Below are 115,343 nucleotides of genomic sequence, written 5' to 3'. Positions count from 1 at the left end.
ATCGGAGGCGCAGGCAAAGAGAGAAGGCATGAAAACGACCTTGATGATCGAATTGCCCGATGATTATGCCGGTGCCCTGCACCAGGTCCTTTCAGCTTTTTCTTGGAGAAAGTTGAATTTGTCAAAAATAGAATCGCGCCCGATGAAAACGGGTCTGGGAAATTATTTCTTTTTGGTCGATATCGATATGGCGATGGATGACGTCCTGCTTCCCGGAACCATTCAGGAGTTGGAAGCGCTTGGCTGTAAGGTCACTGTATTGGGCAGTTATCGAAGTTTGGTTATAGAAGGAATGAATGGCTGAGGATGCTATATACATAAAAAAACAGGTTGCCACATGTTGGGGCAGCCTGCTTTTTTTTATGACTGTCTGTCGATCAGGAATCCGGCTTTATCCAACGCTTCTTCTGCTTCATCCAAGGCTTTGTTAGATGGAGCGGAGATCGTGTGCAAATGGATGCCATCCGTCAATTGTGAAAGGAAAGCAGCTTGTGTCGATTTCACTCTATCAATGAATTGCTTTACCTCTCTGCGGTTGCTGACCATAATGGATGCCACCAAATCGCCGTAGACCGGATGCTCAATGCTGACATCCTTTACTGTGACACCGATATCAACCAGAAGCTGCAATTCAAGCTCGGCGTCCTCAGGGGAGTGCTGGCATGCAATCGTCCGTTCATATTGAACAGGTTCTGTGGCAGGCTGCATGTACAGATAGCCTTGGGAGGTAGCGATGATTGGTTCATTCATGGCTTTCAACAAAGTAATATCGCCAACGATCACCTGCCTGCTGACATTCGCTTTTTTGGCTAAGTCTCCGCCCTTTACCGGTTTGCCGCTGCTCTTGAGGATATGCAATATTTCTTGTCGTCTTTCTTCCCCCAATAGTTTCGGGCCTTTTTCCATAATCTATCTCCTTTATGTATGATGAATTCTTGGTTCGGTCTGCAAAATGCTTATCAGGGCTTCTGTGAGTTCCTGGCATTGTGCAATTGTGTGTGATTTCCCGAAGGAAACGCGGATTGTTGCATTCGCTTCATGTTCCCTTTTTCCGATAGCCAGCATAGCCTTCGATGGGGATTTCGAGCGGCTTTGGCAAGCACTGCCCGCAGAGACGCAGAAACCTCTGCGATTTAGTTCCATCATAACATATTGCCCGGTGTATTCAGAAGAAAACAAACAAAGAATGTGGGGCAACTGCCGATCTGGCGGGCCTTCAATGCATTCCAGCGTTATTTTGGTTTCCGAAAGCCGCTTCAGAATAGTTTCACGCAAATTCTTGATATGTGCCAGGCTGGCATCCCTCTGCTGCACGTATTCATCTGCGGCGACTGCGAAGGCATATGCGCCGGCAATGTTTTCTGTTCCAGCCCTAAAGCCGGATTCATGCGGGATCGCTTGGCGCGGCGGTTGCAAAGATTGGATGGCCGGAAAGATAAGCGCACCAGATCCTTTCGGGCCGCCGACCTTATGGCTTGATATAGACAGGCTGTCTGCGCAATCAAAGACTGAAGATATCGGCAGCTTTCCGAAAGACTGGACACAGTCAACATGCAAGAATGCAGGTCGATTTGATAGGAGCTCAGCAATTTCCTTGATCGGCTGAATGATGCCAATTTCCGAATTGACGTGCTGTACAATAACGAGGCAGGTTGTCTCTTTTAACAATGTTTTGAAATGGCGGATATCAATTAACCCGTTCGGAAGATGCTGAATATAATCCACTTCGTATCCAATAGTTTGTAAATAATCCAGTTCATGTAGGATCGAAGGGTGTTCCATTGATGATGAAATAATATGGTTGCACGCTTTGTTCGAATTATGGATGAGTGTCTGGATGGCAAGCATGTTGCTTTCGGTTCCGCCGCTTGTAAAGATGATATTCCGGCTGCTGCATGGGATTGTCTGGGCTATAAGCTGCCGCGAATAGTCCAGAAGATCAGCGGCTTTGCTGCCTTCGTCATGCAGGGAGCTGGCATTGCCATATATGAGTTGCGAGGCTTCTAAGTAGCTGTCTAACGCGGCTTGCGAAATGGGGGACGAAGCGGCGTAATCGAAATACTTCAAAAAAATAACCTCCTTGGCGATTATGCTACCACCAGTCTATGAATCTTGTTAATAGATGTCAAGACATATGTAAAGATATGAATGGCTGTATAGGTATATAGACTTGTTATATGCATCTTTGATCGGCTTCTTTGAAAAATACGTTCCAGGCATAAAGATTCATTTTTTACCCTGCTTCGTTTTCTATAATCGTTTTTCTAGTTTAATAGGAATGCTTTCTCTTAATATATTCCTCTGTCGAATGAAATGCCTTGATAAAATCGGCTTATCATGCGCTTCAACAGCATCCTTCCAAAGAATCATTTTCAAAATGGTCTCTCTTCGGTGACACAAAATGACGACTTTCGTTCTTTACTGTCGTGTATCGTAAAGCCAACAGCAAGAAATCTATCTTGTTTACTAGGTGATAAGGGGGCTGATGAGAGAGTGGTTTTTAGAAAGAAAAAAGAATATGGGAGGGAAATAAGTTGAAAAAGAAAAAGAAAAAAATGACGGCCGTCTTGGCGGCAACTGTCCTTATTCCATCATTGTTATTTCCAACTGGCTATAGTGCCAATGCTGAAACTGCAAATTCACTGCACTCGTCAGTGAAAACCTCGTTAGTCGAGACAAGCAAGCAAAAAATTGCCGAAAAGGTTCAAAAGCAATTCTTGAATGACGACCAAGTGACATTCCTTATTAAACTGAAAGACCAAGTGGATACAAAAAAGGTGGCCAAAGCAGCTACCGAATCTGCTAAAAACCAAAATTTGACGCCAGCCCAAGCGAAGCTGATGAAACGGTCATCCATCGTGTCTAATCTGCGCGCCAAATCGCTGGAATCGCAATACCGTTTAAAGAGTTTCCTCGATAAGAAAGAAATAGAAGGTAAGGCGAAGGATATTCAATCTTTCTATATCGTGAATGCCGTAGCGGTTACGGCGACAAAAGAAGTAATGGAGCAGATTGCTTTGTTCCCGGAAGTGGAAAAAATCCTGCCGAATGAAACAAGGCAGCTGATCCAGCCGGCCACTGTAGAAGCGACAGAAAAAGAAGCGGCTTCTCAAAAAGGGGGAGACCTCCAAGTACAGCCGAAAGCCGACTCCTCCATTGAGTGGAATATCAATAAAATCGGAGCTCCACAAGTCTGGGATATGGGCATTGACGGAGCGGGAACAGTCATCGCCAGTATTGATACAGGCGTGCAGTGGGACCACCCCGCTTTGAAGACCAAATACCGTGGCTATAATCCTTCTTCTCCGAATAGCCCGGATAATGAATATAACTGGCTCGATGCCACAAGTGCCAATCAAGCATCCCCATATGATGACCTTGGCCATGGAACGCATACAATCGGTACAATGGTAGGCTCAGAAGAGAACGGCGCTAATAAAATAGGGGTTGCACCAGGCGCCAAATATATATCTGTCAAAGCATTTACGAATAATGGCGGGACGGACGCAGACTTGCTTGAAGCCGGAGAATGGGTGCTGGCCCCGAAAGATAGTGCCGGTAATCCACATCCTGAGAAAGCTCCGGATGTCGTGAATAATTCCTGGGGCGGCGGTGCTGGCCTAGATGAATGGTTCCGTCCGATGGTACAGACTTGGCGTGACGCCGATATTTTCCCAGAGTTTTCTGCCGGTAACACAACACTTACAAATCCTGGCGGCCCTAGATCGGTAGCCAATCCGGCCAACTATCCGGAATCCTTTGCAACAGGCGCCACGGATATTAACAATAAACTGGCCAGCTTTTCTTTGCAGGGGCCTTCCCCATATGAAGAAACAAAGCCTGAAATCTCTGCTCCCGGCGTAAATATCCGTTCATCTGTGCCTGGAGGGGCTTATGAAGGAGGATGGAATGGAACATCCATGGCTGGACCGCATGTTACCGCTGTGGCTGCTTTATTGAAACAGGCTAATGCCAATCTTACGGTTGATCAAGTGGAAACGATTTTAGAGGATACAGCTACACCATTGACAGATGCCACATTCCCTAATTCACCGAATAATGGATACGGCCATGGATTGGTCAATGCCTTTGATGCTGTATCCAGCGTGGTAAGCGGCCTTGGAACAATTAAGGGAACAGTCACTAAAGAAGGGGAAGATTCCCAGGCTCCTGATATTTCCCATCAATCAGAAGGCACGTTCTATAAAGGGACAGACATTACGCTTAAGGCAACTGCTTCAGATGATATCTCTGTAACAAGCGTTCTCTTAAAATACAAAAAGCAGGATGGCACATGGGTTGATGTGAATGCTGAAAGAGTCGACGGTGATTACAAATCTGGCACCTATTCGGCTGTTATTCCTGCATCAGAGACAAATGGCGATGAATTGCAGTATAAATTTGTAGCAAGTGACTTTGGCGGCAACACCAAGGAAACAGATGTTTTTACAGTTTCTTTACTGCCGGGCATATCAGTCGGCTATGAGCAAGATTTCGAACAAAAACCTGAGGGCTGGACATCGTTCGGCGATAATAATTCCTGGAGCTGGGGTAAGCCAGAAAGTGGCCCTCAAGGTGCTGTATCCGGTGAGAAAGTATATGCGACCAACTTGACAGGTACTTATCCGAATAAAGCTAATATGAGCCTTCAAATGCCGCCGGTCGATCTGCCGGAGGGCGAAAGCTATCTGCAATTCAAGCAGTGGTATGAGCTTGAGAAAAACTATGACTTTGGCCATGTATTTATTTCTACAGACGGAAAGAACTGGACGCAAGCAGCCCGATTTAATGATAAATCAAATGGCTGGATAGACGGAGAAGTAAATCTGAGCCAATACGCAGGCCAGCGGATCTACATCGCTTTCAACCTGAAAACGGATGGATCTGTCGTAAAAACAGGCTGGTATTTGGATGATGTCAAATTGACAGCTACACCAGGGCAAACATCGCAAAAAGCGAAGCTTGGCGCTTCATTAGGAACAGTGTCCGATTCTTCAGCCCAAGCAAAACCAAAAGTAAATCCGGACGAGATTAAACCTGCAGCAGGGAAGGCAGAAGAAGGAAAAGTAGACAACAGCAATCCGGCACCAGCTTTGTTGCCGATCCAAGCACAGGTAAGTGTGCTCGAAACAGGAAGAACTGTTTATACGAAGCCGCAGGACGGAAGCTATCAATTGACTCATGCGGCGGGCGACTATACCGTACAGGCGGAAGCATACGGTTACCGTTCACAGGCCAAATCTGTCCATGTTGCCCAAGATGGAACAGCCACAGCTAACTTTACACTTGAAGAAATTGCTAAAGGTACGGTTACTGGAACTGTAACTAATCAACAGACTGGCCAACCAATCAGCGGAGCGACTGTGATAGTCGTGGAAGACGCAGCTGTCCAGCCGGCCACTACAAATGCAAATGGCGAATTCAACCTGGAAGCATATGAAGGCAACTATACATTGAAAATTGTCGCTCCAACCTACTACAGCACAGAAATGAAGATTGACCTAAAAGGCGGCGATTCCCTTGTGAAGGATATCCAGTTGAAACCATTTATCGGTTATCCTGGAGAAATTAAATACGATGACGGCACTGCGGAAAATGCACGGGCATTCAATGCGGCAGGCAATAGCTGGGCTGTGAAAATGTCGCTGGAGGAAGGCCAGAAATCTGCACTCGTCACAGGAGCCCAATTCTTATTCTGGAACACTGAATGGCCAGTGCCAGGCGGAACAGAATTCCAAGTATCCGTCTATGATGCAACAGGCACAGGCGGAAGCCCAGGCAAAAAATTGGCTGGTCCTTTCGATGCTACTGCTTTAAGAGATGGCAATTGGACAAATGTTGATTTAACATCCCATGGAATTACAGTTAACGGCGACTTCTATGTTGTTTACACCCAAACAAAAGCAAATCCGAACGCACCGGGTCTGGCAACGGATGAAGATGGCCCGAACGCTAAACGTAGCTGGCAGGGCGTCAGCGGAGCATGGTCATTGTCTCCTGCTGATGAAGGTAATTACATGATCCGTGCATCAGTTAATTATGAAGTGAAGAGTCCAGTCATCCAAACTCCTAAGAACGGCGCATTTACAAATAAGAAAGAAATGACAATTGAAGGCTCTGCTTCACCGAAAACAACCGTTGATATTTTTAATGGCGGCGAAAAAGCGGGAAGCGCGGAAGTAAGCGATGCAGGTACATTTGCAGTTAATATCACGCTCAATAAAGGTGAAAATGTATTGACTGCTAAAGCAAGAACAGCCAATGGTTCAACGGATGCCTCTGAGGCGGTCACAATTACACTGGATGAGGAAAAGCCGGCATTGGCCATCACCTCTCCGGAAAACGGATCTAAAACCAATAAAGAAACAATCCGTGTGACAGGAACGGTTGCAGATGACTACTTGGATTTCGTAAAAGTGAACGGACAAAAAGCGACTGTCACAGCCGGCAAGTTTGACCAACGCATCATGGTTGAACAAGGAACCAATGAAATTACGGTTCTTGCGCAAGATAAAGCCGGAAATAAAACGAAAACAACCCTTACAATCAGTGCGAAATACACAGCGCCTGCAATCGCTAATTTAGTGCCGACTGAAGACAAGGAATTGAAGAGCGGCGAATCTGTCAAAATTGAATTTGACAGTGAACCTGGCCTGAAAGCTGAATTCCAAATCCTTATGCCGCTGACTAATGCCGGTGATGTGACAAATGCTACAGAACTGCCGATGAAAGAAACATCATCTGGTCATTACGTAGGCTACTATACAGCCACTTCAAACGTAAAGGCGCCTGGCGCAGCAATCGAAGTGAAAGCCTCCGATGATTATGGCAATGTCAGTATCCAAAGAGCAGCAGCGAAGTTGTACATCAATGCAAAAAAATAAACGTTAACATGAAGAGGAAGCCAGTTTATAAAGCTGGCTTCTTTTTTGCGAAAAGGCCGACGCATTGCCGGTTGTATAACAATCGCCAATAAATGACAAAACAGAATATTTTACATAATGTTTCGAAAGTCGTAATATAATAGATGACTTTAGTAACGGAATAAATGAAATGTTTGACAAATGAAAGGATTTTTTTGGAAAGAATCCTTTTTCCTTTTGTTTAGTATTTTAGAATAAATTTGTCCGGAATCTATAAAACATTGCCGAATTAGGCAGTACAAAGAAAGAAGGCAAATATGTGACAACTTGGAAAAAGAATTTGTATATATGTTGGTTTGGGTCTTTTTTAACGGCCGCGGGGATGAATCTGGTCATACCGTTCCTTCCATTATACATTTCACAGCTTGGTGAGCATGACCATGTAGAGGTTTGGGCGAGCTTAGCATTCAGCAGTACGTTTTTAACAGCCGCGATTTTCTCTCCAATATGGGGGAAGCTGGCTGACCGGTATGGAAGAAAAACCATGTTATTGCGCGCCAGCTTGGGTATGGCAATCATCATGATTCTGATCGGCTTTGCGCCGAATGTCTATTTTCTTGTCGGGGCACGGCTGGCAATGGGGGCTGTTTCCGGCTTTATCCCTGCAGCCATCATTCTTGTAGCTACGCAAACCCCTTCCGATGTAAGCGGCCGGGCGCTGGGTATCCTTTCTACCGGCGGCGTCGGCGGTACATTGATTGGGCCTGTATTAGGCGGTTTATTGGCGGACTTGATCGGGCTTCGCGAAGTGTTCTGGATTACTGGTGCCATTCTCTTTGTGACTTTCTTCCTGACTTTATATATCCGGGAAGATTTCAATCCCGTCAAAAAAGAAAAAATCAAACAAGCTGCTATTCCTATGGACAATAAAGCGATCCTAAAAAGATTAGCGAATGTGCTGATTACGACTTTTCTTTTGCAATCTGCCATTCTGTCCATACAGCCGGTGCTGACTCTTTATGTAAAAGATTTGGCGGGCAACACATCCTACCTGGCTCTTCTTGCCGGTATCGTCACAGCTGTATCGGGCTTTTCTAATATACTTTCAGCACCATATCTCGGAAAATTAAGCGATAAGGTGGGGCCTCAGCGCGTACTGCAGTTCTCTTTGTTATTCGTGGCAATCATCTTGGGCATTCATGCATTTGCCACTTCCATCTGGTTCCTGATTATTTTACGATTCTTGTTGGGATTCGGCTTGGGCGGCTTATTGCCTGCTATCAACACCTATCTGAAGAAAATCGTCCCGGAATCAATCACGGGCCAAGCATACGGATATAATCAGACAGCGCAATACATCGGAAGCGTTGTTGGTCCGCTATGGGGCGGCCAAGTGGCAAGTGCGTTCGGCATTCCATACGTATTCATCGTCTCTGCTGTCCTGTTGATCATCAATTCGGCATTGGTGACCATTTTCCGGCGGCGGGGCACTGTCCGTAGCCATGAGGCGGCATAATGTAAAACTGTGATTAGCGAGATGCTTTCATTCGCTGCCCTCATCGTTGAATCAACCTTACAGTTGTTTGATTTTATTTATACTAATTGGAGCCTTTCTTTTTGAATAGAGGTCTTACCAATAAAAATTATACGAATGGAAAACCTGGTCCTTACAAGATCAGGTTTTTTTCTTGTCTACTTTCGATGCAATGAAGAAAAAAGCTTGCCAGCTAGAAGTAAATATGTAAATATAAGTGTCAAGACACCTGTAATACAGGAGGATTTAAATGGAAAATCATGAATATGACGTACTTATTATCGGAAGTGGCATGGCTGCCTTGCAATGTGCCATCCATGCAAGCGTAACGAAAAAAGTACTTTTGATCACAAAGACAGATGTCAGGAGTTGCAATACCTACTTGGCGCAAGGAGGGGTTGCGGTCGCTTATGCAGCTGGTGATTCCTCTGAAAGCCACAAAGAGGATACGATGGTTGCTGGCAGATTTCATAATCGTGAACAAGCCGTTTCTATTTTGGTAGAGGACGGGTTTTATGCTGTCGACGAACTTGTGCAGGAAGGGATGGATTTTGACCGGGATGCCCAGGGGAACCTGATGTATGGTTTGGAGGGCGCGCATAGCCACAGGAGGATTCTACATAGCTCTGGCGATTCGACCGGCAGGAAGCTGTTCGAATTCCTTTGGCACAAGGTCCAGGCATCGCCGGTTGAATGCCTGGAAAATCATCGGGCGCAGGAATTGCTGATTTCAGAAAAGGGCAGCTGTATAGGTGTGGCTACAAAAGACATGAACGGCAGGGTCCATCTTTTTTATGCTTCCCATACCGTTCTTGCAAGCGGAGGGTGCGGCCAATTATACCCTTATACGACGAACCACGAAAATGCGTGCGGGGACGGCTTTGCTTTGGCTCTTCATGCCGGTGCAGTATTGAAAGATATGGAGTTTATGCAATTCCACCCTACAGGGCTATATGGCAACGGTGGTGTAAAAGGGCTTATTTCAGAAGCGGTCCGCGGGGAAGGCGGGATCCTGGTGGACGAAAACAGAATGCGTATTATGCAGGGCATCCATCCGCTTGAAGACCTAGCTCCCCGCCATCTCGTTTCTCAGACTATTTTTTCCCACATGGCGGAAGGGCATGCTGTGTATCTGGATATCAGCGCAGTGGAGAATTTTGATGGGAAGTTTCCAGCTATTGCTGCTCTTTGCCGCCGAAATGGCGTGGATTGGAGAGAAGGGCTTCTGCCGGTTGCGCCTGCCAGCCATTTTATGATGGGCGGCGTTGAGGTGGACGCCCGCGGGGCCACAAACATCCCCGGTCTTTATGCCGTCGGGGAAGTGGCGTGTACTGGCGTGCATGGCGCCAACCGTTTGGCCAGCAATTCTCTCTTGGAGGGCCTGGTTTTCGGCAAGAAGGCAGGAATGGCGATTGCCGAAGCCCCTCCCCAGAAGGTTGCGGCGTTGCCATTAAGGAAGAAAAAGCAGCCTGGCAAAAAAAATCTGCCGGATTTGTTGGATTTAAAACAGATGATGTTCCGTTATGCGGGCATTTCCAGAAGTGCTGAGGGATTGGGGGAGCTGTTTCGGTATTTGCGGCAATTTGATGTCGAGTCATTGCTGGAAGGCGGCCTTCTTGAATTTAATGATTCAGAATTGACTACCGTTTTCATGCTCTTGACAGCATGGTGCATAGCTGTCGGTGCTGACACGCGGACCGAAAGCCGTGGAGCCCACCTTAGAAGCGACTATCCGGAAGAAGATCCGAGATGGCAGGGTGTGTCATGCACGGTAGATCTTTTTGCAAAGAAGGGGAGAATTATACATGAATTCGTTAAAGCTTAATGAAATGCTCAAAGCTTTTTTTATAGAAGACATTGGAGAAAGAGATGCGACATCATCCGCTTTATTTTCGGGTACTGAAAGAGGCAGTTTCACCTTAATCAGTAAAGAAAACGGAATCTTTTGCGGCGCCGATATCATTGCTGCCGGTTTTTCCTTGTTGGATCCCGAAGCAAATGTCACACTGCATGCCAAAGACGGCGATGCCATCGCAAGGGGCGCTATCATCGCTGTCATAGAAGCCAAGACTACAGCATTGCTGATGGCGGAACGGGTGGTGTTGAACCTCGTACAGCGGATGAGCGGGATTGCCACTCAATCCAGACAAGCAGCCGCAATATTTGAAGGCACAAAAACGAAAGTCTGCGACACGCGAAAAACCACTCCAGGGCTTAGGATGCTGGAGAAATATGCTGCCCGCTGCGGAGGGGCAAGCAATCATCGTTACGGGCTTTACGATGGCATTATGATTAAAGACAACCACATCGATTTCATGGGAGGTATTTCGAAAGCTGTAGCGCAGGCCAAGACTGCGGCCGGCCATATGGTAAAAGTTGAAGTGGAAACAACGAACAAACAGCAAGTAGAAGAAGCTGTTTTAGCAGGAGTCGATATTATTATGTTCGATAACTGCACACCTGGAGAAATTAAGGAGCTTGTCAAACTTGTGCCGGACACCATTGTGACAGAGGCATCAGGGGGCATTACGCTTGATTGTCTGGATGAATACAGGGACTGCGGTGTGGATTATATTTCACTAGGATGCCTTACCCATTCCGTACAGGCCTTGGATATAAGCGCAAAAGTCAACTATATGGAGGTTTCCCGATGAGCATATTGGAGAGCATTGTAAATCAAAATCAATTGCCTGCCCGCTATAAGGCAATGAACGAACAGGATATACATCAAAGAATAAGAGACATAAAAAAAGAACTAGGTTCTTCCCTTTTTATCCCCGGGCATCATTATCAAAAAGAAGAAGTCATCCAGCATTGCGATGCTACCGGTGACTCCCTTCAGCTAGCGCAGGTTTCTTCCAGGCAGACGGAAGCTTCTTACATTGTATTTTGCGGGGTCCACTTTATGGCTGAAACAGCGGATATGCTGACGTCAACATCGCAGACCGTCCTTCTGCCAGATATGAGGGCAGGCTGTTCAATGGCTGATATGGCTGATGTGAACCAAACAGAAATCGCTTGGAACCATTTGCAGGATCTATTCGGCGACACTATTATCCCATTGACATATGTCAACTCAACCGCCGCCATAAAAGCCTTCGTAGGCCGTCACGGCGGAGCGACTGTAACTTCGTCGAATGCCCACACGATATTGAAATGGGCCTTTACCCAAAAAAAGCGGGTCTTATTTTTGCCTGATCAGCACTTAGGAAGGAACACAGGCTATGATTTGGGTATTCCGCTCGAGGCAATGGCTATTTGGAATCAGCACGAAAATCGGCTTGAATATGAAGGCCGTGCAGAGGAGTGCAGGATGATTCTCTGGAAAGGGCATTGCTCCGTCCACGAAAATTTTACAGTCGCCAATATTGATTTTATCCGAAAAACATATCCGGAAATGAAAGTACTTGTCCATCCCGAATGCTCCCATGAGGTGGTGGAACGGTCAGACTTAAACGGAAGCACCAAGTATATTATCGATTGCATTCAGCAAGCAGAGCCGGGTGCACAATGGGCAATCGGCACAGAAATGAACTTGGTGCAGAGATTAATAGATCGCCATCCAGAGCAAAAAATTGTCTCGTTGAATCCGTATATGTGCCCTTGTCTGACGATGAACCGGATTGACAGCAAACATCTGCTCTGGAACCTGGAAAGCATACTGGAGGGCAAGCCACGCAACATCATAACCGTTGAAGAACAGACAGCGAGGGAAGGAAGGTTGGCGATCGAGCGCATGCTCGTACGCTCCTGAACAAAGAGCCTGCATTCGTATGGAATGCAGGCTTTTTCCTATTAAAAGCTGTATACGCAAGTAAACTAAGCCCGCCCAAGAAACGGGCGGCGGTCCCGCAGGAGGCTCGCCTTCCCTCCAGATGATCCAATGCTTGCAAACAACCATTTTTAAGAAGCAGCAAAAAAGAATGGGTTGCCTTTAATTTAGCATGCAAAGCCAGTGTAGATCTGTTTTTTTCCATTAGAGAGCGTTTGGATTGATTCATATTTAGGGGGGCAATTGCATAAGTTTTGATGAAAAAGATTAGCACTTTGCCTATCTTTTCATAGTATATATGGACATTCGCATAGGAGGGGAACACCTTGAAGATACACATTGTCCAAAAAGGAGATACGCTCTGGAATCTGGCCAAGAAATATGGCGTATCGTTTGAAGAACTAATAAAAGCTAATTCACAATTAAGCAATCCGGATATGATCATGCCCGGCATGAAAATCAAAGTGCCGGGTTCTCATTCGCCGCAGATGAACATGTCTGCGGGCGCTAAAAAAGAAGCACCTATCCCCCATTATTCACAGCCTGTAAAAGAAATGCCAGTGCCTAAAAAGGAAGCGCCGATCATAAAGGAAGCTCCAAAACCAATGCCAGTACAGCCAATCATCCACAAGGAAAAAGTCATTGTCAAAGAAATGCCTGTCGCTCCTCAACCGGTCATTCCTGAGGTAGATATCAATAATTACTACATGGTCAATATGGCAAATATGTCTGTACAAAAACCCGTGGCAAAAGAACAGCCTCAACCAACGCCAGTGCAACCCGTGCCTGCACAACCAATGCCTGTACAACCGGTTGCCGAATGTTATCCGGTCAATGAGTGCTATCCGGTCAATCCATGTTATCCGATCAATGACTGTATGCCTGCTACGCCAATTATGCCAGGGGCCGGATTTTGCCCGCCATACATGATGGCGCCGCTGCAGCAGCCGTATCCATCGATGCCTGGCCATATGATGCAGCCGGCCTATGGGTCTGAAAGCTCTTCTTCGGATGAGTCTTCTTCTCATCCATGGCAGGCGATGCAGCCGCAGTCTGCTCATTTCCAGCAACAGATGATGCCTGTTGGCACGTATGCCCAATTTCCTGTTGCTGAAGTTCCACAAGCATCGCCCCATCATCTGCATCACAATGTAGAATCCTCTGCCCACTATAGTGGAAAGCATATGGGATTGCAGCCGGAAATGCAGACGGCACCCATGGTGAAGACTGAGGAAGATTGCGGCTGTAATCAGCCAAAAGCAGTTATGCAGCAGCCCGTGAATCAATCCACAATGCAAACTTCGCCATATGGAAAGCAGCATGTTCAAACTTCGCCATATGGACAGCAGCATGTTCAAACTTCACCATATGGACAGCAGATGCAAGCTACACCATATGGACAGCAGCAAATGCAGTCTACACCATATGGACAGCAACAGATGCCGGTTTATGGAATGCAACAGCCGGTGCAGCCAATGGCTATGCAATCGCCTATGATGCAGGGCCAACAATGGAATCAGCCTTTTAATCCTGTAAATCCAATGATGCCAAATTATTATCAACCGCCTTTCCAGCCTCAAGCACCAATGGTTTTCCCGGGACGGCAGGTTGCGTACGGCCAATCTTCTGAGGAACCTATTCAGCAGCCAACGGCACAGCCCGATTATCGCCAGGAAAATCAGCCTGTGGTGAATCAGGCTCCTTTTGTGGACCATACAGAAGGAACCTTTACGAATCAGGCAGCTGATTTTGGCCAGACAGCATTTGAAATGCCACAATATGCGGATGAGAGTAATGGGTAATCGTTCATTCCGGGAAGATGGGAGCATTCGGAAACGTCTTATCAACAGTCTGGATACGAAGGGAGAAAGTCTGCAAAAGGTCGACCGCATTAGAGAGAATGTTTTTAAAGTGACTAGTAATAAGAGAAAGTATATGGTGAAAGGCTTTTCTAGCACAAATAAATTAGAAGCCCAAAAACTTTTGACAAAGAAGCTAAAGGAAAATGGGTTTCATCAAACCTACCGGTTCATTAAAAGTCTGCCGGACTTCAATTATGATGGAATGACCTATTCATGGATTGAATACTTAAACCCTTCAAGAGATAAATTCTCCTACCGGGAGGCGGAAAACCGTTCGAAAGGGCTCTTTTTGCTGCAACAGTTTCACCAGACAACACGGTCCTTTTATAAATCTATACCGGCCAGTAAATACAATCAATTGCGAAAGTGGCAGGAACGTTTAAAGTTATTTAAGAGCAATGCTGGAATAGTACGGGGATATGTCTCCTCCCGCTATGTAGATAATTGGATTGAGTGGGGGGAGCGGGCGTTGAAGGGCATGGAGAAGTTTGAAGACGATCTTTACAAGGAACCGAATTGTATTATACATGGGGACGTAGCCCATCACAATTTTTTTAACAGCAGTGGAGGCAAGTTGAATATCATCGACTTTGACTTGATTCATCAAGCTCCCCCTATCATCGACTTTATACAATATTCAAACAGAATCATGCCGTATGTAAAGGATGCATCAGAGCTATTTAGTTATCCACAGCTTAAAGCATATAAAAATAATCCAGCATTTCTGTATGCATTGCTGTTCCCAGCTGATATCTACAGAGAATGGAACCGGTTGGAGAGAGAAGATTTATACAGTAGCAATGAGTATATGCATTCCATTTGGAAACTGACAGTCGACCAGTATGCACAGAGAATGAACCTCTATAAAGATATTTATAAGAGAATCAACTGATGGCCAGCTAGAGAAAACGGAAGACGCTGCGTTTTCGGTAAAGATGAAATGATACTGGCAGGTTAAAGCCAGCAGATGGCAAGGGGACTATTCCGCATTAAGGAATAGTCTTTTTGGCATTCAGCCCAGAATGAGGCGGTTGATTTAGGGGAATGCTTTTTCTATAAAACAATGAAAGCATTGCCGGAGGTGTTTGTAGTTGAGAAGACATGTCAGTAAAAAGGCATATATCTTTGCACTCTCATTAATTCTGATCCTGCTGAATGCAATTGTCTGGCCAGATAAGGGAGAGGCTTCTGCCGCCATGGCGACCGACATACGCAAGGTCACTTTACAAAAAATATATATGGATGGGGAGATGACGGAGGAAACAACAGTGAAGGAAGCCCAGTCTGTAGAAAGCATTATGGAAAAATACCGGGCGTGGAAGCTTGTTTACGAATCTGAAAAAGAATTGGTCTTCCAAAAATATATAGATGATATCTCGCCGCTGATGAAAGCACATGGTTATTTTGGAGTGACGGAGGATGGCATATTGACTATTTTCAACGGCAAGCCGACAAAACTGGATGTCATTCAGACCTTTTTTCAGCTGGACGTCGACTTATTGGAAGTGAAGCGAAGGGAAGAGCTTGCAGAAGGAATACGTGTAAAGGACAAAAAAAGATACCAATCTGTGCTGGAAACATTTAAACCATACAAGAATGAAGGTTTAAGATAGCTTCGGCACAGGGCTTATTTAGATGGGAAAGAACTGGCCGATTTGTGGATACAGTTCTTTTTGCCGTAAAAACGAAAGGAACTTCTTTCTTTTTTTAAGAATAAAAGTAGGGCTCGCGTCATGTACAAGGAAGGTGTTTTAGTCCATAATAGAAGATAAGATGTGAACATTTGTTTGCCTTGTGGCAAGTCCAGTCTTTACGCCCCTAAACGGGCGCTTGCGCTTTTCATTGTCTAGCTTCAGCGCCCAGGGGCTAGAAGACTTCCCGCTTCTTTTCTACGATAAGTCAACATCGGATCGCTAGCTCTCCGTGTTTCCTTTATCTCGAGAAGAAGCAGTCCAGTCTTTACGCCCCTAAACGGGCGCTTGCGCTTTTCATGTGTTAGAATGTTTACAGTTGAGAATGGGAGAGAGAGAGTTTGTACGATTATATTATAGGAAATATTGAATTTGTCGGTCCGCATTATATTGTGATTGAAAACAATGGGATCGGATACCGCGTTTTGACACCTAATCCTTTTGTTTTTTCTTTAAAAGATAAAAGTGTGAAAGTATATACCTACCACTATGTCCGTGAAGATATGATTGCCCTCTATGGATTCAAAACCCAGGAAGAAAAAGCCTTGTTTGAGAAGCTGTTGAATGTGACAGGAATCGGCCCTAAAGGAGCTCTTGCCATACTTGGTTCCGGCAAGGTGGACCAAGTAGTTCAGGCGATTGAGAATGAAGATGAAACCTTCCTTGTCAAGTTTCCTGGCGTTGGCAAGAAAACGGCGCGCCAAATGATTTTGGACTTGAAAGGGAAATTGGAAAATATCGTTCCTGATTACTTCCCGAATCTGTTCAATGATGCTTTGGAAACTGCCTATGCCGCTAATACGGGAGAACTGGATGAAGCGATGGAAGCGTTAAAGGCTCTTGGTTATTCTGAACGAGAGGTCGCCAAAATCAGGAAGCCGCTTGAGAAGGAACAAAAAACGACTGAAGAATATATTAAAGCAGGATTGCAGTTATTGTTGAAATAGGAGGTGGAGCAAATGGAAGAACGGATTATCCAAAGCGAGGCGGAGGCAGCTGAACACTCATTTGAACAAAGTCTTCGCCCGCTGGAACTGCGGCATTATATCGGGCAGGATAAAGTAAAGGAAAATCTTAAAGTCTTTATAGAAGCAGCGAGAATGCGCCAGGAAACGTTGGACCATGTTCTCCTGTATGGCCCTCCCGGTTTGGGGAAGACCACCCTTGCCGCAATCATCGCTAATGAAATGGGAGTCAATATACGGACAACATCAGGCCCGGCTATTGAAAGACCGGGCGATTTGGCAGCTGTATTAACTGCGCTTGAACCCGGTGATGTACTGTTCATTGATGAAATCCATCGATTGCCAAGAGCGGTTGAAGAAGTCCTTTATCCGGCCATGGAGGACTTTTGCCTCGATATCGTGATCGGGAAAGGACCGCAAGCAAGAAGCGTGCGGCTGGATCTCCCCCCGTTCACATTGGTGGGAGCCACCACAAGGGCTGGATCGCTTTCGGCGCCTTTAAGAGACCGCTTTGGCGTATTAAGCCGCTTGGAGTATTATAATGAAGAACAGTTAAAAAGCATTGTCTCCCGGACGGCTGATATTCTCCAAACAAACTTGAATGAAACGGCTGCCTTAGAGATTGCCCGCAGGTCTAGAGGCACCCCGCGGATTGCGAATCGCCTGCTCCGGAGGGTAAGGGACTTTGCCCAAGTAAAAGGAACAGGTGATATTACCCTTGAGTTAGCAAGCCATTCACTGGAGCTCATGCAGGTGGACCGCCTGGGGTTGGATCATATTGACCACAAACTGCTAATGGGAATCATCGAGAAATTCAGGGGAGGGCCAGTCGGTGTTGAAACAATCGCTGCCAGCATTGGCGAAGAAGCGACAACGATTGAGGATGTATATGAACCTTATTTATTGCAAATAGGTTTCCTTCAGAGAACCCCGCGAGGCAGAATGGCTACGATGGCTGCCTACCAGCACTTTGGCCTGGAGCGTCCGCAGCCATGAACCATTTAGGTAAAATGCTTATGGCTATCGGGACCCTCGTGTTCATTTCCGGTTTCCTTATCCATTTTTTGAAACTCGGCAGGTTGCCGGGCGACATCTTGATTAAAAAAGGAAGCAGTACTTTTTATTTTCCAATCGTAACGAGTATAATAGTTAGTGTTGTGTTATCGGCCGTATTGTTTATTTTGGGTAAAATTAAATGAGAACTTGCCGATGTGGCGGCAATATAGCGTGAACAGCGCCCTCTTTTCGGAAAAGGGATTGTCCAGTCAGCACAGGATAAATACGAAAGAAAAAACAGGATGTGACAGAATTGAAAGTCGATTTATTTGACTTCCATTTGCCGGAGGAATTGATTGCACAAACTCCTCTGAAAAATCGGGAAGCCAGCCGTTTAATGGTTCTAGACCAAAAAACAGGCGCAACCAAAGATGAAGTATTCAGTGATATAGTCAAGCATTTACATGAAGGCGATTGCCTGGTATTGAATGATACGAAGGTATTGCCGGCACGGTTATTCGGGGTAAAAGAAGATACTGGAGCCAAAGTGGAGATGCTTTTATTGAAGCAAGATGAAGAAGATGTATGGGAAGTATTGATCAAACCGGCTAAGCGGGTAAAAAAAGGTACAGTCATCGTATTTGGCGATGGCAAATTAAAGGCTGAATGTCTTGATGAGCTGGACCAAGGGGGACGTATCGTAAAATTCCAGTATGAAGGAATCTTTTATGAAATCCTTGACCAATTGGGCACCATGCCGCTTCCGCCTTATATTAAGGAGCAATTGGACGACCAGGACCGCTATCAGACCGTCTATGCCAAAGAGCGCGGTTCGGCGGCCGCACCGACTGCCGGATTGCATTTCACGGAGAGATTATTGGATGAAATCCGCGCAATGGGTGTCCATGTAGCTTTCATTACATTGCATGTCGGATTGGGGACGTTCCGACCTGTTTCTGTAGAAGATATTGACAACCATGATATGCATGCGGAATACTATCATATGAATGAAAAAACAGCTTCCCTGTTAAATAAAGTGCGAAGAGAAGGCAAACGGATCATAACCGTTGGGACCACGTCGACCAGAACCTTGGAAACCATCGCCAGCAAATATGACGGTGAATTCAAGGCTGAAAGCGGCTGGACTGACATATTCATATTCCCAGGGTTTGAATTTAAAGCAATTGATGGGATGATCACAAACTTCCATCTGCCAAAATCAACCTTGATGATGCTGATTTCGGCACTGGCGGGAAGAGAACATGTTCTGCAAGCATATAAGCAGGCCGTAGAGAAGAAATACCGTTTCTTTTCATTTGGCGATGCTATGCTGATTATCTAGCAGAAACCAGAAAGGAAGAACTTAATTGACAGCTATTCGCTATGAATTGATTAAAACATGTAAACAGACAGGAGCGAGGCTTGGACGGGTCCATACGCCCCATGGTTCATTCGATACGCCCGCTTTTATGCCTGTCGGTACACTGGCAACCGTTAAAACCATGTCGCCGGAAGATTTAAAAGAGCTTGGCGCGGGTATAATACTTAGTAATACGTACCATTTATGGCTGCGTCCAGGGCATGAAATCATCAAGGAAGCAGGCGGCCTTCACAAATTCATGAATTGGGATCGTGCCATCTTGACTGACTCCGGCGGTTTTCAGGTATTCAGCCTTAGCGAGTTCCGCAAGATTGAAGAAGAGGGTGTCCACTTCAGAAATCATTTGAACGGGGACAAGTTATTCCTATCACCAGAAAAAGCGATGGAAATACAGAATGCGTTAGGTTCGGATATCATGATGGCATTTGATGAATGTCCGCCTTTCCCAGCTACGTATGAATATATGAAGAAATCTGTCGAAAGAACATCGCGCTGGGCGGAACGTTGCTTGAAAGCGCATGAACGCCCAAATGACCAAGGTTTATTTGGTATCGTTCAAGGCGGGGAGTTTGAAGAGCTGCGCAAACAAAGCGCGAAAGATTTGGTGTCGCTTGATTTTCCTGGTTACGCAATCGGAGGATTGTCAGTGGGAGAGCCAAAGGATATCATGAACCGGATGCTCGAATATACAACGCCATTATTGCCAAGCGGAAAGCCCCGTTATTTGATGGGCGTAGGTTCGCCGGATTCATTAATTGATGGCGCGATCCGCGGCGTGGATATGTTTGATTGTGTATTACCGACCCGAATTGCACGAAATGGTACATTGATGACCAGCAATGGGCGTTTGACGGTGAAGAACGCCAAGTATGCGCGTGACTTCGGTCCACTGGATGAGAACTGCAACTGCCACGTTTGCCGCAACTACAGCAGAGCATATATCCGCCATTTAATCCGTTGTGAAGAAACATTTGGCATTAGACTTACTACTTATCATAATCTATATTTTCTGTTAAACTTAATGAAGCAAGTTCGCCAGGCGATTATGGAAGACCGTTTAGGCGACTTCAGAGAAGAATTTTTCGAACAATATGGTTTCAATAAGCCTGACGCGAAGAATTTCTAAACCTAACTATAATGAATAAAAATAAATGGAAGGAGTTGAATAATATGCAATTTCTAAGCACAATTGGTCCGTTAATATTGATGTTTGTTTTGTTTTATTTCTTGTTGATTCGCCCTCAGCAAAAGAGACAAAAGGCGATAGCGACTATGCAAAATGAATTGGCTAAAGGTGACAAGATTGTTACTATTGGTGGATTACACGGCATTGTAGATGCAATCGACGAAAATAAAATCGTCCTTAAGTGCGGAGATGGAAGCCGTCTTACATACGATCGTGCAGCTATCCGTGATGTAGTTGAAAAAGCTACAACTGTCGGTTAATGGCAAAAAAACTGCCCCTAGTCAGGGAGCAGTTTTTTTTATGCCTGTTTATTCTTTATTGCCGCCGGATAGGTTGACGCCAAGAATGCCTCCCATCATACAGACAACAATATAGCAAAGAGATTGAATCCATTCGCGAATTGTAAAGGCCTGGTCATGCCCCAAGTATTGAAACAAGAGCAAGATGACCGTATATAAAAGCCCTGTAGCTCCCCCGAGCATCCACCCCTGTTTTTTGCCCCTGCCTCCAGATACAATGCCACCAAAGAATATTGCCAGAAATGAAAGAATCAAAATCATATACGACAAGGAAGATTCAGTCAAAGAAGTGAAACGTAACAGTACAGAAAATAAGAGGCTGAATAGAAGCGCTATGATAAAAATGGTTAAGGTGCCGTACAAAATGGCAGATCCTAGTTTTCTTGTTTCCATCCTTTTCTCCTTTCAAGCAGAAGTCATGTGTTTGTACAAACATATGAAGCCTGTATTAAGAATAGAACATCGGGGCATACTAACATTTTATTTCGGATAATGTGAAGCCTTGATTAGTCATCAATGATTCGTTGAACTACTCTTAGTTCCTATTGTCGCTTGATCATCCGCATACACTTCTTTATCAACGCTCTTGTTTTAAAGTGGGAGTATTAGCGCCAGTTGGGAAAGGGAGAACAAGAACAGCTGGACATGCTTATCCTGCCAAGCGGTAAGTGTGATCTTCTGTATTTTTTGGAAAACGGTGGTGTATGAACATGTTTGAATTTGCTTTTATCGTCGTGAGGACCCTTTTTATGTACGTTTTTCTCCTTATTATTTTTAGGTTGATGGGCAAAAGGGAAATTGCAGAGCTAAGCATACTAGATCTAGTTGTTTTTTTAATGATTGCGGAATTGGCTGCTGTCTCAATCGAAGACACAGAAATGCCCCTATACAAAGTAATTCTGCCTATAGTAGCTCTTCTGATTATTCAGCTGGCGCTTGCTTTGTTATCATTAAGAAATAAAAAAATAAGAGAGTTATTAGACGGCAAACCAACGATTATTATTCACCAAGGCAAAATTGACGAAAAAGCGATGAAAAAAGAACGGTATAATTATGATGACTTGTTGCAGCAACTTAGGGAAAAGGAAGTATTTAGCCTTGATGAAGTTGCTTTTGCCATTTTAGAGCCTTCCGGTGATTTGTCTGTCATGAAAAAGAATAACAAGCCAGGAAACTACGAGTATGAGTTGGCGCTGCCATTGATTCTTGATGGCGTCATTCTGGAAGACCATCTCCGTAAAATGAACCTAACCCGCCCCTGGCTTTGTGAGCAATTGGAGTACCGGGGGATTAGCCATGAGAGCGAGATTTCCTTTTGTTCTTATCATCACGGGAAATTTGTGATCTCTAAAAAGAAAGGCTAGCGCTTTTTTCGGAATGGCAAAAACAGCATCATTTCCCGAAATGTAATGACCTTAGTCAGCAGGCATAAAGAAATGAAACAAGCGCATACTGCTCCAATAGAAAGGTATAAAGCATAGCTTGTGTGAATCAATCCAAAACAGTAATAACCTGCAAAGCCGGATACAATCGTAATCAAGATCGTCATGGCATAATTAGGAATATCAAGAGCCACTGGTATAACTTTGGCGATCGTCGCAAAGTGCAGGAACGTCACCAATACGATACTGGCCGCAAATCCGATGGCCGTTCCCATAATGCCGAATTGGGGCTGGGAGGATAATGCAAAGATGAAGGCAAGCTTAATTACAGCGCCGGCCAGACTGTTGAACATAGCGGCCTTGGCCAAGTTCATGGCCTGAAGCACGGCCTGAAGCGGCATTTGATAGTAGGAAAATATGAAAATGGGTGCCAGATACGTGATGTAAACGCTGGCGTTATTCTGTCCATACATAAGATTCATAATTGGATCAGCAAAAACAAAAAGAATCACGACGGAAAGGCAGCCGGTAATAAAAGTCACGCGAAGCGCTTGATGGAGCCGATGTGAAACGAGCGTAATATTTTTTGCTGCCGCCGCTTCGCTGATTGCCGGAACCAATGAAGTGGAAAGGGCAAATGTCACAAAGGAAGGGAGCATAAGCAACGGCAGGGCATAACCTGTCAGTTCCCCGTATTGCCTTGTTGCCATAGAGGCAGAAATACCTGCGATCGCCAGGCTTTGGGCGACGACAATCGGCTCGAAGAACCAAGAAATATTCCCGATTATTCTGCTGCCGGTTGAAGGAAGGGCAATGCTGAATAATTGCCGAAGCGTATTCTTACTGCTGCGGGCAGCCGTAAAAAAACCAGTCCGCAGCCGGAAATGTTTCTTTAGTTTAAAAAATGTCAGCAGATAGAGTAAAGATGCCAGTTCGCCTAGAACAGAAGCTCCCATGGCTGCCGCAGCAGCGTATTCGATCCCATAAGGGAGAAAGTATTTAGTGGCAGTTGCTATTAAACCAATCCGTACCACTTGTTCGAGAACCTGCGAAAAGGCAGCCGGTTTCATGTTTTGCTTGCCTTGGAAATAACCGCGGATCACCGATGATACAGCAACGACTGGGATGATCGGCGAGATAATGATCAAAGGCCACATAATGCGCTCGTCCGTGAACAAGGTATGTGACAGCCATGGCGCAAGCAAGATTAGGGCCGGGGTGAAGATGAGCGAAAGCCCCAGCGTCACGCTGAGCGACACAACTAAAATCTTTTTGATTTTCCTTTCATCGTTGGTAGCGTTTGCTTCCGCTACAAATTTCGCAATAGCTACCGGCAGGCCCAATTGCGTAACTGAAATAACTAAATAGAGGGAAGGCATGGCCATCATGTATAATCCGACACCCTCGCTTCCAATCGTACGCGCCACTACAATGCGGTTAATGAAGCCTAAAACCCTTGTCACAAACCCAGCGGCAAGCAATATGAGTGTTCCCTGAAAAAATTTGGACATTTATTTATTACCCGCCTTCTCAAAATTATCATAATAATCTACAATTATTTATATGCATTGAGGTGGACAAAGCATGACAAGGTATCAGATATTCTTAAGATGAAGGAGTGTAGGCGGATATGGCGAAAGAGCACCCTATTAACAAAGAACATGGTACATTGTTGCCTGCTTTACTCAGTAAGTGCGAGGAATTTGCCCTTCTCGGCTACCATGAAGTGACAGAAGCGCAATTATGGCAATTCATGCTGAAGAAAAAGTGGAAGAAGAGCAAGGGCGGGGAGCCGCTTCATCAGCTGTTCAATGATATTATGAGAGTGAACATCGGTGAATATATGAATTTTGCGGCAGTCGAAGGGTTTAAAGAATCAACGCGGCATGCATCTACCGACCTATCTGAATTCAGGGATTTATTTTCATAATTTTTCCTTGAATATCCAGAATATGACCTGGTTAACCTTTCCTATTTTTAAAAATCTAAAATTGACAGTGCTATCAAATTCACTCATAATGGGATTGGAGCTTTTTAGCAGTTCGATTGTACCAATCCGCCGTATTGTTCCTTTAGTCTTAGGTTAAGAAAAGAAAATGAAGATCGTTTGTGCCATATCTTTGTATATGAAGTCGTTTTTTTGGGAATATACAGCTGGTTTATCCAAAATGCGTCATCCTATTCATACTGCAAGATCAGGCCTAAAAGTTTTAAGGAGGCTCTTACATAATGGTTAAAAGATCGAGAATCGTTGCGTTCTTCCTTCTCGTTATTGTATTATTCGGGATTATGGGAACGACAACATCAGGGATTGTAAAGAACATAAAACTCGGCCTCGACCTACAGGGAGGCTTTGAGGTTTTATATGAAGTGAAGCCAGAAGATGGCGAAAAGATCACAAAGGGTGTCCTTAACAGCACAGTGGCCGCATTGGACCGCCGTGTCAATGTATTGGGTGTAAGCGAACCGAACATCCAAATCGAAGGAGATAACCGCATCCGTGTCCAATTGGCGGGGGTGGAGGATCAGAATAATGCCAGAAAGATTTTATCCACTTCGGCAAAACTAACTTTCCGTGATTACAACGACAAAGTAATGATGACAGGTAAGGATCTGAAAGAGGGCGGCGCCAAGCAGTCATTCGATAAGAATAACCAGCCTGTCGTGGAAGTGACACTGAAAGATGCCAAGAAGTTCAAAAAGGTTACTGAAGATATTTCCTCAAGACCGGAAGGACAGAATGTATTGGCCATCTGGCTTGATTATGAAGAAGGTAAAGATTCCTACAAGGATCCGGCTAAACAGACAAACCTTGTGTCAGCACCGCGAGTTAGCCAAGTGTTTAACCAAAACAACGTATTGATCACTGGGTCTTTCACGCTTAAGGAAGCACAAGAATTGGCAAATATGCTGAACGCTGGTGCGTTGCCGGTCGACTTGAAAGAAATCTATTCAACGTCGGTGGGCGCTAAATTCGGTGAAGAAGCACTTCATCAAACAGTCTTCGCCGGTATTGTGGGTGTAGCCATTATCTATCTGTTTATGTGGCTCTTCTACCGTTTGCCAGGTTTCATCGCAACGATTTCATTGACGGTTTACATTTTCTTAATTCTGTTGGTATTCGACTGGATGAACGCCGTTCTGACGCTTCCGGGTATAGCGGCTTTGATTCTCGGGGTCGGTATGGCAGTCGATGCCAATATTATTACCTATGAGCGGATCAAGGATGAAATACGTGTCGGCCGCAGCCTAAAATCGGCCTACCATACCGGGAACAAGCACTCGCTTGCTACAATCCTGGATGCGAATATCACGACATTGCTAGCAGCTGCCGTGTTGTTCTATTTCGGTAACAGTTCGGTCAAAGGTTTTGCGACAATGCTTATCATCTCCCTTTTCATGGGGGTTATAACAAACGTATTTGGAACGCGCTTGTTCCTGAACCTATGGGTGAACAGCAACTTCCTAAACAAACGTGCGAGCTGGTTCAATGTAAAGGAAAAACAAATCCACAAATTGAAGGATTTCAATGATACTTTGCATTTGCCAACCCATTTCGATAAGTTGGACTTTGTAAAAAAACGGAAAATCTTCTATACATTCTCGATTGCGGTGACTGTGATCGGTATCATATTCCTGTTTGTGTTCAAACTGAACCTTGGCATCGATTTTACCAGCGGTACGCGTGTTCAAATTGGATCGGACAAGCCGATTACAACGCAGGCCGTCGAAGATGATTTCAAAACGCTTGGCCTTAAGACAGACGATATTGTCCTATCTGGAGAGAAGGACCGGAATGCAGTTGCGCGTCTAGTCGGCGTGATGAATAAAGAGGAAATCCATAAAGCGAAGGAATATTTCAGTGAAAAGTACGGCCATGAGCCAAGTGTCAGCACTGTTTCGCCTACCGTTGGGAAAGAACTGGCAAAAAATGCACTATACTCCGTGTTGATTGCATCCATTGGGATCATCCTCTATGTTTCGCTTCGTTTCGAATGGAGGATGGCAGTTCCGGCAGTTGTGGCATTGCTGCATGATGCGTTCTTTATTATCACGATTTTCAGTGTATTCCGCATTGAAGTTGACTTGACATTCATAGCCGCTGTATTGACCATTATCGGTTATTCGATCAATGATACGATTGTTACATTTGACCGTATCAGAGAAAATATGAGAAAAAAATCGCGCATCAAACATGTTTCTGAATTGGAAGAGATTGTGAATATTTCTATTCGCCAAACGCTCGTCCGTTCACTTAATACGGTCCTAACCGTATTGGTTACGGTCATTGCCTTAGTCATATTCGGAAGCGAATCAATCCAAATATTCTCAATCGCTTTATTGATTGGGTTGGTCATCGGGGTTTATTCATCCATCTTTATTGCTTCTCAGTTATGGTTGGATCTGAAGGAGAAAGAACTGAAGAAAAAAGGTTATCTGAAAACGCAAAAAGAAAAGAAAAAATCTACAGGCGACGCTGTCGTTTAAAAGAGAAAGCTGCGGGTAATCCCGCAGCTTTTTTTGTCTCCTTCTAACTGTAAAACGCCTACTGATCAAAGTTATACTTGATCTCTTTTTCCTAAAACTTCATATGTATCTCCTGCTCTTTCTGCTAACAATAAAAGGGAACAATCGATTAGTAGGAGGAATAGCCATGAGCAAGAAGGACCGTTTCAAACAGGCTGAATTTGCCGCCTTGGTCGGTATAGCGGGAAATATAGCATTGGCGCTTGTAAAGGGAGCAGCAGGCATTATGGCCAATAGCCGGGCTCTAGTGGCTGATGCCGTCCATTCAGCTTCTGATGTAGTGGGTTCTTTAGCTGTGTATGTCGGCCTGAAAGCGGCGAAACAGCCTCCGGACCACGACCATCCTTATGGCCATGGCAAAGCCGAATCCATTGCCGCAATTATTGTGGCTGTCTTATTGTTGCTTGTCGGCGTTAAAATCGGGCTGAGCTCGTTGAATGCTTTTACATTGCCTGCATCACCCCCTAAATTGCTGGCCATCTATGTGATCTTGTTGTCCATTGCTGTGAAAGAATCCATGTTTCAATATAAATATAAATTGGGAAAGAAAATAGGAAGCCAGGCCTTAATCGTAAACGCCTATGAGCACCGTTCAGATGTTTATTCTTCAGTTGCGGCATTAATTGGAGTAGGGGCCGCAGTGCTGAGCAGCTATCTGGATATCCCTTGGTTGGTTTATGGCGACCCTCTCGCTGGATTGCTGGTCTCAATCCTTGTTGCGAAGATGGCTTTCACACTTGGGAAAGAAGCAATCCATGCCACTTTGGACCATGTGTTGCCAGATGAGAAGACGGCTCATCTTCGTGACATGATTTTGTCAGATCCCGATGTCCTGCAGATAGGCTCTCTTTACGCCAGGGAACACGGGCACTATGTCATTGTCGATCTAAAAATATCCGTCCATCCTTATTTAACGGTCGAACAGGGGCATGCCATTGGAAAAAGGGTGAAAAGGCAACTGTTGCAAGAACCAACGATCCAGGATGTCTTTGTACATATAAATCCACTAGGGGAAGAATGATAGGGGGGATAAAAAATGAAACTGCAATGGCTATATTTGATAGGCCTGATTTGCATCATAATCGTCTGTGTTTTTGCGGTCTTAAATGTTGGCACTGTCGAAGTGAATTATTTGTTTGGCCGCTCAGAATGGCCGCTTATTTTGATCATTATTGGCTCTTTTGCAATTGGAAGCCTATTTTCGTGGATGTTAAGTGTTAAAAGGATTACATCATTAAAGAAAAGGGTGAAACAGCTGGAAAAGGAAGAAACACAAATATTCCAACAGGAAAATGAAATTGATGTTCGTAAATAAATTGAAACCCTTCAACTCCTCCTGTATAATGAGGAAGGTTGAGGGGTGAATTTATGTTACAGTCAAAGACTCGTTGGAAAGTTGAAGAAGCGAATCACCAAACAATTGAAGCGTTGACTGCCCAATTGCATATAACTCCATTAGTGGCACATTTACTAGTGAACCGTGGCATCGAGACAGTCGAAGCTGCACGGTCCTTTTTATTTTTAGATGAACAGGAATTCCATGATCCTTTCTTGTTTAAGGATATGGACAAGGCGGTTGACCGTATAAAGAAAGCAATCGCCAACGGAGAAAATATTCTCATTTTCGGCGATTATGATGCGGATGGCGTCAGTTCGACGACTGTTTTAATGGAAACGCTAAGCGCTCTCGGGGCGAATGTGGATTTTTATATTCCTAATCGTTTTTCTGAAGGATACGGTCCGAATAAAGGCGCGTTCCAATTAGCAAAAGACCAGGGCACGGATTTGCTTATTACGGTTGATACAGGCATTTCTGCCTTGGAAGAAGCGGCTTTTGCCCGTGAGTTGGGCATGGATTACATTGTTACCGACCACCATGAGCCGGGGCCTGAATTGCCGGATGCATTGGCCGTTATTCACCCTAAGCTTAAGGATGGAACCTACCCGTGTAAGCATCTTGCTGGTGTCGGCGTTGCTTTTAAGCTGGCCCATGCGTTGCTCGGGCACCTTCCGGAAGATCTTCTGGAAATTGCGGCGATCGGGACAATAGCTGACTTGGTGCCGCTTACAGGCGAAAATAGACTGATAGCATCAAAGGGCCTCAAAAAGCTTGCCTCTACTAAACGGCCCGGCCTGCAAAAGCTAATGTCCATCGCAAAAGTTGATTTGGCCCATGTGACGGAAGAAAGCGTGGGCTTTGGGCTGGCTCCAAGGATAAATGCCGCTGGAAGACTTGGCGATGCCGATCCTGCTGTCGATTTGTTGTTGACCAGGGATCCAGTGCTGGCCGAAAGTATTGCCGAGGAAATACAGGCATTGAATATCGAAAGGCAAGAAATTGTTTCATCTATTGCTAATGAAGCTATTAAACAAGTTGAAAACCTATACCCTATTGAAGAGAATTCTGTCCTCGTAGTTGGCGCTGAAGGCTGGAATGCAGGAGTGATCGGCATAGTAGCTTCCAAATTGGTAGAAAAGTATTATCGGCCGACAATTGTGCTTAGCTATGATGCTGAAAAAGGCTTGGCAAAAGGCTCGGCTCGAAGCATAGAAGGCTTCGACCTTTATCACAATTTGTCGCAATGCCGGGACTTGCTACCTCACTTCGGGGGACACCCGATGGCAGCCGGCATGACGCTCGCCATTAAGGATGTCGATGAACTTAGGGCAAGATTGAATGATCTTGCAAAAGAAACTCTGACAGAAGAGGATTTTACGCCCATTACACTTATTGATGCAGCAATTACACTTGAAGAAGCAAATTTGGGCACAATAGAAGAAATGAATAAATTAGCTCCTTTCGGGATGGGCAACCCCAAGCCTAAAGTGCTGATTAAAGATGTGCAATTGTCTTCGCTGAAAAAAATTGGAGGAGACGGGACGCACTTGAAAGCAGCGATGTCTGACGGATCTGCCCATCTTGATGGAGTAGGATTCGGAATGGGATATCTGGCGGATGAAATTTCACCGTCAGCTACGCTCTCTGTAGTTGGAGAACTATCAATCAATGAATGGAATAATATCAGAAAGCCCCAGCTTTTCTTACATGATGTACTTGTGGACCATTGGCAATTGTTCGATATTAGAGGGAAAAAGAAATTAAGCCAATTAGTCGGCCATATTTCTTTGGACCAGACCGTTTTTATTGTTTTTAATGAACAATTGGCTGAAAAAATGCCTGCTCAATGGAAAGAACATCTTCTCCTTATTGACCATGGAGAAAGTGCAGCAAATGCGGAAATCGACGGGAAATATGTTATATTGGTTGATTTGCCTCCGACGGAAAACATTCTGCAAAAGCTTCTATACGGCAAGCAGCCAAACCGTGTATATACGCACTTCTATGAAAGCCATCAGCATTTCTTTTCGACGCTGCCGACCCGAGACCATTTTAAATGGCTCTATGCCCTTATTGTCAAAAAAGGTTCGTTTGATCTGAAACGCCACCGCGAGGATATTGCCAAACATAAAGGATGGACTCGCGATACTGTGGATTTTATCTGCCAGGTGTTTTTCGAACTTGGATTTGTTACAATAGAGGATGGGATTATTTCCATTATAAAGCAGCCTAAGAAGCGCGATGTCAGTGAAGCGCCGTCTTATATAAAAAAACAACAGCAATTAAAATTGGAAAATGAGCTTCTTTACTCTTCTTATCAGCAACTGTACCAGCTGATACAGTCATACTTAATTGGTGAAGAACTCAAGGAGGAAACAACGTCATGGATTTAAAAAAATACATTACCATCGTGCCGGATTGGCCAAAACCAGGTATTACTTTCAAAGATATCACTACGCTTATGGACAATGGGGAAGCGTATCACTACGCGACTGACCAAATTGTCGAATACGCGAAAAAACAAAAAATTGACCTGGTAGTCGGTCCAGAAGCCCGTGGTTTTATTATTGGTTGCCCGGTGGCATATTCATTGGGAGTCGGTTTTGCGCCGGTCCGCAAAGAAGGTAAACTTCCTCGTGAAACAATTAAGGTGCAATACGGCCTTGAATATGGAAAAGATGTATTGACTATTCATAAAGATGCTATCAAACCTGGACAGCGCGTCCTTATTACAGACGATTTGCTTGCAACAGGCGGAACAATCGAAGCAACAATCCAACTAGTTGAAGAGTTGGGCGGAATCGTTGCGGGGATTGCGTTCTTGATTGAACTTTCTTACTTGGACGGCCGCAAGAAGTTGGACGGCTATGATGTGCTGACTTTAATGGAGTATTGATCCGAACGAAAGCCTTGTCTTTAAGACAGGGCTTTCTTTTATAGGCAGGCTTGTCGCTAACCGGATGCCCTTGCATTTCTTGAACCAGTATCTCAAAGAGAAAGGGCTCCAGTTCCTACGGTGCTAAACGACCGCCTCCGCTTTTCTTGATCCAGCTGCAGACCTCCAGCTCCTAGCAAACTTCGCGTTTCTCTCATCGATAAGTCAACATCGGCTTATAACTTCGCCGTGTTTCCTTTCTTACGATTAGTCAAGCATATTAATGAAAATTATTAGTAAAAAATGAGGGGAATAGGGCATACCAAATAGACCTAACGATTGGATTTCATTTTTTTGTTAGGGGGGCTATGGTATGATAAGGATGTCACCTATGCATCAGGCGGCTAACCGGAAGTCATAGGTGACATGGTGTGTAATAAGAAAGAAGATATTCTTCAACAGCTTATTTACACATGCGATGGATGCAACCTTATGGCATTTGTTATAGGGTTGCATTTTTAATTTGTCATAGTAATTAACAATATGGTTATGGCCAAACCTTCTTTGTTTAATCATGTTTTGGATGATCAGATACAACAGTTTTCGTAAGTGTTTATTCCCTCGTTTATTAATTTTGTCCCTGTAAAAGGTCTTGCCAGACTGAAATCGGCGTATATCAATCCCTGCATAAGCATTCAGTTGCTTATGGGTAGTAAACCGGTGGATATTGCCAATTTCGGCGATTAAGCGAACAGCTGTGTTAGGGCCGATTCCAGGAATACTTAATAGGATAGGATATTCTTCTAATTCTTGTGCGAATACCATCATCTTTGTAATGCAGTCCTCTTTTTGTTCATTGATATCAAGATAGCGCTGGGCATAGAGCCGAACTTGATCACAGACCACATCCATAGAGTGGACGGCAGGATAGGAGTTTCGGGCTGCTTCCAGGAGTTCAATGGCTTTCTGTTCGGCTTGGAGTTTGGATAGGCGCTTTCGGGTGCGATGGATGATCTTGTTTTTAATCACCGTTTTAGAATGGGCCAGGACCAAATCTGGATGTGGAAACAATTGAACGATTTGTAGGAACAACTCAGATTTAGATGAGAAGAGCGTATCTAACTCTGGAAAGGTAAGTTGTAGGACTTTATGTAAACGATTCCGGGTCATGGATAATTCTTTGTCTAGCTCGTCATATAAGCGAGATAAAGATTTCAATTGTTGGTGGACATCATCACTCGGCGTTTCTACTCGCCGGTTCTCTTTGAAGTGGGTTAATGCCAAGCGATGGGCATCGCTANAGATATCACTACGCTTATGGACAATGGGGAAGCGTATCACTACGCGACTGACCAAATTGTCGAATACGCGAAAAAACAAAAAATTGACCTGGTAGTCGGTCCAGAAGCCCGTGGTTTTATTATTGGTTGCCCGGTGGCATATTCATTGGGAGTCGGTTTTGCGCCGGTCCGCAAAGAAGGTAAACTTCCTCGTGAAACAATTAAGGTGCAATACGGCCTTGAATATGGAAAAGATGTATTGACTATTCATAAAGATGCTATCAAACCTGGACAGCGCGTCCTTATTACAGACGATTTGCTTGCAACAGGCGGAACAATCGAAGCAACAATCCAACTAGTTGAAGAGTTGGGCGGAATCGTTGCGGGGATTGCGTTCTTGATTGAACTTTCTTACTTGGACGGCCGCAAGAAGTTGGACGGCTATGATGTGCTGACTTTAATGGAGTATTGATCCGAACGAAAGCCTTGTCTTTAAGACAGGGCTTTCTTTTATAGGCAGGCTTGTCGCTAACCGGATGCCCTTGCATTTCTTGAACCAGTATCTCAAAGAGAAAGGGCTCCAGTTCCTACGGTGCTAAACGACCGCCTCCGCTTTTCTTGATCCAGCTGCAGACCTCCAGCTCCTAGCAAACTTCGCGTTTCTCTCATCGATAAGTCAACATCGGCTTATAACTTCGCCGTGTTTCCTTTCTTACGATTAGTCAAGCATATTAATGAAAATTATTAGTAAAAAATGAGGGGAATAGGGCATACCAAATAGACCTAACGATTGGATTTCATTTTTTTGTTAGGGGGGCTATGGTATGATAAGGATGTCACCTATGCATCAGGCGGCTAACCGGAAGTCATAGGTGACATGGTGTGTAATAAGAAAGAAGATATTCTTCAACAGCTTATTTACACATGCGATGGATGCAACCTTATGGCATTTGTTATAGGGTTGCATTTTTAATTTGTCATAGTAATTAACAATATGGTTATGGCCAAACCTTCTTTGTTTAATCATGTTTTGGATGATCAGATACAACAGTTTTCGTAAGTGTTTATTCCCTCGTTTATTAATTTTGTCCCTGTAAAAGGTCTTGCCAGACTGAAATCGGCGTATATCAATCCCTGCATAAGCATTCAGTTGCTTATGGGTAGTAAACCGGTGGATATTGCCAATTTCGGCGATTAAGCGAACAGCTGTGTTAGGGCCGATTCCAGGAATACTTAATAGGATAGGATATTCTTCTAATTCTTGTGCGAATACCATCATCTTTGTAATGCAGTCCTCTTTTTGTTCATTGATATCAAGATAGCGCTGGGCATAGAGCCGAACTTGATCACAGACCACATCCATAGAGTGGACGGCAGGATAGGAGTTTCGGGCTGCTTCCAGGAGTTCAATGGCTTTCTGTTCGGCTTGGAGTTTGGATAGGCGCTTTCGGGTGCGATGGATGATCTTGTTTTTAATCACCGTTTTAGAATGGGCCAGGACCAAATCTGGATGTGGAAACAATTGAACGATTTGTAGGAACAACTCAGATTTAGATGAGAAGAGCGTATCTAACTCTGGAAAGGTAAGTTGTAGGACTTTATGTAAACGATTCCGGGTCATGGATAATTCTTTGTCTAGCTCGTCATATAAGCGAGATAAAGATTTCAATTGTTGGTGGACATCATCACTCGGCGTTTCTACTCGCCGGTTCTCTTTGAAGTGGGTTAATGCCAAGCGATGGGCATCGCTACGATCAGTTTTATGGATTCGTAAGGAATCACATTGTTTTTTTGCTTCTAGTGGATTAAGAAGGCAATAAGGCAAGGAACTTTCTCTGAAAAAACGTTCTAAAGGACGGGAATAGACTCCCGTGGATTCGAAGACAATGGAAGACTGTTCGCCATCTACTTGAATGATTTCCTCCACTTTATCCTTCAGCCAGTTGAATGATGGGCGTGTATGAAGGATATCCCCTTCGTACTCACATTTTTGTGCGCTATTGTAAATCACCATATAACTTTTCCCCATACTGACATCGAAAGCGATGACGTGTTTCATTCTGATTCCTCCTGAAATAAATGAAATTGAAGTCTCCATCTTACTCTTATCGATTCCCATTTCTTTTACACGATCTCAAAGGATCCAACATACTAAAAACTGATTCAAATAAGGTAAGTGAAGAAGGCCAGTTTATTTTACGGATTCAAGATCCTCGGAAACACGCGGCCGTTTCTTCCTCTTTACTATATAAAAAATAGTAGTACGAACCAATGCATTAGTTCGTACTACTAATCTTAGTATGTTTATCTTGAGAGAAACACTCCAGTTTGTACGGAGCTAAACGGAGGTCTTCCGCTTTTCTTGATTTTATTGAATATTTTGATACACTATTATAATAGGTGCGAGAACCGTAAAAAGAAGGATTAACCACTTTACTTTCTGGACTTTTTTTTCGATAATAGAAACAATACATTCATATATAGTTGGTCTTATAAACTTATTGTTTTTTTTAATTAATAATCGGTTCGGAAAAATCCTGAGACAGTATCTTCTTTCGGAGTTTGGCCGAGATTTTTTCTACTCTATAACTAAGGTGGTTTCATGGCAAACGAACAAATACTTACTTCAAAACAAGTGATAGAACGAACACAGCGCTATTTGCAGCCGGAAGAGGTTGCAATGGTGGAAAAAGCCTTTCATTATGCGGAAGAGGCTCATAAAGACCAATTCAGAAAGTCTGGGGAGCCTTATATTATCCATCCAATCCAGGTAGCCGGGATTCTTGCTGACCTTGAGCTTGATGCAGCGACGGTTGCTTCAGGGTTTCTTCATGATGTCGTTGAAGACACTGATGTGACGCTTCAAGACCTTGAAGAGGCTTTTACGCCGGAAGTGGCTATGCTAGTGGATGGTGTTACGAAGCTTGGAAAAATCAAATACAAATCACACGAAGAACAGCAAGCGGAAAACCATCGGAAGATGTTCGTAGCTATGGCACAGGATATCCGCGTTATTTTGATAAAGCTGGCTGACCGTCTGCACAATATGCGCACACTTAAGCATTTGCCATCAGAGAAGCAACGCAGAATTGCGAACGAAACGCTGGAGATATTTGCTCCATTAGCCCATCGATTAGGTATTTCGACAATCAAATGGGAGCTTGAAGATATTGCACTCCGTTACTTGAATCCTCAGCAATATTATCGAATTGTCAATTTAATGAAGAAAAAGCGAAATGAGCGTGAGGATTATCTGCAGGATGTAGTCGAGGAAGTACGCAAACAGCTCGATGAAGTCCAGATAAAAGCTGAAATATCAGGACGCCCTAAACATATTTACAGCATTTATCGTAAAATGGCGCTGCAAAACAAGCAATTCAGTGAAATATATGACTTGCTTGCAGTCCGCATTCAGGTGAATAGCATTAAAGATTGTTACGCTGTCCTCGGCATTATCCATACATGCTGGAAGCCGATGCCTGGGCGATTCAAAGATTATATTGCCATGCCGAAGCCGAATATGTATCAATCGCTCCATACGACTGTAATCGGTCCAAAGGGAGACCCGCTCGAGGTGCAGATCCGTACGTTTGAAATGCACCGGATCGCTGAATACGGGATTGCCGCTCACTGGGCATATAAAGAAGGCAAAGAAGTCGATAAGTCGGTTCCTCTTGAAGAAAAACTCAGCTGGTTCCGTGAAATCCTGCAATTCCAGGATGAAGCTACGAATGCGGAAGAGTTTATGGAATCTCTTAAAATCGACCTGTTTTCCGACATGGTGTTTATCTTTACGCCAAAGGGCGACGTCATCGAATTGCCGTCGGGTTCGATTCCGATCGACTTTGCTTACCGCATCCACTCGGAGATAGGCAATAAGACGATTGGTGCAAAAGTAAATGGTAAAATGGTGCCTTTGGATTATAAATTGAAAACTGGCGACATAGTGGAAATATTGACTTCGAAGCATTCATATGGACCAAGCAGAGATTGGTTGAAAATCACGCAAACGTCCCAGGCGAAGAGCAAAATACGCCAATTCTTCAAGAAGCAGCGCCGCGAAGAAAACGTGGAAAAAGGCCGCGAATTGGTTGAAAAAGAAATCAAGAGCATGGACTTTGACCTTAAAGAAGTGCTGACGAACGAAAATGTGAAGCGTGTTGCCGAGAAATTCAATTTTACTAACCTGGATGATATGTTTGCTGCAGTTGGTTATAACGGCATCACTGCCCTGCAGATCGCCAATCGATTAACGGACAAGTGGCGCAAGCAGAAGGAACAGGAAGAACAGCTTAATAAAATTTCAGAAGCAACATCAGAAGTGAAGTCCGTGTCATCTTCGCGCAAGCGTGAATCAGGCGTGCGGGTAGTGGGAGCGGATAATCTGTTGATCCGTCTGTCTAGATGCTGCAATCCTGTCCCTGGCGATGATATTGTCGGTTTCATTACAAAAGGGCGCGGGGTATCCGTCCATCGCCGGGATTGCCCGAATATCGCCGAAGAAGATGCTCGGCTTATTCCGGTCGAATGGGAAACGGGCTACAATGAAAGCAAAGAATACAATGTTGATATTGAAATCAGCGGATTCGACCGCCGTGGTCTCCTGAATGAGGTCTTGCAGGTTGTCAATGAGACAAAGACGGACATTACTGCTGTTTCCGGGAAGACAGACCGCAACAAAGTGGCTCTCATCCATATGTCGATTGCCATCCACAATGTCAGCCATTTACAAAAAGTGGTCGATCGGATCAAGCAAATACCTGATGTTTATTCTGTAAGAAGAATCATGAACTAAAGGAGAGAATCATGCGCATAGTTTTACAACGGGCTAAACAAGCCAATGTGACGGTCGATGGCAAAATCGTCGGCAGCATCGAAAAAGGGTTGGTGCTTTTGGTAGGGGTCACCCATGAAGATACAGAGGAAGCAGCTGACTATTTAGCGGACAAGGTGCTGAACTTACGTATCTTTGAAGATGCGGAAGGGAAAATGAACCGCTCCCTCCTTGATGTGGGCGGAAGTATCCTATCCGTCTCGCAATTCACGTTATATGGTGATTGCCAAAAAGGCAGAAGGCCCAATTTTATGGCTGCGGCGAAGCCTGAGTTCGCCAACCGTCTTTACGATTACTTTAATCAAGTGCTTAGGGATAAAGGGATGGATGTGGAGACCGGTATTTTTGGCAGTATGATGGATGTTTCTCTTGTCAATGACGGACCGGTTACACTCATTCTCGAAAAATAAAAAGAAGCTGCAACTTATATGAGGTTGCAGCTTCTTTTTATTCCGTTAACTTGGCGCTACAAGCGGGAGATCAAGCAAGTTAAGGACCACAAAGGTATCATTCATACTTTATGCCAGTAAGGTATTGGCTGATTCCTTCATAAATGGCATTGACGGCCTTTCCTTGGAAAGCAGGTGATGTAACAGTGTCTTCTTCATCGGGGTTACTGAGGTAGCCTAATTCAAGCAAAATAGCCGGTTGGCTGTTTTGCCGCAGTACATGGTAATCGCCAAACCGTTCATCCCGAATGGTGAGTGTTCCTTCTTCTTCAAGGTTTTGGTAGATGGCCTTCGCCAGCTGTTTTTGGTAGGAATGATAATAATAAGGTGTTATTCCCCGGACCTCGCTTTGTTCCGCACTGTCATAATGGATGGAAATGAAAGCGTCCGGCTGTGCAGCGAAGGCTTGGTCTGTGCGCTCGCTCAAGGCCACATATACGTCATTGTTTCTGGTCAAAATGACGTTTGCCCCCGAACTCTCCAGTTTTTCCTTTAATCTTTTGGCGGTCGACAAAGTTAGATTTTTCTCTAAGGTGCCATTTTTTCCAATCGTTCCGCTGTCATTGCCGCCGTGCCCTGGATCGATGAGGATTAATTTGCCTGTTAAATCGTAGAGGCTGTCTGGAGGGCTTATTTGATCGGCCTTATTATCCGCTTCAACTAGCCAGCCGGCTACAAAGGCTGTTTTGCCCCATCCGGTTTTCACTTCATAGTAATTTTTTTTAACGCCAACCACATCGAATGTATCGCCTTTTTTAGCCCACTTTTTGACGGGGGAAGAGGCGTTCGCTTTTTCTCTTAAAGCAACACCGTCTTCTTTCACGGTTATTTTACTGTTTTTATGTATGGCGCTGGTATGCTTCATCACACTTTCGACCAACCAGCCTGGCAGCCATCCTTTTTGGTTCTTTTCCCACTGGATTTGGACCCAGTGATTCTCTCTTTTTAGGATGCTGAATGTGTCTCCTTTAGTGACGGTCCCTATTGTTTTGCTGGCAAGTGAAGGTTTTTCATGAATATACAGCGAGGAAGCGGTTATTTTGGCATACGGAGCAGCCTGGTGGCCTTCCTCTTTTTCTTGTTTGCCTGCTTTTTCAGTAAGCCAACTGGCAATCCATGCTTTTTCGCCGGATGGGAGTTGAATCTTAAGCCAGTCTTTCTCTTTTTTTTGGACGGTGTATACCTCTCCGCCATCGACTTTTCCGACGATATCGTAATGGGTTCCGGGCCCGCTGCGTGCATTGATGCTGCCTTCCTTTACCAGTACTTTTTCCTTTGCGTACACGGGGACAGTGGACCAGGACAGCGACAGCAGTGCCAGGATGAGCAACGCTGCTAAAAGCTTTTTCATATTTTTCCTCCTTTAGGCTTGTCTAATTTTCTTTATCTTCCATGAAAAAATGGCGGAAAAAGGGTAATGATAAAAATACAGTGCTTTTTAATAGGGAGGAATATTAAAATGAAATTCAGCGAAAAAAATCAGCTAAGCCAAGATGGCTACCATCAAATCTTCGGCATTGACTTCCATGATTTTATCCAACGGGAACAAACAAATAATATGGTTGAGCTTGCAAATGAATATGGCCTTCACGTCCGCGACATAAAAAATTTGAAAAGAGGCGTCCAGCGCTCTTAAATCAGTATACAATAGATATTGAAGAGAATCGAAGGGGAAAATAAACTTTAGTGCAATGAAGTATATTTCCTCTAAGACCTTGACAATACCGATAGAGACAATTATCATTAGTAAAATAATAAGGCTACATATTATCGAAAACCAATGAGGGAGAACAGTAATTAAGAATACCGGGTATAGAGAGGGAAAGTCTCAGGCTGAAAGCTTTCCTACAACGGAACTTAGTGAATGAACACTCCGTAGGTTTCTCCTTGAAAGAAGGCGGCTGCTTTTTAGTAGGGGATGAACGTAAACAGGCGTTAACTGTCAGAAGGAAATGCATCAGCATTTTAAATTAGGGTGGCACCACGGGAATATGACTCTCGTCCCTTGTAACCATGTTTACAAGGGGCGGGAGTTTTTTGCGTGGGCCGCCTTTTCTTATATAAACCAAAAGGAGGCTTTTGTAATGAATGTGCAAATCCCTAGAGGAACGCAAGATATACTTCCTGAACAAGCAGCCATATGGCAGTATATCGAACAGATAACAAGAGAGCTATGCAAAAGATATCAATATAACGAAATTCGGACTCCAATATTCGAGCATACGGAAGTGTTTTCGCGCGGGGTAGGAGAAACGACTGATATTGTCCAAAAGGAAATGTATACGTTCCAAGACCGTGGCGACCGCAGCATTACCCTTCGTCCTGAAGGCACGGCAGCCGTTGTTCGTTCCTTTGTGGAGAATAAAATGTTTGGATGGGCTTCCCAACCTGTAAAACTATTTTATTATGGACCAATGTTCCGCTATGAACGCCCTCAAGCCGGCCGTTTCCGCCAATTCGTCCAATTTGGCGTGGAAGCGCTGGGCAGCGCCGATCCGGCGATCGATGCAGAAGTGATCAGCCTGGCAATGAATACGTATAAGAGCCTTGGATTGAAAGAATTGAAGCTGGTCATCAATTCGCTTGGCGACCAGGAAAGCCGGACGAAGCACCGCGAAGCGCTAGTCGCTCATTTCGAACCGCGAATCGGTGAATTCTGCAGCGATTGTCAAAACCGCCTGCATAAGAATCCGCTAAGAATCCTTGATTGCAAGAAAGACCGCGACCATGAATTGATGAAGACAGCTCCTTCGATTCTGGAATATTTGAACCCGGAATCGAAATCTTACTTCGAAAAGGTCCTTAAGCATTTGGAAGCTATGGAAATTCCATATACAGTCGATCCAACTTTAGTGCGCGGGCTTGATTATTATAATCATACAGCCTTTGAAATTATGAGCGATGCCAAAGGGTTCGGCGCCATCACCACCCTTTGCGGAGGAGGCCGGTATAACGGTCTTGTTGAAGAATTTGGCGGCCCTGAGACACCGGGTATCGGTTTCGCAATGAGCATCGAACGGTTGATAGCTGCTCTGGCAGCTGAAAGTATTACCTTGCCGATCGAACACGCAACGGATGTTTATGTAGTGGCCATGGGTGAAGCCGCACAGGATTACAGTGTGAAATTAGTCAATGAATTACGCCTTCAAGGCTTTTCAGCAGACAGAGATTATAACGGCCGTAAAGTGAAAGCCCAATTCAAAGCGGCAGATCGTGCCAACGCCCGTTATGTGGCCGTACTTGGCGATGATGAATTGAACAAGAAAACAATCACGCTAAAGGATATGGAATCGGGCGAACAGCAGGAAATAGCGTTGGAAAGCTTCGTAGCAACACTTAAAAAGCAACAACAATAAGGGAGGAAACAGGCATGTTTGGCAGAACATATTTTTGTGGAGAAGTGTCAGAAAAAGCAATAGGCGAAAAAGTAACATTAAAAGGATGGGTACAAAAACGCCGCGACTTGGGAGGGTTGATTTTTATCGATCTTCGCGACCGTACGGGTTTGGTCCAAGTCGTTTTTAATCCAGATTTATCAAAGGAAGCTTTGGAACAAGCCGAGAAAATCCGCAATGAGTTTGTACTGAGCGTGGAAGGCACTGTAGCCCCTCGGGAAGAAGGAACAATCAATACGAACCTTAAGACAGGCAAAATCGAAATTAAAGCCGAGTCAGTAACAATCATCAATGAAGCGAAGACGCCTCCTTTCACGATTGACGACAAAAGTGATGTTTCCGAAGAAGTCCGCTTGAAATACCGTTATTTGGATCTTCGCCGCCCGGCTATGTTCGAAACGCTTCAAATGCGCCACCGCATTACAAAATCAGTGCGCGATTATTTGGACAGCGAGGGATTCTTGGATATTGAAACACCAATCCTAACAGGAAGCACCCCGGAAGGCGCACGCGATTATCTTGTTCCAAGCCGTGTGCACGATGGCGAATTCTATGCTTTGCCGCAAAGCCCACAATTGTTTAAGCAATTATTGATGGTTTCCGGTTTTGAGCGCTATTACCAAATTGCCCGTTGTTTCCGCGACGAAGATTTGCGCGCAGACCGCCAACCGGAATTTACCCAAATTGATATTGAAACAAGCTTTATGAGCCAGGAAGACATCATGGCTATGACTGAACAAATGATGGCGAAGGTCATGAAAGAAGTGAAAGGCATTGAAATCTCATTGCCGCTTCCACGCATGAAATACCAGGAAGCAATGGGACGCTACGGTTCCGACAAGCCGGATACTCGTTTTGGCCTTGAGCTAGTTGATGTGTCGGAAATCGTCAAGGATTCCAGCTTCAAAGTGTTTGCCGGCGCTGTGGAAAATGGCGGGCAAGTGAAAGCCATCAACGTAAAAGGGGCTGCCAGCAAATATTCACGCAAAGATATCGACGCATTGGGTGAATTCGCAGCCATTTATGGCGCAAAAGGGTTGGCTTGGATGAAGATGGAAAGCGAAGGCTTAAAAGGACCGATCGCTAAATTCTTCGTGGATGAGGCAGCTGACCAAATGATTTCTGCCTTAGAAGCAAGCGAAGGGGATTTGCTCTTGTTCGTTGCCGATAAAAAGAGCATTGTAGCAGATGCTTTGGGAGCTTTGCGTTCTAAACTGGGCAAAGACCTTGACTTGATTGATAACAGTAAGTTCAACTTCCTGTGGGTAACCGATTGGCCATTGCTTGAGTACGATGATGAAGAAGGCCGTTATTATGCTGCCCACCATCCATTCACAATGCCGTTCCGTGAAGACCTTGACAAGCTGGAAAGCGAACCGCAGCATGTGCGTGCTCAGGCTTATGACCTAGTTCTTAACGGCTATGAATTAGGAGGAGGATCACTTCGTATATTCGAACGTGATATTCAGGAAAAAATGTTCAGCGTATTGGGATTCAGCCCAGAAGAAGCAAAAGAGCAATTCGGTTTCTTGATGGACGCCTTCGAATACGGTACACCTCCACATGGCGGAATCGCGCTTGGTTTGGACCGTTTGGTCATGCTGCTTGCTGGCAGAAGCAATCTCCGCGATACGATTGCATTCCCTAAAACAGCCAGCGCAAGCTGCTTGTTGACAAATGCGCCAAGCCCGGTCAGCGATGCACAATTAGAAGAATTAAAGCTTACTTTAAAGCAAGAAAAAAAGGCATAATTTCCTACAGCACATCGCTTGAAATGCAGTGAAATCCTATGCTATGATTTAATCAACAAGTAAGAGTCCTGATGTGTACGTTGCTTACACCTATAAGTTTTGACCGAACACTTATAGTTACGGGAGCCCAAGTTTCACTGCCGCGTAAATGCCTCGTGGGTGTGGACTTACAGAAGCAGTGGACAGGGCACCCACCTGCGGAGAGCGGGTTCAAAACGAAGGCGATAAACGGCACGATCGGGACTTCTTACTACTAAATGAAACGGCACGGACTATTAATCCGGATAAACAACGGAGCATCATCTGCGGAAACGCAGGAGGTGCTCCGTTTTCGTTTGTTACAGGCGAGGATTAGTATATAATGTAAAGTATATAAAAAGGTTGTTTTTTGATAGTCCGGTGAGTGCATCATTGGCATATAAGCAACAAAGTAAATAGATGCAGCCTAGGAAAAAAGGGCACATATTCGCTTATTGAACCATTTTTTTCAGGCTGCAAAGTTCCATAGAGTATGAATCTAAAGATTTAGTAATGGAGTTGACAAGATGTTACACCAATTTTCTAGAAATGAATTAGCTATCGGTAAAGAAGGATTAGAATCGCTGAAAAACACCACAGTCGCTGTTTTGGGCGTGGGAGGGGTAGGTTCCTATGCAGCAGAAGCACTTGCCCGCTCAGGAGTGGGCCGGCTGTTGTTGGTCGATAAAGATGACGTTGACATTACCAATATCAATCGCCAATTGCACGCATTGTTGTCAACGGTCGGAAAATTCAAAGCCGATCTGATGAAAGAGAGAATCGCAGATATCAATCCGGAATGCGAAGTTATTTCATTAAAAATGTTTTATACAGAAGAAACCTATGAAACGTTCTTCAGCTATGGCATTGACTATGTCATTGATGCGTCAGATACCATATCCTACAAAATCCATTTGATGAAAGAATGCCTAAAGCGTGATATTCCGATCATTTCCAGTATGGGGGCTGCCAATAAAATGGACCCTACCCGTTTCCAGGTAACAGATATATCGAAAACACACACAGATCCCCTCGCTAAAGTCATCCGCACCCGTCTTCGCAAGGAAGGTATAACGAAAGGGGTCACCGTCGTATTCTCGGACGAAAGCCCGATTGTCATCCGTGAAGATGTACGAAAAGAAGTAGGGAATGACGATGCTGAAATCCGCAAAGCTAAAATGCCCCCTTCATCCAATGCCTTTGTCCCATCGGTAGCCGGATTGATTGCAGCCAGTTGGGTAGTGAGGGAAATACTAAAGAATATAAAAATTACACGCTTGAGCGATGATCGAAAATAACTATTTTTAGCATGAAGGAGGTTTGATTCTGTGTATCATGAACCGTTATCACATCGCATGAGACCTGAACGGATTGAAGAGGTAGTCGGTCAAAAACATATTATCGGGCCGAATTCTGCGTTGTATAAAATGATTAAGAACGACCATGTGCCCTCGATGCTTCTGTATGGCGAGCCGGGCACCGGGAAAACATCCCTGGCTTATGCCATCGCAGGGAGCACAAATAAAGACTTTTACGCCTTGAATGCAGTGTCTGCCGGTAAAAAGGACGTCGAGCAAGTCATTGAAGAAGCAAGGCTAACACGAAATGCCATCCTTTTCCTTGATGAAATCCATCGCTTCAATAAAAGCCAGCAGGATTCATTGTTGAAAGCGTTGGAGGAAGGTGTTTTTATTCTGATTGGAGCTACAACGGAAAATCCCTACCATAGCGTAAATGGAGCGATCCGTTCTCGCTGCGGCCAAATAAAGCAACTGAAGCCATTGAGCCCTGAAGATATAACGGAACTGATTAACAGAGCTCTTCAAGACCGCGATAAGGGACTTGGCAAATGGAATGTCCAGATGGATCCGCAGCTTATTGGCCTGATCGCCCAGACGACGAGCGATGGCAGGACTGCCCTCAATCTATTGGAAGATATCGTCATGGCATCTGACCGCGATGCGCAAGGCGCTATCATAGTGGAAGAGGAAATGGTGAAACAAAGCATCGAGAATAAAGGCTTCACGCATGACAAGAAAGGGGATATCTATTATTCCTTGCTTTCGAGCTTCCAAAAGAGCATCCGTGGAAGCGATACGGATGCGGCTCTGCACTATTTGGCCAGACTTTTGGAAGGCGGCGACCTGCCAGCCATTTGCAGGAGGTTGCTGGTCATTGGCTATGAAGATATCGGCCTTGCCAATCCGGAAGTGAGCGCAAGAGTGCTGACAGCCATCCAGACTGTGGAACGGCTTGGGCTGCCTGAAGCGCGTATTCCTTTGGCAAGTATTACGATTGAACTTTGCTTATCTGCTAAATCCAATTCTGCCTATAAAGCATTGGATGCGGCGATTGCCGATGTCCGTAAAGGGCGGACAGGAGAAATACCGGACCATCTGCGCGATGCTCATTACCAAGGAGCAAAAGAGCTTGGCCACGGGATTGGTTATAAATACCCTCATGACTACCCCAACGGTTGGGTAAAGCAGCGTTATCTGCCTGAAGAATTGGGGGATGCGAAATATTATCAGCCTAAAAATGCCGGGGAAGAAAAGAAGCTGTTGCTGATTCATGAGCGTTTGGAGCAATTGCGCCATCAAAGAGACTAAATATATACAAGTATAAACAAATCTGTTAATATGATGTAAATAAGTATTGAATAGGAATCCATTTATCCAAAAAAGGCGGCATCATTGCGTATACTTTACGGCAATCATGCGCCTTTTTTGTGCATAAGGGAGGAGTGTTCGGTGTTATTTGCCAGATTGGCAGACTCCTAGACTTCCGCATACACAATTGAGGAATAAGAAATGGGAGAGTGAAAAAATGAAGCAAGTTTCAAGGAAAGTGGCAAGGTTTGCTTTACTGTTTACCTTATTGATCGGATTGATCACAGCCCCGGTATCCGCCGCTGAACAGACAGAAGCCAATAATTATCTGTCGCTGGGAGACTCGTTGGCAGCAGGCATGAACTCTGACAATAAAGTCGACAGCAATGGCTTCTCTGATGTGGCGGCAAAGTATTTGTCAGACAATAAAATGATCGGATCTTACTCCAAAGAATTTGCTGTGCCTGGTTATACAACTTCTCAAGTTTTGAAAGATCTTAACGAGAAGGCTGCCTTGCAGGACACTGTCAAAAAGTCGAAACTTATCTCGATTTCTGTGAGCGCAAATGACTTATTATCCATTGGTAAGATGAATGAAGCTACAGGAATGATGGAGATCGACAGAACAAAGCTAGTGCCGACGCTTGGAACGATTTCGGCCAATTATTCGGCGATCATGAAGAAAATAAAGGAACTAAACCCCAATGCCGATGTTTATGTGATGGGCTACTATTTTCCTTATCCCTATATGAATGACCAACAGAAGCCCGAATTGATCCAAATGGAAAAAGGATTGAATGAGTTGCTCAGAGGAATCGCTGTGACAAATAACGCTACATTTGTTGATGTTTATAGCAAATTCGGGGATGATACCAAGCCGTATCTTCCTAATCCCAAAAGTATTCACCCGAATGCTGCTGGGTATAAGCTGATGGCGGATGCATTGATTGAAGCAATTGCCGTTAAACATGCACCTACGCCAATCCCGACACCGATGCCACAGCCGATACCTACACCGAAAATGCCCGTAGACCTTGATGGCCATTGGGCTGTCAAACAAATGCTGTACATGGTGGAACATGATTGGCTTGCCGCTGATGCCAATGGCAAAGTGTATCCGGACCATCCCATTACAAGAGCTGAAGCTGCGAAAATCCTTGTAGATACAATCATCACAACGCAAGTGATGCCAAAGGATCCCGGTTTCACTGATGTTCCGAATAACCATCCCGCTTATCATGCGATTGCCGTACTGACGGAAAAAGGCGTTTTTGCCAAAGCAAAAACATTTAAACCGAATGATCCGCTCCAAAGGGTGCAACTGGCTAAAGTTATTGCATCTACTTATCAGTTGAAAGCAACCGGAAAAGCGGTAGCCTTTAAAGATGTTACGAAGGCGTATTGGGCTTATAATGAAATTCAGGCCGTTGCCACAAACAAGTTAATGATTGGATCAAACAACCGGTTTGACCTTTACAGTAAAACAACAAGAGCCCAATTTGCTTCTGTTATCTATAGGGCTTTAGAAATGAACAAAATGCTTGATACTGCACAATAAAAAAGCATAAACCAAAAAGTCCTTCCCTGCTTCATTTTCTGCAGGAAAGGACTTTTCATTTTGAAGCTATAAAGGTTTGAACTAGGCGTGAATGCTGTATAATGAAAGAATATATGCATAAAAAGGGTATGTATGCTATAATTTCAAAAGTTATTTTCCATTGTTCTAGCAATAAAAAGAAGTTCGTTCACCATAGAGAACTCTACGGGCCGTGAACTGCCATTTCGAAAATACGGCCATTGAAGATATAAGATAGACTTTATAAAGAGAGAATAAAGATAGAGGGTGCAAAAAATGAAAATATCTACTAAAGGGCGCTATGGACTAACAATTATGATTGAACTTGCCAAAAAGCATGGTGAAGGCCCAACTTCTCTAAAGTTGATTGCACAAAATAATAACTTGTCTGAGCATTATTTGGAGCAATTGATTGCCCCTTTGCGAAATGCAGGCCTTGTTAAAAGCATCCGCGGCGCATACGGAGGCTATATTCTTGCTAAAAATCCGGATCAAATCACCTCAGGGGACATAATTAGAGTATTGGAAGGCCCTATCAGTATTGTCGAGGGGATTGAGAATGAAGAACCTGCCAAGCGTGAACTCTGGCAGAGGATCAGCGATGCCGTCAAAGAAGTACTGGATAAAACATCGTTGGAGGATCTGGCTAATTACAATGAGGACAACGCTCCGGGCGCATATATGTTCTATATTTAAGTAGCAATAGATCTTGGGAGAGTTATAAACACACACTATAAGGCTAACGGAACGAGGAGGAAAGGTAGTGGAAAGAATTTATCTTGACCATGCTGCCACTACTCCCGTACATCAGGATGTTGTACGAGAAGTCATGTCAGTGATGGAACAAACATACGGTAATCCATCAAGCATCCACGCTTTTGGAAGGGAAGCGCGGAAAACGGTCAATGATGCGCGAAAGGTGCTTGCGCGTACCATTGGGGCAAAAGAAAATGAAATCATCTTTACGAGCGGTGGAACGGAAGCTGATAACCAGGCGATCATCGGCGTCGCCATGGAGCGTGCATCAGAAGGAAAGCATATGATTACAACGGTGATCGAGCATCATGCCGTTTTGCATACGTTTGAGCATTTAGAAAAGTTGGGATTTGAGGTTACCTATTTGCCGGTCGATGAACAAGGCAGGATTTCAATTGACGAACTGAAGCAGGCTTTGCGGGAGGATACGATTCTGGTGTCTGTTATGTTCGGCAATAATGAAGTCGGCACCATACAGGACATCGGAACAATCGGTGCGCTCGTGCGGGAAAGCAATGCTTATTTCCACAGTGATGCCGTTCAGGCATATGGGGTGGTTCCCATCTCTGTCAATGATCTTCACATCGATTTATTATCGGTTTCTTCTCATAAAATTAATGGACCAAAAGGGATTGGTTTCTTATATTGTCGAGAAGGAGTGGCCATCAGCTCTGTTCTTTATGGCGGAGAGCAAGAAAGAAAGCGCCGCGCCGGGACGGAAAACGTACCTGCCATAGCGGGATTTGCCAAAGCGGCTGAGATCATTCAGAATGGGATGGAGCAAAAGAATAGCCAATTGCTGCTTTTCAAGCAAACGATGTGCGATATTCTGGCTGAACGGGGAATTGCTTTTGAAGTAAATGGTTCCAGCGATCATTGCCTGCCTCATGTGTGCAATTTGTCCTTTCCGGGAACCCATGTTGAAGCCTTGCTTGCCAATCTGGATTTAGCCGGCATCGCTGCTTCAAGCGGCTCGGCATGCACCGCCGGTTCCATCAATCCGTCGCATGTACTGGTTGCCATGTACGGTAAAGATAGTGAAAAAATATCCAATTCCATTCGCTTCAGCTTTGGAATGAACAATACATTACAACAGATTGAGAAAGCTGCCCATACTACGGCTGATATCATCAATCGATTAACAAAATAGGAAATGGAGTGGGGTGAAAGCATGACTAAATCACCAAAAGATACCCGGGTTGTAGTCGGCATGTCAGGAGGGGTGGACTCTTCGGTTGCGGCTTTGCTTTTAAAACAACAAGGGTATGATGTAGTGGGCATCTTTATGAAAAACTGGGACGACACAGATGAGAATGGATTCTGTACAGCCACTGAAGATTATGAAGACGTAATGAAGGTGTGCGAACAAATCGGAATCCCTTATTATGGCGTCAACTTTGAAAAGCAATACTGGGATAAAGTGTTTACCTACTTTCTTGATGAATATCGTGCGGGAAGAACACCTAACCCGGACGTAATGTGCAATAAAGAAATTAAATTCAAGGCTTTCCTTGAACATGCTTTGAATCTTGGGGCGGATTATTTGGCGACTGGCCATTATGCGCGTGTAGAATACCGCGACGGCGAATACAAAATGCTGCGAGGTATTGACGACAATAAAGACCAAACGTATTTCCTTAACCAATTGACGCAAAAGCAGCTTGAAAAAGTCATGTTCCCGCTCGGGCATCTTCCAAAGACAAAGGTAAGGGAAATTGCTGCAGAGGCGGGTCTTGCTACGGCAAAGAAAAAGGATTCTACAGGCATTTGCTTCATAGGAGAACGGAATTTCAAGGAATTCCTTAGCAGCTATCTTCCTGCTCAGCCTGGCAATATGGAAACAATGCAGGGCGAAGTGAAGGGCAAGCATGACGGTTTAATGTACCATACGATTGGCCAGCGCCATGGCCTTGGCATCGGCGGCAGCGGTGAGCCGTGGTTCGCGGTGGGCAAGGATTTGGAGCGCAATGTGCTTTTCGTGGAACAAGGCTTTCATCATGAGGCATTGTATTCTACTTCGCTTGAAGCCAACCAGATCAGCTGGGTGTCGGACAAGCCAAAAGCATCTGAATTTAAATGTACAGCTAAATTCCGCTACCGCCAAACCGATAGCGGAGTGACTGTTAAGATATTGGATGAAAACCGAGTCGAAGTTATATTCGATGAGCCTGTCCGCGCCATTACGCCGGGACAAGCCGTTGTCTTTTATGATGGCGAAGAATGCCTGGGCGGTGGCACGATCGACAAAGTCTTTAAGGACAGCAAACAGCTTACGTATGTCGGCTGACAAACAGCTTGAAAGTCCTCAGTTCTTTATGGAGCTGGGGATTTTTTGAAATGTAAAACAGGCATAATTCAAAGCCTAAATCGATTATGATATAATTTAGGAAAATGGAGTGAACGACATGACAAAAAACGAATATGGGATTCAATGCATGCAGGAAGGGAAATGGGAAGAAGCTGTGAAGGCTTTCTCGGAAGCCATCGAGGAAAATCCTAACGACGCTGTCAGCTATATTAATTTCGGCAATGTCTTGACTGCTGTTGGCGAGAGGGAGAAAGCCGTCAACTTTTTCAAAAAGGCATTGACTATCGATCCGAAAGCCGGGGCAGCTTTTTATGCGCTGGGGAATTTGTATTATGAGAGCGAACAATACATAGAAGCCAAAGACTTCTTGGAAAAAGCGATCAAGGCAGGGCTGGAAAACAGCGACGGTTATTTCATGCTTGGCATGACCCTGCTGCAATTGGACCAGCCGAAGCTAGCGTTACCTTACTTGCAAAGAAGTATTGAACTGAACCCGGACGACAGTGATGCCCGTTTTCAGTATGCGTTATGCCTTGCAGGAGAGGAATTATACGAAGAAGCGATCAGCCAATTGGAAAAGGTAATTGAGAAGGTTCCAAATCATGCGGATGCTTATTATAATCTCGGAGTGGCATATGCCGGCTACAAGGAAGATGCAAATCAGGCGCTGGCCTTTTTCACAAAAGCCTTGGACATCCAGAAAGACCATGTTCTAGCGGCAAACGGCAAGAAATTAATGGAACAATATCTACAGCAATAAGCTAATCAGGAGGGGATTTTTCGGTGCAACAGAATGAACTTGAGTTATTCGATGAACCTAAAAAGTTGTTCATGAAAGGCAGACATCTGGTCACTATTTTTCATAATGAACAAAATCTGTATTCTGTTGTCCGGATCCGCGTGGACGAAACGAACGCGCCTTATGACGAAAAAGAAGCGGTCATTGTCGGCTATTTCCCCCAAATCCATGAGCATGAAACGTATATTTTTTATGGAAAGCTGAAAGACCATCCAAAGTTTGGCGTACAGTTCGCGGTGGATCAGTTTCAGAAAGACCTCCCTCAAACAAAGGATGGGATCGTCAGTTATCTATCCAGTACACTCTTCCATGGCATCGGCAAAAAAACAGCTGAGAGCATAGTGGATACGATCGGGGAAAATGCCATCTCTAAAATACTGGCTACGCCTTCCCTGTTGGATTCAGTCCCCAAATTGTCAGCGGAAAAAGCCAAAGCGATTTATGACACACTTGTTGAGCACCAAGGGCTGGAACAGGTCATGATTGCATTGAACCAATACGGCTTCGGGCCGCAGCTATCGATGAAGATTTATCAAATGTATAAGCAGGATACATTGAGCATCATTCAGACCAATCCATATAAGCTCGTTGAGGACGTGGAAGGGATCGGTTTTGGACGGGCGGATGAACTGGGCTTTCAATTGGGCATTTCCGGCAGCCACAGCGATCGCATCAAAGCGGGCTGCCTGTATACTATCGAAACCCAATGCCAGCAGGAAGGCCATGTTTATGTGGAAGCCGAGGAGCTTTTGCAGAAGGTTCAGGCCCTGCTTGAAGGCAACAAAAGGGACAGTATCGATTTTCAGGCGATTTCCCAGCAATTGATTGAACTGGCGGAAGAGAAGAAAGTGGTCATTGAAGATAAACGTATTTATGCCCCTTCTCTCTATTACTCGGAAAAAGGGATTGCCACCAATATCAAACGGATTATGGAACAGACCGAATATAAGGATGCGTTCCCCGAATCAGAATTTTTGCTTGCTTTGGGTAAGTTGGAAGAAAGGTTGGAAGTGGAATATGCCTCCGCCCAAAAAGAAGCCATTGAAACGGCGCTCATGTCGCCAATGATGCTTCTTACCGGCGGTCCCGGAACCGGAAAAACAACGGTCATTAAAGGGATCGTAGAGTTATATAGCGAACTTCACGGCGTCAGTATGGATCCCCATGCATACAAGGATAAAGACCCTTTTCCGTTTGTGCTTGCGGCTCCTACAGGCAGGGCTGCCAAGAGGATGGCGGAATCGACAGGGCTGCCGGCCGTAACCATACACCGATTGCTTGGCTGGAACGGCAGCGAAGGTTTTAGCTACGATGAAGAAAATCCGATTGAAGGCAGAATTGTCATTATCGACGAAGTATCCATGGTCGATACCTGGCTGGCGCATCAATTACTAAAAGCGTTGCCGGAGCATGTCCAAGTAATATTCGTAGGGGATGAAGACCAGCTTCCATCCGTGGGCCCGGGACAGGTGCTAAAGGATCTGTTAGAATCGGAGTGCATACCGACGATCCGCCTTGAAAGCATCTATCGCCAAGCTGATGGTTCATCGATTATCGAATTGGCGCATGAAATTAAAAAAGGCCGCCTGCCAGCCAATATTACATTGCAGCAGAAGGACCGTTCGTTCTTTTCCTGCCATACGGGACAAATCATGGATGTTGTAGAACAGGTAGTCAGAAATGCGAAGAACAAAGGGTATAAAGCAAAAGACCTTCAGGTGCTTGCTCCTATGTACCGGGGGCCGGCAGGGATTGATGCCCTCAATAAGCTGATTCAGGAAATCTATAATCCCAATCCGGACGGTTCCCGCCGCGAAATAGCATTCGGCGATATTGTATATCGCGTGGGCGACAAAGTCCTTCAGCTCGTTAACCAGCCGGAAAGCAATGTATTCAATGGGGATATGGGTGAGATCATCTCCATCTCTTACGCAAAAGAAAATACAGAGAAACAGGATTTGCTCTATGTCTCATACGATGGCATTGAAGTGGCTTATACCAAACAGGATTTAACGCAAATTACCCATGCTTATTGCTGCTCGATTCATAAATCGCAAGGCAGTGAATTTCCGATTGTCATCCTGCCCGTTGTGAAGAGCTACTACCGCATGTTGAGAAGGAAACTGATTTATACAGCCATCACCCGCAGCAAACAATTCCTTATTCTGTGCGGCGAAGAGGATGCATTAAGAATGGGCGTAGAACGGACACAGGACCATGAACGGAATACAACCTTGCAACAACAACTCATTGCCGCTATACAGGGCAAATCTGTTGAAGAGGGCGGCGAGAAATCGCCAGTGGACGATGAGGTAACTGACAATGAGTTTTATCGTGATCCTTTAAAAGTGGACCCGATGATCGGTATGGGCTCTCTGACGCCCTTCGATTTTATGGAAAAAGAAATCAGCTAAAAGCCTGCCCGTTATGACGGGCGGGCTTTTTTATAGGAAAAATCAGCCTGAACTGGTTAAGGAATGCAGTCATAAGCGGCGCTTTATCAGCCAAACTAGTAATGTTCGGAAAGGCGGGGTGTACTTTGCGAACACTATCATTATTGGACGGAATGCCTGTGTATGACAATGGAACAATCATCGGGCATGTATCAGATCTTGTGATATCCGATGGCGGCTCTGTATTGGGCCTGCTCATGGACATGCATTCCCCGTTCAAAAAGGCAAAACTTCTTCCTCTGCAAGATGTGGCCGCCTTTGGCAAAGACGGACTGGCAGCTAAACAAGAATCCCTGCTTCCGTTCAAACGTGATCAAGTATACACTCTTCGACATCAGCGAGACTTAACCGGTAAAAAAATCATCAATGATCATGGTGAAGATTTGGGATTTCTGGAAGATGTATACTTCAGCGAGCAATTGGGCACAATCGTAGCATATGAAATTTCAAATGGTTTCTTCTCCGATCTTCGGGATGGAAAACAAATGATCTCTGTGCACAAGCCTCCATCGTTAGGAAAAGACGCCATCATAATTTCAACACTTGAATAATGAGGTGTCATAACGTATGAAGTGTCCCAACTGCGGAAGTAAAGATATCGGTAAAATTGGCGTCAACCAATATTACTGCTGGAATTGCTTAATTGAAATGTCTTTGCATAAAGGAATCATCAATACCCATCAAGTAGAGGAAGATGGCAGTTTAAGTTCCTTGGATGATTTGTTTTCTGAGGATGACAGACGCTATACCATGTAGAGGAATAGATCCTCTATTGGTGGGCATGTGCTGCTTGCCCATGTGTGCAGAACACATGGGCAACGCGCTATTGCCGGAACATAAGCTCTTTACTGCGGCCTGAATAAAGGTAGAAGGAAGAGGTGTATGTGATGCGTAAAATGTCCGTATCTTCCATGATGACGTTTGGAGCAGGCATGGTTGCCGCTTCGATGATCAACTCTAGGAAATTTTCACAAAAGTCTATGCGGAAAATGAAAAGAAAAGTAAAATCGCTTTTCTAGTCCATTTATCAATACTAGACGGCAAAAACCGAAAAGGATGTCCTTTTCGGTTTTTTGCTATTCTGCTTGCCTCATTAGAAAATGCTTGTGAATTTGGATAAAAACGCAAGAGAGACAAATGCTATAGGCAGGTAGGTGAATCATTGTGCTTAAATCAAAATGGATTACCCGATTAACTTTATTGCTGTTGATCTTTATTGTATTATTTTTGTTTTTTAAGCTGAAAATCATCTGGTTGCCTGTCGTGGCTATTCTGCTGAAATCGATTTTGCCATTTGCCATCGCAGCGTTTATCAGTTATCTTTTGCACCCGGTTGTTGAAAAGCTCCATCAGAAAGGGATGAACCGTGGGATCAGCATTTTGTTGATTTATGTCGTTTTCTTTGGAGGGGCAGGATTTGCCATCTATAGAGGCATACCAGTCATTATCCGTGAACTGGAGGAATTGATGGAGGCAACGCCGGTGTTTACCCAAAAATACCAACATGTGCTTGATGTCATCCATGCCAAGACGTCCCATTGGCCCGTCCAATATAAAGACAGAGTCCAGGATGCCATTTTATTCGTGGAAAAGCAGGCCGAAGCTTTTTTGACAAAATCATTGTCTTCATTGGTGAAGATCTTCGATTTTGTTGTCTTGTTCGCCATCATTCCCTTTATTTCCTTCTATTATCTGAAGGACTGGGTAAAAATAAAAAAAGCGATTTGGTATATCACTCCTTCCTTTCTCCGCAAACAGGGAATATCGTTTATGAAGGATGCTGAGGTATCGATTGGAAGCTATATCAGGGGACAATTGATCGTTTGTGTCATTATTGGTGTTCTGTCGGCTCTTTTTCTCTGGATCGCCCATGTGAAATATAGCCTTTTATTGGGCGTGATCATCGGCATAACCAATGTGATCCCTTATTTTGGGCCAATCATCGGGGCATTGCCGGCGCTGCTGATTGCGGCGGCTACCTCGGCTAAACAGATGATATGGGTGGCAGTCATTGTGTTTGGGCTGCAATTTGTGGAAGGCAATATTCTGTCTCCAATGATTGTTGGCAAAAGCCTTCATATGCACCCGCTAATCATTATGTTCAGTTTATTCCTCGGCGGAGAGATCGGCGGCGTATTCGGCCTGATCTTGGCAGTGCCGATTCTGGCAATCATCAAGGTGGCCATCCTTCATGCCCGCTCATATTACATGAAAGAAAGGCAAAGGAAACAACTCGGGGAAGAATGAATGCATGTTATTCCATTTGACAAAAGGCAAAGTTGTACATATAATCCATTTATAGATGAATTGAAATAAAACGTTGAAGGATCGAGTATGTTATCATCCGCCTGACGGTACTTGTATAGTGCCGGTAGAGAGGGATTCCCTTAGGCTGCAAGGAATCCGGGGTAAGGGTTAACAGAAAGCTAGTCTGGAGTGTAGCTAATACCTGCCGTTTGCCGCGTTAAGGCAGCTAAGGTGATGATTTGGATTATGTAAGGATCCGATCATAATTAGGGTGGTACCGCGAGTTACTCTCGTCCCTTTTAGGGATGAGGGTTTTTTTGTGCCTTCAGAAGGTCCTGATGTGTCCCATCATTTATGCATAATTAGGAAGAACAAGGAGGAAATTGATTTATGAAACAATTAACAGGCGCTCAAATCCGCCAAATGTATCTGGATTTCTTTAAAGAAAAAGGCCACAGCATTGAACCAAGTGCCTCATTGGTTCCCCATGAGGATCCGACCCTTCTTTGGATCAACTCCGGGGTTGCAACATTGAAAAAATACTTCGACGGACGTGTCATTCCGGAAAATCCGCGCATTACTAATGCCCAAAAGTCCATCCGTACCAATGATATCGAAAATGTCGGCAAAACAGCCAGACACCATACATTCTTCGAAATGCTTGGAAACTTTTCAATCGGCGATTATTTTAAGGAAGAAGCCATTCTTTGGGCTTGGGAATTTCTGACTGATGAAAAATGGATCGGTTTCGATAAAGATAAATTGGCTGTCACCATCCACCCGGAAGATGACGAAGCATTCGAAATTTGGAATAAAAAAGTGGGCATCCCTGAAGAGCGCATTATTCGCCTGGAAGAAAACTTTTGGGATATCGGGGAAGGCCCAAGCGGTCCGAATACAGAGATTTTCTATGACCGCGGACCTGAATATGGGGATGACCCTAATGACCCTGAACTGTATCCAGGCGGGGAAAATGAAAGACATCTTGAAATCTGGAACCTGGTATTTTCCCAATTCAACCATAATCCGGACGGCACTTATACGCCGCTGCCAAAGAAAAATATTGATACAGGGATGGGACTGGAACGGATGGCATCAGTTGTTCAAAATGTTCCTACCAACTTTGATACGGATTTATTTATGCCGATCATCCGCGCTACTGAAGAAATTTCTGGCGCAAAATATGGCAAAAACCCAGTGCATGATACAGCATTCAAAGTCATCGCCGACCATATCCGCACAGTTACTTTTGCTGTAGGAGATGGTGCGCTGCCTTCGAATGAAGGACGTGGATATGTATTGCGCCGCCTGTTGCGCCGTGCAGTCCGTTACGCTAAGCATATTGGCATCGAAAAGCCATTCATGCATGAATTAGTTCCGGTTGTCGGGGAAATCATGAAAGATTTCTATCCGGAAGTACTGGAGAAAAAAGATTTCATTGCAAAAGTCGTAAAAAATGAAGAAGAACGTTTCCATGAAACGCTTCATGATGGTCTACAAATTTTAAGCTCAGTCATCGCTAAAGAAAAAGAACAAGGAAGCAAAATGATTTCCGGCAAGGATATCTTCCGCTTGTATGATACGTACGGATTCCCTGTGGAATTAACCGAAGAATATGCGGAAGAAGAAGGAATGGGCGTAGACCATGAAGGCTTCGAGAAAGAAATGGAAGAACAAAGGGAACGTGCCCGTGCTGCCCGCCAGGATGTAGATTCCATGCAGGTCCAAGGCGGAGTGCTGGGGGATATCAAGGATGCCAGCACATTCGTGGGTTACAGCCAGCTGGAGGCGGAAGGCACTATTATTGCTATCGTTAAGGACGGCGAAAAGCAAGCTTCTGCAACAGCCGGAGAAGAAGTGCAAATCATTTTAAGCCAGACGCCTTTCTATGCGGAGAGCGGCGGACAAATTGCCGATAGTGGATTTATGGTAAATGAAGACGGCAAAGCGACTGTATTGGATGTACAGAAAGCTCCGAATGGCCAGAATCTACATCGAGTGAAAGTGGAAAACGGTGTTCTCAAAGAAGGGGCAACGGTTGTCTCTGAAGTAGATGCATCGATTCGCAGCCAAATCACTAAAAACCATACGGCGACTCACCTGTTGCACCAGGCATTGAAGGACGTATTGGGCACGCACGTAAACCAAGCGGGTTCATTGGTCCAAAAAGACCGTCTACGCTTCGACTTCTCTCATTTCGGACAAATCACACCGGAAGAGTTGGAACGGATTGAACAGATCGTAAACGAAAAGATCTGGGAAAGCATCCCGGTAGTGATCGAAGACAAAGACATCGAAGAAGCAAAAGCAATGGGAGCAATGGCTCTATTCGGCGAGAAATACGGAAAAGTGGTCCGTCTAGTCTCAGTTGGCGATTACAGCCTGGAATTATGCGGAGGCTGCCATGTGGACAACACAGCAACCATCGGTTTATTCAAGATTGTATCTGAAAGCGGAATCGGTGCCGGCACTCGTCGTATCGAAGCTGTAACAGGGGCTGCAGCCTACAATACGCTGAATGACCAATTGTCTTTACTGAAACAAGCAGCTTCTTTATTAAAAACGAATATGAAAGATGTGCCTACCCGTATTGAATCATTGAATGCTGAGCTAAAAGAACTCAACCGTGAAAATGAATCATTGAAGACAAAATTGGGCAACATTGAAGCAGGAAATCTTGTCTCTTCTGTTAAAGAGATCAACGGAATCAATGTATTGGCTGCCAAGGTGCAGGCTTCGGATATGAACCACCTGCGTTCTATGGCAGATGAATTGAAAGGAAAAATCTCTTCAGGCGTGATTGTATTGGCTTCCGTACAAGGCGAAAAAGTCAATATAATCGCAGCGGTCACTGAAGATTTAATTCCGAAGGGCTACCATGCCGGCAAATTGATCAAGGAAGTGGCAACACGTTGCGGCGGAGGCGGCGGAGGCCGTCCTGACATGGCCCAGGCGGGAGGCAAAAACCCTGGCGAAGTGGATTCTGCGCTTAAATTTGTAGAAGAATGGGTAAAATCAATTTAAATAAGGATTGTATTGTTGTACAATAAGCTTAATAATCTTTTATGGACAATGTCCTGAAGAAAGCGAGAAGCGAGGTGTCCAAATGAGTTCCTTTGACAAAACGATGCAATTTCATTTTCAAGAAGAGCCATTTGAAAGGGATGTGCAAGAAGTCTTGATGAAAGTATACAGTGCGCTCCAGGAAAAAGGGTATAACCCAATCAACCAGATTGTCGGTTACCTGCTTTCAGGGGATCCGGCCTATATACCCCGCCATCAAGATGCGCGCAACATGATCCGCAAGCTCGAACGAGACGAGATTATTGAAGAACTTGTTCAGTTTTACTTAAAACATAATCGCGAGGAGCAGTAAATGCGAACTATCGGTTTGGACGTTGGCTCCAAGACTATCGGAGTAGCAATAAGCGATGCGATGGGCTGGACGGCCCAAGGCATCGAAACAATTAAGATTAATGAACAAATCCAGGATTTTGGCTATAAGAGACTGAAGGAACTGATTAAGGAATATGATGTCACGAAAGCCGTAGTGGGTCTGCCGAAAAACATGAATGGCACGATCGGGCCCCGGGGAGAAATCTGCCAGGAGTTCGCCAAGAATTTCGAGAAGAAATTCAAGATGCCTGTTGTTCTTTGGGACGAGCGCCTTACCACAATGGCTGCCGAGAGGGTGCTGCTTGAAGCCGATGTAAGCCGGAGCAAGCGCAAGAAGGTCATTGATAAGATGGCGGCCGTTATGATCCTGCAAGGCTATCTGGATAGCCAAAACTAACTAATAGAGGTGTTTAGAAATGAATGAAGATCAAATCACAATTGTGGACGAGCAAGGAAACGAACAACTATGCCAAATTCTTTTCTCTTTCCCATCTGAAGAATTCAACAAAAGCTATGTGCTTTACTATCCAATCGGTGAAGAAGAAGACGAGAATGGCGAAATCCTTGTTCACGCTTCTGCTTTTATCCCAAGTGAAAACGACGAGGAAAGCGAAGGCGAATTGATGCCAATCGAGACTGAAGAAGAGTGGGATCTAGTCGAAGAAATGTACAACACATTTGTTGAAGAAAAGAACGCTGAAGAAGAATAAGCTATGAAAAAGCCTTGCCGAGCGGCAAGGCTTTTTTTTGCATGGCTCCATTTGATTCAAGAATAAAAAAAGCGGACGCAGCTGGCCCTATATGTATGGCGGGGCGAAAAAATTGTTGAATACTGTGTAATTTTGTATGTTTTTTAGTATAATGTTCGTTGAAGTGCTTGGCGAAAGGCTACAAAGCATGAAGAAAGCGGAAAATAATATAAAAAGAGACAGTAATCCGTCCTTACTCTACAGGGGGAAAATGAATGAGTGATAAGAAATCAAAGAAAGATATGATGATCAAGAATCTGTCCGAAAGACAAAATGAAGCGAAAACGGTTAGGAAAATTGTGCTGATAACGATCCTTTCCATACTGGCTGCCATCATTATTGTCGGCTTAGCCCTGTTTTTCTATATTAACTCGGCTTTAAAGCCTGCGGATCCCGATAATGATAAATTCACAAGCGTCGAAATCCCAATCGGCTCATCCCCTTCCAGCATTTCGCATATTCTGAAAGACCATGGCATTGTTAAGAACGCACGAGTCTTTAAGTACTATGTCAAGTTCAATAATGAAGGGAATTTCCAAGCAGGAAACTATCAGCTTTCTCCATCAATGACGCTGGATGAGCTTGTCAAAACGCTTAAGTCCGGCAAATTAGTGAAAAAAGCCAACGTCAAAATCCTTGTACCCGAAGGCAAACAACTGAAGGAAATTGCTAAGATTATTGCCGATGAGACGGGGCAGGATAACAAAAAGATTTTCGAAACATTGAATGATCCAGCCTTCATCAAAAAAATGCAGGCTAAATTTCCAGATTTATTGACACAGGATATTAACGGAAAAAACATTAAGCATCCTTTGGAAGGCTACCTTTTTCCTGCCACATATGAATACTATGAAGACAATCCTTCGCTTGAAACCATTGTGAGCGATATGCTGCGCAAAACAAGCAACGTCATGGCCAAATACCTGGAACAGATGGCAGCAAAAAAATTCACGATCCATAAGTTGCTGACGGTTGCTTCCTTGGTGGAGGAAGAAGCGACACAGCAAACGGACCGTGGGAAGATTGCCCAGGTGTTCTATAACCGCATACAGGAAGGAATGCCCCTCCAGACAGACCCTACTGTGCTCTATGCCCTTGGTGAACATAAGAAAAGGGTGCTTTATAGCCATCTTGAAGTAGATGATCCGTACAATACGTATAAGAATAAAGGTTTCCCTCCAGGACCGATCGCAAATGCTGGCGAAACATCGATCCAGGCTGTCCTTAATCCAGTGAAGACGACCGCTCTGTATTTCTTGGCGACACCTGAAGGAGAAGTCATCTTTACAAATACGCTGGAGGAGCACAACAAAGCAAAAGCTGAGCATATCACAAGCAAGAAAGATAAGGAAAATAAAGACTGATTTCCTTATCGCCTGCACATGTGGTACAATGGATAAAGTTTTTCACAGAAATAAAAAAAACGTCTTAGGACAATGTTTTCTCGGCTAACGCCGAGTTTTTTTGAGCAAATAACTAAACGGAAGCTAGTGATCTCCGGACATATAGACCATATAGCAGTAAAAAAGGCAGGAGTGGGAATGATGAATGATGGAATCAATAAGTATCTTGAAGAGTTAATACCCCAAAGAAATGAATTACTGAGCAAAATGGAAAACTATGCTCAGGAGCATCATGTTCCAATTATGGAACTTGTGGGAATCGAGGCGATGCTGCAATTATTGAGGCTTCATCAACCATCTTCTATATTGGAAATTGGCTGTGCCATTGGCTATTCCTCTTTAAGAATGGCCTATGCGTTGCCTGAGGCGCGAATTGTCACGTTGGAACGCCATCCCGAACGGATAAAGGCTGCTAAATCGTTTCTCTCCCAGTCCAGTGAGGGAAGCCGTATTACGCTGCTCGAAGGGGATGCATTGGAATTGGCAGACCAGGTGAAAAGCCATGGACCATTCGATGCCATCTTCATTGATGCCGCCAAGGGGCAATACACACGCTTTTTCGAATTATATGAGCCATTCCTTGCCCCTGGTGGGATGATTATCTCAGATAATGTTCTGTTCAAGGAACAGGTGATTTTACCGGAAGAAGAAATAGCGACAAGAAGAAAAAGATCGCTTGTCCGTAAAATTAAGCATTTCAACAGCTGGTTGATGGAGCATGAAGATTATGATTCTGTCATCCTGCCTATAGGAGATGGGATGGCCGTTTCCAAAAAGAAAAAACAATGAGGTGTCTGATATGAAAAAACCTGAACTTTTGGTTACACCAACAAGTGTAGATAGCATAACACCATTGATTGAGGCTGGCGCAGATGCTTTCGTCATCGGCGAGCAGCGCTATGGCCTGCGGTTAGCAGGGGAATTCACGCGGGAAGACGTAAAAAAAGCGATTGATATCGCCCATCATAAAGGGAAGAAAGTCTATGTGGCGATGAACGCTATCTTCCATAATGATTTGGTGGACGAGCTGTCCGATTATCTGGCCTTTTTGAAAGAGGCTAAAGCGGATGCGGTGATTTTCGGTGATCCTGCCGTATTGATGGCTGCTAAGGAAGTTGCCCCTGATATGAAGCTTCACTGGAATACCGAAACTACAGCAACCAACTGGTTCACCTGCAATTATTGGGGAACAAAAGGGGCCAAGCGCGCTGTTCTGGCGCGTGAAATCAATATGGATGCCATCTTGGAAATGGCCGAGCACAGTGAAGTGGAACTGGAAGTGCAGGTCCACGGGATGACTTGCATGTTCCAATCACGCCGTTCATTGGTCGGCAACTATTTTGAGTATCAAGGAAAACAGCTGCCGATTGAGGAAATCCGGGCGAATAGAACAATGTTCCTCCACGATGACGAACGGAATAACAAATACCCGATTTTCCAGGATGCCAACGGCACGCATATCATGAGCCCAAATGATATCTGCATTATTGATGAACTGCAAGAAATGATTGAAGCAGGCATTTCATCCTTCAAGATCGATGGAATCCTGAAGGACGAGTCATATCTGGCTTCAGTTACTAAATTGTACCGCAAGGCAATCGACAGTTGTGTAGAGGACCCTGCGGTATACGATGAAATAAAAGACAGCCTGCTTTCGGAAATTGAAAGCATCCAACCGGTAAACCGCAAAGTAGATACAGGCTTCTTCTTTAAAGAAACAGTGTATTAATGAATATATGAGATGGAGGTATAGCCTTGAAAGCTATTACTGATAATATTTCAAAAATAATCGATGGTAAACGAGTGATCGTTAAAAAACCTGAGTTGCTTGCGCCGGCAGGCAATCTGGAAAAATTAAAAATCGCTGTCCGTTATGGTGCTGATGCGGTCTATATCGGCGGACAGGAATACGGCCTGCGGTCCAACGCAGGGAATTTCACATTTGAGGAAATGAAAGAAGGCGTCGAATTCGCCAAACAATATGGAGCAAAAATTTACGTAACAACCAATATCTATGCCCATAACGAGAATATCGATGGCTTGGATGATTATTTGCGGGGCTTGGAGGCTGCTGGGGTATCCGGCATCATCGTGGCTGATCCGCTCATTATTGAGACATGCCGCAAAGTCGCTCCGAATGTGGAAGTCCACTTGAGCACCCAGCAATCCCTAACCAACTGGAAAGCAGTCCAATTCTGGAAAGAAGCTGGAATGCATAGGGTTGTACTGGCGCGTGAAGCCAGTGCGGAAGATATCCGCGAGATAAAAGAAAAAGTGGATATCGAGGTAGAGACATTCATTCACGGTGCGATGTGCATCGCCTATTCCGGCAGATGTACGCTATCCAACCATATGACGGCCAGGGATTCCAACCGTGGAGGCTGCTGCCAATCATGCCGTTGGGATTATGATCTGTACCAGCAAACCGAGCAAGGGGAACAAGCGCTGTTCGCTGAAGGCGATGAACATTTTGCTATGAGCCCGAAAGATCTAAAACTGGTTGAATCCTTGCCGAAAATGATTGAACTTGGAATCGACAGCCTGAAGATTGAAGGGCGAATGAAATCGATCCATTATGTGGCAACAGTTGTTGGCTTGTATAGAAAAGTAATTGATGCGTACTGTGCCGATCCGGATAACTTTGTGATTAAGCCTGAATGGCTGGAAGAATTGGATAAATGCGCAAACCGCGACACAGCCCCGGCATTCTTTGAGGGAATTCCTGGGTATAAGGAGCAAATGTTTGGAGACCATAGCAAAAAGACGGCATTCGAGTTTGCAGGGCTAGTGCTTGATTATGATGCTGATACGGAAATGGTTACCCTGCAGCAGCGCAATTTCTTCAAACCAGGCGACGAAGTGGAATTCTTCGGACCGGATATAGAGAATTTTACGTACGTTATTGATACAATATGGGATGAAAAAGGAAATGAACTTGATGCAGCACGTCATCCTTTGCAGATTGTAAAATTCAAGATGACTACACCAGTGTATCCGTTCAACATGATGCGAAAGGAGAACTAGCGCTATGAAACAAAAGCCGATCGTCATAGGAGTTGCAGGAGGTTCAGGCTCAGGAAAGACAAGCGTAACGCGCGCCATTATCGAAAGCTTTAAAGGACGCTCAATTTTGATGCTGGAGCAGGATTATTATTATAAAGATCAAAGTCACCTACCATTCGAGGAAAGACTAAAAACCAACTATGATCATCCACTGGCTTTTGATAATGATTTATTGATCGAACATATACAAAAACTTTTGAACTACGAATATATAGATAAGCCTGTTTACGATTACGCCATGCATACACGTTCACAGGAAGTGGTTACTGTAGAACCAAAGGACGTTATCATCCTTGAGGGGATTCTTATTCTTGAAGATGCGCGCTTACGTGATCTGATGGATATCAAGCTATTCGTTGATACAGATGCTGATATTCGCATTCTGCGCCGATTGGTGAGGGATATCCAGGAACGGGGACGGACCATCGAATCTGTAGTAGACCAATATGTGTCCGTCGTCCGCCCGATGCATAACCAATTCATCGAACCGACAAAGAGATATGCCGATATTATCATCCCTGAAGGCGGGCAAAATCATGTCGCAATTGATTTAATGGTTACAAAAATCAAAACAATCCTTGAACAAAAGACAATTTTGTAATAACATGTCTTGTATAATGTATAATAAAATATAGGTTGATTATGGAAAAAATCTTCAACTTATAAAATTAATAAGAAAAAATGCGCGCCCTTTTTTCAAAGGACGCGCAATTATGTATTTTTACATAATATTAAGAAAAGCGGAGGCGACCGTTTAGCTCCGTACAAACTGGAGGCCTTCTTCTCAAAATAAAGGAAACACGGTGAGGAACGAACTGATGTTGACTTATCGTAGAGAAAATGGCGAAGTCCCCTAGCCGCTGGGTGTTTGAAGCTAGATCAGAGAAAAACGGAACGGAATGCCTATGCATTCCAGCAAGTAAGTAAACTCGACGGGCGAGATGCCCGTTTGATTATGTAGAAGGAGTGAAAGGTCTTGGCAAACGAAAAAGTCTTCCCTATGACTAAAGAGGGAAAAGAAAAATTGGAACATGAATTGGAACAATTAAAATCTGTAAAACGTAAAGAAGTAGTGGAGCGTATTAAAATTGCCCGCAGTTTTGGCGATCTATCTGAGAACTCAGAGTACGATTCAGCAAAAGAAGAGCAGGCATTCGTTGAAGGCCGCATCACGACAATAGAAAATATGATCCGCAACGCTAAAATCATCGAAGAAGATGAATTGGATTCAGATCATGTCTCATTAGGGAAATCGGTTACATTTGTGGAACTTCCTAATGGGGATGAAGAAACTTACACAATCGTCGGAAGCGCTGAAGCAGATCCGTTCGAAGGCAAGATTTCCAATGATTCTCCGATTGCCCGCAGCTTGATCGGCAAAGCAGTTGGAGATGAAGTAGTGGTTCAAACACCGGGCGGAGACATGAATGTCCGCATTATTTCAGTGAAATAATTAAGCTCTGTCCGCAGAAAGCTTTTTAGTAGATAGGTTTTAAATAGAAACACCTCGTCGACAATAGGAGATGAGGTGTTTCTTTATGTTACGGAAAAAACGGGCACTAGCAACTGCTGTGTTATTCTTGGGGATGTTTTTAGTGTTGCTCGCCAGACTGATAGACATTCAATTAGTTAGGACAGAGTCTTTCTCAAAGTATCATCTGAATTTGCTGGAAGAAAGTGTAAAGCAAAGGGTGCAGAGTATCACCTTGGATGACGGCAGAGGCAAATTCTACGATCGGACCGGAGCGCCCATCAACCATAAAGCCGTACCGGCTCTCATTCTGTTTCCTTTCTTGAATGAAATGGCCTGGCCGATTGAGAAGGTATCAGCCATAGCTGGTGTGGACGAGTTTTCATTGTCTAAACAATTAAAAGGCGCAAAGAAACCTTTCGTCCTGACAGAGGGGGGGAAACCACTGCCTCTTAGCGAGAAGCAAATGGAAACAATCAATGCCTTAAAGATACCGGGCGTTTTTGCCGCTTTCCGGTTGATGCCCATGGATAAACTGATTGCTCCGCAGCTATTGGGGGGCTTGACGCTTTCAAAAGAAATAAAAGAGAAACGCTATGGCAAAAGGCATTTAGCATCAGAGGTAAAGGTAGGCGATAAGGGACTGCAAGAGCAGTTGGATGAATTTTTGCTTTCGGATGGCGAATCTAAACTCGTTTACCATGTAGATGGAATGGGAGGCCCTTTATTCGGTGTTGATATCAAGTATTTGGCTCCGGGAAATCCATTATACCCCGTGAAGGTTAAAACGACCTTGGATCAGAGGCTCCAGGAGGCGGCAGAGGAAGCGGTGGAGGAAAACCACATACAAAAGGGTGGCTTAATTCTGATCGATATTGAATCCAGCGAAATCAGAGCTAGTGTTTCGAGGCCTGCCTTCACTAAAGGGCAAGACCCGAATAAAGGTGATGGGGCCAAAAATAAAATGGTACAGCAGGCTGCATTGGGCTCTGTGTTTAAAACCGTGGTAGCAGCGGCTGCAATAGAGGAAAACTTGGTGGATGATGCCATGACATTCAACTGCAATGAAACCATACAGGGCACGCAAGAAAAGGAGCGGCCCCTTGGCTTATTGCATTTCGGGGATAGCTTTGCGCAAAGCTGCAATAAAACATTCGGCGACCTGGCTATTTCCTTAAGCAAAAAAGATCCTGGCTTATTGGAGAAATATGCAGAGAAACTGCAGCTTGTCGGTCAATCAGGCTGGAACGGAAATGTGTACCATTCTAGGGTTGTCCAACTATATGGAGAAGAGTTTGGAAGAGTCTGGTTGGAAGGGGCAAGCAAGCAAGAGGAAAAATTAGTAGCCCAGACCGCTATCGGCCAACAGGATGTCCAGGTGTCCCCGCTTGGAGCCGCAAATATGATGGCAACCATTGCGAGGGGCGGAGAGAGAAGGATGGTAAAGGCCGTGAGCAGGATTGACTTCGCGAATGGAACAACAGCAGCATCTTTTAAAGAAGACCAGCAGAAAGGAGCATCCATTTCGCATTCAACCGCTTTGAAGCTTCAACAGTTGCTGGCATCTGTTGTCTCAACCCCCAAGGGGACGGCAGCCCTTTTGCAGTCGCTGCCCTTTCAAGTAGCGGGGAAAACAGGGACTGCCCAAACCAACAAAGAGAAACAACAGCTTAATATGTGGTTCGCTGGCTACTTCCCGGCTGACCATCCTAAATATGCAATCGCAGCTGTCAGGCTGGAAGCTCAGCAGGATGACCGAAGCGCTACAAGGCTTGTTGCTGATTTTCTAACCAAGGTATCAAAGTTGGAGGATTTGCCATAATGCCATAAGGCCAAAAGTAGCAAATGGTGTTAATTCGCCGGGTCCATGTTATTATTGCTTCAAATAAAGGAAGTGTCCATGTTACAATGGGGGATGAATATAAAACAGAGGTGATACTGAATGAGAGATGACGGATCTTCAAGATATGCTTCTCGTTCCGCCAAAAAGGGGAAAAAACGGAAAGCAAATAAGATATACAATATATTGCTTGCTGTTGTCATTATCGCCATTGTCATCGTAGGCGCATCCATTTTCATGGGCAGCAATGACAACGATCAATCAACACCTAAGGAAAAAGTAAGCGATAATTCGGAACAAACAGCCAATGACTCAACTGAAGATAAAAAAGAAGATGGCGATTCGGAAACAAATGCTTCTGACTCCAATGATGATAACGCTGAGGAACAAGGATCGGACGACGAAAGCCAAGTGTCTGACGATGAATCTTCCTTAGATGAAGACAATTCAGAAAACAATCAAGACCAACAGGCAACGGATACTGAGAATGCAGATGAGGGTTCCGAAGCCGATGAACAAAAAAACGCCTCTACTGGCACAACTCAATCTGAAAACGGCAAGCACGTCGCTGACTATACAATGGGTTCAGCTGATTGGAAAGCAATGGAGGCAGCTTTGGCTGCTGGAGCAGGAATCGACCAAAGCAACATGACAATCTCATGGCTTGGCAATAACGGGGCAACCGATAAGGCGGTCGGCACTGTTACCACTAAAGATCGATCAGCCACCTACCGCGTGCAGATAGACTGGGTGGATGGAGGCTGGAAGCCGGTCAAAGTGGAGAAATTGAAATAAGGCAAAGTAGCCTAATATGAAAAAAGCATAAGCTCCGTTCCTCAATGGGAAGAGCTTATGCTTTTTTCTGCTTAAAGTGGACAACAGCGCTATACAGGCGGTCTCCATGTTCGCCTACATGCATTTGGTGGGAGACTGATGCCACTTGCAGCATTATGGCTTTATTGATATCGATTTGTTTCTGGACCTCTTGTTCAAGCGTTTTTAAAGAAGTACTTTCAAAGAATTCAATTTTATCTTCGATTAAATCAAATGAAAAATCCATTTTTTCTCCTTTCTCCCGTTTTGATTGTTAGAAAGATATTGATAGGATCAGGCAAAGAATTCAGGAGTTCTGAACAGATTATACCACGATTCTGATGCCTCTTGCAGGTTCTCTTTACCTTAAATTCTAATTTTAAAAGCAATATGAAGTGAAATGTTAAAGCGGGAGTATTAGCGCCAGTTAGAATGGGACAAAACAATATAGCATGCAGTTGCCCAATGGTGGTAGAATAGGGTTTGCAGTTATATTTTAAAGGGGAACGAACCTGTTTCCAAACATGCACTGCCTATAAAAAATGTCCGGCTGATGAATGCCGTGATTAGAGGATAGAAAGGTTGTTAAATATATGAGAATTGCCATAATAGGAGCTATGGAAGAAGAAGTAACGATCCTACGGGGCCAAATGGAGAATGCGCAACAAGACCATATTGCCGGATGTGAATTCACAGTCGGAACATTAGAGGGTACTGAAGTAATCCTCCTTAAATCAGGGATTGGTAAGGTGAATGCAGCCATGTCCACTGCTATTCTGTTAGAAAGATATAATCCGGATGCAGTTATTAATACCGGATCTGCTGGCGGTTTCTCGCCGGCGTTAAAAGTGGGCGATGTTGTCATTTCATCGGAAGTGGTCCACCACGACGTAGATGCTACTATATTTGGCTATGCTTACGGCCAGGTTCCGCAAATGCCGGCAACCTATATGGCTGATCAACAGCTGATTTTGATCGCTGAGAAAGCAGCTAAAGCCATCGAAGGCATCAATGTAGTGAAGGGTCTCATTGCCACAGGAGATTCTTTTATGAACGATCCGGAAAGAGTAGAATTTGTGCGGGGAAAATTTGAAGATCTTCAAGCAGCCGAAATGGAAGCGGCAGCAATTGCGCAGGTCTCTTACCAATTCAATAAGCCGTTTGTGGTTATTCGGGCATTATCTGATATTGCCGGCAAAGAATCGAACATTTCTTTTGACCAATTCCTTGAGACGGCAGCCGTGAACTCTTCACAATTGGTTCTGTCCATGTTGAAAGAATTAAAGCATCAATAATGAACGTATGGAAAGTTCTTTCCTCTCCTGCCATCAACATACCTGGCGGCCCTCTCGAAAGATATGGTAAAGTGACTTAAGTGATATATCTGGAGAGGAGGAAATGGGATGAAACAAGAATCAAAAGGGCGCATATACCGCGAAAAAATGACAGATTACAAGCGTTTTGCGTATAGTTTATTGTGCATTTCTGTGTTTACCTATTTCGGTACTCTGATCGGAATGCATGAAGGCCGGGAACATTATGCTTTCCTGCCAGTTGCAACGTTGATTTTATTAATTGGTTCGTCCGTGTTCTTTACTTTGTCACTTTCATATAAAAAGAAGTATCATCAGGAAGACGATCCGTTTACTTCTTAATTGAGTGCTCTGGCTTTAACAGCCAGGGCTTTTTTGGTTCTCTAGTAGGGTTTTCTAATGCATATATTCCCTGCCATCCGGATCAATTCAAAAAGAGAAAGCCTAATTGTAAAAATAGAGGTTTACAAATATGGCAATTTTGGATATACTTACCATATAATAAATTCTGAGGAAAAGGAGGTCGAAGAACATGATTACAGCTATTGCATTATTGCTCCGTAAATCCATGTCCATCCAATTATATAATGGTACATTCGGCCTTGCAGGTTCAGGTATTTATTAGAAGGATTTTATTTCCTTTTATCCATTAATACAGAGCCACAGGTGAATGTATTCTCCTGTGGCTTTTTTGCGCTCGCTTTTAAGCGGATGCATGAAGCCCCAGGAAGTGTATTCCCTGAGGCTTTTTGTGTTGGGTGAATGAATAAGAGGATGTATGCCGCAAGTAGAAATGAGGTGATACAAAATGACAATCAATTTACTATTTTTTACCGTCATCCTTAAAAGAAATAAAGTGACGGCAGAAGAAGCAATCCGTTACGAACAATCAAAGCAACGCCATGAAGAATATGTCTTGAAGATGCTTCAATATCGCCATATGCAATAATTGAAGAGAAAGCAGAAATACAAGCAGTCCAGAAAGGTGGAGATCGTGATGGCACGAATAGCAAAAAGCATGAAAAAGTTTTATATTTATAAGGATACTGGCTAACTGTCTTTTCCTTATATTGACTTAAAATGTTCGAAATGCCAGAAAGCTGTTTTTCATTTTCCATGATAAACTATTTGTATAACAGTAAATGGAAAACGGAGGGGTTGTACAATGTTCATGGTTGTAATGGCTTTGATTTGTACGTCCGTTATAGGGGTTATTATCGCCTCTGAGATTAGTGTAGAATCGTAAACAAAGAAAAACTCTTTCAACCTTCGATTAAACAGGCTGAAAGAGTTTTTTTCTATTGTAACCGGCGCTAAAACTTACGCTTCAACACAAGTGTGAAAGAAAGCGCAAGAAGGAGATCAAGCGCCAGCAAGAATCAGATTGGGTCAACTAATCACCGGTAGAGGAGAAATAAAAACCCTTGATGATCAAAGTCTTACTTTATAAAACCGCCGTTCGAATTTAGAAGCAAGAGGATATGGAGTATGATTAAAGCGGTCTTTTTCGACCTTGATGGGACACTATTGGACGGGGACCAATCGTTGCAACATTTCATAGAAGGCCAGTACCAAAGATATAGAGAGGCCTTGCATCATATTGATATAGGCGAATCCATTTCACGTCTCCTGGAGTTTGATGAACATGGGTATACGCCAAAGGATTTAGTGTATCAAAGAATGGAAGCGGATTTTCATGTGAAGCATATTGATTGGCAGGATCTTCTGCAGGATTACCGGAATCAATCCATAACAGCTGTGTACCGTTTGCAGGAATGGAAAAAACGCTGGTCTATCTAAGGAATCGGCATATCAAGCTTGGGCTTGTCACCAATGGGGAAGGAGCCTTTCAAATGAAGAGCATTCAGGCCTTACAGATAGCAGGCAGGTTTGACGGCATTTTCATCTTTGAATGGGAAGGAATGGCCAAACCAGATCCAAACCTATTCCGTAAAGCCATGGCAGCTTTAGGCTACAGCCGTATGAAAGTGCTTTTGTGGGTGACCACCCTGTAAATAAGATCGATGCCGCCAAAGCAGCCGGCATGATTGCAATATGGAAAAAACAACCTGGACCACTGCAGAAAATGCCGATTATATCATTGATTCTTTGGTGGAAATGACAAATATTGCAGCAGAAAGCGATTCTGTGGGTAGAAGGAATTCATCTTCCCTATAGGCATTATTGCCGCCGGCGTTCTTTTTCTGCCCGGTAGAATTCATGGAACATTTTCATGAGCGCCCGTTTTTCAATCCTTGATACATAGCTTCTCGAAATGCCGAGTTCCTTGGCGATTTCCCTTTGTGTTTTTTCTTTGAATAATCCCAGCCCGAAACGATTGACAATCACTTCTTTTTCTCTTTCATCCAGCACATCGATATATTCCTTCACTTTTTCGATTTCCATATTCAATTGGATCGTATCAATTACATCTTCTGATTCAGATTTAAGCACATCGATCAAGCTGATTTCATTGCCTTCTTTATCTTGGCCGATCGGATCGTGAAGGGAGACATCTTTCTTTGTTTTTTTGGTGGCGCGCAAGTGCATGAGGATTTCGTTTTCGATACAACGGGCAGCATAGGTAGCGAGTTTGGTTCCCTTGCCATCCGAGTAGCTTTCGATGGCTTTGATCAATCCGATCGTGCCGATGGATATCAAATCTTCTGTATCCTCGCCTGTGTTCTCAAACTTTTTGACAATATGGGCAACAAGCCTTAAGTTATGTTCAATTAATAAATTTCTTGCCTCAGGGTCTCCTTCGCTCATCATTTTTAAGTATTTTTGTTCATCTTTGGACGAGAGGGGCTGCGGGAAAGCATTATTTTTCACATACGAAACTAACAGGATTACTTCTTTCATGACATATCCAAATGCCGCCAGTAATCCGCTCATAGTATCACCTTCTCTTCCTGTGGACATTTGCCTATATGAAATACTATGTTCGTGTAGGAAGGAACGTGTCTGTACAATCAAAAACGGGCTTGTTTATTCACGAAAATATCGCTAAATAGCTATACACAACTAATATTTATCAAATAGAAATAGTTTTCTGAAAATGGTACAATCAGTAATATGTAAAGGAGGAGAAATAATTGTCATATTCAGAGGTTTGGGATTTAGATGTATTTTTTAAAGGTGGAAGTGCTTCACCTGAATTTGCCCAGTATATGAATGAAATCAAATCAGATATAGAGAAGCTGGACATTCATATTTCAAACTGGCAAGTCACTTCAACGGATGGGGATGAGCAGGTATTGGCATCCATCATGTCGCAGTATGAAAAGATCAGCTCCCGCCTGATGCAGGCAAGCGCCTTTATCGAGTGTTTAGCGGCTCAGGATGTTAAGGACCAGGGCGCAAAACAATTAGGGTCGCAATTGACGGCATACATAGCAAAAGCAAAGGGAATCACAGCTAAGCTGGATGAAAAGCTCGTTCAGCTCGACGATGGCTTCTTTGCGGAGTTGATTGAACGCGATTCTTTGCGGGAAATCTCTTTTATCTTGAATGAAAGACGAAATAAGGCCAAAGAGAAATTGTCCGTTGCTGAAGAAACGCTGATTGAGAAGTTAAGTGTCGATGGATATCATGGTTGGAGCGATTTATACGATAGCATAGTCGGATCCATCGAAATTCCTTTTGTGGTAGATGGTGAAGAAAAAGTACTGTCTGTGGGGCAGGCACATAATATTTTCGCCCACCCAGACCGCAGCGTCCGCCAAAGAATGTTCGTTGAGTGGGAAAAAGCGTGGAAAAAGCAAGAAGAGTTGTTTGCGCATGCCTTAAACCATATTGCCGGCTTCAGGTTGAATGTATACGAAAGCCGCGGTTGGGATGATTTCCTGAAGGAGCCGCTGGAAACAAACCGCATGAAGAAGGAAACGCTGGACAGCATGTGGAACGCCATAACCGATCGGAAAGAGCATATGCATAAATTCCTACAGCGCAAAGCAGAGCTTTTAGGCTTGGAAAAACTAAGTTGGTATGACTTGGACGCGCCTCTTGATCAGACAGAACAAAAGCGGCTTTCTTATGATGAAGGCGCACAATTTATTCTGAAGCATTTTGCTAGTTTCGGCCAACAGTTGACTGCTTTTACCGAGAAGGCTTTCGAGGATGCTTGGATCGAAGCGGAAGACCGCGCCAATAAACGCCCGGGCGGTTTTTGCACAGGCTTCCCGGAAAGCAACCAGTCACGCATTTTCATGACCTATTCAGGCACATTGAACAATGTATCTACGCTTGCACATGAACTGGGGCATGCTTTCCATTCCTATGCAATGCGGGATGTTCATCCGCTCAATCAGGATTACGCCATGAATGTGGCTGAAACAGCGTCTACCTTCGCTGAAATGATCGTATCCGATGCAGCTGTAAATGAAGCGCAATCAACAAAAGAAAAGATTGCTATGCTTGAGGATAAGATTCAGCGCACAATTGCTTTATTGATGAACATACATGCCCGTTTCCTTTTTGAAACAAGATTTTATGAAGAAAGAAAAGAAGGCTTCGTTTCAGCGGACCGCCTGAATGAGTTAATGGTAGAAGCGCAAAAAGAAGCGTATTTCGATTCATTAGAAGAGTATCATCCATTGTTCTGGGCATCTAAGCTGCATTTCTATATTACTGGAACCACTTTCTATAACTTCCCGTATACTTTCGGTTATTTATTCTCCTTGGGGATTTATGAAAAGGCGTTGCATAGCGGCGGTGAATTCGAAGAGAAATATATCGCATTGCTGAAGGACACTGGAAGCATGAATGTAGAGGACTTGGTCCGCAAACATTTGGATGAGGATATCACTTCAAAAGGCTTTTGGGAAAAAGCAGTGGATACATGCATGAAGGATATTGATCTTTTCCTAGAATTGACGCAATCACAGGCCGTACAGGGTAAGAAGCAATAAACATTGATGGGTGAAGGGGGTGTATGCCCTCCACCCGAACTAAGTTGAGTTCATGTTGCCATTTGAACACGAACTGGGATAAAGCAAAAAAGACAAAATGCAATGTCATTTTGTCTTTTTTGCTGTAAATAAAACACCCAACGATTTAAGCATGCTTATTGGGAATAAAGGCTTACACTTTCTTCAATTTAAACGGGCTGACCATTGAAAGTGATAGAAGGCACATAAGAAACATATAAAAAATAGGCGGTAAAGCATGGGTGCCGAGGAAGCTAAGCGTCGCCAGGCAGCCCGCAGCTGTAATCGGAAGGCCGGTAAAATAGCCATTGCTTTCGGTGATGTTAAATTTCGCTAAACGAAAAGCGCCGCATCCTATATAAAATACAGTGAAAAACATACCCGGTGCGCCGAAATGTACAAGGACAGCCTGATAAATTAAAACAGCAGGCGCGACCCCAAATGATATAATATCGCTCATGGAGTCCAATTGCTTTCCCAGCTCTGATTCACAATTTAATTTTCTGGCTAAAGCACCGTCAAAACGGTCGGCAAGGGCAGCTATAAAAATAAATAACATGGAAATATTCAAATTGCCATTTATACCTGATAATACAGCGAACCCTCCAAGAGACATATTGGTTAATGTCATTAAGTTCGCAGTTTGTGATTTGATTTTTTTTAGTGTTTGATCTAAAACATCCGATAAGAACATCATAATCACTCCTTTTTTAACCGGATGGATGAGACATATGCTGTCTGCTTATTGTATAATAATATTTTATTCATCCCACATTATGCAAGTAGATATAGTATTATTTTTACATTTTGGAGGATTTTTCTTGAGAAAAAAACTTTATCGCTTAATGATTGAATTAACGAACCATAAAGGCAGTTCCCGAGTCTTAAAGCGCTTCAGCAGGAGTAAATTTAGCAGGACGGTCATACCTTCCTATATAAAAATATACAAGTTGAATATGGCAGAAGCGGCTCAAGATCATGGAAGCTATAAAACCTTGCATGATTTATTCACCCGAACGTTAAAGCCCGGAGCCCGAATGATTGATGAGCATCCGGATTCTGTCGTCAGTCCGGTAGATGGGGTCTTTGAGGATTATGGTATAATCCGCTCCGACAGCAAGATAATCGTAAAGAACAAAACATATTCCATCCAAGAAATGCTCGGAAATGACAGCATACTCCAAAAATACCTTGGCGGCAATTATATGATCCTGTATTTAAGTCCAAGCCATTACCACCGTATCCATTCTCCTGTTGCCGGAAAAGTGTTGCAGAGATGGTCGCTCGGGAAAAATTCCTACCCGGTTAATGCATTAGGGCTAAAATACGGCAAGGAGCCCCTCTCCAAAAATTTTCGGATCATTACAGAAATGAGGCATTCTAAGGGACATATGGCCATCGTGAAAGTAGGAGCCATGTTCGTCAATAGCATTGAAATAACAAATCCTGGCGAGCAACTGCAAAAAGGGGAAGAATTCTCTTATTTCAGTTTTGGTTCGACAGTAGTTCTGTTATTCGAAAAGGACACCTTTGAGTTAACGGAAAAAGCTGCACTCCATTCAGAAGTGAAGGTAGGGGAAACCCTCGGATATGTAAAGCAGGCTATAAAAGAATAGCCTGGTTTGCGAGTGGCAAATCAGGCTGTCGTTATAATCATCTTCAGTTGAACAATGGGAATGTTTGGTTTAATGGGCGTTAAGAGCTTTTGCGGATTTTAGCGCTCAAAGAACGTTTGCTGATCTCTAGTTCCATAAGGCGTATGAAATCGGGGCTTAATTGCAGTTTTTTAGCTTTAAAATAAGATTCAATTAAAAGCTCATCGGATAATTTATTCATTTCATTCAGCTCTTAAGCTTTTCACCTCCGTCAAAAAAAGTGTACTATTTATAAGAAGCTGGACATATATGCTGTCTGTCGGTATTTAATATCCTTACTTTACCAAAAAGAAACATTAAGAACAACCGTTCTATTATCCACAGAAGCCGGTGGATAAGTTGTGGTTAAATTGTTTATAAATTCCATTTGTTTAATATAATGGCAGTTATTTATGTGAATAAAGTTATCCACAATTGTTATATGGCAGCACCTTTGTCGAAAAGTATTTTATTTTTATTTTATGGACAACAGTCCGGTAAATGAAAGAATAATTGATTTTTATATAGAGACTTTGAAAGAGGAAGAAAATTCGGTATGATGAATATCGATGAATTCAAGAATAGGTAGAGGTGTAATTATGCTTAAGGGTTTTTTACCAAGCCAGCACGTTAAGAGTATTTTTGAAATAACTCCACAATCGCTTAAGGAAAAAGGCATTAAGGCGATTATTACGGATTTAGATAATACATTGGTGGAATGGGACCGTCCCGCTGCCACCCCGAAGCTGATTAAATGGATCGACGGCATGCGCAATGAAGGAATTCTTGTGACGATTGTATCCAATAATAATGAGCAAAGAGTAAAGTCCTTTTCGGACCCGCTAAAGATTCCATTCATATTCAGAGCAAAAAAACCGATGGGCAATGCCTTCCGCAAAGCAATCAAAGCAATGGGCACCCAAAAGTCTGAAACAGTGGTTATTGGCGATCAGTTGTTGACGGACATTTTTGGCGGCAACCGGAACGGCTTCCATACGATTCTGGTTGTGCCTGTGGCGCAGTCGGATGGTTTTTTTACAAAATTTAACCGAAAAATAGAACGAAGAATTTTATCTTCCTTCAGAAAGAAGGGGATGCTTAATTGGGAGGATCCAAAGTGACAGAAAATGAAAAATTATCATGTGTAGGATGCGGAATTGAAATACAGACAACGAACCCTGATGAAATGGGGTATGCACCGAAATCTGCTTTGGAAAGAGAGCAGATTATCTGCCAACGCTGTTTCCGTTTAAAGAACTATAATGAAGTGCAGGATATATCTTTGACGGACGATGATTTCCTGAAGATTCTTCATGAAATCGGCCAGAATGATGCGCTGATCGTAAAAATCGTCGATATCTTTGATTTTAATGGCAGCTGGTTGCCTGGCCTGCACCGTTTTGTCGGCAAAAATCCAGTGTTGCTCATAGGCAATAAAGTCGATTTACTGCCTAAATCCGTTAAGAAAAATAAGCTGATTAATTGGATGAAGCAGAGTGCCAAGGAATTGGGGCTGAAACCTGTGGACGTGATGCTGGTCAGCTCTGCTAAGGGAGCAAATATTGGCGAAGCAGTTGAGGCCATTGAGCATTACAGAAATGGTAAAGATGTGTATGTGGTTGGCTGTACGAATGTCGGCAAGTCGACTTTCATCAATCGCATAATCAAGGAAGTAAGCGGCGAAGGCAATATTATCACTACTTCCCATTTCCCAGGAACAACGCTTGACATCATTGAAATACCGCTTGATGATGGACATGCACTCATGGATACGCCAGGAATTATCAACCACCACCAGATGGCGCATTATGTAGATAAAAAAGACCTGAAAATCATCACGCCGAAAAAAGAAATCAAGCCGAAAGTCTACCAATTGAATGAAGGGCAAAGTTTGTTTTTTGGCGGATTAGCCCGCTTTGATTATGTAGCTGGAGGAAGACGGTCATTTACATGCTATCTATCGAATGAACTCGGTATCCATCGGACAAAGTTGGAAAAAGCCGATCAATTATATAAAGAGCATGTGGGCGAACTTTTAGCGCCATCTATAGAGTCGGAAGACGAAATACCTGAATTAGTGCCTCACTCATTCTCGCTAAAAGAAGGGAATGTCGACATTGTGTTTTCTGGTTTAGGCTGGATTACCGTCAATGAACCGGGAGCTAAAGTGGTAGCCCATGTCCCTAAAGGGGTAGCAGTGATGGTGCGGCCTTCACTTATATGATCAATAGCATCTAGGCCCATTAAGGCGATTAACAGTCCTTAAACATGAAGCGATAGAGAATGGTTGTTTCCCGTCACTTGGTGTTCCGCTGATCCAGTATCAGAAAGCCTATGGGAATCTTAAAATGATAGGGAAGGGGAAGCGGAAATGAAACAACTTTATGGAGTGATTGGTAATCCGATCGCACATTCCATGTCACCGGATATGCATAACGATGCATTTCAAGATCAAGGCATTGATGCTGACTACCATGCTTTCCATATCAAGCAAAATGAATTAAGGGAAGCTATTCAAGGAATGAAGGCCCTTGGCGTGAAGGGATTCAATGTAACCGTTCCTTTTAAAGAAGCAGTGATCGCTTACTTAGATGGAATAGACGAGCTTGCTTCCAAAATGGGAGCTGTCAATACAGTAAAATTAGAAAAGGGAAAGCTAATAGGCTATAATACGGATGGAATTGGATATGTCCGCGGGTTGAAGGAAGAATTGAATGCTGCACTCCAGAACATGGATATCCTGTTGATCGGGGCAGGCGGTGCCGCAAAGGGCATTTTTCACGCTCTGATTAAGGAAGGAGCGCGCCATATCGATATAGCCAACCGAACCGTTCAACGAATAGAGGATTTCATTGCCTCGGGGGGAAATGTAGTGCACACCCAGGCGCTGACTTTAACGGAAGCAGAAGAAAATCTGGAAAAGTATGATTTGGTCATCCAGACTACTTCAATCGGCTTGGAACCGAATACAGAAGCGATGCCAATCTCGTTGGATCGTATCCGGCCGGAAGCTTTTGCCAGCGATATCATATATAATCCGCTTAAGAGCGCCTTTTTGAAGGAAGCTGAAAAAAAAGGCTGCACCATTCAAAATGGGTTGCCGATGTTTGTACACCAGGGAGCTTTGGCATTCGAAATCTGGACAGGCATAGCTCCGGATCCAGACCGGATGAAAAGCATTGTTTTGAAGAAATTAGGAGGTTAACTATGTTAACAGGAAAACAAAAACGATTTTTACGCTCGACTGCTCACCATTTGAATCCGATTTTTCAAGTGGGCAAAGGTGGAGTGAACGAAAATATGATCGCGCAAATTTCTGATGCTTTGGAAGCGCGGGAATTATTGAAGGTAAGCATCCTGCAAAACTGCGATGTGGATAAAGACACAGTTGCAGAGGAGCTTGTCAAAGGAACAAAAGCTGAGTTGGTTCAGCTGATCGGGCATACGGTTGTTCTTTATAGAGAGTCCAAAGAAAACAAACAACTTGAATTGCCGGCAAAAAAATGAGAAGAGTAGGAATCCTGGGAGGGACATTCGACCCTCCCCATATTGGACACGTCATTCTGGCCAATGAAGTCCGATCTGCCCTGCAATTGGATGAAGTCCGTTTTATGCCCAATCATACTCCTCCCCATAAGAAGAAGACGGAGAGTATTTCTAATGATGAAAGACTGAAAATGCTGGAGCTGTCCATCGCCGGAGAACCGTATTTTAAATTGGAAAAAATCGAATTGCAGTCGCCGGGGCCTTCTTACACGTATAATACTATGAAACAATTAAAAGAGAAGGAACCAGATACAGAATTCTTTTTCATAATTGGATCCGATATGATTGAATATTTGCCGAAATGGTACCGCATCGAGGAGCTGGTGGAGCTGGTGACCTTTGTCGGTGTCAAAAGGCCGTCCTATAGCTCGGAAACGCCTTATCCGGTCATTCTGGTGGATACGCCCCAAATTTATTTATCATCTTCTATGATTAGAGATAAAGTGAAAAAGGGTAAATCAATTAAGTTTTTAGTCTTGCCGGCAGTACAACAGTATATCGAGGTGAACTCACTGTATGAATCGTGAAAAAGCCATGCAAATAGTGAAAGAACAATTGCCGGAAAAACGCTATCTCCATTCAGTAAGAGTGATGGAAACAGCGGTGCAATTGGCGGAAAGATTCCAAGATGATGCAAAAAAAGCAGAAATGGCAGGTATTTTTCATGATTATGCAAAATACCGTCCGCAGGAAGAATTGAAAAAGATCATTGAAGAGCAGAATATGCCTAAGGAGCTGTTGGATTTCCATTCGGAATTATGGCATGGGCCAGCCGGAGCATATCTTGTGGAGCAGGAAGCAGGAATCGCCGACAAAGACGTACTGTCGGCCATCACGTATCATACAACCGGCCGCCAGGGGATGACACAGCTTGAAAAAATTGTTTTTCTCGCAGATTATATAGAGCCGGGAAGACAGTTTCCCGGCTTGGATGAAGTGCGGGAAGCGGCGAAAGAAGATTTGGACGAGGCTGTTTTAATGGCATTGCGGAACACGATCTCTTTCTTAATGTCCAAACGGTCCACTATTTATCCTGATACATTCCATGCATACAATGATCTTGTTAAGAAAACGGAGGAATAAGTTTGTTAAAAGATAACGAATTATTGATGACAGCCGCAAAAGCAGCTGATGATAAAAGAGCAGAAGATATTATGGTTTTAGATATGCGCGGCATTTCGCTGGTAGCGGATTATTTCTTGATTTGCCACGGTAACTCAGATAAGCAAGTCCAAGCTATTGCCCGTGAGATGAAAGAAAAGGCCCAAGAAAAAGGGTTTGACGTAAAGCATCTTGAAGGTTTCGATGAAGCCAAATGGGTATTGGTTGACCTTGGCGATGTTGTTGCCCACATTTTCCACCGTGACGAAAGAAGCTATTACAACTTAGAACGCTTATGGGGAGATGCCCCGCTCGTTCCGATTCTTGAAGAGCTGGAACAATGAGCTATGAACGCTTTGCATCCGTCTATGATATATTGATGGAGGATGTCCCTTATGATCGGTGGATCGCTTTATTTGTAGAAGAGATGGGCAAAACGGGCATGGTTGGAAAAAAGGTCCTGGACGTTGCTTGTGGGACAGGCGAGTTCACGATTCGCCTGGCTCAAAGAGGCTTTGACGTATCAGGGGTCGATCTTTCAGAGGATATGCTGTCTATTGCCCGTGATAAAGCGGAGCAGCAAAAGTTGAACCTTCCCTTCTATCATCAGGACATGACGGAGCTTGATACTGGAGAAGTATATGATGGTGTAGTTATTTTTTGTGATTCTCTCAATTATTTGCGGAATGAAGAGGAAACGAAAAAAACATTTGCGGCAGTATATGAACATCTGCATGAAGGAGGACTCTTCCTGTTTGATGTACATAGCGTCTATAAGATCCATCAAATATTCGCTGATGCAACATTTGCCGACGCTGGCGAAGAGGTATCGTATATCTGGAATTCCTTTTTGGGTGAAGAACCCAATAGCATCGAACATGAACTGACCTTTTTCGTCGAAAACGATTCAGGGCTCTATGAGCGGTTCGAGGAAGACCATTACCAGCGGACTTATCCGGTTGAAGATTATCTCGGATGGCTGAAACAAGCCGGCTTCAGTATAAAGAGGCTAGTAGGGGATCTGGGCGATTCAGAGCCGGGCCCGACGAGCGAGCGGATCTTGTTCGTCGCCGTTAAAGAATAATCGGCGGACATCTATAGAAACAGGAAAATGTCAAATAGACTAAACGATGAAGAGGCTATATGTTCATTTGTATGAGCGTATAGCCTCTTTTTCTTATGCATATGGATGGGTTATAGAGCGATACCTTAAGGTTATCCATCGTATTTAGCTTATGACTCTGCCTCATGGCTTCTAATATATCTGGTGGAATATCTTCAATAGGATGGGTATGAAATTAATTGATCAATATCAAAGGTTTGGTGCCGAGCAATTGTTGTATGCGATTGAATCTAATGCGTAAATTCAATTTCTTTTTAACGAAAACAGGGGCATCAGTTCAAAACAAAAGGACCTAATAGATTATATTAGTCTATATAATATCTATTAGGTCCTAATGTATATATTATAAACCATTTTTTTGTCCTGTTTCTTCATGTTAAAAGAAGGAATAAGGCGGTTTATGTCGAATGACTAATCATCAAGATTGAATTGCTTTTCAATCTTGATGATCTCCTCTTGAAACTTGCTGTGTGTAGCCTTGAATAAGTCTTCGAACGTATTGCCTAGCTTCTCCTCCAGGACATTGATTCCTTCCCCTGTGATGCCTCCTTTTACGCATACTTTTTCCTGTAATGTCGGCAAGGAATAATAGCCGCCCTTTAATAAATCCCCGAAACCGATCAGCATCTTTTCTGTCAAAATCCCCGCTGTTTGTGCATCAACAGCTGTTACCTTTACAGCCGCATCGATAAAACGCTGGGCTAAAAAGCTGAAAAAAGCCGGACCGCAGGAAACAATGTCAGAAGCAACCCGGGTAATGCTGTTATCTATTTCGATTGTTTCGGAGATGGCCCCTGCAAGGTCTTTGACGGTTTTTTTCCATTCTGGTGTACTTGCGGCTCCGAAAGTAAGAAGCGATACCCCTGATAGGGCTGTGTTGGTGATGCTTGGAATCCATCTTGCGGTATGGCATGAGAGGATTGAATCCATCTGAGCAATGGATATAGGGCTGGTTATGCTAATGACGCCTTGATCCTCTGTTGACCACTTCTTTATTTCAAGAAACACAGGCAGCATCTCCCCTGGTTTCACACATACGAATATAACTTTGCTTGCGATGACAAGTTCCCGGATACTTTCAGAGATGATCACATCGGGATGCAGGTTTTGAAAGGCGGCAGCCTTATCATGAGTACGGTTTATAATGCAAAGGTCCTTTTCGGCAATGGCTTTTGACTGAAGCAATGCTTCCGCTAATATGGCCCCCATATTCCCAACCCCTATGACTCCTACTTTCATATACTCCTCCCCCTTTCTTGCCCATATATTCTTACCTTATGCCTTTAAGAGGGCTTATATGAATCAAGAGATGATTTTAAAAATAGGCAGACCATTTAAGAAAGGAGATGATGCCCATTGAAATCCAAGATTGATAAAAAAGTGCTGGTGGCTGCATCGTTAGTAATTGCTCTGATTGCAGGGGGATCATTTTGGTTTTTTGGCCAGCCTGAGCCGGATAGCGCGGCTGATCCTTGGAATAAGCAAGGGGAAATGCCCGTTCAGAAGCAAGAGGAAATACCCGTTCAGAAGCAAGAGGCAGTAGCAGCTGAGAAGGAAGCAATCAAGAAAGTGGATGTCAAAGGAGCGGTCAATTCCCCCGGTGTTTGCATTGCTGAAGGAGATGACAGAGTTCTAGATATTATCGCCAAGGCGGGTGGCTTCCGAAAAGATGCCGACCGCAACGGCGTTAATTTGGCGCAAAAGGTGGAAGACCAAATGTTGATTTACGTACCGGCAATCGGGGAAAATAACGTCGCTTCGAGTATTCAGGCAGGAGGGAACGAGGGAGCGAAGCCGGCCGGATCTGCGGAAGGCGAAGGGAAAATCAATATAAACAGCGCGGATGAAACAAAATTGCAGGAATTGACAGGCATTGGCCCTTCCAAGGCAAAAGCGATTATTCAATACAGAGAAGAGAAAGGAACATTTACATCGATTGAAGATTTGAAGAATGTGGCTGGCATAGGGGATAAAACCTTTGAGAAAATCAAAGACCAACTCAGCATCTAGATTGGGTGCCTACCTTTTTCGTTTGAAAGCATGTAAAATGGACAGGTGACCTTTCACAGAAGATCAGTACTAGAGGAGATCGATTATGGAACGAATTAGCTGGGATCAATATTTTATGGCGCAAAGCCATTTACTGGCTCTGCGGAGCACATGCACCCGCTTGACAGTAGGAGCGACAATTGTCCGGGATAACCGAATCATTGCAGGTGGCTATAATGGTTCAATTGCCGGAGGCGTCCATTGCATTGACCAGGGCTGCTACGTAATTGACAATCACTGCGTTAGAACCATTCATGCTGAAATGAATGCGCTGCTGCAGTGCGCCAAATTTGGCGTGCCTTCAGAAGGCGCCGAAATCTACGTCACTCATTTTCCGTGCCTGCAATGTTGTAAAAGCTTGATACAAGCTGGGATTAAAACCGTTTATTACGCACAGGATTATAAAAATCATCCGTATGCGCTGGAACTTTTCCAACAATCGGGCGTGAAGCTGAAAAAGGTTCCTTATGAGCCGTTTACTGTCGATCCTGCCGAGGCCGAGAAGAAGCAATTAGTGAACCGATTGTTGGAAACATTGAAAGAAAGCAATATCGATGAAGATTATCTCAATCGACTTCAAGAAGAAGCTGACAAGCTCTTTTGATAAAGAGGTGATTTATTGATGATCATGTATGTGGCCGCTGGAGCTATTTTAGGCGTAGCGGCCTTCTTTTTCCCCTCTCTCCCTCTTTGGGTAACAGCCCTTTTTCTCCTATTGGCTGTATGGGCGCCAAGAACAAAAGGTTTTCTTATTCTTTTATGTTCTTTTTATCTATTTCTTTCCTCTACGTATCTGCATGCTTATTTCCAAAAAACTTCCCTGGCGGAAGGAGAGGGAAATGTCAGCGTCCTGCTGACAGATCTTCCAGATATCGATGGCTACTCTTTCCAAACGGTAGCTCTCCTGGGAAAAGAAAAAGTAATACTGCGCTATCATTTCCGTTCAGAACAAGAAAAGAAAGAAATGCAAGCTGCCTATGCCCTTGGCCTCCAATGCAATATAAAGGGAACCTTGGAGGCCCCTGAAAAGAACCGCAACCAAAACGGCTTTAATTATCAATTTTATCTTCAAATGCAGGGGATTAATTGGATATTAAAAAGTGATGCTTTTCCGCTGCAATCATGTACACCCCATAAAAAAACCATTCCTCAACTCATTAAGAATATCCGTTTGCAGGGGCTTAAGCATATTGACGCTGTTTTTCCCGAAGAGTCCCGTGGATTTGCTGCAGCCCTTATTTTTGGCGAAAGCAGCTGGATTGACGACAATACCTATACTGCCTATCAAAGACTGTCCCTTGTCCATATTTTAGCGATATCTGGCATGCATGTGACCATTCTGTCGGCTGCTTTTTTCTATGTGGCCATCCGGTGCGGATTTGCACGGGAAACGGTGCAAATTCTGTTGATTGCTTTGATGCCCGTTTACGGCATCTTGGCAGGGGGAGCTCCTTCCGTGATGAGAGCATGTATTATGGTCATGTTATTTTTGCTGCTCTCTCTTTTAAAGGCCAGGTGGTCAGCGATTACTGTATTAGGAACGCTTTTCTTGATCTACGTCTTTGTCGACCCGTTTGCCATGGTGCAGGTGGGGTTTCAATTATCCTTTTTCATCACTTTTTCTCTGTTGATGAGCCATCTCCTTTTGCAATCTTTAAGAACCTCGTCAAAATGGGTGCAAACCTTCTTGGTCACGCTTATCTGCCAATTATCTTCTCTTCCTATTTTGCTTTATTATTTCCAAAGCCTCTCTTTGTGGGGATTTATTTGGAATATGGTTTATATCCCTCTCTATACGTTTTACCTGCTGCCTTTTACGTTTCTTGCTTTTTTTCTCTCTTTGCTACATGGCCCTTTTTTATCCCAGGTCCTTTTCCTTATCGAAAAAAGCTTTGTACTGAGTAATAAAGCAGCGTTATTCCTAAGTGAAGCCCCGCTTATTCAGATGGCATTCGCAAAACCCGGACGGCTGTTTATATTCGTACTGGCGGCTGCTATAGTTGCTCTGTTTATTGGCTGGGAAAAAAGGAAGTGGAAACAAGTCATGGCAAGCGGGGGCGCTGTCGCCTGTATGCTGTTCAGTTTGTATGGCAGCGTGCATATTTCTCCATGGGGAGAAATTACGGTGATTGATGTCGGGCAGGGGGACAGTATTTTGATTAAAAGGCCGCATGGCGATGGCGTTTACTTAATTGATACAGGTGGCATCCTGCCTTTTGGACAAGAGGCATGGCAGGAGAAAAGAAAGAGTTTTGAGCCTGGACGTGATCTCGTGGTTCCTTTCCTCAACAGCAAAGGCATCCGTAAACTGGATGCCTTGATTTTGACTCATGACGATGAAGACCATATCGGCGGGGCAAGAGCAGTGATAGAAGAACTGGATATAAAAGAAATTGTAATTGCGGAAGCATTGGCGGATAGGTTTATGGATAGTGATGCCTGGAAAGCGGCGACGAAAAAAAAGGTTCCGATAAGGCTTGTTCGGGACGGAGATGGTTGGAATAAAGGCAAGGATCTTTTTCAGGTATTGCATCCTGATGCGTACGAAGGCAATTCTAACGATACCTCGCTTGTCATTTGGGCAAAAATCAACGGAATTAGCTGGTTATTCACTGGGGATTTAGGCGAAAAGGGAGAGGAAGCTTTGCTCAAGCGTTATCCGGATTTGCAGGCGGATGTTTTGAAAGTGGGGCATCATGGCAGCAAAACATCTTCATCAGCCCATTTCCTCGATCGTATTGCCCCGAAAGCCGCCTGGATTTCTGCCGGCAAAAAGAATCGCTATGGCCATCCGCACGCCCAAGTCCTTGAACTTATAGAGAAAAGACATATACAAATTTACCGAAGTGATCTTCAGGGCTCTATAATGTATAAATACCGGCAAGGACATAAAGGAACCTTTTCTGTCATGCTGCCATAGAATATCCATGTAAAGAGAGGGACCCTGGAAGCTAATTTAACCATCCACGTTTCATTGGCTAAAGCTCTTGCTTGCAAACGAGAGTGGAAGCGGAGAAATGTAAACATAAGCAAAGTTGAAGGGGGATTCAGATTGGTTCAACGAATGGCTGGCCGAAATGATTTCTCCACCGAGCAACGCTTCATACTTATCATTAGTAACAGGATCCATCTTGCTTGGACTTGAATGGACTGGCGGAAACATAAAAAAACGACCTCCCAGGAGAGTGGAAGGTCTATGTACGATCAGGATCCGACGTACTGGATTACGGTGGCGATAATGAACATGGTGGCAAAGAAGCCGAAGGATACGATAAAGCCGACACCTGAATCTATAAGATCATTGCGTTTGGATTGGACGTCTTTTTCAAATGTATTCATTTCCCATTCCCTCCTTTTTCTTACTAAGTATAAGGGATTGTTCCAAAAAAATCCATATGGCAGCTGAGTGATTACCACTACTAGTAAGAGTTGTCACAAATAGTTTGTTATTAAAAGGCTACTCTATAAGTACAAGATGATAAACAGCAAAGAAGCGCACTACCGCAGAAAACATAAGCACCCGGGGGTTTATCGTTCTGCGTTCACATAGATGAAGGGGCTTAAAGCCCCTTTCCACTTCCTTTTTCTGATCAGCACGGCCGGTTTCTCTTGATAAAATGGACAATCATCGCTACGATTATGGTACTAAAGGTAAAAATGAGGCGATTTTGTGGTTTTAGATGTATGGAAACAAATAGCGAAGAAGCAATTTGCATCTTTGTATGTAATATATGGGCCGGAAAGTTTTATAAGCCAGGAAACAATTGTTAAGTTGAAAGAACATGCTTTGAATGGGGAGGAGCTGGAATTCAATGTCTCCTCTTTCGATATGGAAGAGACACCGGTACAATTGGCTGTTGAGGAAGCGGAAACTTTTCCGTTTATGGGTGAACGCAAGCTGATCCTGATACATAACCCGTTGTTTTTGACTGCTGAAAAAGGAAAAGAAAAGGTATCCCATAATCTTCAGGCATTGCTCGACTACGTGGACAACCCATCTCCTTTTTCTATTATGGTCATAGCTGCCCCCTATGAAAAATTGGACGAACGTAAAAAGATAACAAAAGAACTTAAACGGAAAGCGACTGTCATAGAAGCTAATCGGTTGAAGGAACAGGAATTGCATGCATGGGCAGTTCAACAGGCAAATTCTTTTGGTGTGGACATAGAAGATGAAGCTGTCCGTTCATTGATAGAAATATCAGGCCATAATCTTCTGCTGCTGTCCAATGAATTGCAAAAGATGGCGTTCTACGCTAAGGATGAAGGGGTTATTACGGTTCAGACAGTCGAAGCGCTTGCCTCCAAGTCACTCGAACAGACAGTATTGACATTAGTCGATTATATTATGAATCGGCGGGTCGGACAGGCTATTGAATTGTTGCAGGCTTTGCTTAGACAAAAAGAAGAACCTATCAAAATCCTTGCATTGATGGCTTCGCAAATTCGGATTATGTATGTATCGAAAGAGATGGCAGGAAAAGGGTATGGCCAGCAAAAAATCGCATCCTACCTAAAGGTCCATCCTTTCCGAGTGAAATTGGCAATTGATAAGGCGCGCGGATTTTCACAAATCGAATTAATGCGTGTCCTCAATACCATTGCAGACGCTGATTATAAAATGAAAACGGGCCAGATGGACAAGGCCTTGCTCCTTGAATTGATTATCCTTCAGATTGGCGGACAGACAAGGCAGAGGTAAACGGTAAACCACGGACATACAAAAAAGACCCCATCGTTAGAAGGGGTCTTTTGTCGTGCTTAGCTATGGCAGTAAAAAACGACCCTGAGGATCGTTTTTATTATGCGTTAAGGCTGTTTAGTCTTTTAGTTAAGCGAGACTTTTTGCGGGCAGCCGCGTTTTTATGGATAATTCCTTTAGAAGCAGCTTTGTCCAACTTTCTTACAGCTGCTAATAGAGCATCTTTTGAATTTTCATCATTGTTTGCAATTGCAGCTTCAGCGTTTTTTACAGCAGTACGCATAGAAGATTTAGCAGTAATGTTGTTAGCTCTTCTTAGCTCAGCAGTTTTAACACGTTTGATAGCAGATTTAATGTTTGGCATTCCGGTGTCACCTCCTATATCAGGAATCGAGATATATGAACTCGACATTTCAAATTCATTAGTTAAGCAACAAAAATCATTTTAACAGAGTGACTTTTATATTGCAATACTAATAATGATTGTACACCATGGATACCTCGAATGTAAAAGGATTTTTATCAATATTTGCTATAAATTATCGCCGTTTTTCGGATTAAATGTGAAAACTTGGAGAAAATAGGGCCATAAACATACATTAAACGGAGGAAAGAAAGATGAGTGAGCCATTAGATCTGAGCCATTACCAAGTACGCACCGATCTCGCGATTGAAGCAAAAGAATTGACAGAACAGAAAAAAACCGCCGCCGGTGAAAAAGACCAGTCAAATATAGAAGGCGTCATCATCAAAGAAAAAAATGTGGATGATATAAAAGTATCGCTGATACAAATCACTGAAGAGGGGGCCCGCCAAATCGGCAAAAAGGCCGGAACATATACGACGATTGAAGTGCAGGGTATCCGTTCGGGAGACAGTGAAACCCAGATGCGCGTCGAAAGGATTTTTGCGGATGAATTTGCATATTTTTTGGACGCTCTTGCTATTTCCAAGGATAGTTCTGTATTGGTTGTCGGCCTGGGCAATGAACATGTTACGCCGGACGCCCTCGGTCCATGGGTTGTAGAAAATTTGATCATAACCCGTCATTTGTTTTCGCTCCAACCTGAATCCGTCGGCGAGGGTTTCCGCTCTGTCGCAGCCATTACACCAGGAGTAATGGGAGTGACAGGTGTGGAAACAAGCGATATTATCGCCGGGGTCATCGATAAAGTGAAACCGGATTTTGTAATTGCTGTTGACGCATTGGCTGCGCGTTCGTTGGACCGGGTCAATGCCACCATTCAGATTTCCGATACCGGCATCCATCCAGGTTCGGGAGTCGGCAACAAGCGGAAAGAGCTGAGTTATCAAACACTCGGGATCCCGGTTCTGTCAATCGGCATTCCGACCGTTGTCGATGCAGTGACCATCACTGCCGATACCATCGATTATATATTGAAGCATTTTGGGAAAGAATTGAAAGAAGGAAATCGTCCGTCCCGCTCCCTTGCGCCGGCAGGCATGAATTTCGGCGAGAAGAAAGTGTTGACGGATGAAGATTTGCCGGGGAATGAAGAAAGGAAGGCGTTCCTTGGCATCGTCGGTACTTTATCGGATGAAGAAAAAAGGAAATTCATCCAAGAGGTGCTTTCGCCTCTTGGCCATAACCTCATGGTGACGCCAAAGGAAGTGGATGTTTTTGTGAAAGATATGGCTAATTTACTGGCGAACGGGCTGAATGCTGCGCTTCATGAAGCCGTTAGCCAAGATAACACCGGTTTTTACAGCCGTTAGCAGTAAGGGGCGTTTCTTTTAATCTGTTCTATCATCAGATGGGATTCTATCTTTCTGTTTCCGTTCATAGAATAGGTAATAGGATAAATGAACGGTGGGGCTTTCATTCCTAAACTGATCATTACTGTCGCTCAAACTCCAGCTTTTTCTGGGGAGCTGAAGTCTTGGCGCCAGTTAGAATCGACTTAACTTGAAAGGAGGGTGAAAAAGATGTTCCGTTTTTTTCTTACTTGCTTCTGCCTGCTTCTGCTTTTTTTCGTAGGTGTGGTTCTAGGTATGCAAAAAGCGAATACAGGTTTAGTCAATATGAGAGGATACGATGATCCGTCATTGCGACAGGCTGCCCAGATCAGAAATGAGGAAGGGGTTCTAAAGCCTGAACTGTTCGGTAAGCAGGTTGATTCCCACGATTTGGAAGATAAGAAGAAGAAACTTGAGGAAATGAAAGCTTTCAATGCTTTCTCATCCTTAGGCAAAAAAGCGACAGAGGGCACAAAGGAATTGACCACGCGGATCATCGACTTCATCGTTCCTGAATAAAGTGAAACTTTAATCGGCGGGGGATGCATGATCTCCCGCCGATTATAAGTTAAACCAGTCGGATTTTTACGGGCGCTTGATCTCCTGCTGACCCTTCTTTGTTTTCACTCCCGTGTTGAAGTGGAACATCAAGCGCCAGTTAGAATGGCATAAAAGATCGACAGACAGTCTTGCGGCTAGTGAGGCTGTTTTTATTTGGTTTAACCACCCTTTCTGGCCAGGGGCGCTTTTAACATTATATTGAAACTTGCTTTTTTCATTGCTATAATGAAAAATAGTGTATTTGTGTCGACTTACAGGAGTGAAATGAATGAATAGAGAAGAAAAATTAAAACGACAATCGAAAATCCGTAATTTCTCCATAATCGCCCATATTGATCATGGGAAATCTACATTAGCCGACCGTATCCTTGAAAAGACGAATGCCCTGGCCCAGCGTGAGATGAAAGCGCAGCTGTTGGATTCGATGGATCTTGAAAGAGAACGAGGCATTACCATCAAACTGAATTCGGTACAATTGAAATACAAAGCAGCAGACGGTGAAGAGTATATCTTCCACTTGATTGATACACCGGGACATGTCGATTTCACATATGAAGTTTCACGAAGCCTGGCAGCCTGTGAAGGGGCCGTGCTAGTAGTGGACGCCGCTCAAGGGATTGAGGCTCAGACGCTGGCAAACGTGTACTTGGCCCTTGATAATGACCTGGAAATCCTTCCGGTCATCAATAAGATCGACTTGCCGAGTGCTGACCCCGAAAGAGTCCGCAATGAAATTGAGGAAGTGATCGGCCTTGATGCCTCGGATGCTGTCCTTGCCTCTGCTAAGGCAGGAATCGGGATTGAAGATATTTTGGAGCAGGTTGTGCTGCAAGTGCCGCCTCCGGAGGGAGACCCGGATGCCCCGCTGAAGGCCTTGATTTTTGATTCCCTCTATGATGCCTATCGCGGAGTGGTCGCATATATCCGTGTAGTGGATGGAAGCATCAAGGCTGGCGACAAGATTAAGATGATGGCAACAGGGAAAGAATTCGAAGTAATCGAAGTGGGTGTGTTCACACCTAAGTCCACAATCGTGGATGAATTGAACGTCGGAGATGTCGGCTTCCTGACAGCTGCAATCAAAAATGTTGGGGATACACGCGTCGGGGATACCATTACCAATGCGAAAAATGGAGCAACCGAACCGCTTCCTGGATATCGTAAGCTGAATCCGATGGTTTATTGCGGATTGTATCCAATTGATTCAGCTCGTTTCAATGACCTTCGTGAAGCACTGGAGAAGTTGCAGCTGAACGATTCAGCTCTACAATTCGAGCCGGAAACATCACAGGCACTTGGATTTGGTTTCCGATGCGGATTCCTTGGATTGCTTCATATGGAGATTATTCAGGAGCGGATTGAACGTGAATTCAAAATCGATTTGATTACGACCGCACCGAGCGTTATCTATAATGTAAATCTGACGGACGGCGAGAAAGTGGTTGTCGATAACCCTACCAATATGCCTGACCCGCAGAAGATTGAGGCAGTGGAAGAACCGTATGTGAAAGCAACGATGATGGCGCCAAACGATTATGTTGGAGCTATTATGGAGCTATGCCAGCAAAAACGAGGCATTTTTATCGATATGCAGTACTTGGATGAGACAAGGGTAAGCATTGTTTATGAAATGCCTTTATCAGAAATCGTCTATGACTTTTTCGATCAATTGAAATCGTCTACCAAAGGATATGCCTCCTTTGACTATGAATTGATCGGCTATAAGCCGTCCAAGCTAGTTAAAATGGATATATTATTGAATGGTGAAACAGTCGATGCCTTGAGTTTTATCGTTCACAGGGATTTTGCCTACGAACGGGGCAAAGTGATTGTCGATAAACTGAGAGATCTAATTCCAAGACAACAATTCGAGGTTCCAATCCAGGCAGCCATCGGACAGAAAATCATTGCGCGTTCAACTATCAAGGCTATGCGTAAAAACGTTCTTGCCAAGTGTTACGGAGGGGATATCTCCCGTAAACGGAAATTGCTTGAAAAGCAAAAAGAAGGTAAGAAACGGATGAAGCAAGTCGGTTCTGTCGAAGTGCCGCAGGAAGCATTCATGGCTGTATTGAAGATGGATGATTCAGGTTCAAAAAAATAAGGTTAAAAGAAGGCCGGTAAGGAGAGTCCTTGACTGGCCTTTTTTTATGCATGGAATCATAGCGTGTTCCGGGAGGGCAGGCTTTACGTTTGTATACCGTTTTTGTTTTCGTTTAGACTTATAAAATGGAAAAAGGAGTTGGTTACATGATAAAAGGCGCTTATATTCATATTCCGTTCTGTGAACATATTTGTCATTATTGTGATTTTAATAAAATGTTTTTAAAGGGACAGCCTGTCGACGAGTATTTGGAGCTATTGAAAAAAGAGATGCAATTGACGCTTGCACAAGTTCCGACGCAAGCGCTCGATACCATTTATGTCGGAGGGGGGACACCCACTTCACTAAATGAAAAACAATTAGCCTATTTGTGCGAAAGTATTGAAGAAACCCTGCCTTTCAATCGATCCTCAGTTGAATATACATTTGAAGCAAACCCAGGCGATTTATCGCTCGAGAAGATGAAGGTACTGAAAGAGTATGGAGTAAACAGAATCTCATTCGGTGTCCAATCTTTCCAGGAAAAACTGCTGAAAGTAATTGGCCGCACCCACCAGGTAAGCGAGGTGTATGACTCCATCTCGAAAGCACGGAAAGCTTGTTTTGACAACATTACCATCGACTTGATGTATGGCTTGCCGCAACAAACAAAGGAAGATTTTAAAGAATCCCTGGATAAGGCCTTCGAATTAGAGTTGCCCCACTATTCCAGTTATTCACTGATCGTGGAGCCGAAGACAATTTTTTATAATCTGCTGCAAAAAGATGCCCTGCATTTGCCCACACAGGATACGGAAGCAGAAATGTACGAAATGTTGATGGATGAAATGGAGAAGCATGGGCATCATCAATACGAAATCAGTAATTTCGCCGTAAGTGGATATGAGAGCAAGCATAACCTAACTTATTGGAATAATGATTATTATTATGGGTTTGGAGCCGGGGCACATGGGTATATTGCAGGAGATAGAGTAGCCAATCACGGCCCTTTGAAAAAATACATGACACCTTTGGCGAACAATGAGCTTCCGCGGCTGGAAGTGCACTCTGTGCCGCTGAATGAACAAATGGAAGAAGAAATGTTCCTTGGGTTGAGAAAAGCGCAAGGGGTATCGGAACAAGTCTTTCTGGAACGATATGGAAGGGAGATGCAGGAGGTATTCCACGAACAGATCGATGACATGCTTCGGCGCGGATTAGTGCAGTTCCATAAAGGCTTTCTCCAACTGACAAGGGAAGGGAAATTGCTTGGCAATGAAGTCTTTCAATCGTTCATTGGAATCGGGTAAAACCGTTGACAATCGAAGTTCATTTTGATAACTTATTAAGTAGATTTAGCACTCGATGATTAAGAGTGCTAACAGAGGTGATCATACATGCTAACAGAACGACAATTGTTGATTCTCCAAGTTATTGTAGATGACTTTATCCAATCGGCACAGCCAGTTGGTTCCAGAAGCCTATCAAAAAAGAGTGAAATCACATTCAGCTCTGCAACAATCCGAAATGATATGGCTGACCTCGAGGAATTGGGCTTTATTGAGAAGACCCATACCTCTTCGGGCAGGGTCCCTTCTGAAAAAGGATATCGCTACTATGTCGATCATCTTTTGACACCTCAGTTGGTTCGAAGTGAGGAGTTGCAACGTATCAACAGCATATTTGCGGACCGGATAGATGAATTGGAGCAGCTCGTCCAAAAATCGGCCCAAATCCTGTCGGAAATCACCAACTACACAGCGATTGTCTTGGGACCGAAAGTACTGGATACCAAGCTGAAAAAAATATCCCTTGTCCCGTTGAATAAAGAAACAGCTGTTGCTTTAATCGTTACAGATTCAGGACATGTAGAGAATAAATTGATTGCCCTGCCGCCGCATATAGATGGCAGCCAGATCGAGAAGATTGTGAATATCTTGAACGATCAACTAGTCGGCGTACCAATCGTCGAATTGACAAATAAAATTAAGAATGAAGTAGCCCGACTATTCGCTAAGCATGTGAATGAGTATGACCATATATTAAGATTGCTGGACAAAGCATTGAGCATCGCCCCCGAAGAGAAAATTTTCTTTGGCGGAAAAACGAATATGCTGAGCCAGCCGGAATTCCACGACATCGAGAAAGTCCGTATGCTCATGGGAATGATCGAACATGAGAAAGAACTGTATCGGTTGCTTGTAGAAAACCCGGCAGGCATCTCCGTAAAAATAGGCAGTGAAAATAAAGCCCCTGCCATGGAGAATTGCAGTTTGATTACAGCGACTTATTCCATTGCGAATAGCCAAGTGGGAAGCGTTGCGATCCTGGGGCCGACTCGAATGAATTATTCTCATGTCATTTCATTGCTTGAGTCGTTTTCACGCGATTTTTCCACGGCTCTGACTAAGTTGTATCAAAAAGAATAGAAGTGGAGATATTGATTAAAGGGTGAGCAATCACCCCTCTACATCTGTTCATTTTATATCTATATAGACTTTTTAAGTGTTATAGGGAGGTGAGCACCATGTCAAAAGAAAAGAAAGAAAAGCTTCAAGAAGAAACAGCTGACAATGGGCAGGTCGAAGAAATCTTTGCTGAAGGCGAAGAAAAAAATGTTGATAACGAAACTGAGCAGCCTGTTGATCAGGAAACACTGCAACAACAGTTGGATGAAGCGAATAAAACTATTAAAGAATTGACAGCTAAGGCTGAAGAAATGGAAAATCGTTATCTTCGCCTGCAGGCTGATTTTGATAACGCCAGAAGAAGGGCGAAACTTGACTTGGAAGCAGCTCGAAAATATCGTGTCCAAAGCCTTGCGGCAGAATTGCTGCAATCATTGGATAATTTCGAACGGGCTTTATCTGTCCAAACAGCTAATGAGGAAGCAGCCAGCATTCTTCAAGGCCTCGATATGGTATATAGAGGAATTGTCAATGCCTTGAAGCAAGAGGGCGTTGAACCTATTGAAGCTGTCGGCAAAGAATTTGATCCGAACCTTCATCAGGCAGTCATGCAGGTGAATGAAGAGGATGCTGCCCCGAATACAGTAGTTGAAGAACTGCAAAAAGGGTATATGCTGAAAGACAGGGTCCTAAGACCATCCATGGTTAAAGTAAACCAATAAAAGAAGAACTACATATTTTTAATGGGAGGTAAATAAAAAATGAGTAAAATCATCGGTATTGACTTAGGTACAACTAACTCATGCGTGTCAGTTTTGGAAGGCGGAGAAGCGAAAGTTATCCCAAATCCGGAAGGTAACCGTACAACTCCTTCTGTGGTTGCGTTCAAAAATGGAGAAAGACAAGTAGGGGAAGTGGCTAAACGCCAGGCAATCACAAACCCAAACACGATTTCTTCTATCAAACGCCATATGGGTACAGATTACAAAGTAAATATTGAGGGCAAAGACTATTCACCTCAAGAAATTTCGGCCATCATCTTACAGCACCTTAAAGGATATGCAGAAGAATATCTTGGCGAAAAAGTATCTAAAGCTGTTATCACTGTACCAGCTTACTTCAATGATGCTGAACGCCAAGCTACTAAAGATGCTGGACAAATCGCTGGATTGGAAGTAGAACGGATCATCAACGAACCGACTGCAGCTGCATTGGCATACGGTATGGACAAAACAGATGAAGACCAAACAATCCTAGTATTCGACCTTGGCGGCGGTACATTCGACGTATCCATCCTTGAGTTGGGCGACGGCGTGTTCGAAGTAAAAGCGACAGCCGGAGATAACCGCCTTGGCGGTGATGACTTCGATAAAGTCATCATTGATTACTTGGTAGAACAATTCAAAAAAGAAAATGGCATTGACCTTTCAAAAGATAAAATGGCGCTTCAACGTTTGAAAGATGCGGCTGAAAAAGCGAAGAAAGACCTATCTGGCGTAACTTCAACTCAAATCTCACTACCATTCATCACTGCTGGTGAAGCTGGTCCGTTGCATTTGGAAGTTAATTTATCCAGAGCTAAATTTGAAGAACTGTCTCAAGGCTTAATCGAACGTACAATGGGACCTGTTCGCCAAGCTCTTAAAGACGCTGGCTTAAGCACATCTGAACTTGATAAGATCATCCTTGTCGGTGGTTCAACACGTATTCCTGCTGTACAGGAAGCTGTTCGCAAGGAAACAGGCCAAGAACCTCATAAAGGTGTAAACCCTGATGAAGTGGTTGCGATGGGAGCGGCTATCCAAGGCGGCGTGTTGACAGGGGACGTGAAAGATGTTGTCCTTCTTGACGTAACACCTTTATCACTTGGTATTGAAACAATGGGCGGTGTATTCACTAAATTGATCGACCGCAATACAACAATCCCAACAAGTCAATCGCAAGTATTCTCTACTGCTGCAGACAACCAAACAGCGGTTGATATCCATGTTCTTCAAGGGGAGCGCCAAATGGCTGCGGATAACAAGACATTGGGCCGTTTCCAATTAACTGATATTCCGCCTGCACCACGAGGCATTCCGCAAATTGAAGTATCATTTGATATCGATAAAAACGGTATTGTAAACGTTCGTGCGAAAGATTTGGGCACTAATAAAGAACAAGCTATTACAATTAAATCTTCTTCAGGTCTTTCAGACGAAGAGATCGACCGTATGGTTCGTGAAGCAGAAGAAAATGCCGAAGCCGATAAGAAACGCAAGGAAGAAGTTGACCTTCGCAACGAAGCGGATCAATTGGTTTTCGCAACTGAAAAAACATTGAAAGAGCTAGAAGGCAAAGTAGATGCTTCAGAAGTGGAAAAAGCAAACGAAGCCAAAGAAGCACTTAAAGAAGCAATCGAGAAAAACGAACTGGAAGAAATCCGTACAAAGAAAGATGCATTGAACGAGATTGTACAGAACTTGACAGTGAAATTGTATGAAGAAGCTGCTAAAGCTCAACAAGCGGCACAAGGTGCAGACGGCCAACCTCAAAATGAGGATGACAATGTAGTCGATGCTGAGTTCACTGAAGTGGACGACAAAGATAAAAAATAATCTGCATTGCTAAGAACAAAATAGAGAGAACAGAAAAAAGTCAAAGTCATGATAAGGGGCTTTGACTTTTTTCAAGTTCTTATTGATTGGCAATAGTCCGGGGAAGATAGGCGGATTGCAATTCATATTGCAACCCGTAAGGACAAAATGATAAAATAACATTTATGTGAAGAAGCGGGAGTTGAAAGCTTATGAGTAAAAGAGACTATTATGAAGTGTTGGGCGTCAGCAAAACAGCTTCTAAAGATGAGATAAAAAAAGCATATCGTAAACTTTCTAAAAAATACCATCCGGATATTAATAAGGCGGAAGATGCTGCAGATAAATTCAAAGAAATCAAGGAAGCTTATGAAGTATTGAGCGATGATCAGAAGAGAGCGCAATATGATCAATTCGGCCATACGGATCCAAACCAAGGTTTTGGCGGCGGCGGTTTCAGCGGCGGCGGCTTTGGCGGTTTTGAAGATATCTTCAGTACATTCTTTGGCGGCGGTGGAGGAAGAAGACGTGATCCGAACGCGCCTCGCCAAGGAGCCGACCTTCAATACACAATGTCCATTTCCTTTGAGGATGCGGTATTCGGCAAAGAGACAACGATTGAAATCCCGCGGGAGGAAGAATGCGATACATGCCATGGTACCGGTGCGAAACCTGGTACGAAGGCTGAAACATGTTCTTACTGTAACGGAAGCGGAGAAATCAATATCGAGCAAAATACGCCATTTGGCCGCATCGTAAATAGAACTACATGTAAACATTGCCACGGAACAGGTAAAATCATTCCAAATAAATGTTCTACATGCGGCGGTACAGGCAAAGTGAAGAAAAGAAAAAAAATCTCCATTAAAGTGCCGGCCGGTATCGATGATGGTCAGCAATTGCGCGTCTCAGGTCAAGGAGAACCAGGTATCAATGGCGGTCCGGCAGGGGATTTATTCGTTGTATTCCATGTGAAAACACATGAATTCTTTGAACGTGACGGCGACGATATCTATTGTGAGGTGCCGTTGACATTTGTTCAGGCTGCGCTTGGCGATGAAATCGAAGTACCTACATTACATGGGAAGGTATCTTTGAAAATTCCTGCAGGCACTCAAACCGGCACAAGATTCCGTTTGAGAGGAAAAGGGGTTCCGAACGTAAGAGGTTATGGCCAAGGGGACCAGCATGTCATTGTCAAATTGGTAACACCGAAAAAATTGACCGACAAACAAAAACAACTGCTTCGTGAATATGCCGAACTTAGCGGAGAAGCATATGACGAACAGGAAGACGGCTTTTTTGCTAAAATGAAGCGTGCCTTCAAAGGAGAATAAACAAACAGGAGTTGGCAGTACATGAAATGGTCTGAGATTGCAATTCATACAACAAACGAAGCGGTGGAACCGATTTCGAATATTCTTCATGAGGCGGGGGCCAGCGGTGTCGTTATCGAGGACCGTGAAGATCTTTTTAAAGAAAGAGAAGATCAATTCGGAGAAATCTACCAGCTGAACCCTGATGATTATCCCGAAGAGGGCGTTGTAATGAAAGCGTATTTGCCTGTGACCAGTTTTCTAGGAGAAACGGTAGAAGGCATAAAAGAAGCTATTAATAATTTGATTATTTATGAGATCGATCTTGGATTGAACGATGTCAGCATTTCGGAAGTCCATGAAGAAGAGTGGGCGACTGCGTGGAAGAAATATTACCATCCGGTCAAGATATCTGAACGATTTACGATTGTGCCTACATGGGAAGAATACGAACCCGTGTCAAGTGATGAACTCATTATCGAACTGGATCCAGGAATGGCATTTGGAACGGGGACGCACCCGACAACCGTTATGTGCATACAGGCTCTTGAATCGATAGTGAAAGAAGGAGACAAGGTAGTTGATGTCGGAACGGGGTCTGGTGTACTAAGCATTGCTGCCGCTATGCTTGGAGCTGCCCATGTTGAAGCATTGGACCTTGATGAAGTGGCTGTTCGTTCAGCGAAGCTGAATATTAAGTTGAACAAGGTGCAGAATGTAGTTGATGTATCACAGAATAATCTTCTGGACGGTGTAAATGGTGTGCAGGATGTTGTGGTGGCTAATATTCTTGCGGAAGTCATCATGCGCTTCACTGACGATGTTGCCGAAGCTTTGAAGCCGGGCGGCTATTTCATTTCTTCAGGCATTATCCAACCGAAAAAGAACGATGTCAAAGAAGCTCTTCAATCTTCAGGATTCGAAATCGTGGAGACAATAGAAATGGAAGATTGGGTTGCGTTCATTGCGCAAAAAAAATAAGGCCTAAACATAGCGAAAAGACCTTCTGCAAAAGGCAGTGGGCCTGTACACGCTATTTGTAAGCCTATTTATGAAGGTAGAAGCGGATGCCCCGGCATATAGGGGCAAGCCGGCAACCTGATCGAATATTACTGCCAGGCTGAATAGGTATGGAGAAGATAAGAGTCGTTAATACTGGATGTTGGACGGCTTTTCCATCCTGGAAGCTGGCTCTTTTTTTGTACAAGGCAAGGCTGTTTCTGTAACCAGCCAGGATACTGTTCAGCAAATAAAGCGGAACGTTGATCGGTATGGATTCGATTATTCCGCCGGATCATCAATAAAACCAATCTGAGTTCTTACTGTTGCTTGGTTTTTTCACTTCTTCGTCTTCATAATTGTGCTGAAGTAGGAGTCTTAGCTATCGTACGGAATAAATTTAAAAACAGGTGGAATGAAAATGCAGCGTTATTTTGTGCCCTTAAAGCAATTGGAAGGCAACAAGGTGGACATTATCGGTGACGACCGCCACCATATTGCCAATGTACTGCGCATGTCAGCGGGCGAAGAGATTATCTGTGTGTTCGATGACGGTAAAGCTGCGCTGGTTTCAATCGAAGAAATTACCAGTGAAGCGGTAATCGGTCATGTAATAAAATGGATGGAAGAAGAAAAGGAAATGCCTGTCCATATTACAATTGTCAGCGGTTTGCCTAAAGGGGATAAATTGGAGTATATTGTGCAAAAAGGGACCGAGCTCGGTGCCAGTTCGTTTATCCCTTTTATTTCGGATCGTTCCATTGTAAAGTGGGATTCCAAAAAGGCTTCCAAAAAAATAGACCGATTGCAAAAAATCGCCAAAGAAGCGGCAGAGCAGTCGCACCGCACGCATGTGCCTTCAGTCGAACAGCCGGTTACACTGGCCCAGCTGTTAAATAGGGCCGCTAATTATGATGTGTTGCTTGTGGCTTTTGAAGAAGAGGCCAAGCAAGGCGAAAAAAGCGCTTTGCATCAAGCGCTGAAAGTGATGAAGCCTGGTGCATCTGTTATAGTAGTCTTTGGGCCGGAAGGCGGTCTTACGGATAAAGAAGTGTCTGCGCTTAAAGATGCCGGATTTACGGCATGCGGGCTTGGACCGAGAATTTTACGGACAGAAACAGCGCCTTTATATGTATTGTCGGCTGTTTCGTATCAATTAGAATTAATGGGGTGAAAAGAATGGCAACTGTTGCTTTCCATACACTAGGATGTAAAGTAAATCATTATGAAACTGAAGCTATATGGCAGCTATTCAAGGCAGAGAATTACGAGAGAGTGGACTTTGAAGAAACCTCTGATGTATATGTAATCAATACATGCACTGTTACCAATACTGGAGATAAAAAGAGCCGCCAGGTCATTCGGCGGGCAATCAGAAAAAATCCGGATGCCGTTATTTGTGTTACGGGTTGCTATGCCCAAACGTCCCCGGCAGAAATACTAGCTATTCCGGGTGTCGATGTCGTAGTCGGCACGCAGGACAGAAATAAAATGATTGGTTACATTGAACAGTTTAAAAAAGAAAGACAACCGATTAATGGAGTAGGCAACATCATGAAATCACGTGTTTATGAAGAGCTGGATGTCCCGGCATTCACAGACCGTACGCGTGCTTCTCTGAAAATCCAAGAAGGCTGCAATAATTTCTGCACTTTCTGCATCATTCCTTGGGCCCGAGGCTTAATGAGATCCCGTGATCCTCAGGAAGTCGTCCATCAAGCGCAGCAATTGGTGGATGCCGGCTATAAAGAAATCGTTTTGACAGGGATCCATACGGGCGGTTATGGTGAAGACCTGAAGGATTATAATCTTGCAATGTTGCTTCAAGACCTTGAAAACAAGGTAGATGGACTGAAACGGATCCGTATTTCATCCATCGAAGCAAGCCAGATTTCAGATGAGGTTATCGAGGTGCTTAGACGCTCTAAGAAAGTTGTCCGCCATTTGCATATTCCAATTCAATCCGGTTCGGATACGGTACTGAAGAGAATGAGAAGAAAATATCGCATGGATTTCTTCGGGGAACGTATCCAAGCTTTAAAAGAAGCACTTCCGGGCCTTGCCATCACATCTGATGTCATTGTTGGTTTCCCTGGCGAAACAGAAGAAGAGTTTATGGAAACATACAACTTTATTAAAGACCATAAATTCAGTGAACTGCATGTCTTCCCGTATTCCAAACGTACAGGTACGCCTGCGGCCAGAATGACTGACCAAGTGGATGAAGAAGTGAAGAATGAGCGTGTTCACCGTTTGATTGAACTAAGCGACCAACTGGCCAAAGAATATGCTTCGCAGTTTGAAGACGAAGTATTGGAAATCATTCCGGAAGAGCGTTTCACGGAAGATGGCAAAGAAAATTCATATGTAGGCTATACGGATAATTATTTAAAAGTCGTTTTCTCAGGCAGTGAGGATATGATTGGGGAATTAGTGAAAGTTAAGATCACAAAAGCGGGTTATCCTTATAATGAGGGCCAATTTGTAAAAGTGATGCTTCCCCAAGAAAAATCTTTATTAGAAGCCTAAAACCACTCTTGGTGCATGAAGAAGTACTGATTTAGTAAGCGCAGATTGGCTGATAGCGATGATGAATGCCAGTAAAAAAACAGGCCCTACAAAGGGTCTGTTTTTTTACTTATAATTATATTTTTTTGCTTTTGGAACGATGGATCGTTGTAATGAATCTGGAAAAATGGCCTGTGAATGGCAGCACAAGCAATGAACAGGCAAGGTTGAAGATTACGCTGGCATGTGCCAGTTGTTTAGCGGGATCATCCGTGAAAAGGGCGGCTGTATGCTGCAGTGTATGAATAAAGGGGTAGAAAACAACGACACCCAATACGTTTAGCCAAATATGGGCATAGGCAGTCCACTTAGCGGCTTGTCCGGCTCCAAGACTGGCGATATACCCAGTCACGCAAGTCCCGATATTGGATCCGAGCATAATGGCAATCCCGGTATCCGGAGCAAGTTGCCCACCGGCTATGAACCCCATTGCAATCGCTATGGTAGCCGTACCAGAATGAATAGTAGCTGCTATTGCGGCTCCCAGGACAACCGCCCAAAAAAGATGATGGTCGGCCTGGCGGAAAATACCGGCTGCCGCATCAATCTGCATGAGTGGGCCAGACAAAGCGGTAAATCTACCGATGCAGAAAAAAATCATGAATAAGCCAAAAATAGCCATTCCAGTATGCTTAACAACGGTGTGGCGGAAAAGCATACAAATAAAGCCGATGATAAGGGCAGGCCCTATGATTGGCTCGAAAGAAAACGTCATGAATTCTGCCGTCACAGTCGTGCCTATATTGCTCCCAAGTATAATGCCGATGCTGCGCTGAAACGTGATGGCACCGACCGAAACAAGGCCGACAGTCATGACCATGATGGCAGAGCTGCTTTGAAGCAAAGCGGTAAATACCATCCCGGTCATAAAACTCTTTAGAGGAGTGCTGGTCAATTTCTCCAACTTCCTTGAGATGTTTTCCCCAGTCAGCTTAAAAAGGCCGTGGCGCAACAAGGCCATACTGCTCAGAAATAAAATGATATACATTACAAAAAGAAAAATTTCCCGCACATAATCACCCCTTTGTACAGTGTATGGACACTGAACTGGGACATGCATACTTTCACATCATTTACAATTTAAGAATTGGCGTTTAAAATTATTGAAACTAACTTTTATCAAGTAGTTGACCTTATATTATCCTTATATTATAATCGATAAGTAACTGGTGTAATTACGAGTTACATCTTGAGTTAGTGTGTTGTGTTCGGAGGGAGGGATAGAGATGTCTAAAACCGTAGTTCGTAAAAACGAATCACTTGAAGATGCTCTTCGCCGCTTCAAACGTACAGTATCTAAAACAGGTACTTTACAAGAAGCAAGAAAGCGCGAATTTTATGAAAAGCCAAGCGTAAAACGTAAGAAAAAGTCTGAAGCAGCTAGAAAACGTAAATGGTAAGAGAGGGTGGTAGCATGAGTCTTCTCGATCGTTTAAACCATGACATGAAACAAGCGATGAGGAACAAGGAAAAAGACAAGCTTTCTGTCATTCGTATGCTTAAGTCTGCACTTCAGAATGAAGAGTATGCACTTAGAGTCGATGAGTTGTCGGAAGCGGAAGAGTTGACTGTCCTTTCTCGCGAATTGAAACAACGTAAAGACTCTCTCCAAGAGTTTTCAAAAGCAGGTCGCGACGACCTTGTTGAAAAAGTCCAATCCGAAATCAAATACGTAGAAGTATATATGCCTCAGCAGCTTACTTCAGAAGAAGTAGAACAAATCGTGCTTGAAACAATCCAAAGTGTTGGAGCTGTTTCAAAAGCTGATATGGGTAAAGTAATGGGATCATTGATGCCTAAAGTTAAAGGCAGAGCAGATGGTTCTCTTGTGAATAAATTAGTACAACAACATCTATCTTAAACTCGTTTAAAAACCGCAGGTGAAGACGCCTGCGGTTTTTAAATACTTTTTTTATGCTTACAGTAGATGAATAGCTGCTTAGTCTCGATTGTACGATAAACGGAAAAAATAATTAGCAATATTGAAACCTTTATGTTGGAGAATCGTATAAAATGGTAACATGCATGACATTTTGGAAAGGAGGAATAGGTGTGCACAAATGGGTGCTGCCCTTTTTGTTGCTCTTTTTGCTGGCTTGCGGTTTATTCGCTCCTGTCCAAGCGAGTGCGGATAGCGCAAAGGTATATATAGTGCCGATTGAAGAAACGGTCGAGGACGGCTTGTATGCGTTTTTAAAGAGAGCGATTGCAGAAGCGGAAGAAAATAAGGCCAAAGCAATCATCTTCCGTATTAATACACCGGGCGGAATGGTGGATTCAGCCTGGAAAATTGCCAAATTATTTGCAGATACAGATATTAAGACAATTGCCTGGGTAGATAATCATGCACTATCGGCAGGGGCCTATATCGCTTTAAATGCAGAGGAAATCTATATGTCGCATAATGCTACAATGGGGGCAGCCGCGATTATTGATCAACAGGGAAATGCCGCAGGAAAAAAAGCACAGTCGTCTTGGCAGGCAGCCATGAAAGCAGCAGCCGAACAGAATGGTCGCGACCCTAAATTTGCCCTGGCGATGACGGATGAGAATAATTCATTGGATGAATATGGAGCTGGACAGGGAAAGTTATTGACACTGACGGAAAAGCAGGCCTTGCAAGCCGGATACAGTGAAGGAACAGTAAAGGACCAAAAAGACCTGTTGCATACCTTGAAATATGATGATGCAGATGTGCGCCATATCAATGAAAGCTTTGCTGAAAAAGCGGCCAGGTTTCTGACCAATCCCGTTGTTATTCCCATATTATTGACGGTTGGCTGCATTGGTTTGGTTATTGAGTTGTTTTCTCCGGGCTTTGGGTTGCCGGGGCTTACAGGCCTCGCTTCTCTGTTTCTCTTTTTCTACGGCCATTTAGTGGCAGGGCTAACGGGGTATGAATCGCTTATTATGTTTGTATTAGGAATTGCACTCATTCTGTTGGAACTCATTGTACCAGGAGGGGTGATCGGGGCTATTGGATTCGCTTCTATTATCGGCAGCCTGTTCATTGCTGGCGAGAACAATACGCATATGGCCTTGTCCATTCTTATAGCGCTTGCGGTTTCTTTGACGGTGTCCATCCTAATGGTAAAGGTGTTTGGAAAACAAATGAAATTTTTTAAACGAATGATCTTAACAGATTCAACAAACAGTGAAAACGGATATGTGTCGAATATTAATCGGCTTGAGTTGATCGGCCGCACTGGAGTTGCAGTGACTCCGCTCCGTCCATCCGGAATCGCCTTCATTGATGAGGAACGTATTGATGTAGTGTCGGAAGGAAGTTTCATAGCACCTGGTGTTGAGGTGAAAGTCGTTAAGACAGAAGGATCAAGAATAGTGGTAAGAGAACTAAAGAAGAATGAGGAAGGATGATTGAAGAAATGGGTTCAGAAACAATATTGCTTTTAGTGGCCATTTTTATTGGAATCGTAGTATTAGCCATATTTTTCACATTTGTACCGGTTATGCTATGGATTTCCGCTTTGGCTGCCGGCGTCAGAATTAGTATATTCACATTGGTAGGGATGAGGCTTCGCCGTGTTATACCTAGTCGTGTTGTCAATCCATTGATCAAAGCCCACAAGGCCGGTTTGGATGTAACAACGAATCAATTGGAAAGCCATTATCTTGCTGGAGGAAATGTGGACCGTGTTGTGAATGCCTTGATTGCTGCACAACGGGCGAATATCGAATTAAGCTTCGAACGCACAGCTGCCATTGACCTTGCTGGCCGTGATGTATTGGAAGCCGTACAAATGAGCGTTAACCCTAAAGTGATCGAAACACCGTTCATTGCGGGTGTCGCCATGAATGGGATCGAAGTAAAGGCTAAGGCCAGAATCACTGTCCGTGCTAATATTGAACGATTAGTCGGCGGTGCAGGTGAAGAAACAATTGTTGCGCGTGTCGGCGAAGGGATTGTATCGACCATCGGTTCATCCGACAGTCATGCACAAGTGTTAGAAAACCCGGACCGTATCTCGCAAACGGTATTATCAAAAGGGCTTGATTCGGGGACTGCTTTCGAAATCTTGTCCATTGATATTGCGGATGTGGATGTCGGCAAAAATATCGGTGCCATGCTGCAAACAGACCAAGCGGAAGCGGATAAGAAAATTGCCCAAGCTAAAGCGGAAGAACGCCGTGCAATGGCTGTAGCGCAGGAACAGGAAATGAGAGCGAAAGTAGAAGAAATGAAAGCAAAAGTGGTCGAATCCGAAGCGGAAGTGCCACTGGCGCTTGCAGATGCCTTAAAGCACGGCAATATCGGTGTAATGGATTACATGAATTATCAAAATATCAACGCCGACACTGAAATGCGTGGATCAATCTCCAATATGACAGGCCATGAGGATAAGAATAATTAAAGATACCAATCATTATGGTTAGTTGGTTTCGAAAGGAGAGTGGCTCCCCATGATTGATTTCTTAACGGATAATCCGTTTCTGATCTTCATATTGATTGGAATCATTAGTTCTTTGTTCGGCAAGGAAAAAATGAAGGAAGATTCGAGACGTACAGGACGGCAAAAACCGAACGGGCCACAGCGATCCCAAACGGCTGCTCCACAGCGTCCGCAGCAGCAGGCTAAGCCATTGACTCCTGTGACGCCCCATAAGCCGTCTGTGAGCAAATCAGCGCGCATAGAGGATGCATCCAAAGAGAATGCAGCTGAAAAAGCGAATCAAACCAAGCGCATCCTTGAATCCTATATCCAAGAAAGCGGGGAAGGCATTGATCCCCATCCTGAAGGGCACCGTGCCTTTCAAAAAGAGGTATATGAACAAGAAGAAAAGGTTAACCAGAAAGCCAAGGAAGGCCTGCAACGGGAGCCTGGCCGCAAATTGCCGGAGTTCAGCCGCAATCAATTGGTCAACGGTATTATAATGTCCGAAATATTAGGGCCTCCGCGCGCTAAAAAGCCTTTTCAGCGGATGAAATAAGAGGCAGTGCTTTTAAGGCAATGGCCCATAAGAAAAAGAAGTGCTAGAACCCCTTTTCTGCTCATACATTTGAGTAGAAAGGGGGTTCTTTTTTTATGGCTAAGAAATGGAAGCAAAAGCTGAAGCAATTAGTGACCAATACCATTGATCTGCCGAAAGATGTCATGATGGATCTCCCCAGAATAACCATGGTCGGACAATTACATATTTATATTGAAAACCATCGTGGGCTGTTGGCGTTTTCCGATGAAGAAATCAGGCTTCTCCTTCAACAGGGACAGCTATCCATAAAAGGGAACCAATTTGTCATTAAAGCCATTTTGCCGGAAGAGATCATGCTTGAAGGAATCATCCATTCTGTGACATACCTGTCTTGAGGCGGGGCGGCATGCCTTCTGCTGTAAGGACGCGTCTTCAGCCAGGCATGTTTGTGAAGGATAGGAAGGAGGAGCATTGTGAGGAACCAATGGACAAACTTTTACACAGGAAGCGTGGAGTTGAAAGTAACCGGAACGGGAATCGAGCGATTCGTTAATGATTTGGTCCGCAGGGAAATCTATCTTTGGGATATGAAAAGGTTGGAGGACGGCAGTATTTCATTCAACATGAATATTGCCCATGTCCATCGGATGAGAAGGGTGCTGCGCCGGCACCCTTGCAAGGTAGCGTTCATGAAGCGGACGGGCCTGCCGTTCCTCATGCGCCGCTTGCTTTTTAACAGCGGTTTTCTGGTGGGGTTCATTCTGTTTCTGGTTGCCCTTTTCTTATTATCCAACGTGATTTGGAATATAGAGATTTCCGGAGCCAAGCCGGAAACCGAGCATTTAATCCGCAAAGAATTGGCGAAAATCGGTGTGCAAAAAGGCAAATTCCAGTTTACAGTCGATGGTTCTGACGAAATCCAAAGAAAGCTATCGCATGAAATAGGCGCTATTACTTGGGTGGGCGTAGAGTTAAAGGGGACGACCTATCATCTGCAAGTGGTCGAAAAGAAAGAACCGAAACGCCCGGTAGCAAAGGACCGCCAGAATCTTGTTGCCGCAAAAAAAGCAATCGTCAGGCAAGTGATTGTAGATAAAGGCAAAGCAATCGTATCAGTAAATGATTTCGTAAAAAAAGGCCAATTGCTGGTATCGGCAAATATCAATACCAATCAGAATACAGCGAAAAGCGAGGTTTTGGTCCCTGCTGAGGGGAAAGTGATGGGGGAAGTCTGGTATATATCCTCTGTCGAAATTCCATTGAAGACTCATTTCTCCGTTTTTACAGGGAAAGAATATAATAAGCGTGCGCTCACCTTTGGAAAATTTGCTGTACCGGTCTGGGGGTTTAAAAAGCCAGACTATCGCGAATATGTCAGGGAAGAAAGCGATAAACCATTATTCTTTCTTGGCTGGAAGCTCCCTGTCGCTTATAAAACCATTACCTATCGTGATAAAAAGAATGTTGTTAGGGAATATTCAAAAAAAGAGGCCATCCAGAAAGGCAAATTAACAGCGCTTAAAGACCTAAAGAAGGAGCTGCCTAAAAATAGTTCTGTAATAGGCCAAAAAGTTTTGCACGAAGGTATTGAGAATGGTACAGTTATATTGTCTATACATTACCAAGTACTAGAAAATATTGCGATTGAAAGACCAATCATTCAAGGAGACTAAGGAATGACAGAAGATCAAAAAATGGTAGATATACAGCTTGAAAATCCGAATGAAGCAATTGCTTTATTAGGCATATCAGACAGTAATCTAAAAGTGCTCGAAGAAGAGCTAAACGTTTCCATCATTACACGCGGTGAACGGATCTCTGTAGGCGGAGATACAGAAAATGTCGAGAAGGCATATGAAATCATCCGCGCCCTTCTTTCCGTCATCAGACGGGGCATAAAAATAAGCACTAGGGATGTAAGCTATGCAATTACTTTAAGCAACAAAGGGACACTCGAGTATTTCCTTGAGATGTATGAAGAGGAAATCGCAAAGACGGTTAAAGGAAAACCGATCCGTGTCAAAACACTCGGGCAAAAACAATACATTACTGGCATTAAGAACAACGATATCGTATTTGGGATTGGTCCAGCAGGAACGGGAAAAACCTATTTGGCTGTCGTGATGGCGGTTGCAGCCATGAAAAGCGGCAAAGTCAACAAAATTATCCTTACCCGTCCGGCTGTTGAAGCAGGGGAGAGCTTGGGATTCCTTCCAGGCGACTTAAAGGAAAAGGTGGATCCATATCTTCGTCCTTTATACGATGCGTTGAATGATATACTGGGGGCAGAACATACTCAACGCCTAGTCGAGCGCGGAATTATCGAAATTGCGCCGCTTGCCTATATGAGGGGGCGGACCCTTGACGATGCTTTCATCATTTTGGATGAAGCGCAAAATACAACAGAGGCACAAATGAAAATGTTCTTAACCCGTCTTGGTTTCGGCTCCAAAATGGTCATAACCGGTGATATATCCCAGATTGATTTGCCGCATAAAGCAAAATCAGGGTTATTGGCAGCGACCAAGATCCTTCAGGGGATAAGCGGAATTAATTTTACCTTGCTTGAAGGCAGTGATGTTGTAAGACATCCACTGGTCGGCCGAATTGTATCTGCCTATGAACAGCATGATGCCGAACAACAAAAACGGTGAATAACGTATGATAAAGAAGAAGGATTTTCGGCCCAGCTGGAAGAATCCTTTTGGAAATAAATCTAATTGAGTCCAAGCAAGTTGGTCTTGTGCACTTCAATCAGGGACAGGCTGCTGTTAAGTGCAGTGCCGGTCCCTTTTTGGTTTACGGGGTTTCTATCGGGTATGCAAATAGTTGAAAATGAGCGATAAAAGAGGCAATTCTTGCAGTTTTTATGGGAAGCTTCACACATACACTAGTGAAACTTCCCATGAAAACTGCTATCCTTTGTATAAAGGTAGACTAAATCATCCCGCCTAAGAAGGGTAATGGTATGATTCGGAGGAAAAATACACTTATGGATATCAATCAATTCATGTCAAAATTGAAGCAATTGCTGCAGCTAACATTCTTTCAAGTTCTGTTGTTTATTCTTCTAGGATTGATTTCTTACTTCGTCATGGTTTCGAATGTTATTCCGCAGAAGATTAATGCAGAATTATTAAAAGTATCAGATGAAACCATCCGATCGCCTAAAACGGTAGAAGACACAGTTAGGACCGAGCAGGAAAAAGAAGAAGCCAGAAAACAAATTGATGATGTGTATACGTTGAAATCAAGTTATGCAAAAAACCGGGTCGATCTGATTTCTTCCATCTTTGACAGCGCTATGGAAGTCAAAAATGAAAGCGCCGAGGATAAGCCGGACAGTAACCAGGCTAGCATGAGCGCTGCAGAAAAATCGAAAGCGCTGCAAAAAGAAGTAAACTTGCTGAAAAAAAAGCTGACGGACGATGTTAATAAAAGCTTGTCGGATGATGTCTATAAGAGCTTATTGAAAGCTGACGTAGAGGAACTTCAAGTAGCCAAAGACGTAACCGTAACAGCCATTAACTCCGTCATGGGCAATAAGATTCCCGCCAATGAAGTAGAAAACGCAAAAAAACTGGCGGAAAACGAAATACAATATACTTCCATGAATAGCGATGCGAAGAAAGCATCGATTGCTTTAGCGCGGTTTGCTGTCACACAGAATTATTTCTTCGATCCGAAAAAGACGGAGGAGCAACGTGAACAGGCAGCTGAAAACGTTGAACCTGTCAAAATCCTACAAGGAGAAATCCTCGTCAATAAAGGGCAACTTGTCGATAAGGACATTTACCGCAATCTGAAACTTGCTGGCTTGCTTGACTCCGAAAAGTCGATTATGCCGTTTGTGGGGCTGGCTCTTCTGGTGGCATTTGTGTTTGGGTTCATGTTTTATTTTTACACGATTTTCGAAAAGAAAAATGAGCATAGGCACAGCCATATTCTGATTTTTAGCCTAGTGTATATCATGCTACTGTTGATTATGAAGATGCTTTCTTTATTGTCCAATATGGAGACGCATGATTTAAGTTATTTTGTTCCCGCAGCTATGGGGACGATGCTTTTGAAGATGCTGCTCAACGATCGATACGCCATTACGTTAACGATCATTTTGAGTATCTTCGGTGCCATCATCTTCAATGGTTCGTTGACGTCGAATTTTAATGTCTCGGCGGCATTTTATATTTTGCTCAGCGGCATTGCCTCTTTATTGCTTGTCTCAGCCCGGAACTTACGCCTGAGAATTTTTCAGGCAGGGTTGCTGCTATCATTGATGAATGTAGTGATTATTTTTGCATTGTTCTTTATTATGGATATGCAGATGTCGAAAGGGGATTATTTGTATAATCTGATTGCTGCGTTTGTATCCGGCTTGTCGGCGGCTATATTGACAATCGGCCTGCTCCCGTTTTTTGAATCAGGGTTTGGCATTTTATCAACCATGAAATTAATTGAATTATCCAATCCGAACCATCCATTGCTGCGCAAAATCTTGACCGAGGCACCGGGAACTTACCATCATAGTGTCATGGTGGCGAACTTGTCGGAATCAGCTTGTGAGGCAATTGGGGCAAACGGTTTGCTCGCCCGGGTCGGCTCCTATTACCATGACCTTGGGAAAATTAAGCGTCCGCAATTTTTTATCGAGAATCAGATGAATATGGACAATCCGCATGATAAACTGAAACCGGAAACCAGCAGAGATATCATTATCGCCCATGGCAGTGATGGTGCCAAAATGCTGCGGAAGGAAAAAATGCCGAAAGAAATCGTAGATATAGCTGAACAGCATCATGGCACGACATTACTGAAATTTTTTTATTATAAAGCGAAAGAGTCAAATGGCGATGTAAAGGAAGAGGATTTCCGCTACAAAGGCCCTAAACCGCAAACAAAAGAAATCGCAGTCATTTCTGTGGCTGACAGTGTTGAAGCAGCTGTCCGCTCGATGAAGCAGCCGACGCGCGAAAAAATTGAAGCGTTGGTTAAAAGTATTATCCACGACCGGATTAATGATGACCAGTTCTCTGAGTGCGATATTACTATGCAGGAATTGGACAAAGTCGAAAAGACTCTTTGTGAAACCTTGAATGGGTTTTTCCATTCGCGAATTGAATACCCAGATAGCAAAAATGAATCAAAGTAGGTGTAAGATATGTTATCGATCGATTTTATAGATGAGACAAATGAAGTAACAGAAAAGGAAACCTCGTTGATCACCGGGCTGCTGCAGTTTGCCGCAGAGAAAGAAGGGATCAAGGAAGAATGTGAACTGAGTGTCACATTTGTGGATAATGAGGCAATCCGCCAAATCAATAAAGAATACCGTCATAAAGACGCTGCGACCGATGTTATTTCCTTTGCTCTGGAAGAAATGGGTGAAGGGGAAGTAGAAGTCGTCGGCATGGAAGGCATGCCGAGAATTCTTGGCGATTTGATTATTTCTGTTGATCGGACCAAAGAACAGGCCGAAGAATACGGGCATAGCTTCGAAAGGGAGTTGGGATTCTTGGCTTTGCATGGTTTCTTGCATCTTTTGGGATATGACCATATGGAAAAAGAAGATGAAGTCATTATGTTTACAAAGCAGAAAGAGCTATTGGAAGACTATGGCTTATCCAGGGAGTGACAAGCACCATTCATTTGCAAAGAGCGTAGGGTTTGCATTGGCGGGCATTAAATGGTCTTTTCGGGAAAGGAATATGAAAATCCATTATTTTATGGCAGTTGCTATCGTAATGGCCGGCTGTTTTTTTTCTCTTACAAAAGTAGAGTGGTTGTTCATCCTTTCTTGTGTCGGCGGCGTTATTGCCTTGGAAATGCTTAATACGGCCATTGAGGCAGTCGTAGATCTGGTGACGGACGAATTCCATGAGCTAGCCCGTATTGCCAAGGATACAGCGGCTGGAGCTGTATTGGTCTATTCCATATACTCGCTGATTGTCGGTATCATTATTTTTTTCCCAAAAATGTTGAGCATTGTAGCGTAATAGGGATATACTGTTATTCCACGTTTCTTCCGCGTTTAAGCGCGTGCGTGGACACTGTGGACAGCAAATTTGTGTTTACAGGGCAATAAGATGCCAAGAGGAAAGGAAGTTTTAGAATGAATCAGACCCATTTAATCGCTGAAGCAAATAAAGCCCGTGAGAAGGCCTATGTACCTTATTCAAAATTTAAAGTGGGAGCCGCCCTTTTGACCAAAGACGGCACGGTTTTCCATGGTTGCAATATCGAAAATGCGGCATACAGCATGTGTAATTGTGCAGAACGCACAGCGCTTTTCTCAGCATATGCAAACAGTCAAAAAGAATTTACGGCGCTTGCAGTCGTAGCAGATACACCGGGACCTGTCTCTCCATGCGGCGCTTGCCGACAAGTGATTTCGGAATTATGCCCGAAGGACATGAAGGTTGTCTTGGCCAACCTAAAAGGGGATATACAGGAAATAACGGTGGAAGAGCTATTGCCTGGAGCGTTTTCTCCGGAGGATTTAAATGAATAATTATAGTGAACAAGGATATAAATCAGGGTTTATCTCAATCATCGGCAGACCGAATGTCGGTAAATCCACTTTTCTGAACAAAGTAATCGGCCAAAAAATCGCCATCATGAGCGATAAGCCACAAACAACACGCAATAAGGTGCAGGGAGTCCTGTCCGCCAATGATTCGCAAATGATTTTCATTGATACGCCGGGAATCCATAAACCCAAACATAAGCTTGGGGATTTCATGATGAAGGTTGCTACCAATACTTTACGCGAAGTCGATGTTATTCTTTTCATGGTGAATGCTGTAGAAGGAATCGGCAAAGGCGACGAATTTATCATGGAGAAACTGCAGGATGTGAAAACACCTGTATTCCTGGTTGTCAATAAAATTGATGAAGTGCATCCAGATGAACTTTTGCCCTTGATTGAGAAATACAAGGCTAAAATGAAGTTTGAGGAAATCGTTCCAATCTCTGCCCTGCAAGGGAACAATATTGACACATTGCTTTCGGCCATCAAAGAACGCCTGCCTGAAGGCCCTCAGTATTATCCAGCAGACCAAGTGACTGACCATCCGGAACGTTTCATTATTTCCGAATTGATCAGAGAGAAGGCCCTTCACTTAACACGCGAAGAAGTGCCGCACAGTATTGCTGTCATGATCGATTCCATCAAAAAGCGCGAAGACAAAGATATCATCAATGTCATGGCTACTATAATCGTGGAACGCAGTTCACAAAAAGGAATCATAATCGGCAAACAAGGAAGCATGCTGAAAGAAATCGGGCAGCGTGCGCGCACCGATATCGAATTGCTCCTAGGATCGAAGGTATTCCTTGAATTATGGGTGAAAGTCCAAAAAGACTGGCGCAACAAGGCTACCGTGCTGAGGGATTATGGATTCCGGGACGATGAATATTAATCCGTTCTATGCCTTGAACTGAGAGTGGGCAAGCATTCGGCAGACTTTGAGAAAGGCGGTTGTTTAGCTATTAGGTTAAGCGGCCGTCTGCATTTTTCTCTGCGATCAGTTATCATTAGATCGCTTTGCTCTCTGTGATTCCTTTATCTCAAGAAAAATGCTCCAGTCCATACGCCTCTAAACGGGTGTTCTACGCTTTTCGTTGTTGTCTAGCTCCAGACCTCCAGCTCCTAGCAAACTTCGCGTTTCTCTCATCGATAAGTCAACATCGGCTCGTACCCTCGCCGTGTTTCCTTTATCTTGAGAGAAACACTCCAGTTTGTACGGAGCTAAACGGAGGTCTTCCGCTTTTCGTTGTTTTTAACATTTTTTGCTGCTTATGAAAAAAAGGTGGGCGGTCAAGATAATAAGGAAGTTGGATTAAACAGCTTGCTAGTAATAAAACA

General features: G+C 43.9%; 109 protein-coding genes, 1 other RNA gene, 2 pseudogenes and 1 other annotated feature (1 of these 113 running past the window's edge). Of the genes and pseudogenes, 96 read left to right on the top strand and 16 right to left on the bottom strand.

All coding sequences use genetic code 11. The features are described from left to right. Positions 1 to 304, top strand: partial view of a prephenate dehydratase gene (gene pheA / locus BN1765_RS15065; RefSeq protein WP_050616801.1) — the end only. It extends 560 nt beyond the left edge of the window; the window shows 304 of its 864 coding nt (coding positions 561-864); its start codon lies off the left edge, out of view; the stop codon is at positions 302 to 304. Positions 305 to 360: 56 nt separating this feature from the next. Here the strand turns inward: pheA and BN1765_RS15060 are convergent, their stop codons facing one another. Next, complete coding sequence (locus BN1765_RS15060; RefSeq protein ID WP_050615907.1) at positions 361 to 906, bottom strand: transcription repressor NadR; 546 nt, start codon at positions 904 to 906, stop codon at positions 361 to 363. Positions 907 to 918: 12 nt separating this feature from the next. Further along, positions 919 to 2,067 carry a cysteine desulfurase family protein gene (locus BN1765_RS15055; protein ID WP_050615906.1) on the bottom strand — a complete coding sequence of 383 codons (1,149 nt, stop codon included), beginning with the start codon at positions 2,065 to 2,067 and terminating at the stop codon, positions 919 to 921. Between the two features lie 488 nt (positions 2,068 to 2,555). On the opposite strand from BN1765_RS15055, the gene BN1765_RS15050 reads away from it, so the two are divergent. The 14 genes from BN1765_RS15050 to yajC all read left to right on the top strand — a co-directional run bounded on the left by BN1765_RS15050 (position 2,556) and on the right by yajC (position 20,510). Beyond that, entirely contained in the window at positions 2,556 to 6,884 is a 4,329-nt protein-coding gene (locus BN1765_RS15050; RefSeq protein WP_147554267.1) for a S8 family peptidase, read from the top strand. A 298-nt stretch (positions 6,885 to 7,182) separates the two neighbouring features. Continuing rightward, entirely contained in the window at positions 7,183 to 8,379 is a 1,197-nt protein-coding gene (locus BN1765_RS15045; protein WP_222705400.1) for an MFS transporter, read from the top strand. 268 nt (positions 8,380 to 8,647) lie between these two features. Next, complete coding sequence (gene nadB / locus BN1765_RS15040) at positions 8,648 to 10,222, top strand: L-aspartate oxidase (RefSeq protein WP_050615903.1); 1,575 nt, start codon at positions 8,648 to 8,650, stop codon at positions 10,220 to 10,222. After that, positions 10,203 to 11,051, top strand: a complete 849-nt coding sequence (gene nadC / locus BN1765_RS15035) for a carboxylating nicotinate-nucleotide diphosphorylase (protein WP_050615902.1) — start codon at positions 10,203 to 10,205, stop codon at positions 11,049 to 11,051. Before nadB ends, nadC begins: the two co-directional genes overlap by 20 nt. After that, the gene (gene nadA, locus BN1765_RS15030; RefSeq protein WP_050615901.1) at positions 11,048 to 12,151 is read left to right on the top strand and encodes a quinolinate synthase NadA; all 1,104 of its coding nucleotides are present in this window, start codon (positions 11,048 to 11,050) and stop codon (positions 12,149 to 12,151) included. The genes nadC and nadA overlap by 4 nt, the downstream gene beginning before the upstream one ends. Positions 12,152 to 12,495: 344 nt before the next feature. Next, positions 12,496 to 13,971 carry a SafA/ExsA family spore coat assembly protein gene (gene safA, locus BN1765_RS15025; protein WP_050615900.1) on the top strand — a complete coding sequence of 492 codons (1,476 nt, stop codon included), beginning with the start codon at positions 12,496 to 12,498 and terminating at the stop codon, positions 13,969 to 13,971. Continuing rightward, positions 13,964 to 14,923: a phosphotransferase gene (locus BN1765_RS15020; protein WP_050615899.1), complete on the top strand. Its 960-nt coding sequence runs from the start codon at positions 13,964 to 13,966 to the stop codon at positions 14,921 to 14,923. Before safA ends, BN1765_RS15020 begins: the two co-directional genes overlap by 8 nt. Positions 14,924 to 15,122: 199 nt before the next feature. Continuing rightward, entirely contained in the window at positions 15,123 to 15,644 is a 522-nt protein-coding gene (locus BN1765_RS15015) for a BofC C-terminal domain-containing protein (RefSeq protein ID WP_050615898.1), read from the top strand. 419 nt (positions 15,645 to 16,063) lie between these two features. Next, a complete protein-coding gene (ruvA, locus tag BN1765_RS15010; RefSeq protein WP_050615897.1) occupies positions 16,064 to 16,669 on the top strand; it encodes a Holliday junction branch migration protein RuvA in 606 nt (201 codons plus the stop codon). 12 nt (positions 16,670 to 16,681) lie between these two features. After that, on the top strand, positions 16,682 to 17,683 hold the full coding sequence (gene ruvB, locus BN1765_RS15005; protein ID WP_050615896.1) for a Holliday junction branch migration DNA helicase RuvB: 1,002 nt from the start codon (positions 16,682 to 16,684) through the stop codon (positions 17,681 to 17,683). Continuing rightward, positions 17,680 to 17,886, top strand: coding sequence for a DUF2905 domain-containing protein (locus tag BN1765_RS15000; RefSeq protein WP_050615895.1), 207 nt, complete (start codon positions 17,680 to 17,682; stop codon positions 17,884 to 17,886). Before ruvB ends, BN1765_RS15000 begins: the two co-directional genes overlap by 4 nt. A 110-nt stretch (positions 17,887 to 17,996) precedes the next feature. Continuing rightward, the gene (gene queA, locus BN1765_RS14995) at positions 17,997 to 19,025 is read left to right on the top strand and encodes a tRNA preQ1(34) S-adenosylmethionine ribosyltransferase-isomerase QueA (RefSeq protein WP_050615894.1); all 1,029 of its coding nucleotides are present in this window, start codon (positions 17,997 to 17,999) and stop codon (positions 19,023 to 19,025) included. Positions 19,026 to 19,050: 25 nt separating this feature from the next. Further along, positions 19,051 to 20,190, top strand: a complete 1,140-nt coding sequence (gene tgt, locus BN1765_RS14990) for a tRNA guanosine(34) transglycosylase Tgt (RefSeq protein WP_050615893.1) — start codon at positions 19,051 to 19,053, stop codon at positions 20,188 to 20,190. Positions 20,191 to 20,234: 44 nt separating this feature from the next. Further along, positions 20,235 to 20,510, top strand: a complete 276-nt coding sequence (gene yajC, locus BN1765_RS14985) for a preprotein translocase subunit YajC (RefSeq protein WP_050615892.1) — start codon at positions 20,235 to 20,237, stop codon at positions 20,508 to 20,510. A gap of 48 nt (positions 20,511 to 20,558) precedes the next feature. On the opposite strand, the gene BN1765_RS14980 is transcribed toward yajC, so the two are convergent. Then, the gene (locus tag BN1765_RS14980; protein ID WP_050615891.1) at positions 20,559 to 20,942 is read right to left on the bottom strand and encodes a TIGR04086 family membrane protein; all 384 of its coding nucleotides are present in this window, start codon (positions 20,940 to 20,942) and stop codon (positions 20,559 to 20,561) included. Positions 20,943 to 21,259: 317 nt separating this feature from the next. On the opposite strand from BN1765_RS14980, the gene BN1765_RS14975 reads away from it, so the two are divergent. Continuing rightward, the gene (locus tag BN1765_RS14975) at positions 21,260 to 21,913 is read left to right on the top strand and encodes a DUF421 domain-containing protein (protein ID WP_050615890.1); all 654 of its coding nucleotides are present in this window, start codon (positions 21,260 to 21,262) and stop codon (positions 21,911 to 21,913) included. On the opposite strand, the gene spoVB is transcribed toward BN1765_RS14975, so the two are convergent. After that, a complete protein-coding gene (spoVB, locus tag BN1765_RS14970; protein WP_050615889.1) occupies positions 21,910 to 23,442 on the bottom strand; it encodes a stage V sporulation protein B in 1,533 nt (510 codons plus the stop codon). The two genes, BN1765_RS14975 and spoVB, sit on opposite strands and share 4 nt — an antisense overlap. A 119-nt stretch (positions 23,443 to 23,561) precedes the next feature. Here spoVB and BN1765_RS14965 point away from each other — a divergent pair, with 119 nt between their 5' ends. The 6 genes from BN1765_RS14965 to BN1765_RS14940 all read left to right on the top strand — a co-directional run bounded on the left by BN1765_RS14965 (position 23,562) and on the right by BN1765_RS14940 (position 30,693). After that, positions 23,562 to 23,861: a post-transcriptional regulator gene (locus BN1765_RS14965; RefSeq protein WP_050615888.1), complete on the top strand. Its 300-nt coding sequence runs from the start codon at positions 23,562 to 23,564 to the stop codon at positions 23,859 to 23,861. A 299-nt stretch (positions 23,862 to 24,160) separates the two neighbouring features. Then, positions 24,161 to 26,419: a protein translocase subunit SecDF gene (secDF, locus tag BN1765_RS14960; protein ID WP_050615887.1), complete on the top strand. Its 2,259-nt coding sequence runs from the start codon at positions 24,161 to 24,163 to the stop codon at positions 26,417 to 26,419. A 166-nt stretch (positions 26,420 to 26,585) separates the two neighbouring features. After that, on the top strand, positions 26,586 to 27,479 hold the full coding sequence (locus BN1765_RS14955; protein ID WP_050615886.1) for a cation diffusion facilitator family transporter: 894 nt from the start codon (positions 26,586 to 26,588) through the stop codon (positions 27,477 to 27,479). Positions 27,480 to 27,494: 15 nt separating this feature from the next. Further along, positions 27,495 to 27,773 carry a LapA family protein gene (locus BN1765_RS14950; RefSeq protein WP_069203040.1) on the top strand — a complete coding sequence of 93 codons (279 nt, stop codon included), beginning with the start codon at positions 27,495 to 27,497 and terminating at the stop codon, positions 27,771 to 27,773. 53 nt (positions 27,774 to 27,826) lie between these two features. Beyond that, positions 27,827 to 30,190, top strand: coding sequence for a single-stranded-DNA-specific exonuclease RecJ (gene recJ, locus BN1765_RS14945; RefSeq protein ID WP_050615885.1), 2,364 nt, complete (start codon positions 27,827 to 27,829; stop codon positions 30,188 to 30,190). Then, the gene (locus tag BN1765_RS14940) at positions 30,181 to 30,693 is read left to right on the top strand and encodes an adenine phosphoribosyltransferase (protein ID WP_050615884.1); all 513 of its coding nucleotides are present in this window, start codon (positions 30,181 to 30,183) and stop codon (positions 30,691 to 30,693) included. The genes recJ and BN1765_RS14940 overlap by 10 nt, the downstream gene beginning before the upstream one ends. 375 nt (positions 30,694 to 31,068) lie before the next feature. Here the strand turns inward: BN1765_RS14940 and BN1765_RS14935 are convergent. After that, positions 31,069 to 31,995, bottom strand: a pseudogene (locus BN1765_RS14935) (IS110 family RNA-guided transposase); the annotation flags it as partial. On the opposite strand from BN1765_RS14935, the pseudogene BN1765_RS14930 reads away from it, so the two are divergent. After that, a pseudogene (locus BN1765_RS14930) lies at positions 31,975 to 32,424 on the top strand (adenine phosphoribosyltransferase); the annotation flags it as partial. The pseudogenes BN1765_RS14935 and BN1765_RS14930 overlap by 21 nt on opposite strands. A 375-nt stretch (positions 32,425 to 32,799) precedes the next feature. Here the strand turns inward: BN1765_RS14930 and BN1765_RS14925 are convergent. Further along, entirely contained in the window at positions 32,800 to 34,011 is a 1,212-nt protein-coding gene (locus tag BN1765_RS14925; protein WP_050615882.1) for an IS110 family RNA-guided transposase, read from the bottom strand. 543 nt (positions 34,012 to 34,554) lie between these two features. On the opposite strand from BN1765_RS14925, the gene BN1765_RS14920 reads away from it, so the two are divergent. Both BN1765_RS14920 and dtd read left to right on the top strand, forming a co-directional pair. After that, positions 34,555 to 36,747 carry a RelA/SpoT family protein gene (locus BN1765_RS14920; protein ID WP_050615881.1) on the top strand — a complete coding sequence of 731 codons (2,193 nt, stop codon included), beginning with the start codon at positions 34,555 to 34,557 and terminating at the stop codon, positions 36,745 to 36,747. A gap of 11 nt (positions 36,748 to 36,758) precedes the next feature. Next, the gene (dtd, locus tag BN1765_RS14915) at positions 36,759 to 37,196 is read left to right on the top strand and encodes a D-aminoacyl-tRNA deacylase (RefSeq protein ID WP_050615880.1); all 438 of its coding nucleotides are present in this window, start codon (positions 36,759 to 36,761) and stop codon (positions 37,194 to 37,196) included. A 97-nt stretch (positions 37,197 to 37,293) separates the two neighbouring features. Here the strand turns inward: dtd and BN1765_RS14910 are convergent, their stop codons facing one another. Continuing rightward, the gene (locus tag BN1765_RS14910; RefSeq protein ID WP_050615879.1) at positions 37,294 to 38,586 is read right to left on the bottom strand and encodes an N-acetylmuramoyl-L-alanine amidase family protein; all 1,293 of its coding nucleotides are present in this window, start codon (positions 38,584 to 38,586) and stop codon (positions 37,294 to 37,296) included. Between the two features lie 108 nt (positions 38,587 to 38,694). Between BN1765_RS14910 and BN1765_RS20295 the strand changes: the two genes are divergently transcribed. The 28 genes from BN1765_RS20295 (at position 38,695) to BN1765_RS14780 (ending at position 67,864) form a co-directional block, all read left to right on the top strand. Next, a complete protein-coding gene (locus BN1765_RS20295) occupies positions 38,695 to 38,871 on the top strand; it encodes a hypothetical protein (RefSeq protein WP_050615878.1) in 177 nt (58 codons plus the stop codon). 135 nt (positions 38,872 to 39,006) lie between these two features. Then, positions 39,007 to 39,244: a binding site (T-box leader), on the top strand. A 75-nt stretch (positions 39,245 to 39,319) separates the two neighbouring features. Continuing rightward, the gene (gene hisS, locus BN1765_RS14900) at positions 39,320 to 40,591 is read left to right on the top strand and encodes a histidine--tRNA ligase (protein WP_050615877.1); all 1,272 of its coding nucleotides are present in this window, start codon (positions 39,320 to 39,322) and stop codon (positions 40,589 to 40,591) included. A gap of 14 nt (positions 40,592 to 40,605) precedes the next feature. Beyond that, positions 40,606 to 42,381 (top strand): aspartate--tRNA ligase, encoded by a 1,776-nt coding sequence (aspS, locus tag BN1765_RS14895; protein ID WP_050615876.1) that lies wholly within the window; start codon positions 40,606 to 40,608, stop codon positions 42,379 to 42,381. A 62-nt stretch (positions 42,382 to 42,443) separates the two neighbouring features. Continuing rightward, positions 42,444 to 42,629, top strand: a non-coding RNA gene (ssrS, locus tag BN1765_RS19375) — 6S RNA. 297 nt (positions 42,630 to 42,926) lie between these two features. Next, on the top strand, positions 42,927 to 43,697 hold the full coding sequence (locus BN1765_RS14890; RefSeq protein WP_050615875.1) for a tRNA threonylcarbamoyladenosine dehydratase: 771 nt from the start codon (positions 42,927 to 42,929) through the stop codon (positions 43,695 to 43,697). 57 nt (positions 43,698 to 43,754) lie between these two features. Next, a complete protein-coding gene (locus BN1765_RS14885) occupies positions 43,755 to 45,008 on the top strand; it encodes a replication-associated recombination protein A (RefSeq protein WP_050616800.1) in 1,254 nt (417 codons plus the stop codon). A 217-nt stretch (positions 45,009 to 45,225) separates the two neighbouring features. Beyond that, entirely contained in the window at positions 45,226 to 46,566 is a 1,341-nt protein-coding gene (locus tag BN1765_RS14880) for a GDSL-type esterase/lipase family protein (RefSeq protein WP_050615874.1), read from the top strand. Positions 46,567 to 46,860: 294 nt separating this feature from the next. Then, positions 46,861 to 47,280, top strand: a complete 420-nt coding sequence (gene cymR, locus BN1765_RS14875; protein ID WP_050615873.1) for a cysteine metabolism transcriptional regulator CymR — start codon at positions 46,861 to 46,863, stop codon at positions 47,278 to 47,280. Between the two features lie 67 nt (positions 47,281 to 47,347). Next, positions 47,348 to 48,490: a cysteine desulfurase family protein gene (locus tag BN1765_RS14870; RefSeq protein WP_050615872.1), complete on the top strand. Its 1,143-nt coding sequence runs from the start codon at positions 47,348 to 47,350 to the stop codon at positions 48,488 to 48,490. 21 nt (positions 48,491 to 48,511) lie between these two features. After that, positions 48,512 to 49,627, top strand: a complete 1,116-nt coding sequence (gene mnmA, locus BN1765_RS14865) for a tRNA 2-thiouridine(34) synthase MnmA (RefSeq protein ID WP_050615871.1) — start codon at positions 48,512 to 48,514, stop codon at positions 49,625 to 49,627. A 118-nt stretch (positions 49,628 to 49,745) separates the two neighbouring features. Then, complete coding sequence (locus BN1765_RS14860) at positions 49,746 to 50,408, top strand: tetratricopeptide repeat protein (protein ID WP_050615870.1); 663 nt, start codon at positions 49,746 to 49,748, stop codon at positions 50,406 to 50,408. 71 nt (positions 50,409 to 50,479) lie between these two features. Continuing rightward, complete coding sequence (gene recD2 / locus BN1765_RS14855) at positions 50,480 to 52,861, top strand: SF1B family DNA helicase RecD2 (protein WP_050616799.1); 2,382 nt, start codon at positions 50,480 to 50,482, stop codon at positions 52,859 to 52,861. A gap of 125 nt (positions 52,862 to 52,986) precedes the next feature. Beyond that, the gene (locus BN1765_RS14850) at positions 52,987 to 53,451 is read left to right on the top strand and encodes a PRC-barrel domain-containing protein (RefSeq protein WP_069203039.1); all 465 of its coding nucleotides are present in this window, start codon (positions 52,987 to 52,989) and stop codon (positions 53,449 to 53,451) included. A 16-nt stretch (positions 53,452 to 53,467) separates the two neighbouring features. After that, positions 53,468 to 53,656: a hypothetical protein gene (locus BN1765_RS14845; protein WP_050615868.1), complete on the top strand. Its 189-nt coding sequence runs from the start codon at positions 53,468 to 53,470 to the stop codon at positions 53,654 to 53,656. A 131-nt stretch (positions 53,657 to 53,787) separates the two neighbouring features. Then, positions 53,788 to 53,919 carry a DUF3918 family protein gene (locus BN1765_RS20810; protein ID WP_187119455.1) on the top strand — a complete coding sequence of 44 codons (132 nt, stop codon included), beginning with the start codon at positions 53,788 to 53,790 and terminating at the stop codon, positions 53,917 to 53,919. A gap of 145 nt (positions 53,920 to 54,064) precedes the next feature. Next, the gene (locus tag BN1765_RS14840) at positions 54,065 to 55,147 is read left to right on the top strand and encodes an AI-2E family transporter (RefSeq protein WP_315969837.1); all 1,083 of its coding nucleotides are present in this window, start codon (positions 54,065 to 54,067) and stop codon (positions 55,145 to 55,147) included. 390 nt (positions 55,148 to 55,537) lie between these two features. Then, on the top strand, positions 55,538 to 58,171 hold the full coding sequence (gene alaS, locus BN1765_RS14835) for an alanine--tRNA ligase (RefSeq protein WP_050615866.1): 2,634 nt from the start codon (positions 55,538 to 55,540) through the stop codon (positions 58,169 to 58,171). 82 nt (positions 58,172 to 58,253) lie between these two features. Beyond that, the gene (locus BN1765_RS14830) at positions 58,254 to 58,523 is read left to right on the top strand and encodes an IreB family regulatory phosphoprotein (protein WP_050615865.1); all 270 of its coding nucleotides are present in this window, start codon (positions 58,254 to 58,256) and stop codon (positions 58,521 to 58,523) included. Then, positions 58,524 to 58,940 (top strand): Holliday junction resolvase RuvX, encoded by a 417-nt coding sequence (gene ruvX, locus BN1765_RS14825; protein WP_050615864.1) that lies wholly within the window; start codon positions 58,524 to 58,526, stop codon positions 58,938 to 58,940. It abuts the gene before it with no gap. A gap of 19 nt (positions 58,941 to 58,959) precedes the next feature. Next, positions 58,960 to 59,253: a DUF1292 domain-containing protein gene (locus BN1765_RS14820; RefSeq protein ID WP_050615863.1), complete on the top strand. Its 294-nt coding sequence runs from the start codon at positions 58,960 to 58,962 to the stop codon at positions 59,251 to 59,253. A gap of 254 nt (positions 59,254 to 59,507) precedes the next feature. Beyond that, positions 59,508 to 60,656 (top strand): endolytic transglycosylase MltG, encoded by a 1,149-nt coding sequence (mltG, locus tag BN1765_RS14815; RefSeq protein ID WP_050615862.1) that lies wholly within the window; start codon positions 59,508 to 59,510, stop codon positions 60,654 to 60,656. 180 nt (positions 60,657 to 60,836) lie between these two features. Then, a complete protein-coding gene (locus BN1765_RS14810; protein ID WP_082195494.1) occupies positions 60,837 to 61,484 on the top strand; it encodes an O-methyltransferase in 648 nt (215 codons plus the stop codon). 10 nt (positions 61,485 to 61,494) lie between these two features. Next, complete coding sequence (locus BN1765_RS14805) at positions 61,495 to 62,424, top strand: peptidase U32 family protein (RefSeq protein WP_050615860.1); 930 nt, start codon at positions 61,495 to 61,497, stop codon at positions 62,422 to 62,424. Between the two features lie 26 nt (positions 62,425 to 62,450). Continuing rightward, entirely contained in the window at positions 62,451 to 63,719 is a 1,269-nt protein-coding gene (locus tag BN1765_RS14800) for a peptidase U32 family protein (RefSeq protein WP_050615859.1), read from the top strand. Between the two features lie 4 nt (positions 63,720 to 63,723). After that, positions 63,724 to 64,359 carry a uridine kinase gene (udk, locus tag BN1765_RS14795; protein ID WP_050615858.1) on the top strand — a complete coding sequence of 212 codons (636 nt, stop codon included), beginning with the start codon at positions 63,724 to 63,726 and terminating at the stop codon, positions 64,357 to 64,359. Positions 64,360 to 64,734: 375 nt separating this feature from the next. Next, positions 64,735 to 65,211 (top strand): transcription elongation factor GreA, encoded by a 477-nt coding sequence (greA, locus tag BN1765_RS14790; protein WP_050615857.1) that lies wholly within the window; start codon positions 64,735 to 64,737, stop codon positions 65,209 to 65,211. An 85-nt stretch (positions 65,212 to 65,296) separates the two neighbouring features. Then, on the top strand, positions 65,297 to 67,051 hold the full coding sequence (locus BN1765_RS14785; protein ID WP_050615856.1) for a penicillin-binding transpeptidase domain-containing protein: 1,755 nt from the start codon (positions 65,297 to 65,299) through the stop codon (positions 67,049 to 67,051). Between the two features lie 120 nt (positions 67,052 to 67,171). Next, the gene (locus tag BN1765_RS14780; RefSeq protein ID WP_050615855.1) at positions 67,172 to 67,864 is read left to right on the top strand and encodes a YrrS family protein; all 693 of its coding nucleotides are present in this window, start codon (positions 67,172 to 67,174) and stop codon (positions 67,862 to 67,864) included. 55 nt (positions 67,865 to 67,919) lie between these two features. Here BN1765_RS14780 and BN1765_RS14775 read toward each other — a convergent pair whose 3' ends face one another. Further along, the gene (locus tag BN1765_RS14775; protein WP_050615854.1) at positions 67,920 to 68,129 is read right to left on the bottom strand and encodes a DUF2536 family protein; all 210 of its coding nucleotides are present in this window, start codon (positions 68,127 to 68,129) and stop codon (positions 67,920 to 67,922) included. A 346-nt stretch (positions 68,130 to 68,475) separates the two neighbouring features. On the opposite strand from BN1765_RS14775, the gene mtnN reads away from it, so the two are divergent. The 5 genes from mtnN to BN1765_RS20505 all read left to right on the top strand — a co-directional run bounded on the left by mtnN (position 68,476) and on the right by BN1765_RS20505 (position 71,210). Beyond that, entirely contained in the window at positions 68,476 to 69,177 is a 702-nt protein-coding gene (gene mtnN, locus BN1765_RS14770) for a 5'-methylthioadenosine/S-adenosylhomocysteine nucleosidase (RefSeq protein WP_050615853.1), read from the top strand. A 108-nt stretch (positions 69,178 to 69,285) separates the two neighbouring features. Beyond that, entirely contained in the window at positions 69,286 to 69,537 is a 252-nt protein-coding gene (locus BN1765_RS14765) for a YrhC family protein (RefSeq protein WP_050615852.1), read from the top strand. A 466-nt stretch (positions 69,538 to 70,003) separates the two neighbouring features. Beyond that, entirely contained in the window at positions 70,004 to 70,144 is a 141-nt protein-coding gene (locus BN1765_RS19630; RefSeq protein WP_075050815.1) for a YrzI family small protein, read from the top strand. Positions 70,145 to 70,683: 539 nt separating this feature from the next. Continuing rightward, entirely contained in the window at positions 70,684 to 70,995 is a 312-nt protein-coding gene (locus BN1765_RS20510; protein ID WP_050615851.1) for an HAD family hydrolase, read from the top strand. Further along, complete coding sequence (locus BN1765_RS20505) at positions 70,971 to 71,210, top strand: HAD family hydrolase (RefSeq protein WP_230199537.1); 240 nt, start codon at positions 70,971 to 70,973, stop codon at positions 71,208 to 71,210. Before BN1765_RS20510 ends, BN1765_RS20505 begins: the two co-directional genes overlap by 25 nt. A 166-nt stretch (positions 71,211 to 71,376) precedes the next feature. On the opposite strand, the gene sigK is transcribed toward BN1765_RS20505, so the two are convergent. Next, a complete protein-coding gene (sigK, locus tag BN1765_RS14755) occupies positions 71,377 to 72,090 on the bottom strand; it encodes an RNA polymerase sporulation sigma factor SigK (protein ID WP_050615850.1) in 714 nt (237 codons plus the stop codon). Positions 72,091 to 72,290: 200 nt separating this feature from the next. On the opposite strand from sigK, the gene BN1765_RS14750 reads away from it, so the two are divergent. Then, positions 72,291 to 74,105: a M3 family oligoendopeptidase gene (locus tag BN1765_RS14750; protein ID WP_050615849.1), complete on the top strand. Its 1,815-nt coding sequence runs from the start codon at positions 72,291 to 72,293 to the stop codon at positions 74,103 to 74,105. Positions 74,106 to 74,277: 172 nt separating this feature from the next. Here BN1765_RS14750 and pssA read toward each other — a convergent pair whose 3' ends face one another. Further along, positions 74,278 to 74,817 carry a CDP-diacylglycerol--serine O-phosphatidyltransferase gene (pssA, locus tag BN1765_RS14745; RefSeq protein ID WP_050615848.1) on the bottom strand — a complete coding sequence of 180 codons (540 nt, stop codon included), beginning with the start codon at positions 74,815 to 74,817 and terminating at the stop codon, positions 74,278 to 74,280. A gap of 127 nt (positions 74,818 to 74,944) precedes the next feature. On the opposite strand from pssA, the gene BN1765_RS14740 reads away from it, so the two are divergent. Beyond that, positions 74,945 to 75,739 (top strand): phosphatidylserine decarboxylase, encoded by a 795-nt coding sequence (locus tag BN1765_RS14740; protein WP_050615847.1) that lies wholly within the window; start codon positions 74,945 to 74,947, stop codon positions 75,737 to 75,739. Positions 75,740 to 75,818: 79 nt separating this feature from the next. Here BN1765_RS14740 and sda read toward each other — a convergent pair whose 3' ends face one another. Further along, a complete protein-coding gene (sda, locus tag BN1765_RS14735) occupies positions 75,819 to 75,959 on the bottom strand; it encodes a sporulation histidine kinase inhibitor Sda (RefSeq protein ID WP_050615846.1) in 141 nt (46 codons plus the stop codon). Between the two features lie 397 nt (positions 75,960 to 76,356). Here sda and BN1765_RS14730 point away from each other — a divergent pair, with 397 nt between their 5' ends. The 8 genes from BN1765_RS14730 to BN1765_RS14695 all read left to right on the top strand — a co-directional run bounded on the left by BN1765_RS14730 (position 76,357) and on the right by BN1765_RS14695 (position 81,488). Beyond that, on the top strand, positions 76,357 to 76,878 hold the full coding sequence (locus BN1765_RS14730; RefSeq protein ID WP_050615845.1) for a YqeG family HAD IIIA-type phosphatase: 522 nt from the start codon (positions 76,357 to 76,359) through the stop codon (positions 76,876 to 76,878). Further along, positions 76,875 to 77,981 carry a ribosome biogenesis GTPase YqeH gene (gene yqeH / locus BN1765_RS14725; RefSeq protein WP_050615844.1) on the top strand — a complete coding sequence of 369 codons (1,107 nt, stop codon included), beginning with the start codon at positions 76,875 to 76,877 and terminating at the stop codon, positions 77,979 to 77,981. Before BN1765_RS14730 ends, yqeH begins: the two co-directional genes overlap by 4 nt. A 147-nt stretch (positions 77,982 to 78,128) precedes the next feature. Beyond that, positions 78,129 to 78,962 carry a shikimate dehydrogenase gene (gene aroE / locus BN1765_RS14720; protein ID WP_050615843.1) on the top strand — a complete coding sequence of 278 codons (834 nt, stop codon included), beginning with the start codon at positions 78,129 to 78,131 and terminating at the stop codon, positions 78,960 to 78,962. A gap of 2 nt (positions 78,963 to 78,964) precedes the next feature. After that, the gene (gene yhbY / locus BN1765_RS14715) at positions 78,965 to 79,264 is read left to right on the top strand and encodes a ribosome assembly RNA-binding protein YhbY (protein ID WP_050615842.1); all 300 of its coding nucleotides are present in this window, start codon (positions 78,965 to 78,967) and stop codon (positions 79,262 to 79,264) included. After that, positions 79,261 to 79,830 carry a nicotinate-nucleotide adenylyltransferase gene (locus tag BN1765_RS14710; protein ID WP_050615841.1) on the top strand — a complete coding sequence of 190 codons (570 nt, stop codon included), beginning with the start codon at positions 79,261 to 79,263 and terminating at the stop codon, positions 79,828 to 79,830. The genes yhbY and BN1765_RS14710 overlap by 4 nt, the downstream gene beginning before the upstream one ends. Continuing rightward, positions 79,820 to 80,386: a bis(5'-nucleosyl)-tetraphosphatase (symmetrical) YqeK gene (gene yqeK / locus BN1765_RS14705; RefSeq protein ID WP_050615840.1), complete on the top strand. Its 567-nt coding sequence runs from the start codon at positions 79,820 to 79,822 to the stop codon at positions 80,384 to 80,386. The genes BN1765_RS14710 and yqeK overlap by 11 nt, the downstream gene beginning before the upstream one ends. A gap of 26 nt (positions 80,387 to 80,412) precedes the next feature. Next, positions 80,413 to 80,748, top strand: coding sequence for a ribosome silencing factor (gene rsfS, locus BN1765_RS14700; RefSeq protein ID WP_050616798.1), 336 nt, complete (start codon positions 80,413 to 80,415; stop codon positions 80,746 to 80,748). Further along, positions 80,745 to 81,488 carry a class I SAM-dependent DNA methyltransferase gene (locus tag BN1765_RS14695; RefSeq protein WP_050615839.1) on the top strand — a complete coding sequence of 248 codons (744 nt, stop codon included), beginning with the start codon at positions 80,745 to 80,747 and terminating at the stop codon, positions 81,486 to 81,488. The genes rsfS and BN1765_RS14695 overlap by 4 nt, the downstream gene beginning before the upstream one ends. Before the next feature lie 450 nt (positions 81,489 to 81,938). Here BN1765_RS14695 and comER read toward each other — a convergent pair whose 3' ends face one another. Beyond that, positions 81,939 to 82,766: a late competence protein ComER gene (gene comER / locus BN1765_RS14690; protein ID WP_050615838.1), complete on the bottom strand. Its 828-nt coding sequence runs from the start codon at positions 82,764 to 82,766 to the stop codon at positions 81,939 to 81,941. 117 nt (positions 82,767 to 82,883) lie between these two features. Here comER and BN1765_RS14685 point away from each other — a divergent pair, with 117 nt between their 5' ends. The 3 genes from BN1765_RS14685 to BN1765_RS14675 all read left to right on the top strand — a co-directional run bounded on the left by BN1765_RS14685 (position 82,884) and on the right by BN1765_RS14675 (position 86,496). After that, positions 82,884 to 83,537 carry a helix-hairpin-helix domain-containing protein gene (locus BN1765_RS14685; RefSeq protein ID WP_050615837.1) on the top strand — a complete coding sequence of 218 codons (654 nt, stop codon included), beginning with the start codon at positions 82,884 to 82,886 and terminating at the stop codon, positions 83,535 to 83,537. 85 nt (positions 83,538 to 83,622) lie between these two features. Continuing rightward, on the top strand, positions 83,623 to 84,180 hold the full coding sequence (locus tag BN1765_RS14680; RefSeq protein ID WP_050615836.1) for a ComE operon protein 2: 558 nt from the start codon (positions 83,623 to 83,625) through the stop codon (positions 84,178 to 84,180). Positions 84,181 to 84,198: 18 nt separating this feature from the next. Then, positions 84,199 to 86,496, top strand: a complete 2,298-nt coding sequence (locus tag BN1765_RS14675; protein ID WP_050615835.1) for a DNA internalization-related competence protein ComEC/Rec2 — start codon at positions 84,199 to 84,201, stop codon at positions 86,494 to 86,496. 51 nt (positions 86,497 to 86,547) lie between these two features. On the opposite strand, the gene BN1765_RS14670 is transcribed toward BN1765_RS14675, so the two are convergent. Both BN1765_RS14670 and BN1765_RS19365 read right to left on the bottom strand, forming a co-directional pair. Beyond that, positions 86,548 to 86,739 carry a hypothetical protein gene (locus BN1765_RS14670; protein ID WP_050615834.1) on the bottom strand — a complete coding sequence of 64 codons (192 nt, stop codon included), beginning with the start codon at positions 86,737 to 86,739 and terminating at the stop codon, positions 86,548 to 86,550. 41 nt (positions 86,740 to 86,780) lie between these two features. After that, entirely contained in the window at positions 86,781 to 86,915 is a 135-nt protein-coding gene (locus BN1765_RS19365) for a YqzM family protein (RefSeq protein ID WP_069203038.1), read from the bottom strand. A gap of 331 nt (positions 86,916 to 87,246) precedes the next feature. On the opposite strand from BN1765_RS19365, the gene holA reads away from it, so the two are divergent. After that, a complete protein-coding gene (gene holA, locus BN1765_RS14665; RefSeq protein ID WP_050615833.1) occupies positions 87,247 to 88,278 on the top strand; it encodes a DNA polymerase III subunit delta in 1,032 nt (343 codons plus the stop codon). Between the two features lie 100 nt (positions 88,279 to 88,378). On the opposite strand, the gene rpsT is transcribed toward holA, so the two are convergent. Then, positions 88,379 to 88,642, bottom strand: coding sequence for a 30S ribosomal protein S20 (gene rpsT / locus BN1765_RS14660; RefSeq protein ID WP_050615832.1), 264 nt, complete (start codon positions 88,640 to 88,642; stop codon positions 88,379 to 88,381). A gap of 254 nt (positions 88,643 to 88,896) precedes the next feature. Between rpsT and gpr the strand changes: the two genes are divergently transcribed. The 11 genes from gpr to mtaB all read left to right on the top strand — a co-directional run bounded on the left by gpr (position 88,897) and on the right by mtaB (position 102,508). Continuing rightward, positions 88,897 to 90,015, top strand: a complete 1,119-nt coding sequence (gene gpr, locus BN1765_RS14655; RefSeq protein WP_050615831.1) for a GPR endopeptidase — start codon at positions 88,897 to 88,899, stop codon at positions 90,013 to 90,015. A 210-nt stretch (positions 90,016 to 90,225) separates the two neighbouring features. Then, complete coding sequence (locus BN1765_RS14650) at positions 90,226 to 90,555, top strand: DUF3679 domain-containing protein (protein ID WP_050615830.1); 330 nt, start codon at positions 90,226 to 90,228, stop codon at positions 90,553 to 90,555. A gap of 310 nt (positions 90,556 to 90,865) precedes the next feature. Beyond that, entirely contained in the window at positions 90,866 to 92,701 is a 1,836-nt protein-coding gene (lepA, locus tag BN1765_RS14645; protein ID WP_050615829.1) for a translation elongation factor 4, read from the top strand. Positions 92,702 to 92,847: 146 nt separating this feature from the next. After that, positions 92,848 to 93,990, top strand: a complete 1,143-nt coding sequence (gene hemW / locus BN1765_RS14640) for a radical SAM family heme chaperone HemW (RefSeq protein ID WP_050615828.1) — start codon at positions 92,848 to 92,850, stop codon at positions 93,988 to 93,990. 87 nt (positions 93,991 to 94,077) lie between these two features. Further along, positions 94,078 to 95,109: a heat-inducible transcriptional repressor HrcA gene (gene hrcA / locus BN1765_RS14635; protein ID WP_050615827.1), complete on the top strand. Its 1,032-nt coding sequence runs from the start codon at positions 94,078 to 94,080 to the stop codon at positions 95,107 to 95,109. 98 nt (positions 95,110 to 95,207) lie between these two features. Beyond that, positions 95,208 to 95,810: a nucleotide exchange factor GrpE gene (gene grpE / locus BN1765_RS14630; RefSeq protein ID WP_050615826.1), complete on the top strand. Its 603-nt coding sequence runs from the start codon at positions 95,208 to 95,210 to the stop codon at positions 95,808 to 95,810. Between the two features lie 39 nt (positions 95,811 to 95,849). Next, complete coding sequence (dnaK, locus tag BN1765_RS14625) at positions 95,850 to 97,685, top strand: molecular chaperone DnaK (RefSeq protein WP_050615825.1); 1,836 nt, start codon at positions 95,850 to 95,852, stop codon at positions 97,683 to 97,685. A 191-nt stretch (positions 97,686 to 97,876) separates the two neighbouring features. Then, positions 97,877 to 99,001 (top strand): molecular chaperone DnaJ, encoded by a 1,125-nt coding sequence (gene dnaJ, locus BN1765_RS14620; RefSeq protein ID WP_050615824.1) that lies wholly within the window; start codon positions 97,877 to 97,879, stop codon positions 98,999 to 99,001. Positions 99,002 to 99,022: 21 nt separating this feature from the next. Beyond that, positions 99,023 to 99,961 carry a 50S ribosomal protein L11 methyltransferase gene (gene prmA, locus BN1765_RS14615; protein WP_050615823.1) on the top strand — a complete coding sequence of 313 codons (939 nt, stop codon included), beginning with the start codon at positions 99,023 to 99,025 and terminating at the stop codon, positions 99,959 to 99,961. Positions 99,962 to 100,400: 439 nt separating this feature from the next. After that, positions 100,401 to 101,153, top strand: a complete 753-nt coding sequence (locus BN1765_RS14610) for a 16S rRNA (uracil(1498)-N(3))-methyltransferase (RefSeq protein WP_050615822.1) — start codon at positions 100,401 to 100,403, stop codon at positions 101,151 to 101,153. Positions 101,154 to 101,158: 5 nt separating this feature from the next. Then, positions 101,159 to 102,508, top strand: coding sequence for a tRNA (N(6)-L-threonylcarbamoyladenosine(37)-C(2))-methylthiotransferase MtaB (gene mtaB / locus BN1765_RS14605; RefSeq protein WP_050615821.1), 1,350 nt, complete (start codon positions 101,159 to 101,161; stop codon positions 102,506 to 102,508). Between the two features lie 115 nt (positions 102,509 to 102,623). Here the strand turns inward: mtaB and BN1765_RS14600 are convergent, their stop codons facing one another. Further along, positions 102,624 to 103,559 carry a Na/Pi symporter gene (locus BN1765_RS14600; protein ID WP_050615820.1) on the bottom strand — a complete coding sequence of 312 codons (936 nt, stop codon included), beginning with the start codon at positions 103,557 to 103,559 and terminating at the stop codon, positions 102,624 to 102,626. 214 nt (positions 103,560 to 103,773) lie between these two features. On the opposite strand from BN1765_RS14600, the gene rpsU reads away from it, so the two are divergent. The 13 genes from rpsU (at position 103,774) to era (ending at position 114,897) form a co-directional block, all read left to right on the top strand. Further along, positions 103,774 to 103,947: a 30S ribosomal protein S21 gene (gene rpsU, locus BN1765_RS14595; protein WP_026692851.1), complete on the top strand. Its 174-nt coding sequence runs from the start codon at positions 103,774 to 103,776 to the stop codon at positions 103,945 to 103,947. Between the two features lie 14 nt (positions 103,948 to 103,961). Then, positions 103,962 to 104,408 carry a GatB/YqeY domain-containing protein gene (locus BN1765_RS14590; protein WP_050615819.1) on the top strand — a complete coding sequence of 149 codons (447 nt, stop codon included), beginning with the start codon at positions 103,962 to 103,964 and terminating at the stop codon, positions 104,406 to 104,408. A gap of 191 nt (positions 104,409 to 104,599) precedes the next feature. Then, a complete protein-coding gene (locus BN1765_RS14585; RefSeq protein WP_230199536.1) occupies positions 104,600 to 105,925 on the top strand; it encodes an NfeD family protein in 1,326 nt (441 codons plus the stop codon). A gap of 8 nt (positions 105,926 to 105,933) precedes the next feature. Then, complete coding sequence (gene floA / locus BN1765_RS14580) at positions 105,934 to 106,920, top strand: flotillin-like protein FloA (RefSeq protein WP_050616796.1); 987 nt, start codon at positions 105,934 to 105,936, stop codon at positions 106,918 to 106,920. Between the two features lie 49 nt (positions 106,921 to 106,969). Then, on the top strand, positions 106,970 to 107,497 hold the full coding sequence (locus tag BN1765_RS14575) for a hypothetical protein (protein ID WP_050615818.1): 528 nt from the start codon (positions 106,970 to 106,972) through the stop codon (positions 107,495 to 107,497). 95 nt (positions 107,498 to 107,592) lie between these two features. Beyond that, positions 107,593 to 107,874, top strand: coding sequence for a sporulation protein YqfC (gene yqfC, locus BN1765_RS14570; protein ID WP_050615817.1), 282 nt, complete (start codon positions 107,593 to 107,595; stop codon positions 107,872 to 107,874). Positions 107,875 to 107,952: 78 nt separating this feature from the next. Further along, entirely contained in the window at positions 107,953 to 109,152 is a 1,200-nt protein-coding gene (yqfD, locus tag BN1765_RS14565; protein ID WP_050615816.1) for a sporulation protein YqfD, read from the top strand. 3 nt (positions 109,153 to 109,155) lie between these two features. Next, complete coding sequence (locus tag BN1765_RS14560; protein ID WP_050615815.1) at positions 109,156 to 110,133, top strand: PhoH family protein; 978 nt, start codon at positions 109,156 to 109,158, stop codon at positions 110,131 to 110,133. A 314-nt stretch (positions 110,134 to 110,447) separates the two neighbouring features. After that, positions 110,448 to 112,628: an HD family phosphohydrolase gene (locus tag BN1765_RS14555; protein ID WP_230199535.1), complete on the top strand. Its 2,181-nt coding sequence runs from the start codon at positions 110,448 to 110,450 to the stop codon at positions 112,626 to 112,628. Positions 112,629 to 112,637: 9 nt separating this feature from the next. Then, entirely contained in the window at positions 112,638 to 113,111 is a 474-nt protein-coding gene (gene ybeY / locus BN1765_RS14550) for an rRNA maturation RNase YbeY (protein WP_050615814.1), read from the top strand. Further along, a complete protein-coding gene (locus BN1765_RS14545; RefSeq protein WP_050615813.1) occupies positions 113,092 to 113,472 on the top strand; it encodes a diacylglycerol kinase family protein in 381 nt (126 codons plus the stop codon). Before ybeY ends, BN1765_RS14545 begins: the two co-directional genes overlap by 20 nt. Before the next feature lie 116 nt (positions 113,473 to 113,588). Beyond that, positions 113,589 to 113,987, top strand: a complete 399-nt coding sequence (locus BN1765_RS14540) for a cytidine deaminase (protein WP_050615812.1) — start codon at positions 113,589 to 113,591, stop codon at positions 113,985 to 113,987. Then, positions 113,980 to 114,897, top strand: a complete 918-nt coding sequence (gene era / locus BN1765_RS14535; RefSeq protein ID WP_050615811.1) for a GTPase Era — start codon at positions 113,980 to 113,982, stop codon at positions 114,895 to 114,897. The genes BN1765_RS14540 and era overlap by 8 nt, the downstream gene beginning before the upstream one ends. Positions 114,898 to 115,343 lie beyond the last annotated feature (446 nt).

The sequence above is a fragment of the Bacillus testis genome (genome assembly GCF_001243895.1).
In the GTDB taxonomy this organism is placed as follows: Bacteria; Bacillota; Bacilli; order Bacillales; family DSM-1321; genus Bacillus_AD; species Bacillus_AD testis.
This window is presented reverse-complemented; position numbering and strand designations above follow the sequence as displayed.

What these genes read in the sequence shown, in the direction of transcription:
- rsfS (WP_050616798.1), top strand. Translation starts at nt 80,413, where the DNA reads ATGACAGCCGCAAAAGCAGCTGATGATAAAAGAGCAGAAGATATTATG.
- BN1765_RS14925 (WP_050615882.1), bottom strand. Translation starts at nt 34,011, where the DNA reads ATGAAACACGTCATCGCTTTCGATGTCAGTATGGGGAAAAGTTATATG.
- BN1765_RS15000 (WP_050615895.1), top strand. Translation starts at nt 17,680, where the DNA reads ATGAACCATTTAGGTAAAATGCTTATGGCTATCGGGACCCTCGTGTTC.
- BN1765_RS14830 (WP_050615865.1), top strand. Translation starts at nt 58,254, where the DNA reads ATGAGTTCCTTTGACAAAACGATGCAATTTCATTTTCAAGAAGAGCCA.
- BN1765_RS15020 (WP_050615899.1), top strand. Translation starts at nt 13,964, where the DNA reads ATGGGTAATCGTTCATTCCGGGAAGATGGGAGCATTCGGAAACGTCTT.
- prmA (WP_050615823.1), top strand. Translation starts at nt 99,023, where the DNA reads ATGAAATGGTCTGAGATTGCAATTCATACAACAAACGAAGCGGTGGAA.
- BN1765_RS14710 (WP_050615841.1), top strand. Translation starts at nt 79,261, where the DNA reads ATGAGAAGAGTAGGAATCCTGGGAGGGACATTCGACCCTCCCCATATT.
- secDF (WP_050615887.1), top strand. Translation starts at nt 24,161, where the DNA reads ATGGTTAAAAGATCGAGAATCGTTGCGTTCTTCCTTCTCGTTATTGTA.
- BN1765_RS14785 (WP_050615856.1), top strand. Translation starts at nt 65,297, where the DNA reads ATGTTACGGAAAAAACGGGCACTAGCAACTGCTGTGTTATTCTTGGGG.
- sigK (WP_050615850.1), bottom strand. Translation starts at nt 72,090, where the DNA reads ATGAGCGGATTACTGGCGGCATTTGGATATGTCATGAAAGAAGTAATC.
- rpsT (WP_050615832.1), bottom strand. Translation starts at nt 88,642, where the DNA reads ATGCCAAACATTAAATCTGCTATCAAACGTGTTAAAACTGCTGAGCTA.
- BN1765_RS14575 (WP_050615818.1), top strand. Translation starts at nt 106,970, where the DNA reads ATGATTGATTTCTTAACGGATAATCCGTTTCTGATCTTCATATTGATT.
- ruvB (WP_050615896.1), top strand. Translation starts at nt 16,682, where the DNA reads ATGGAAGAACGGATTATCCAAAGCGAGGCGGAGGCAGCTGAACACTCA.
- mnmA (WP_050615871.1), top strand. Translation starts at nt 48,512, where the DNA reads ATGACTAAATCACCAAAAGATACCCGGGTTGTAGTCGGCATGTCAGGA.
- BN1765_RS14695 (WP_050615839.1), top strand. Translation starts at nt 80,745, where the DNA reads ATGAGCTATGAACGCTTTGCATCCGTCTATGATATATTGATGGAGGAT.
- BN1765_RS14965 (WP_050615888.1), top strand. Translation starts at nt 23,562, where the DNA reads ATGGCGAAAGAGCACCCTATTAACAAAGAACATGGTACATTGTTGCCT.
- hisS (WP_050615877.1), top strand. Translation starts at nt 39,320, where the DNA reads ATGAATGTGCAAATCCCTAGAGGAACGCAAGATATACTTCCTGAACAA.
- alaS (WP_050615866.1), top strand. Translation starts at nt 55,538, where the DNA reads ATGAAACAATTAACAGGCGCTCAAATCCGCCAAATGTATCTGGATTTC.
- BN1765_RS14590 (WP_050615819.1), top strand. Translation starts at nt 103,962, where the DNA reads ATGAGTCTTCTCGATCGTTTAAACCATGACATGAAACAAGCGATGAGG.
- ruvX (WP_050615864.1), top strand. Translation starts at nt 58,524, where the DNA reads ATGCGAACTATCGGTTTGGACGTTGGCTCCAAGACTATCGGAGTAGCA.
- aspS (WP_050615876.1), top strand. Translation starts at nt 40,606, where the DNA reads ATGTTTGGCAGAACATATTTTTGTGGAGAAGTGTCAGAAAAAGCAATA.
- pssA (WP_050615848.1), bottom strand. Translation starts at nt 74,817, where the DNA reads ATGTTCTTATCGGATGTTTTAGATCAAACACTAAAAAAAATCAAATCA.
- BN1765_RS14910 (WP_050615879.1), bottom strand. Translation starts at nt 38,586, where the DNA reads ATGAAAAAGCTTTTAGCAGCGTTGCTCATCCTGGCACTGCTGTCGCTG.
- mtaB (WP_050615821.1), top strand. Translation starts at nt 101,159, where the DNA reads ATGGCAACTGTTGCTTTCCATACACTAGGATGTAAAGTAAATCATTAT.
- BN1765_RS14860 (WP_050615870.1), top strand. Translation starts at nt 49,746, where the DNA reads ATGACAAAAAACGAATATGGGATTCAATGCATGCAGGAAGGGAAATGG.
- BN1765_RS14560 (WP_050615815.1), top strand. Translation starts at nt 109,156, where the DNA reads ATGACAGAAGATCAAAAAATGGTAGATATACAGCTTGAAAATCCGAAT.
- hrcA (WP_050615827.1), top strand. Translation starts at nt 94,078, where the DNA reads ATGCTAACAGAACGACAATTGTTGATTCTCCAAGTTATTGTAGATGAC.
- BN1765_RS14920 (WP_050615881.1), top strand. Translation starts at nt 34,555, where the DNA reads ATGGCAAACGAACAAATACTTACTTCAAAACAAGTGATAGAACGAACA.
- BN1765_RS14610 (WP_050615822.1), top strand. Translation starts at nt 100,401, where the DNA reads ATGCAGCGTTATTTTGTGCCCTTAAAGCAATTGGAAGGCAACAAGGTG.
- BN1765_RS14880 (WP_050615874.1), top strand. Translation starts at nt 45,226, where the DNA reads ATGAAGCAAGTTTCAAGGAAAGTGGCAAGGTTTGCTTTACTGTTTACC.
- aroE (WP_050615843.1), top strand. Translation starts at nt 78,129, where the DNA reads ATGAAACAACTTTATGGAGTGATTGGTAATCCGATCGCACATTCCATG.
- BN1765_RS14890 (WP_050615875.1), top strand. Translation starts at nt 42,927, where the DNA reads ATGTTACACCAATTTTCTAGAAATGAATTAGCTATCGGTAAAGAAGGA.
- BN1765_RS14980 (WP_050615891.1), bottom strand. Translation starts at nt 20,942, where the DNA reads ATGGAAACAAGAAAACTAGGATCTGCCATTTTGTACGGCACCTTAACC.
- BN1765_RS19365 (WP_069203038.1), bottom strand. Translation starts at nt 86,915, where the DNA reads ATGAATACATTTGAAAAAGACGTCCAATCCAAACGCAATGATCTTATA.
- BN1765_RS14940 (WP_050615884.1), top strand. Translation starts at nt 30,181, where the DNA reads ATGGATTTAAAAAAATACATTACCATCGTGCCGGATTGGCCAAAACCA.
- yajC (WP_050615892.1), top strand. Translation starts at nt 20,235, where the DNA reads ATGCAATTTCTAAGCACAATTGGTCCGTTAATATTGATGTTTGTTTTG.
- gpr (WP_050615831.1), top strand. Translation starts at nt 88,897, where the DNA reads ATGAGTGAGCCATTAGATCTGAGCCATTACCAAGTACGCACCGATCTC.
- lepA (WP_050615829.1), top strand. Translation starts at nt 90,866, where the DNA reads ATGAATAGAGAAGAAAAATTAAAACGACAATCGAAAATCCGTAATTTC.
- BN1765_RS14775 (WP_050615854.1), bottom strand. Translation starts at nt 68,129, where the DNA reads ATGGATTTTTCATTTGATTTAATCGAAGATAAAATTGAATTCTTTGAA.
- spoVB (WP_050615889.1), bottom strand. Translation starts at nt 23,442, where the DNA reads ATGTCCAAATTTTTTCAGGGAACACTCATATTGCTTGCCGCTGGGTTT.
- BN1765_RS19630 (WP_075050815.1), top strand. Translation starts at nt 70,004, where the DNA reads ATGACAATCAATTTACTATTTTTTACCGTCATCCTTAAAAGAAATAAA.
- mtnN (WP_050615853.1), top strand. Translation starts at nt 68,476, where the DNA reads ATGAGAATTGCCATAATAGGAGCTATGGAAGAAGAAGTAACGATCCTA.
- grpE (WP_050615826.1), top strand. Translation starts at nt 95,208, where the DNA reads ATGTCAAAAGAAAAGAAAGAAAAGCTTCAAGAAGAAACAGCTGACAAT.
- BN1765_RS15050 (WP_147554267.1), top strand. Translation starts at nt 2,556, where the DNA reads ATGACGGCCGTCTTGGCGGCAACTGTCCTTATTCCATCATTGTTATTT.
- sda (WP_050615846.1), bottom strand. Translation starts at nt 75,959, where the DNA reads ATGAATAAATTATCCGATGAGCTTTTAATTGAATCTTATTTTAAAGCT.
- BN1765_RS14650 (WP_050615830.1), top strand. Translation starts at nt 90,226, where the DNA reads ATGTTCCGTTTTTTTCTTACTTGCTTCTGCCTGCTTCTGCTTTTTTTC.
- yhbY (WP_050615842.1), top strand. Translation starts at nt 78,965, where the DNA reads ATGTTAACAGGAAAACAAAAACGATTTTTACGCTCGACTGCTCACCAT.
- BN1765_RS14950 (WP_069203040.1), top strand. Translation starts at nt 27,495, where the DNA reads ATGAAACTGCAATGGCTATATTTGATAGGCCTGATTTGCATCATAATC.
- BN1765_RS14680 (WP_050615836.1), top strand. Translation starts at nt 83,623, where the DNA reads ATGGAACGAATTAGCTGGGATCAATATTTTATGGCGCAAAGCCATTTA.
- recJ (WP_050615885.1), top strand. Translation starts at nt 27,827, where the DNA reads ATGTTACAGTCAAAGACTCGTTGGAAAGTTGAAGAAGCGAATCACCAA.
- BN1765_RS14810 (WP_082195494.1), top strand. Translation starts at nt 60,837, where the DNA reads ATGAATGATGGAATCAATAAGTATCTTGAAGAGTTAATACCCCAAAGA.
- yqeK (WP_050615840.1), top strand. Translation starts at nt 79,820, where the DNA reads ATGAATCGTGAAAAAGCCATGCAAATAGTGAAAGAACAATTGCCGGAA.
- BN1765_RS14555 (WP_230199535.1), top strand. Translation starts at nt 110,448, where the DNA reads ATGATTCGGAGGAAAAATACACTTATGGATATCAATCAATTCATGTCA.
- nadA (WP_050615901.1), top strand. Translation starts at nt 11,048, where the DNA reads ATGAGCATATTGGAGAGCATTGTAAATCAAAATCAATTGCCTGCCCGC.
- dnaK (WP_050615825.1), top strand. Translation starts at nt 95,850, where the DNA reads ATGAGTAAAATCATCGGTATTGACTTAGGTACAACTAACTCATGCGTG.
- recD2 (WP_050616799.1), top strand. Translation starts at nt 50,480, where the DNA reads ATGAAAGGCAGACATCTGGTCACTATTTTTCATAATGAACAAAATCTG.
- cymR (WP_050615873.1), top strand. Translation starts at nt 46,861, where the DNA reads ATGAAAATATCTACTAAAGGGCGCTATGGACTAACAATTATGATTGAA.
- rpsU (WP_026692851.1), top strand. Translation starts at nt 103,774, where the DNA reads ATGTCTAAAACCGTAGTTCGTAAAAACGAATCACTTGAAGATGCTCTT.
- mltG (WP_050615862.1), top strand. Translation starts at nt 59,508, where the DNA reads ATGAGTGATAAGAAATCAAAGAAAGATATGATGATCAAGAATCTGTCC.
- BN1765_RS14545 (WP_050615813.1), top strand. Translation starts at nt 113,092, where the DNA reads ATGGCTTATCCAGGGAGTGACAAGCACCATTCATTTGCAAAGAGCGTA.
- yqfC (WP_050615817.1), top strand. Translation starts at nt 107,593, where the DNA reads ATGGCTAAGAAATGGAAGCAAAAGCTGAAGCAATTAGTGACCAATACC.
- BN1765_RS20295 (WP_050615878.1), top strand. Translation starts at nt 38,695, where the DNA reads ATGAAATTCAGCGAAAAAAATCAGCTAAGCCAAGATGGCTACCATCAA.
- BN1765_RS20505 (WP_230199537.1), top strand. Translation starts at nt 70,971, where the DNA reads ATGGAAAAAACGCTGGTCTATCTAAGGAATCGGCATATCAAGCTTGGG.
- ybeY (WP_050615814.1), top strand. Translation starts at nt 112,638, where the DNA reads ATGTTATCGATCGATTTTATAGATGAGACAAATGAAGTAACAGAAAAG.
- BN1765_RS15060 (WP_050615907.1), bottom strand. Translation starts at nt 906, where the DNA reads ATGGAAAAAGGCCCGAAACTATTGGGGGAAGAAAGACGACAAGAAATA.
- era (WP_050615811.1), top strand. Translation starts at nt 113,980, where the DNA reads ATGAATAATTATAGTGAACAAGGATATAAATCAGGGTTTATCTCAATC.
- BN1765_RS14975 (WP_050615890.1), top strand. Translation starts at nt 21,260, where the DNA reads ATGTTTGAATTTGCTTTTATCGTCGTGAGGACCCTTTTTATGTACGTT.
- BN1765_RS20510 (WP_050615851.1), top strand. Translation starts at nt 70,684, where the DNA reads ATGATTAAAGCGGTCTTTTTCGACCTTGATGGGACACTATTGGACGGG.
- BN1765_RS14955 (WP_050615886.1), top strand. Translation starts at nt 26,586, where the DNA reads ATGAGCAAGAAGGACCGTTTCAAACAGGCTGAATTTGCCGCCTTGGTC.
- dtd (WP_050615880.1), top strand. Translation starts at nt 36,759, where the DNA reads ATGCGCATAGTTTTACAACGGGCTAAACAAGCCAATGTGACGGTCGAT.
- BN1765_RS14820 (WP_050615863.1), top strand. Translation starts at nt 58,960, where the DNA reads ATGAATGAAGATCAAATCACAATTGTGGACGAGCAAGGAAACGAACAA.
- BN1765_RS14845 (WP_050615868.1), top strand. Translation starts at nt 53,468, where the DNA reads ATGAAGTGTCCCAACTGCGGAAGTAAAGATATCGGTAAAATTGGCGTC.
- BN1765_RS14540 (WP_050615812.1), top strand. Translation starts at nt 113,589, where the DNA reads ATGAATCAGACCCATTTAATCGCTGAAGCAAATAAAGCCCGTGAGAAG.
- BN1765_RS20810 (WP_187119455.1), top strand. Translation starts at nt 53,788, where the DNA reads ATGCGTAAAATGTCCGTATCTTCCATGATGACGTTTGGAGCAGGCATG.
- BN1765_RS14885 (WP_050616800.1), top strand. Translation starts at nt 43,755, where the DNA reads ATGAGACCTGAACGGATTGAAGAGGTAGTCGGTCAAAAACATATTATC.
- nadC (WP_050615902.1), top strand. Translation starts at nt 10,203, where the DNA reads ATGAATTCGTTAAAGCTTAATGAAATGCTCAAAGCTTTTTTTATAGAA.
- BN1765_RS14675 (WP_050615835.1), top strand. Translation starts at nt 84,199, where the DNA reads ATGATCATGTATGTGGCCGCTGGAGCTATTTTAGGCGTAGCGGCCTTC.
- udk (WP_050615858.1), top strand. Translation starts at nt 63,724, where the DNA reads ATGAAACAAAAGCCGATCGTCATAGGAGTTGCAGGAGGTTCAGGCTCA.
- BN1765_RS14670 (WP_050615834.1), bottom strand. Translation starts at nt 86,739, where the DNA reads ATGTTTCCGCCAGTCCATTCAAGTCCAAGCAAGATGGATCCTGTTACT.
- BN1765_RS14805 (WP_050615860.1), top strand. Translation starts at nt 61,495, where the DNA reads ATGAAAAAACCTGAACTTTTGGTTACACCAACAAGTGTAGATAGCATA.
- hemW (WP_050615828.1), top strand. Translation starts at nt 92,848, where the DNA reads ATGATAAAAGGCGCTTATATTCATATTCCGTTCTGTGAACATATTTGT.
- BN1765_RS14765 (WP_050615852.1), top strand. Translation starts at nt 69,286, where the DNA reads ATGAAACAAGAATCAAAAGGGCGCATATACCGCGAAAAAATGACAGAT.
- dnaJ (WP_050615824.1), top strand. Translation starts at nt 97,877, where the DNA reads ATGAGTAAAAGAGACTATTATGAAGTGTTGGGCGTCAGCAAAACAGCT.
- BN1765_RS14780 (WP_050615855.1), top strand. Translation starts at nt 67,172, where the DNA reads ATGAGAGATGACGGATCTTCAAGATATGCTTCTCGTTCCGCCAAAAAG.
- nadB (WP_050615903.1), top strand. Translation starts at nt 8,648, where the DNA reads ATGGAAAATCATGAATATGACGTACTTATTATCGGAAGTGGCATGGCT.
- BN1765_RS14730 (WP_050615845.1), top strand. Translation starts at nt 76,357, where the DNA reads ATGCTTAAGGGTTTTTTACCAAGCCAGCACGTTAAGAGTATTTTTGAA.
- floA (WP_050616796.1), top strand. Translation starts at nt 105,934, where the DNA reads ATGGGTTCAGAAACAATATTGCTTTTAGTGGCCATTTTTATTGGAATC.
- comER (WP_050615838.1), bottom strand. Translation starts at nt 82,766, where the DNA reads ATGAAAGTAGGAGTCATAGGGGTTGGGAATATGGGGGCCATATTAGCG.